Raw genomic sequence first — 112,576 nt, forward strand, 5'->3', positions numbered from 1 at the left:
GGCCCCGCCCCGGGGGGCCGCGGCGCTCTGGCCGCGGGGGCGTGGCGCGCCCGCGCCCGGCGTGGGGCCGAACGGCTTGCCGTACGGGCTCGTGGTCGTGGTGGCTCGCGGTCGTGGCGCGTGGCAGTCGGAGCGGCTCGCGCTCGTGGCGGCCGACGGCTGCGGCGGCTCGCGGACTCGCGGGCCTACCGGCTCACGAGGTCTTCAGCAGCGACCAGTTCTGGTAGGGCCGACCGTTCGCCTGCTGCAGCTCCAGCAGCCAGCCACCGTAGTACCAGCGGTCGCTGAGCCCCAGCACCAGCGAGCCACCGTTCGCCGTGACGGTGAACCCGCCCTCGGCGGCGGTGAGCTGCCACGCCTGCGCGGCCGAGTCGGAGCACGGCTGCTGGGCCACGTACTGCCCGGCGACCGGGGCGCCGCCGAGTTGCAGGCACTTGCCGGAGCGCGCCGACTTGATCCGCACCGCGCCGTTGCCGGCGTCCTCGAACTGCCACTTCTGGTTGGCGTAACCGGTGCGCTGGTAGGCGATGGCGACCGTGCCGTCGTTCATCGAGCTGCCCCACAGGTCGGCCGCCTGGCCGGTGAGGCCGTTGACCATGGTGTAGTTCGCGCCCGGCTGCGGGCGTCCGGCGTCGGAGACGGTACGGAAGGTGGCGGCGCGGCCGGGCTTGCCGACCGCACCGGCGGCGTCGCGGACGGCGACGGCCACGGTGTACGAGGTGCCGGGGGCGAGGCGGACCAGGCCGACCACGGTCGAGCGGACGGTGCCGATCGCCTGGCCGTTCAGCAGGACGTCGTAGCCGGCCGCCGAGGGAGCGGCCTTCCAGCTCAGCATGACCGAGTTCTGGGTGATCTGACTGACCGTCACCTCAGGAGCCGTGCTGCCCGAAGTCGGGGTCGCGGTCGGCGACGGGGAGCCGGTCGGCGTGGCGGTGGGGCTGCCGGAGGGCGTCGGGGACGGCGAGGGCGTGCGGGTGGGCGAGGCCGTCGCGGTCGGGGTCCCGGTCGGAGTCGGAGTCGGGGTCGGGGTCGGCGTGGGGTTCGGGCCGTTGCCACCGCCCGCGATGAGGAAGCGGTTGTTCGCGACGTTCCAGTGGGTGGTGAGGTAACTGCCCGGCGCCGGAGCGGTGTTGTAGTAGTCGTCGTGGTTGCAGTCGAGCCGGTCGTCATGGGCGCGGTCCGGGCAGACGGTCCGCATCTGCGGGTAGTTGGGTGCGTCCGAGTAGCACATGATGTCCCACTCGTCGGTGCAGTGCCCGGCCTTGCTGGAGTTGGGCGCGCTGTTGTTCACCGCACCCAGGTTGTGACCGAGTTCGTGGGCGGCGGTGCTGCCGCTCCAGCAGCCGGAGTCGGTCCGGCCGTACGAGGGGCCGAAGTTGCTCAGGTTGTCCTGGCCGGGGCGCTCGTCGCCGGCGAAGGTGCCGATCCCGCAGTACACCTTGGCGTCGGTGAACATCATGTACTTGCGGTCCTTGCGGTTGAACCCCTGCGCGGCGAGGGCCCGGTTGCTCGCGTTGAAGTCCTGGATCTCGGAGTCGGAGATCTGCACGTTCAGCACCGAGGCGCTGCAGTCGCCTTCGGTGACGAAGCGCACGTGCCGCTCGCCGCCGGTCTCCGCGGCGCTCGCGTTGTAGATGACGTCGACGTCGGCGGCCCACTTCTTGAACGAGGGCAGGTACTGGGCGAACCGGTCGTTGCCCGGGGTGTGCACGTACACCACCTGGACGCGATTGCCGCTGCTGCCGTCGCCCTCGCAGACCAGCTTCGATCCGGCGGGCGCGGCCGCGGCGGGTTCGGCGGCGGCGCTGCCGGTGCCGGTGCCGCCGAGCAGCGCCTTCTGCGTGGCGTCCAGGACGGGCGCGGAGCCCTTCAGCAGGTCGGCGGCGGCGGGCGGCTGGGCACCGGCAGCCGGGGTGAGCGCGGGCGCCTGCGCGGCCGGGGCCGCGACCGGCGCGACGTCCTGGTGGATGTCCACGCCCTTGGGCGGCACGTCCGGGCCGTGGCTGCACTGGGTGCTGCCGGTGACCTCCAGCGTGCCGCCGCAGCGGTCGCTGCCCGGCAGGCTCAATCCGGCGTAGACCAGACCGCGTTCGGGCTGGTCCTTGGGTATCGCCTTGAGCGGCACGGCCTTCTCGTCCCGCTTCGGGGCGGGCGCCTGGGTGGCGCCCTCGGCGGTGCCGGTCTCCCCCGGCCCGTCGCCGACCGACCCGGCCTGCGACCCCGAGTCGCCGGCCGCGTCCGCCGCGGCCGTGACGGCGCCGTGCCCGGCGGTCGACTCAAGCGCGGTGCGGATGCCGAGCGTCCCCGCCACCAGCCCGGCCGCCACCACGGCGGCGACCAGGGCGCTCCTGCGGGTGAGCCTGCGGCGCTTCCGCCGCCGCAGCTCGCTGCTCCGGTGTCCCATCGCGTTCCTTTCCTCGTGCGACGACCCGCGCCCCGTAGTGAAGGGGACGCAGGCCTTCCGACACTCCGGAGAGCGGACGGGACCTCAGGGAATAACAGAAACCTCTTGCGAAAACTTTCGACTTTTTCGATCGGGCTTCGCAGCCGACGGCTCGGGGGGACCGTCCGCACCCGAAAGGACCGCCCAGGAGCAGCCCGGGACGGCCCGGGACGGCGCAGGAGTGCACCGGGGAGCGCACCCGCCTCCGGGTGCGCTCCCCGGCGCCTGTCGGGCCGTCAGCGAGAGGCGGCGCTCAGGCCGCGGCCTTCACGGCCCCCGCCCCGAAGGAGGCCGGCACACCGGCGGCACCGCAGCCGCCGTGCAGTCGGGCCAGCGCGCTCGCCAGAGCGAGGCGGTCCCCGGCCAGCCAGAGCCGCAGGGCGGCGGAGAGCGCGGCGCTGGCCGGTCCGGCCGACGGCCCGCCGGTGCGGGCCAGCCGCTCGCCGAGCAGCGGCAGCAGGTCGGCGACCGCGGCAGGCAGCCACAGGGTGAGGGCGAAGGGCGCGGGCCGGGCCAGCACCCGCTGCAGCGGCAGCACGGACGCGTCGTCATGCAGGGCGGGGATGACCTCCAGCAGGCCGTCCACCGCCACGTCGGACACGTCGCCGCCGTGCCCGCGCGCGAGTTCGCGCAGCAGCGCCCGCTCGGCTGCGGTGATCCGGACGGTCAGCATGACCTCGTCGCAGTCCATGGTCCCGGCCCCTCGTCGTGGAGTTCGTGGAGTACTGGAGTTTCGTGAAGCGCACTGGCGCACTGGCGCGCCGGAGCACCGACGTGCCCGAGCACCGGACGTACCGGGGCACCGAAGCACCGGACGTGCCGGGGCGCCGGAATTCGTGGAGCATCCGTGTGCGGTCGTGCCGTCGCCGTGTCAGTCCCGTGCCGACAGGGTTCCTGCCCCGATCCGGCCGTCCGACACCGGTTCGATCAAGCCGTAATGGCCGTCATAGCGGCGGTAGAGCACCCGCAGCCGGTCGCCGCCGGGTTCGGTGTACCCGAGGAAGGGGCGGCCGGTGAGCCAGAGCCGGCGGGCCGCCTCGGCGAGGTGGAGCCGCGGTACGGCCGCGCCGCCGACGGCGTGCTGCTCCACCGCGCCGCTCAGCGGGCAGCGGTGCACCAGGCCGTCCCGCCCTGTCTCGGCGTCCGTGAAGAGGTGGAACCGCCGGTCCAGCACGAGCAGTTCGTGCGCGGCCTGCCTCGGGGTGCGGACCGCGAGCACCACCGTCTTGTGCCGGGCGATCCGCCGCCCGGCCAGCGGGCGGTCCACGAACTGCGGGCGATAGGCGCTCTCGTAGGTGGCGGCGAAGCCGATGTCGCCCTGCTCGCGCAGCCGGACGACCCGCCCCGCGAGCGTCCCCAGCACCAGGTCGACGGACTCCCGCGCGGTCCCGGTGGCCAGTTGCACCCGCACCGGTCCGGCGTCCTCCAGCTCGACGTCCGCCTGGGCGAGCGCCGGGCGGCTGAGCCACCGGTCCGGGCTCGACATCCGGGTCAGCCGCAGCCGCAACGCGTGCGTGTCCGGCCCGAGCGCCGTGGCCGTGGCCAGCGCCCGGGCCCTGACGTACTCGGCGTCCTCGCGCGGTAGTTCACCGCGGATCTCCACCCGGACATCGAGCGCGGGCCGGTGGCGCAAACGAGTCATCGGACTCCTCCTTCTCCGCCACCATGCTGGCCCTCCGACGGCCGCGCGGCGAGGGTCCAAAGACCCTGCGGTCGATCCCGGCCGCGGACCTTCCGGCCCAGGACATCGGCGCAGGTCAACCCGGCTCTCCGGGCGAGCACGGACGGGTCAGGGCGATCGGCCGTTGGAGTGATCCCCGCGCGTTCGGCGCAACGCCCGCGGAAACGGCGCGTTTGCCATGGCGTGCGCCCCTCCAGCGAGGGTGCGCGCGGGGACCGGCCGGCCGGTCCCCCAGCCTCGCGGCCGACCCGCCGGTGCCCCTCCCGGTACCGTCCGCGCCGGCCTCCTGTGAGAGGTAGTGTCATGAACCTGATGACTGTGACCCGAAAGCGGATCGTCCCTCCGAGAACCGACCCGCGCCCGTCCCCCCTGGCCCGCTCGGCCGTCCCGCCGCTCGCCCCCGGCGCCCTCCCCGGCCTCGGGCACGCAGCCGCCCTGCTGCGCGACCCGCTCGGCTTCCTCGGGTCCCTCGCCCGCCACGGCGGCGTGGTCCGGATCCGGCTCGGACCGCGCACCGTCTGCGTGGTCACCGACGCCCGGCTGGTCCACACCCTGCTCGTCGCGCTCGCCTACGACTGCCCGCGCGGGGCCGTCCAGTCCACCCTCAGGACGGCCTTCGGCGACGGCCTGCTGATGTCCGAGGGCCAGGCCCACCGCGACCGGCGCCGGATCATCCAGCCCGCCTTCGGCCCGGACCGGATGGCCGGGTACCTGACCGTGATGCACCAGGTCACCGAGGAACGGGCCGGACGCTGGCGTCCCGGTCAAGTCCTCGACGTCGCCAAGGAGATGAACCACCTGGCCCTGGAGATCGTCACCCGCTCGCTGTTCGACGCCCGGCTCAGCGAGGACGCCACCCTCGCCTTCCACCGGGCGCTGCCGGACCTGGTGAAGGGTCAGATCGTCCAGTCCCTCTACCCCCACCCGGCGCTCGCCCGGCTGCCCCTGCCAGTCAACCGGCGCTTCGACGCCGCCGTGCGGGTGCTCAACCGGGTCGTCGACCAGGCCGTCAACGGCCCCGCGGCGAAGGCGCGTTCCACCGACCGCCAGGACGGCCAGGACAACCGGGACGGGCAGGACAACCGGGACGGGCAGGACGGCCGGAGCACCCTTCCCGCCCTGCTGCGCGCCGCGACCGACCCGGCCACCGGTCGCCCGCTCACCGAGGCCGACGTCCGGTCCGAGGCGATCACCATGTTCGGCGCGGGCACCGAGACCGTCTCCACCACGCTGACCTGGCTGCTCGACGAACTGCTGCGCCACCCCGAGGTGGAGGCCCGGGTGCTGGCCGAGCTGGACGAGCACCTGCCCGCCGGGGCCGTCCCCACCCCCGAGGCGCTGGCCCGGCTCACGTACACCCGCTGCGTCACCCAGGAGGTGGTGCGGCTGCACGCGCCCAACGCCTTCCTGATGCGCACCGCCCAGGCGCCGGTCGAGCTCGGCCCGTACCGGATCCCGGCCGGCACCGAGCTGCTGTACAGCCTGACCGCGCTGCACCGCGACCCCGTGCGCCACCCCGAACCGCTCGACTTCCGCCCCGAGCGCTGGCAGGACGGCGGCGGCGCCGGACGGCCCTCCTTCCTGCCCTTCGGCGCGGGCAAGCACAAGTGCGTCGGGGAGGCCTTCGCCTGGGCGGAGCTGACCGTCGCGGCGGCCGCCATCCTGCGCCGCTGGCGGCCGGTGGCCCTGCCGGGGGTACGGGCCCGGGAGGTGGTCTGGACCACGGTCCAGGCGCAGGGCCTGCGCGTCCGGCTGGCACCGCGCGAGCAGCGGGCAGCCGGCGGGGCACCGGCCGCCGACGGGGCTCACGCCGCCGACGCGGAGCGGCCGTCACCCGCGGCGGCACCGGGCGGCTGCCCGTTCACCGGCAGCGCCCCAGCGCCGGCCCTGCCACCACGGCCACCCGGCGAGCTGCGCGCCGCCGCCGACCGGCACGCCGACTGGGCGGTCCGCCACGGCCTGCTCACCCCCGCGGAGCTGCCCGGCTACCGGGCCTACGCGCTACACGAGCTGATCGGCCATGCCTTCCCCCGCGCCCGGGGCACCGAACTCGACCTGCTGGTGGACATGCTGGGCTGGTTCACCATCCTGGACGACCGCTTCGACGGCACCCCCGGCCACCGCCCGGCCGAGGCCCACGCCCTGGTCGACCCGCTGATCGCGGTCCTCGACGGCGAGGAAGCCTCGCCGGACTTCCAACTCCTGCCCCCCTGGCGGGAACTGTGGAACCGTCAGACCGCGTCGATGTCCCCCGACTGGCGCGCCCGGGCGGCCCGCGAGTGGCGGGCGTGTCTGGCCACCTTCCCCGCCGAGGCCGACCACCGCGCCCGCGGCACCGTACCCGCCCGCGGCCTCGCCCTGGCCGACACCATGCGGCTGCGCCGACACGGCAGCTGCCTGTACCCGTTCATGAACATACTGGAACGGGTCCACGGCGCCGACGCTCCCGCCGCCCTGCACGCGGAGCCCGCGCTGCACCGCCTGCGGGCCAACACCGCCGACGCCGCCACGCTGATCAACGACCTCTACTCGCTGGAACGGGAGGAACGGCAGGCCGCGGCCGCCTTCAACACCGTGCTCACCCTGCAGCGGGCCCGCGGCTGCACCCGCAGCCGGGCCGTCCGCGCGGTGCGCGACCGGGTCGCACTGCTGCGCCGGGAGAGCGAGGAGCTGCGCCGCGACCTGCAGCGCCGCCACCCGGCGGGACGCTGGTACCTGGACGGCACCCGGGAGCTCGTCGCGGGCGTGCAGGCCTGGACCAGCACCAGCGACCGCTACCTGGTGCCGGAGGACGGGCAGCGGCGCCGGTGAGCGGTCGGGCCCCGCAGCCGAGCCGGCCGCCCCCGGTGGGCCCGGCCGCGCCCTGGTCGCATCAACCCCGGTCGCGCTACTTCCGGCCGCCGAGCGCGAACAGCAGCAGCACGAAGCCGGCGAACAGGTGCGTGGCGAAGATGTAGATGCCGGCGCGGATCAGCATCGCCTTGCGGCGTCTCTTCTCCTCGCTCGTGCTGTCGCTCATGGCGGACGGTTCTCCCTCGGGTCGTGCGGACGGGCCGGTCGCGGCTCAGCGGGGCGGCCGGCCACCGGATGCGCGCAGCTCGGTGAGCAGCGCGCCCTGGTCGGTGATCAGCTCGGTCAGGATCCGGCGGGCCGCGCGCAGCAGGTCTGCGACGTCCGGTGTGCTGAGCGCGTACACCACCGTGTTGCCCTCACGGGTGGCGGTGACCAGCTGGGTGCGCCGCAGCACCGCGAGCTGCTGGGAGAGGTTGGACGGTTCGACCTCGATCTCCGCCAGCAGCTCGCGCACCGGTCGGGGCCCGTCCTGGAGCAGTTCCAGGACCCGGATCCGCACGGGGTGGCCGAGGGTGCGGAAGAAGTCCGCCTTGGCCTGGTACAGCGGGATCGGCATCGTCCGCGCGCCTCCCTCGGATCCGGGTCGGAACCGGCTCGGTGGTCGTCCTGACCGGGCGGGTCCGTGCCGCGGTCGGTAGGCATCATCGCGGACAGATGAAGATTTCTTCAAGTCGTCACAGCTCGGCGGCCTCCCGCCGACGCGCACGAGTGACCCACGTCACGCCTGCGGCCGCGTCCGGGCACGCCGACGCCGAGCCCAGGACGCTGCCAACTCCCGGGCTCGGCAGTCACGGTGACGAGCCGTCAGCAGACTACAGGCACATCGACCGTCACCGGGGCCGGTCCCCGCCAGATCGCCTCGACGGAGAAGGAGGCGTGCACGGTCGAACCGCACGGCACGGTCGCGGCGATCCCGTCGACCCGCACGGTGCTGACCGTGAACACGGTGCGGCCGCTCACCGAGCCGAGCGAGTTGCCGCCGACCACGTCGGCCGACAGCCGGGTGAGCAGCTCCTGCGGCGCCGGCGGCCACGGAGTGCCCGGGGACGGCGGGCCGGCCAGCCCGATCTGCCCGTACAGCACGACGCTGTCGCCGGTGACGTCGGCGCAGACCTTGGTGGACAGTCCGGCCTGCAGCCCGGACCACCCGCACGTGGTCACCGTGGTGGTGGCGGCAGCGGTCGGGGCCGAGGCGAACGCCGGCACGGGCGCCGCGAACAGGGCGACGGCACCGGCGGCACCGGCCGCGATCCTGGCAATGCGGTTCATCGGTTCCTCCTTGGGAGGCATTGAGGACGATCAGGACGATCAGGAACAGGTGGCGTGGCACATATGACATTTCATAGGTCCACGACAGGAATCCTGCCATGCGATTCCTGCACCCAGAGCGGCTTTCGCCCTTGGAACCATTGCCTCGACCGAAACCAGGCCTTCGATGGCTTGATCACCCTCGACCGGCCGAACGCCCGCAACCTCCCGGGCGACGTCCGCATTGACCCCAGGTGAACCGCTTCCGCACCGCAGCCGCGAGCGTCCTCCGCCCAGGCATCAGCCGACCGGCACCCACCCGCGCCGCGTTCGGCCGGCCGGCCGAGCAAGGCGGTCAGTCGAGCAAGGCGGTCAGTCGAGCGAGGCGCGCAGGGCGTCGACGCGGGAGACGGCGGCGGTGAAGGCCTGACGGTCGAGGCGGCCTGAGTCGAGGGCGGCGGCCAGGGCCTCGGCGGCGTCCTCGGCCTGCCGCGGGTCGCGGCCGGAGCAGAGCATCAGGTCCATGCCGGCCTCCGCGGCGGCGATCGCGCGGTCGCCGGTGTCGCCGTACGGGTCGAGCGCGCCGGCCTCCATGGCATCGGTGACGGTCACGCCGTCGAAGCCGAGCCGGCCGCGGAGCTCGCCCTGGATGACGGCGGGCGAGAACCCGGCCGGGCGGTCCGGGTCCAGCGCCGGGTACACCGCCCAGGAGGCCATCACGAGCCGGACGCCCGCCGCGATGGCGGCCCGGTAGGGCGCCTCCTCCCGGGCCCGGATCCGTTCCAGCGGGATGTCGAGGGTGACCGGGCGCTCGTCGGTGTTGCCGTCGCGGGCGGCGGCACCCAGACCCGGGAAGTGCTTGGCGGTGGCGGCCACCCCGAGGCTCTGCTGGGCGGCGAGGAAGGCGCTGCCCAACTGCCCGACGGTGGAGGGGTCCTGGCTGTAGGAGCGCTCGGAGTGGTCGATGAAGTTGTCCGGGGTGTCGTAGACGTCGAGCACCGGGGCGAGGTTGACGTTGAGCCCGGCGTCGGCGAGGGTCCGGGCGGCGCCGACGCCGGAGTCCACCGCGGCGGCCCGCGGGTTCGCGGCCGATCCGGTGCGGCGGGCGGAGAGTTCGGGCGCACCGGGCAGCCGGCGGACCTTGCCGCCCTCCTGGTCGGTCATCAGCAGCAGCGCGCGCGGATTCGGCGCCTCGGCCGCCGCATGCGTCAACTCGCCTACTGCTGCGGCGAGTTGTTCCGGACTGATGACGTTCTCGCCGAACAGGATCACCCCGGCCGCCCGGCCCTCCCGGATCGTCCGCAGCACCTCGGGCGGCGGCGTCGGGCCCGGGTACGAGAGGACGATCCGCCGTCCGGCGAGCACGCGGGAGTCCTCCTGGTCCTGGGCGGTCATCGCGACGGTCCTCTCGGGGTGGGTGCGGCGCGACTCGGAGGCGGCCCCGGTCGGTACGGGCCCGAGTGCGGCCCCCAGGACCGTCAGCACCGCCCCGAACTGGGCGACTCGCCGGAAGGGAGCCATCACGCCTCCTGGGTCGACAGCGGACTACGGCCCGTCAGCGTACCCACGGCCCGGTTCCGCCAGTCGAGTCCCGCACCAGATTCCTCCGATAATCCGACTTGCACTGCGCCGGGCGGACCTAGGGTGGCCGGATGTTCGACCGGCTGGAGATCAGGATCCTGCCACCGGGCCCGCGCACCGCCGCCGAGCCGCGGGTCCGGGCCAACGGCGAGGACCCGGTGGCCGAGGCGGCCGACCCCTGGTGGCACGCCGCCGACCGGGACCGGACCGCCGGGGCGGTCACCGCTGACGGAGCCGCACCGGAACGCTGAGGCCGGACCGGCGCTGCGGTTTCCCTCTCGACCTCGACGTCCGCCGGGTCATCGTGAGCGGCCCGCGTCCCGCCGTTCACCCTCGGCCGCCGACCGGGTGACCGTCCGGCCCCGCCCCGAGGGCGCGTACGAGAACGGGCGTCCGGCGGGGCCCTGTGGCCGTGCTCAGCCCGCGTGGCGGACCAACCGCCCCAGGACGGCGATGCCTTCGGCGATCTCCGGTGGCGAGCCCGCCGCGTAGCCGAGGACCAGACCGGGCGGGGACGGCAGCCGGGTGTGCCAGGAGAGCGGCTGGACCTTCACGCCCCGGGCCAGTGCGGCGGTGGCCAGCTCGGTGTCGGTACAGCCGAGGTCCTCCGGCAGGGTGAGCATCAGGTGGAGGCCGGCCGCCGCGCCGTGGACGGTGGCGCCGGGGAGGTGGCTGCGGACGGCCTCGATCATGGCGTCCCGGCGGCGACGGTGGCGGCGGCGCAGCAGCCGGAGGTGGCGGTCGAGTTCGCCGGATTCCATCAGGCGGGCGAGGACCAGCTGGGGCAGGACCGGGTTGCCCAGGTCGGCGAAGCGCTTGGCGTCGAGGACGGCCTCCCGGAGGCGGGCCGGCACCAGCAGCCAGCCGGTGCGCAGGGCGGGGGCGAGCAGCTTGGAGATGCTGCCCGCGTAGCAGACCCGGTCCGGCAGGGCGGCCCGCAGCGCCGGGACCGGCGGCCGGTCGTAGCGGTGCTCGGCGTCGTAGTCGTCCTCGATGACCAGGCCGCCCTCCACTGCCCAGCGCAGCAGCTCGCGGCGGCGGTCACCGCCGAGGACGACGCCGGTCGGGTACTGGTGCGCGGGGGTGAGCAGGACCGCCGGGGCGCCGGTGGCGCGCAGGGCGTCGACCCGGATGCCCTCGGCGTCGACCGGGACGGGCGGGGTGGCGGTGAGCCAGTGGGCGAGGTGCCGGCGGGCGCCGAGCGAGCCCGGGTCCTCGACCGCGACCTCGGTGATGCCGGTCCGGTCGAGGGCGCGGCCGAGCAGGGCGAGGGCCTGGGCCGCCCCGGCGACGATCAGCACCTCGTCGGGATCGGCGCGGATGCCCCGGTTGCGGGCGAGCCAGTGGGCGACGGCCCGGCGCAGGGCGGGGGTGCCGCGGATGTCGCCGTAGCCGAGGTCGTGCGCGGCGAGGCCGTCGAGGACGGCGCGTTCGGCGCGCAGCCAGGCGGCGCGGGGGAAGGCGGCGAGGTCGGGCACGCCGGGGGTGAGGTCGATCCGGGCAGGGGTGCCGCGCAGCCGGTCGAACACCTCGGAGTCGGGGTCGTCCCGGAACAGCGCGGGCACCGCCGGCCCGGGGCGGGGCGGCTCGGGTGCGACGGCGACGGCGGGCACGGCCGGACCCGGGACCGGGACCCCGACCACGACGGTGCCGCCGCGCCCGCGCCCGGCGAGCTGTCCTTCCTCGGCGAGGCGCCCGTAGGCGTCGGTCACCACCCCGCGGGAGACCCCGAGGTCGGCCGCCAGCACCCGGCTGGCGGGCAGTCGGCTGCCGGCCGGCAGCCGGCCGTCGGCGACGGCCTCGCGCAGCCGGCGGGCGAGCCAGTCGGTGAGGCCGCCGGGCGGGGCGTCGGCGGTGTCGAGCTGGAGGAAGTCGGCGCCGGTCTCTTTGGACCGGTCGGACACCGTGGCTTTGGACCTGTTCACCGGACCATAGTGGCGCGAGGGTGGGGCCATGACCACGGAAACGGCACGCTCCGAGAACCCCGGCTACGTCCACGGCTATGCGGACACCGAGGCGCGGCGCCTCGGCGACCAGGCGGACACCCTCGCCGAACTGCTGCACGCGGGCACGGCGTACCCGGACGGCAGCCGGGTGCTGGAGGCGGGCTGCGGGGTGGGGGCCCAGACGGTGCACCTGCTGGCCGCCGGACCGGGCGTGCTGCTCACCGCGATGGACCTCTCGGCGGAGTCGCTCGCCCACGCCCGCGCCCGGGTCGCGGCGCAGGCACCCGGCGCGGACGTCACCTGGCACCACGGCGACCTGCACCGGATGCCCTTCCCGGACGGCGCGTTCGACCACGTCTTCCTCTGCTTCGTGCTGGAGCACCTGCCCGATCCGGCGGCCGGGTTGGCCGCGCTGCGGCGGGTGCTGCGGCCGGGCGGGACGATCACGGTGATCGAGGGCGACCACGGTTCGGCCTTCTTCCACCCGCAGAGCCCGGCCGCCCGGCGGACGATCGACCACCTGGTCCACCTGCAGGCCGCGGCGGGCGGCGACGGACTGCTCGGCCGCCGCCTCCACCCGCTGCTGACGGCGGCCGGGTTCACGGACGTGGCGGTCCGCCCCCGGACGGTCTACGCCGACGGCGGCCGCCCGGCCCTGGCGGAGGGCTTCACCCTGCGGACCTTCGTCGCGATGGTCGAGGCCGTCCGGGCGGAGGCGCTGGCCGCCGGGCTGACCACGCCGGAGGCCTTCGACCGGGGCATCGCGGACCTGCGCCGCACGGCCGAGCCGGGCGGGACCTTCCACTACACCTTCTTCAAGGCGGTCGCGGTCAACCCGTGAGGCCGGTGCTGCCGAGCACGTCCGCTCGGCCCGGGACCGGCCGGCGGCGCAGGCGGGCCGGGCGGCACAGGCGGGCCGGGCGGCATCGGCCCCGGGTCGGCGTCAGTCCGTACCGTCGCCAAGGGTCGCCAGCAGGGTGCGCATCGCGTCGACCAGGGCGGCGGTCCGGGCGTCGTCCAGGCCTTCGAGGAGGCCGAACTCGGTGGCGAGGTGGTCGGGCAGGGCGCGCTCGATCAGGGTGTGGCCCTCGGGGGTGAGGGCGACCTCGCGGCTGCGACCGTCGTGGTCGCTGCGGGTCCGGGTGACCAGACCGCGGGCCTCCAGGCGGTCGAGGCGCTGGGTGATGGCGCCGGAGGTGACCATGGCGGACTGCATCAGGCCGGTGGGGGTGAGGCGGTAGGGCGGGCCGCTGCGCTTCAGGGTGGCGAGGACGTCGAAGGAGGCGGCGTCCAGGCCGTGTTCGGCGAAGGTGCGGTTGAGCGCCGCGTCCACCAAGCGGTAGAGGCGCTTGAGCCGGCCGAACACCTCCATCGGGGAGACGTCCAGGTCGGGCCGCTCGGCGGCCCACTGCGCGACGACGCGGTCCACATGATCTGCCACGGCTCCAGGGTAGGCGATCGGGGCCGGATCCCTTAGCGGTGAGGTAACCGTGAGCCACATCACCACTGGCACCGGTGAAGGATGTCTTAGCGCTGAGATACATTGGCTTAGTGCTAAGACATCGTCTCGCCGTCGTGCTGGTGACGGCCCTCGCCCCCGCCGTCTGGGGGACGACCTACCTGGTCACCACCGAGTTGCTCCCGCCCCACCGTCCACTCCTCGCCGCCGTCCTCCGCTGCCTGCCCGCCGGGCTGCTGCTGATCGCCCTCACCAGACGGCTGCCGCAGGGCACCTGGTGGTGGCGCGCGCTGATCCTCGGCGCGCTCAACATCGGGGCGTTCCAGGCCCTGCTCTTCATCGCCGCCTACCGCCTGCCGGGCGGCATCGCGGCCACCGTCGGCGCCGTCCAGCCGCTGATCACCGCCGGGCTCTCGGCCGCGGTCCTCGGCGACCGGCTCACCCTGCGCACCGTGCTCTCCGGCATCGCGGGCGTGGCGGGCGTCAGCCTGCTGGTCCTGCGGGCCGGCGCGAAGCTGGACGCCCTCGGGCTGGCCGCCGCGCTCGGCGGCGCGGTGGTGATGGCCGTCGGCGTCGTGCTCTCCAAGCGCTGGGTGTCCCCCGCCCCGCTGCTCGCCACCACCGGCTGGCAGCTCACCGCCGGCGGGCTGCTGCTGGTGCCGGCCACGCTGCTCACCGAGGGCGCGCCGCCGACCCACTACACCGCCGCCAACCTGCTCGGCTACGCGTACCTCTGCCTGATCGGCGCGGCCGTCACCTATGCGCTCTGGTTCCGCGGGCTGCGGGCGCTGACGCCGACCTCGGTCTCCTTCCTCGCCCTGCTCAGCCCGGTGGTCGCCACCGTGATCGGCTGGCTGGCGCTCGGACAGGACCTCAGCCCGCTGCAGGCGTTCGGCGCGCTGGTCGTGCTCGGCTCGCTCGTCGTCGCCCAGACCCGGCGGCCCGGCACCACGGGCCCGTCCGCGCCGGTGGCCCGGTCGGCCGCCGCGCCACCGGTGCGCGAGCACGCCTGAGCCCCGTCCGTCCGTCCGCACACCTGTCCGCCCGCCTCTCGTTCGAGGAGAACTCCCCATGCGCATCACCGTGTTCGGCGCCACCGGCAACGTCGGCGGCCGGGTCGTGGCCGAGGCACTGGCGCGCGGCCACCAGGTCACCGCCGTCCTCCGGGACCCGGCCAAGCCGCACGACCTGCCGCCCGCCGCCGCCCTCGCGGTCGGCGACGCCCGCGACCCCGAGGACGTCGCCCGGATCGCCACCGGACAGGACGCGGTGATCACCGCCACCCGCCCGGTGCCCGGCAGCGAGCACGAACTGGCCGTCGCCACCGAGGGACTGCTGACGGGCATCGCCGGGACGGGCGTACGGCTGCTGGCCGTCGGCGGCGCGGGCAGCCTCACCGTCCCGGGCTCCGGCGGCACGACCCTCGCGGAAGCCCCCGGGTTCCCCGCCGAGATCCGGCCGATCGCCCTCGCCTGCAACGAACAGCTCGACCTCTACCGCGCGGCCGGCCCCACCGTCGACTGGACGTACCTGAGCCCGGCCGCGTTGCTCGAACCGGGCGTGCGCACCGGCCGGTTCCGGCTCGGACGGGACGAGCTGCTGGTCGACGCCGACGGCAACTCGGCGATCTCCATGGAGGACCTCGCCGTCGTCCTGCTCGACGAGGTCGAGCGGCCCGCCCACCGCCGCACCCGGTTCACCGCCGGATACTGACCGGCCGGGGGCGACGGCCCCGGACGGAGGGTGTATCCAGCACCACCCCGAAGAGGGAGGTCCGCATGATGGATCGTCAGGGCGGCCCCGGACAGGATCGTTCCCGTGACGAACACCGCCTCGACCGACATCAACACCGCTGCCGCATCGACCGGCGCCAACACCGCCACCGCTGCCACCGCCGAGCCCCGCGTCCGGCGCGCCGCGCTGGCCGTGGCCGCCGCCCTCCTCGCCGGCCTCGCCGCACCGGCCACCGCCGGTGCGGCCACCGCCCGCGACCCGGGCGACGCCGACCCGGCACCCGCCCGCTACACCCACCAGACCCTGACCTGGCAGCCCTGCGCCGCCCAGCCCGCCCTGGACTGCGCCACCATGGCCGCCCCGCGCGACTGGCACCACCCCGGCACCGGGGCCGACCTGACCATCGCCGTCTCCCGGCACCGCGCCACCGGCCCGGCCGAACGCAAGGGCACCCTGCTGATGGCGGCCGGCGGCCCGGGCGCCTCCGGCCTGCTGCGCCCGGCCGGCCTGGCCAAGGCGGCCCCGGCCGTCGCCGCCGCGTACGACATCGTGGGCTTCGACCAGCGCGGGGTCGGCGCGAGCACCAAGGCGGTGTGCCAGACGCCGGAGGAGTTCCGGGAGTTCCTGGCCGGCGACTACCGCGACCAGTCCCCCGCCGCGATCGGCCGGGTCGTCGCCGACGCCGAGAAGCTGGTCGCCGGCTGTCAGGAGCGCAGCGGCGACCTGATCCGCTACCTGACCACCGAGCAGACCGCCCACGACATCGACCTGTTCCGCGCCCTGCTCGGCGAGCGCAAGCTCAGCTACTACGGCCCGTCCTACGCCTCGATGATCGGCGCCTACTACGGCACGCTGTTCCCGCACCGGGTCGAGCGGATGGTGCTGGACAGCAACATCGGTTTCGAGGGCACCTGGGAGACGTTCGAACTGGGCCAGCCGATGAGCTTCCAGCGCCGTTTCGACGAGGACTTCGTGCCCTGGCTGGCCGCCCGGGACGCCACCTACCACTGGGGCTCGACGCCGGAGCAGGTGCGGGCGCACTGGGAGCGGCGGCGCGCCGCGCTGCACGACGCGCCGATCGTCGAGGGCTCGCTGACGATCGGCCCCAACCAGCTCGACAACCTCGCGATCGGGGCGATCTACCAGGCCTCCCACTTCCCGGACCTCGCCGGGCTCCTGGTCACCGTCGACCACTGGGAGACCGCCGACGCCGCCACCAGGACGGCGGCCGCGACCGCGTTCAACAGCTACCTCAGCCCGGACTTCCTCGCCGAGTACTTCTCGGTGACCTGCAACGACACCCCGTGGACCAAGGACCTGGACACCTGGGTACGGCGCGGCGCCGAGAACACCGCCCGCTGGCCGCTGGTGGGCGCCCGGACGCTCGCCTTCAGCGCGGTCTGCGCCGCCTGGCCGGTCGCCCCGGCGCCCGAGGTCAAGGTCACCGGCGCCCACCTGCCGACCACGCTGATGCTCAACTCGGTCCACGACCCGGCGACTTACTACGAGGCGGCGCTCGGCGCCCATCGCGCGCTGCGCGGCTCGAAGCTGGTCACCGTCGCCGGGAACGGTGACCACGGCCAGTACCCCGGGCCCGACTCCTGCGTCACCGGCGTGGTCGAGCGCTACCTGCTGGCCGACCGGGCGCCCGCTCGGGACCATACCTGCGTTTCGCCGCGGACGAGTTGAGCCGGCCCCCGGTCGACCTCCTGTCGGGCCGACCCCGGTCAGCCCCGGTCAGCTCCGGGCCCGGCCCGACAGCCCGGCCCGGAGCCAGGCGAGGCCGACCGCCAGCCCGGCGAAGCCGCCGACGGCGAGCTTGATCCCCGCCTTGGCGACGATCCAGCCGATCCCCGGCACGGCCCACCCCAGCCAGTGGAAGACGGCCAGCAGCACCGCCGAACCGCACAGCGCGGCCAGCACGGTGACCACGACCGCGGCGGCCCGCGGAAGCTCCTGCGGACCGCCGTCGTCGGCGGCCGGCACGGCGCCGTCCGTACCGCCCGCGGCCTCGTTCACCACGTCGTTCGTGTTCCCCTCACCCATGCAGCGATGATACGACGTCAGCGCCGGACCTGGTGGGTGTCCCCGAGGTGCTCGCCGGTCTCGTCGTCGGGGAAGCTGACGGCCATCGTGACGCGGTACTCGTGGACGTCCTCCCGGTGCCCCGGCACCCGGGCCCAGGCCAGCGAGTGCACTTCGGCGTCGGGGGCCTGGCGGCACCAGGCGGCCGCCTCCTCCAGGGCGCGGGCGGCCGACAGCCCGGTGCACACCACGGCGGTGTACGCGGCGACCGCGACGTCCCCACCGGAGCGACAGGTCCGCGACACCGCCCGGACGGCGGCGGCGGCCTGGGTCAGGTCACGGGCCAGGTCGTCCACCACCCGAGGGGGCGCCGGCAGCACGACCGCCCCCTCGGCGACGGTCTCCGGCAGGTTGGCGCTCACGGTCTGGACCTCCATCCGCATCATCACGCGGCACAGCATGCCGGGCGGTGCTCCGTGGCATGCCCACTTTCACCAGAACGTCACCCGTCCAGGGCGGAGTTGGGGACGGCCCCTGGCGCCCGGGGGCCCGTCCTGCTAGGGGAGGCGCGCCCGCAGGCCGGACGTTCCGGCAGGTCAGAGGGGTCGGGCGCGGGCGCCGCCGGGGAGCCCGAAACGCCGCGCACGTACCACCCCCGTGCTCCCGACCGCCGGTCCGGCGCCCGCGGCGCCCGTCCCACTGCCGTTGGGGCCTTGGTCAACTCCCGGTACCGGCACGGGAGATGCCGCCGTCAGTGGACGGAGCAGTCGCAGGCCACGGGCGCCGAACCGCACCCCCGGGGGCGGCCGTACCCCCGCTGAGGTGCCGCGTTTACCCCTCGGTGGGCCCCGGGGCCCCTCCCGGTCACCCTGTCCCTGTCAGATCGTCGTGATACTAATCGTCCGGTCGGCGGGTGCCGGCGCCAGGTGGACGGGCACGATGACGGCAGCTCAACCGTTCCGGGAGGGTCCGGACGGTGACGGGGAGGGGACACGGATGACGGCGAGGTTCGGCAGCACCGAGGGCGGGCGGAAGCTCCGGATCGGCAAGCGGGTCACGGGGACGGCGGCGACCTTCGCGGCGCTGGCCGCCCTGACCGGCTCCCAGGTGACGGGCCTCGGGCTCGCGCCCGCCGCGGTCGCGGACGCCGGTCCGACGAACGGCGCCAGCGCCCAGGGCGCCGACCTCCACCAGCCCGGCGGCACCCCCGCGCCCGGCACCCCCGGCACCTTCGGCACGGGTGTCCCGGCCGACGGCGGCAGCACGCTCCAGTTCCCGCTGCCGCCCGGCGCGCTGCCCGGCTCGCCCGTCGCCGGCCCGTTCGCGGCCACCGGGCCCGCGCTGCCCTCGACGGTGCTCGCCGCCTACCGCCAGGCCGAGGCCTCGCTGGCGCAGCGCTCTCCCGGCTGCCACCTCCCCTGGCAGTTGCTGGCGGCGATCGGCCAGGTCGAGTCCGGCCAGGCCAACGGCGGCCAGGTGGACGCCGCCGGCACGACCCTGACCCCGATCCTCGGCCCGGCGCTGGACGGCAACGGCTTCGCCGCGATACCCGACACCGACGGCGGCCGCTACGACGGCGACGCCCGCTGGGACCGCGCCGTCGGGCCGATGCAGTTCATCCCGTCCACGTGGGCCTCCTGGGGCGTGGACGCCAACGGCGACGGCAAGGCCGACCCGAACAACGTCTTCGACGCCGCCGAGACCGCCGGGCACTACCTGTGCGCGGGCGGCCGCGACCTCGCCGACCCGGCCCAGCTCGACCGGGCGGTGCTCAGCTACAACAACTCGGGCGAGTACCTGCGGACCGTCCGCACCTGGATGGCGCACTACGGCAGCGGCACGGTGACCACCGTCCCGAACCGCCCGTCGTCCTCGCTGCCGTCGTCCTCGCTGCCCTCGCCGTTCCTCCCGGTCCTCAGCGGTGGGACGGGCGGCGGCGGTACGCCGACCACGGCCCCGGCTCCGGTGCCGACTCCGACTCCGACTCCGACTCCGACCCAGGAGCCGACCACGCCGGTGCCGCCCGCCCCGAACCCGTCGCCGACCGCGCAGCCGACCACGCCCCCCACCACGGCGCCCACGCCCACCGGTTCGCCGTCGCCCACCGCGACGCCGACCGGCACGCCGACGACGACCCCGACCGGTACGCCCACGGCCTGCCCGGACCCGACGGCCACGGCCACGGCCACCCCGACCGGTACGCCCACCGGCACGCCCACCCCGACGGGCACCCCGTCCCCCACCGCCACACCCACCGGCACCCCGACCGCGACGCCCACCGGCGCCCCCGGCTGCCCGACCCCCACTCCGACCCCGACCCCGACGGACACCCCGAGCGCGGCGCCCACCGGCACCCCCGGCACCACCCCCAGCGCCTCGGTCTCGCCGTCGGCCGCCCCGGCCGCGAAGAAGTGACGTGAAGGGGCGCGGTTCCCCGTGCGGGAACCGCGCCCCGGCCCCGGGGCGCGACCGCCGCCCCGCACCGACTCCGTGCCGCCTCAGAGGTGCTTGACCAGCTCCGGCATCAGGTCCTGGAAGGTCCGCCCGCTGGCCGGCTGGCCGATCGCGGTCATCTGCCACCCGGCCGCCGTGCGCTGCACCTTGGCCATGATCTGCGCGGTGTACGGGCCGCCGCCGGTGAGCGTGTAGCGGGCCAGCTCGGCGCCGGTGGTCTCGTCCACGAGCCGGCAGAACGCCGCCTCGACCTCCTGGAACGTCTGCCCCGTGAAGGAGTTGACGGTGAAGAGGATCTGGTCGACCTCGGCCGACACCCTCGCCAGGTCGACCGTGATCGACTCGTCGTCGGTCGCGCCGCCGGAGCCGCCGACCAGGTTGTCCCCGCTGTGCCGTACCGAGCCGTCGTTGCTGGTGAGGTGCTGGAAGAAGACCACGTCCACCGGCCGCCCCTGGGCGAACAACACCGCCGAGGCGTCCAGGTCGATCTCCCGGCCGGCCGCGAGCAGCTTGGCGAAGAAGCCCTTGCGCTCCGCCGCCTTCCAGCCGAGGCCCATCCGGACCAGGCTCAACTGCCCACCGCCCGGCTTCTCCAGGCTGATCTTCTGCCCCTTGGCCAGCGAAACGCTCATCGCGTCCTCCTCGTTCTGCACCGCCGCGTGCCGCGAATCTACAGCACTGTAGAAAAATTTCTGATCATCCGACGGCATCCTGCGAACACCCCCTACCCCGCGCTCCCCCGGGCCTCACCCCCGAGGACGGTCCGCACACTGAGGGAACCGGCGGTCCGACGTCTGGCGTAGCCGTGGACCGGGACCGAACGACCGGGGCGGCGCACGGTCTAGGGTCGGCCCCGGGGCGCCGCCGGCCGCACCGGCGGACCGCTTCCGCACCCCTCATTCCGCCTCCACCAGGCTCCGCCTCCACCACGCTCCGCTCACCACCGTTCCCGGTTACGCCGACTCACGCTGGGGGACCACCATGCCCGAGCAGCACGAAGGAACCGCACCGCACGACGGAACCGAGCCACGCACCGCACCGCCGCCCGTGAGCGCGGCGACCGCCTCCCGCCTCGGTCGCCGCCGGCTGCTGCGGGCCGGCCTCGGCGCGGGCGGCGCCCTGGCCACCGTCCGCCCGCTGCCCGGCGGCCAGGCCCGGGCCGCCACCCCACCGCCCCTGCCGCCGCCCACGACGGCCCCCGCACCCGTACCCGCGCCGGCACCGACGCCGACGGCCTCGGCGAGAGCCGCCCAGCCGGCCGCCGCCCGGGCCTGGCCCGACTGGGCCCGCTACGCTCGGATCGCCGACGGCACCTTCAACGAGCCCGCCGACATGCAGAGCGCCGTCGACGCCCTGAAGGCGCAGGAGGTCAGCGTCATCGAGCTGGACACCCTGCTCTCCAACTGGCTCACCGACGCCGAGTTCACCGCCCACATGGCCGAGGTGAAGACCTTCACCGGCCTGGCCCACGCCGCCGGGCTGAAGGTCGTCATGTACTACCCGTCGCTGGAACTGATCTCCCCCGGCGGCGAGAAGGGCCGCTCCTTCTACAAGAACGACCAGGGCAAGAACTGGGTCCAGCGCGACCTGGCCGGCAACCCCAACGTGTTCTACGGCAGCGTGGTGGTCTGGGTCGACCCGGGCGACGAGAGCGTCTGGCTGAGCCCCAACTCGCCCTGGCGGGACTACTACCTCAAGCGGATCAAGGGCGTGGCCGCGACCGGCGTGGACGGCATCTGGCCGGACGTGCCGATCTACTTCGACGGCGTGCTCTCCTGGTGCGACGCCTCCACCTGGGGCGCGGCCGCCTTCAAGGCCGACACCGGCCTCGCCCTGCCCAAGGCCGCGAACTTCGCCGACCCGGTCTTCCGCCGCTACGTCGAGTGGCGCCACCGCAACCTGCTCCGCTTCCAGCTCGACATCGCCGACGCCGGCCGCTCGGTCAACCCCGACCTGGTCACCTTCGTCGAGACCGTCTCGATGGACTACCGCTACGCCACCTCGATCGGCCTCGACGGCGGCTACCTGCGCCAGGCCCCCGGCGCCGTCGGCCAGGTCTGGGAGGTGGACATCCTCGGCAACTACGACGGCATGCGGCACGCCACCGCCTCCGACTGGGTCTGCCTGATCTCGATGTACAAGTACGCCCGCGCCGCCAGCGGCACCAAGCCCGCCTGGGCGTTCTCCTACGGCTGGCAGCCGGACGACGCCTCGCTCGTGATGTCCCAGCTGATCGCGGCCGGCTGCAACCCGTACGAGGTGAAGACCCCGTACAAGAACGACACCGTGGACGCGGCGACGCGCACCCGGATGTACCGCTTCGTCCGGACCAACCAGCAGAAGCTCTACGACCCGGTCCCGATCGCCCGGGTCGGCGTCTACCACTCCGCCCCGTCCCGGGACTACGTGGCCCCGGGCGAGGGCAACGGGATGTACGTCAACGCCACCGCCCCGGCCGGGATCACCGACTGGTGGGGCGGCAACGACCCGCAGATGAGCTGTGCGCAGGTGCCGTGGCTGGGCGAGTTCCGGGGCACCGTGAAGGCGCTGGTCTACGCCCACGTCCCCTTCGACACGGTGTCCAGCCCCGGCCTGACCGCCGACGACCTGGCCCGCTTCAAGGTCCTGCTGCTGCCCGACCTGCAGGCGGTGTCGGACGCCGAGGCGGCCGTGCTGCGCGCCTTCGTCGCGGGCGGCGGCACGCTCGTGATCACCGGCCCGGCGCCCACCGCGCTGGACGAACTGGGCGCGCAGCGGACCGAATTCGCCCTCTCCGACGTGCTCGGGCTGCGCAAGGCCGACCCGCTGCCCGCGACCAAGCAGAACTCCTACGGCAGTGGCACCTGCTGGTACGTCAAGGCGCGGGTCGGGCTCAGCTACCTGACCCGGACCGACCAGGCCTCGGCGGACCAACTGCTCACCGCCGTCCGGCAGTCCGCCCCGCCCTCGGTCACCCTGGCCGGGGACCGGCGGATCTTCCTGGACGCCCGGCAGCTCGGCGGCGACACCGTGGTCCACCTGGTGAACTTCACCAACTTCGGCGACACCCCGGCGGCCTTCACCAGCAGGCCGGCCAACTGCACGCTCTCCTACGCCCTCCCGGCCGGGGCGAGCGTCACGGCCGTCACCGTCGCGAGCCCGGACGGCACCGACCCGGCCCCCAAGGCCGTCCCGTACACCGTCACCGCCGGAACGGTCAGCGTGCCGCTGACCGTCGCCCAGTACTCGGTGGTGACCGTCACCGTCACCGGCGGCTGACCGTCATCGGCCACTGACCGCCACCGGTGGCCGGAGCGTCGGCGCGGGGATCCGCCAGAGGGCGGCGGGGCCGGCCTCGCCGCCGCGGGCGGACTCGAAGGCGATCCACTTCCCGTCCGGGGACCAGCTGGGCGCGCCGTCGTAGGCGGCGTCCGCGCGGGTCACCCGGACGGGGGTGCCGCCGTCCGCCGGGACCACGAAGACCTGGGCGTTCGGCAGGCCGCCCAGGTCGGAGGAGAAGACCAGGAAGCGGCCGTCCGGGGACCAGCTCGGGTCGGTGTGCTCGCCCGGCGCGTCGGTGACCATCCGCAGCCCGCCGCCGTCCGCGTCCACCGTCCACAGCGCCCAGTCCGCGCGGCCCGCGCCACGCCGCTGGAAGACGATCCGGTCGCCGGTCGGGGACCAGTTCGGCTGCCGGTTGTCGGTGCCGGTGGCCCGGCCGTCCACCAGCCGCACGGGCGGGCCGCCGCCGCGCCGGACCTTCCACAGCGAGTCCCGCTCGGCCTCGTCGCCCTCGGCGGCGCCACCCTCGGCGGCCGGGTGCTCCGGCTCCCAGCTCTGCTGGAAGACGATCCACTCGCCGTCCGGGGAGAAGCTCGGCTCGCTGTACCCGCTGTCGTCGGTGTGGGCGGTCACCCGCTCGGGGGCGCCGCCCGGCTTCATCAGCCAGACCTCGTCGTGCCCGGACTCCCGGTCGGTGGCGAAGGCGAAGGCGTCGGCGGCGGCGTTCCAGCTGGTGCCGGGGAGGTTGACGGCGGCCCGGTCGCGGTCCGCCAGCACCGTCCGCGGCGTGCGGCTCCCGTCCAACGGCAGGACACCGAGACCGGCCTCGCCCTTGTTGTAGCCCTCGCTGAACTCGGTCAGCAGCACCGAGCGGCCGTCCGGGGCGAAGGCCGGGTTCTGCGCGCTGTGCCGTCCGTCCGCGCGGTAGAGCAGTTCGGCGCCGTCCGCGCGGCGCTCCGCGCGGCGCTCCGCGCCCGACGGGGGCCCGGGCTCCGGCCCCTCCCCGGCCCCGGATCCGCCGCATCCGGCCAGCAGCAGCGCGGCGGCCAGCAGGGCCGCCGTGAGCGTGCGATTCCTCATGCACCACAAGCTAGTTGACGCTTCGTCACACCGTCGTACGCCGCCAGGTGGATCAGTCGTCGCCGTCCAGCAGGTGCTGCCGGACCTCGTGGAAGGTCCAGGCCCCGCCGGCCGGCCGGGAGAGCACCCAGACCGGGTCGAACCGGTCCGGCCAGACGTGCGGCACCCCGCAGTCGGCGGCGCCGAGGGCCTCGACGATGCGCGGGATCCGCGAGTGCTCCCAGCAGATCAGGACCGGCCCCGGCCCGGACAGCACGGAGCGGGCCAGCGCGGACTCCTGGGACTCGGCGTACGCGGTGTTCACCGCCAGCCCGAGCCGGCCGGCCAGCGGCGTGACGGTCTGCCGCATCCGGTGCGCGCCGGCCGACGGGCCCTGGTCGGCGGCGGCCAGGATCCGGACCGGGGCGCGCAGGCCGGGCGCGGGCGGCGTGAACAGCGAGGGCAGCGCCTCGGCCCGGGCCCAGCCGCGTTTGGTGAGCGACTTGCCGTCCGGTTTCCCGGCCTCGTCCCGGCCGGGGTGGCCGGCGTCGGGCTTCTCGCCGTGCCGGATCACCATCACGAAGGCCTCGCGGCCCGGGTCGCCCGGCTCCTCCGTCGCGGCGGGCCGCGGCGGCCGCCCGATGGTGCAGCCCGCCAGCACCAGCGGGGCGACGCCCGCCAGCCCGGTCAACAGGGCACGCCGGGCCGGTCCGACCGAGCCGACCGGCCCGGTGGGCCGGGCCGGGCCTACCACTCCGGCGGGCTCGGTGGGCGGCCGGACCGTCACGCGGCGCCCCGCTCCAGCCGGACCAGCGCGTCCACCGCGACACCCCCCGGACCGCCGTGGTGTCCGGGCTCGCCGACCTCCCGGTGCACCCGCTCGGCGCGGACGGTGCGCAGGCCGAGGCCGGCCAGGTCGGCCAGGACGTCCTCCGGGGTGAAGAGCACGGCCGGGTCCCGCGGGCCGCCGACGCCCTCGGTGAGGTTGCTCAGGTCGTGCCCGACCACCAGCAGGGTGCCGCCGGGGGCGAGCGCGTCGGCGGCCCGGCGCAGCGCCGTACGACGGTCCCGGGCGGGGAGCTGGAGGTAGGCGACCAGGACGAGGTCGTAGCCGGCGGCGGCGCCCTCAAAGGTGCGGGCGTCGCCGTGGCGCCAGGTGAGGCGGTCGGCGACCTCGTCGGGCAGGTCGGCGGTGAGCCGTTCGGCGCGCTCCAGGGCGACGGCGGAGAAGTCCAGTCCGGTGACCTCCCAGCCCCGGGCGGCCAGCCAGATGGCGTTGCGGCCCTCGCCGGTGGCCAGGTCGAGGGCGTGGCCGGGGGTGCGGCCGGTCAGTTCGCGGACCACCCACCGGTTGGGGGCGGCGCCCCACACCAGCTCGCTCGCGGCGTAGCGGTCGTCCCAGTCCTGGCTGTCCATCGCGCCTCCTCCGTTCGACGGGCCTGCTCGTAGCGGTCAACCTACCGGGCCGCCGCGACGCGGGCCGGGAACGGTCCAGCGGGCGGACACCCTTGACGGCGAATATTGGTCCAGTCCAATCTGTTCAGTCGGGACGCGGACGGGTCGGCCGTCCGTCGCGCCCGCGCACCGCGTCAGCACGCGTCACCCGCCCGCGCGCCCCCACAGCGCCCGGGCCGGCTCCCCACGGCCCGTCCGGGCCACCGCACCGCCGGAACCCCCACACATCCGGAGGACCCACCGCATGCACGACCGCGTCCTGCCCGCACGGCCCGACCGCTCCGGCGAGGAGCGCACCGGGCGCCGGGCCGCCCAGCGCAGAAGGGCCACCGCGCTGGCCCTGGCCGCCACACTCACCACCACCGGCGCCGCCCTCGCCCTCACCTTCGGCCCCGCCTCCGCCGCCCCGGTCAACCTGCTGGCCAACGGCGACTTCGAAACCGGCACGCTGTCCGGCTGGACCTGCGCCAACGGCTCGGTCGTCACCACCCCGGTGCACGGCGGCACCCACGCGCTCAGCGGCGCCGCCTCGGCCTCCGACACCGCGCAGTGCCAGCAGACCGTCACCGTCCGGCCGAACACCACGTACACCCTGGCCGGCTGGGTCCAGGGCAGCTACGTCTACCTCGGCGCCACCGGAACGGGCGTCAACTCCTCGGCCTGGACGCCCGGCGGGACGGGCTGGAACCAGCTGAGCACCACCTTCACCACCGGCCCCTCGACGGCCTCCGTCACCGTCTTCACCCACGGCTGGTACGGCACCGGCCCGTACTACGCGGACGACCTCACGCTGACCGGCCCGGCCGGGCCCACCTCCTCCACCAGCCCGACGGCGACGGCCAGCCCGACGGCCTCCTCCAGCCCCACCGCGACCGGCAGCCCGACCTCCAGCCCCACCGCCACGGGAAGCCCGACCGCGACCGGCACCCCGACGTCCAGCCCCACCGGCACCCCGACCACCGGCACCCCGACCCCGACGGCCACCGCCGGCGGCCCGGCCGGGGACGGCAAGGTCACCACCCCGACCGGCTTCGCGGTCACCAGGACCACCTCCAACGCGGTCGTGCTCACCTGGCAGCCGTCCACGCTCACCAGCGGCGACGGCCCGGTCGCCTACAAGGTGTGGTCCAACGGCCAGCTGGTCGCCACCTCGATGGGCACCTCGGTCGCCGTCAGCTCCCTGCTGCCGGGCACGAGCTACACCTTCAGCGTCCAGGGCTACTCGGGCAGCCACGCCTCCGCCCAGTCCGCGCCGGTGAGCACCACGACCGCGGCCGCCCCGGCGCAACAGCCGGTCCGCTCGGCCTACTTCGACCAGTGGGGCATCTACGAGAACGCCTACTACCCGAAGAACGTGGTCACCAGCGGCGCCGCGGCCAAGCTGGACGTCATCCACTACGCGTTCGCCAACATCGACCCCACCAGGTTCACCTGCTTCCAGGCGGTGAAGGCCTCCGACTCCGCCAACGAGTCCAACCCCAACGCCGGTGACGGCGCGGGCGACGCCTACGCCGACTACCAGGCCGACTACAACTCCGGCACCAGCGTGGACGGCAGCAGCGACACCTGGGAGCAGCCGCTCAAGGGCAACTTCAACCAGCTGCGCCAGCTCAAGGCCAAGAACCCGAACCTGCGGTTCACCATCTCGATCGGCGGCTGGACGTACTCCAAGTACTTCTCCGACGCGGCGGCCACCGACGCCTCCCGGAAGGCCTTCGTCTCCTCCTGCGTCGACATGTTCCTCAAGGGGAACCTGCCGACCGGTGTCGCCGGTGACGCCTCGGGCGGGCAGGCCTCGGCCGCGGGCATCTTCGACGGCGTCGACCTCGACTGGGAGTACCCGGGCTCGGCCGGCGGCCACACCGGCAACCACTACTCGCCCGCCGACAAGCAGAACTACACGCTGCTGCTCAAGGAGTTCCGCACCCAGCTGGACGCCCTCGGCTCCGCGCAGGGCAAGCGCTACCTGCTGACCGCCGCGCTGCCCAGCGGGCAGGACAAGGTCGCCCAGCTGGAGACCGACAAGATCGGCGCCTACCTGGACTACGCCGACGTGATGTCCTACGACATGCACGGCGCGTGGGACGCCAAGGGCCCGACCAACCACCAGGACCCGCTGCACGACAGCCCGGCCGACCCGACCACGCCGATCACCCCCGGCACCCGCAAGTACAACGTGGACACCACGCTCGCCGCGTACACCACCGGGCTGCCCGAGTACGGCATCCCCGGCGGCTTCCCGGCGGCCAAGCTGGTGCTCGGCATCCCGTTCTACTGGCGCGGCTGGACCGGTGTGCCGGCCGGCGCGAACTTCGGCCTGTACCAGAGCGCGACCGGCCCGACGGCCGCCAAGCCGCTGAGCCAGGAGGCCGGTCTGGCCGCCTGGAAGGAGCTCAACCCGACCGCGGCGCAGACCCACTGGGACCCGGTCACCGAGAGCAGCTGGGTGTACGACGGCACCAACTTCTGGACCGGTGACACCCCGCAGGCCGTCCAGGCCCGCGGGGCCTACGCCAAGGGCAAGGGGCTGGGCGGCCTGTTCGCCTTCTCCCTGGAGAACGACGACGCCGCCGGCACGATGCTCAACTCGATGGACAACAGCCTACGCTGACGAATCGTCAGTCGACGGTGCCGACGGCCGCCGGTGCCCGCTCCGCCCCCACCGGAGCGGGCGGGTGCCGGCGGCCCTCCTCCGCGAGCGCCGGGACCGCCCCGAAGCAGGGCAGCGGCACAGTGGGGCAGCAGGCGAGCGGGGCGGCGGGTCAGCCCTTGAGGTCGAGCGAGGGGAAGAGGTCCTCGAACGGCTGGGTGGTCACCGAGACGCTGCGGGAGAACGGGTCGTCGAAGTCCCAGATCATGAACAGCAGGAAGGCGATCAACGCGCTGAAGCAGAGCGCCAGCACCAACTCCCGCGGCGTGCGCCGGATCTGCAGGGCGAACAGCATGCCGACGGTTACCACCGCGCCACCGATCAGGCCGAACCAGACGATCCCCGGCATCATCGGACCGGCGTTCTCGCCCCGCGCGTGACGGGCGTCGGAGGCCTGGCTGATCCGGTCCAGGATCGGCTGATAGGCCTGCGACTCCAGGTCGGAGGCCGGCGGGCGGGTGGCGACGTCCGTCTGCAGCTTCTGCAGCAGCTGGTCCCCCTTCTCGGTGATCTCGCCGTTCTCCTTCATGGACGCCCACTCGGTGTTCACCACGTACGTGACGTAGGCGTCCACGTCGGCGCGGACCTGGTCGCGGAACTCGACCGGGTAGACCACCGCCCGGTCGCTCACCTCGCGCAGCGACTGCGCCTCGCGGAACAGGTCGTCCTGGGCGGCGCCACGCCCCTCCCAGACACCCGCGATGGCGAGACCGAGGACGATCGCGTAGACCACCCCGATCATCATGGTGATGTACTCGATGACGTCCGGGGTCTCGTCCGTGTTCTCCTCGGCGTGACCCACCCGGCGGGTCCTCAGCAGCACCACCGCCACCACGACGGCACAGGCCGACGCCACGGCGATGGTCAACGCCACCCATTCGGACATGGGAACTCCCTTCTCTGGCTTGGCTTGTGACGGAACGGAAGATCTGGGACGACCCCGGGCCGAAGGTGGCGCCGGGGCCGGACGGCGGGTACCCGGAAGCCGGGACCGGACACACGGGAGTCGGGACGACGGGCGCGCCGGAGCCCGCAGCGGGTCAGGACCGGCCCGAACGGCCCCGGCCGCTACCACTGCCACCACCACTGCCGCCGCCGGGGCGGAGGGCCACCGCGGCGAGCAGCCCGGGGACCATGATCAGTAGGACCGTGGTGGTCATCGGGGCACTGTGGTGGCGCTCCGGCAGGGCCACCGGCTTCGCTGCCGGAACGCGGAACGTCGGCCGCGCCGTAGGAGCCGGCCACAGCACCCTCGGCGGCACCGGGCTCGGCGGCGCGGCGCTCGGAGCCGCCGGGACGGCGGCCGGCGGGGCCGGAGCGGGCACCGGCCGGGGCGGAGCGGGCGCCGGGGTGACCGGGGCGGGCGGGGGTGCCGCCGGAGGCGGCGGCGGTGCGGCCGCGGGCGACGGCGGCGGCGGAGGCGGGGTCGGTGACGGCGTGGGGGTCGGCGTCGGCGACGCCGTGGGTGTGGGGGTCGGTGCGGGGGTCGGCGTCGGTGTGGGGGTGGGCGTGCGGCTGGGTGTCGGGGTGGGTGTCGGCGTCGGGCAGGGGCGGGGGTGGTGGTGATGCCAGTCGTGCCCCCCGTCCCCCTCGTCCTCGTCGTCCGGCCGCCCGTGCTCGGGCCGGATGTCCGACGGGGCCGACGGGGCCGCCGGGAGCGGGGTGGCCCGGGGTTCGTGGCACGGGCGGTGCCCAGGCGGGGGCTCGTGATCGTGGTGCCCGGCGCCGGAGTTCGGAGCGACATCGACGCCGACCTGGACGTCGACGCCCACTCCGACGCCCACGCTGCCGCCCGGCCCCACCGCCACCGACACGTCGGTCCCGGTGCAGACGCAGATGTCCACAGCCGGTCCGTGCGGCCGGCCACCGGAGTGCCCGGCCCCGGACGCGGTCGCGCCGGTGACCAGCGCGCACATCGCGACCACGCCGACCGTCGCGCCGATCAGCCGGACCCGCCGCCCGGAGGCCGCCGCCCCACCGCCGGGCAGTGGTATCCGTCGTGACTGCCGACGTCGGGACACGGGCTCCACACACCTCTCGGGTCGACTGGGAAGGACGGAACGGGACCGGACGCGCTCGGGTCGACCGCCGACCGACCACCGCAGGACAGGCGGAAGGGCCGGGATCGGTCGGCTCCCGGTCGAGGATCGATCGGACACGAGCGGAAGTGATCGGACGTGCCGAGGCGGACGGCCCGCCTCCGGGGGGCGAGCCGTCCGTCATCAGGTCAAACGATCTTCGAGCCCACGGGTTACGGCCCGCGCTCGCTGTTCCGCACGCCGAGTACCACGCGCTCAGTGGCGGCGGTGCGCGATCTCCACGTTCTCCAGCACGCCGACCGCGTCCGGCACCAGGATCGCGGTCGAGTAGTAGGCGCTGACCAGGTACGAGATGATCGCCTTCTCGTCGATCCCCATGAAGCGAACCGACAGCGAGGGCTGGTACTCGTCCGGGATGCCGGTCTGGTGCAGGCCGATCACGCCCTGGTTCTCCTCACCGGTCCGGATCACCAGGATCGAGCTCGTGTTCTCCTTGGTGATCGGGATCTTGTTGCAGGGCAGGATCGGCACCCCGCGCCAGGCCGGCACCTGCTGCCCGCCGAGGTCGACGTGGGTGGGGTACAAGCCGCGCGCGTTGAACTCGCGGCCGATCGCGGCGATGGTCCGCGGGTGGGCCAGCAGGTAGTCGGGGTCGCGACGGCGGTTGAGCAGCTCGTCCAGGTCGTCCGGGGTGGGCGGGCCGGAGTGGGTCTGGATCCGCTGGTCGAAGTCGGCGTTGTTGAGCAGGCCGAACTCCGGGTTGTTGACGATCTCGTGCTCCTGGCGCTCGCGCAGGGCCTCGATGGTCAGCCGCAGCTGGTGCTCGATCTGGTTCATCGGCTCGTTGTAGAGGTCGGCGACGCGGGTGTGCACCTTGAGGATGGTCTGCGCGACGCTCAGCTCGTACTCGCGCGGCCTGAGGTCGTAGTCCACGAAGGCGCCGGGCAGCTCGTACTCGCCGTGGTGGCCGGCCGACATGGCGATCTCGGCCTCGCCGCGCTCGTTCTGGGCCTGCAGCGGCAGGGCCAGGAAGGCCTGCAGGTGCTCCTGCAGGCTCGGCGCGTTGTCCCGGATGGCGGCGAAGTCGGCCCGGGTCAGGGTGAGGGCGACGCCGGCGGTGGCCGTCTTCGCGGTGAACTCCCAGGCGGCGTCCGGGTTCAGCAGCGCGTCGTCGCCGAAGCGGTCACCGTCGCCGGCCACCCCGACCACCGTCTCGTCGCCGTACTTGCCGGTGCCGATCTGGTTGATCTTGCCGTGCGCGATCAGGAAGATCCGGTCGGCGGCCTCGCCCTGGGTGGTGAGCACCTCGCCGGGGCCGAAGTCCCGCTGCTGGCAGCGGTCGGCCAGGGCGGTGAGCACCTCGTCGTCCTCGTAGCCGCGCAGCAGCGCCAGCTCACCCAGCTCGGCCGGGATCACCCGGACCTGGGAGCCGGTCTTGATGAACTCCACCACGCCGTTGCCGACGGCGTAGGTGAGCCGGCGGTTGACCCGGTAGGCGCCACCGGCGGCCTGCACCCAGGGGAGCACCTTCAGCAGCCAGCGGGAGGTGATCTCCTGCATCTGCGGTGCGGACTTGGTCGTGGTGGCAAGGTTCCGGGCAGCGGCCGTCGCGAGGCTCTGCTGCTTGGCCTGCACTGTCTCCGGGCTCGTGTCCACGGGCATCGGCAGGGGTCTCCATTCCTGTGGTGGGTCACGCGGCCAGGGCCGTGGGAAACGCCCCTGGGCGCATGCCATGACGGACCATCAGATCCGCAGACTGGTGGGGGCATTGGCGAGGTTGTGCGGGTGCGGCCGCCGTCTCCCGGCGACCCATGCGGAACCCTAGATCACCAGAGCCCGGACTGACCCGTACGGACGCTCAGTACCCCCCGATAGGGTGAATCTCGCGCGGTCCGCCCCCATTGGCTCGACAAGCGGAGGAACATCCGTTCGCACCTGCGCCCCGCGCCGCCGGGGGCTCGGGGGCTCGGACTCGGGGCCCGGGGACCCGGCGGTGACGTCCTCGCCGAGGTCGGGGCTCAGGGCTCGGGGCCGACGGGCAGCAGCGGCCGGCCGGCCCGCGCAGCGCCCGCCATCCGGCCGGGCCCGGGCATGCGGACGGCCCGTCAGGTGCCGGAACGGGGGTGTCCGGCACCTGACGGGGGAACGGGGTGCGCAGTGGGGGCGCGCGGCGGGGGCGGTCGCGAGCCTGCCCCGGGTCGGTGTCGGGTCAGGCGCAGGCGACCTGGGTGCCGGGGACGCCGATGATGCCCGAGTTGTTGTTCAGCCCTGCGTTGTACTCGTAGTACAGGTAGGAGTAGAAGTCGATCCGGGTGGTGGCACCGCAGGCCGAGTCCGGAGCGACGGTGTAGGTCACCGTGAAGGTACTGCTGGCGCCGGGTTCGAGCGGCACGTTGTACCGGGCGATGCCGCCGTGGACGTTGTCACTGCACCCGTTGGTCTGGGTGCCGCAGGCCGTCGCGGTGAACTTGAGACCACTCTGCAGGCTGGTCCCGTAGGTCTCCTGGACGCTCTGGTAGACGAACTGGATCGGGGTGTCGTATGGGTTGGTGAGCGTCAGCGTGAGCGTGAACTCGCCGCCCCGGACGGTCGTCTGCTTGTCGGAGACGGCCGTGAAGGGCAACGGGGCGTCGGCGGCCCGGGCCGGAGCGGAGGAGAGGAGCAGACCCGCGACGAGGGCCGGGCACGCGACGAGCGCGGCACGGATCGGATGTGTTCTGCGCATGACCAAGGAGCGTAGGCGGCGGTACCGCTTCGGTTGCCCTCCTCCGCCCGCTTCCGTACCGACGCAGGAGCGGTGAGCGGACACCGCGGACCATTCGGCCTCGTTCCGGCTCCGTCGAGGCGCCCGGAGGCCTATGCTGTGCGGCTCGCCCGCGCGGTCACCCGCCCGCCGCTCCGCGTCCACCGATCCGTCACCGCCTGCGCCCCCTGCGTCCCCTGTGCCCCGTGCGTCCCGGACGCCCTTGGCTCTGTTTCGCCGCCTTCCGCGCCGCCCCTGCGCCCCTTCAGACCGACGGCGCCAGGATGTCGCAGAGCGCCGAGACCGCCGCCGGGTAAGCGTGGTCGGGCGGTGTGGCGTAGCCGACCACCAGCCCGTCGACAGCGGGCATGGCCTCCGGGGCGACCGCCGGGTGCCGGAAGTCGGCGAGGCCGTCGACGGCCAGGCTCCGGCCGGCAGCGGCCCGGAGCGCCGCGTGCTCGGTGCCCGGCTCCAGCCGCAGCACCGCGTGCAGGCCGGCCGCGATGCCCGAGACCCCGATCTGCGGGGCGCGCGCCGCGAGCGCGGCCACCAGGTGGTCGCGGCGGTCCCGGTAGTGGCGGCGCATCCGGCGCAGGTGCCGGTCGTAGCCGCCGGAGTCGATGAACTCGGCGAGGGTCAGCTGGTCCAACGCGCTGACCCAGCCCTCGCGTTCGCCCTTGGCGGCGAGCACCCGGTCGACCAGGTGGTCGGGCAGCACCATCCAGCCGAGGCGCAGCGCGGGGGTGAGGCTCTTACTGGTGCTGCCGAGGTAGAGCACCCGCTCGGGGTCGAGGCCCTGGAGGGCACCGACCGGCTGGCGGTCGTAGCGGAACTCGCCGTCGTAGTCGTCCTCCAGGACCAGTCCGCCGCGGCCGCGCGCCCAGTCGACCACGGCGGCTCGGCGGCCGGGGTGCAGCGGGCCGCCGGTGGGGAACTGGTGGGCGGGCGTGAGCAGCGCCGTCCGGACGTCCGCGTGCTGCGCCAATTCGTCGACGAGGGCGCCCTGTTCGTCGATCGGCAGCGGTACGGCGGTGACCCCGGCGGCGGCCAGCAGCCCGCGGTGGAAGTCCAGCCCGTACGCCTCGACGGCCAGCGGCCCGTTCTCGGCGGGCGGCAGGACGGGCCGCGCGCCGTCGAAGAGCAGCCGCAGCGCGTGGGCGAAGCCGGAGCAGACCACGATCCGGTCCGGGTCGGTGCGCACTCCGCGCGCGCGGGCCAGGTAGTCGGCGAGGGCGGTGCGCAGCTCGCGTCGGCCCCGAGGATCGCCGGGCCCGAAGGCTTCGTTGGGCGCGGTGGTGAGGGCCCGGCGGGCGGCGGCCAGCCAGGCGGTGCGGGGGAAGGAGGCGGCGTCCGGCTGGCCCTGGCGCAGGTCGTGCCGGGGCCCGGGGCGGGGTGGGGGCCGGCGGGCCCGGGTGGGCGGGACGGGTTCGGCGCGGTCGGCGACGGTGGTGCCGGATCCCTGACGGGCGGTCAGCCAGCCCTCGGCGACGAGTTCGGCGTAGGCCTCGGCGGCGGTGTTGCGGGCCAGGCCGAGGTCGGCGGCGAGCGTGCGGTACGGCGGCAGCCGGGTGCCGGGCGCCAGCCGGCCGCTGCGGATCGCCTCGCGCAGGGCCGTCATCAGCGCGGCGCGACGGCCGCCGGCGGCGGGGAGGTCGAGGTGCAGGTCGTTGCCGGTCGGGTGGGCGGGCTCGGAGGGGAGCGCGCCCCGCGTGTCCGTCATGTTCACGCACCCTACCCGCCGCCCCGCCCCCGCCCGCCGGGTGGTCGGCCCCGGGGCCGACCGCCTCCGCCTCCACAGCTGTCACTCCACCCCTGTCTCGCTCCGCCTCCGTCACTCCACCTCCGTCAGGGGACGACGGTCACCGGCCAGCGGCCCGCCTTCACCAGCCGGACCGCGACCGATCCGATCACCTTGTGCCCGGCCTGCTCGGAGACCCCGACCACCACGGCGTCCGCGCGCAGCTCGTCGGCGAGCTTGGCGAGCCCGCCGTAGGCGTCGCCGCGCATGGTCAGGAAGCGCCATTCCACCTGCCACACCTCGCGGACCCGGTCCTCGGCCTCGCGCAGGGCGGACAGCAGTTCCTCGGCGATCTCCTGGGTGGTCTCCTCCACCGCGGCCCCGGCCAGGGCGGTCGCGGCGCCGAGGATCGGTTGGATGTACGCCACCGCGAGGACGGCGCCCTGGCGGCGGGCCAACCCGGCGGCGTAGGCGGTGGCGCGCCAGGAGGAGTCGGAGCCGTCCAGCCCCGCCAGGATCACCTTGGGCCCGTCCGTCCCCAGCTCGAAGCCCGCGGGCGCGACCGCGCCCTCGTGCTCGCCGGTGCCGATCGGCACCCCGGCCGCAGCCGCGGCGGCCCCTCCCCCGCCGGTGTCCGCCGTTCCCGGGTCCGGCACCTCCGGCGCGTCGGCCGCTTCGCTCTCGTTGCTCATGATCCACAGGCTATTCCCGGCACCGTGCGTGTGTGCAGGGGGCACTCCGGGTGAGCCCTGTGGTGCGGGCCACCCGGGGCGGCGGCGGGCGCGGCGGATCCGGCACCGGCGGCTGGCGGGTCGTCACGCGCCGTCGACGATGTGCGCGGCCTCACACGGCTCGCGGTGTGGCGGGGGCCACTTCAGCACCGGACTTGATCTTGGAAATGGGTGCAAATCGAGCCAAATTGCCACAATTCCTTGATCCTTACGCCCGGTAACAGCCCTCTGACGTGCCTGAACCTCCACATCCTTGAACCCGCCGCCGCCACCCCCGTACCTTCGAACCCGTTGCACCGAGCGATCCGCTCCGGACGGGCCTCACCGCCCCCGAGCAGGAACGGGTGCCGGACCACGTGAGCGACGTGTCCCCGAAACCGACGGCCTTCCGAGGGCCTGGTTCCGCGTGCTCGCAACCCCCTCCGAAAGGAAATCCATGACCTTCCGCAACGAGACCGCCACTGCCACCACCACTGCCACCCCGAAGCGCCGCAACCGCGTCCGGATGGCTCTGATGGCCGGGGCGCTCACCGCGCTCCCGGTGGCGGGCCTCGTCGCGGCCACCAGCGCCTCCGCCGCGCCGGCCTCCGTCTGGGACAAGGTCGCCTCCTGCGAGGCCACCGGCAACTGGGCCATCAACTCCGGCAACGGCTTCTACGGCGGCCTGCAGTTCACCTCCAGCACCTGGGCGGCCTTCGGCGGCACCTCGTTCGCCCCGCGCGCCGACCTGGCCACCAAGGACCAGCAGATCTCCGTCGGCGAGAAGGTCCTCGCCGCCCAGGGCCCGGGCGCCTGGCCGATCTGCTCCGTCAAGGCCGGTCTGGGCAAGTAGGACCCCGCAGACCCCACGCTGCCGCCGCACCCCCGACCGGGTGCGGCGGCTTCGTCATACCCCCACCCGCCCGTCAGGCCGGCCGGGGCGGCAGCGGCAACGGAACGCCGGGCAGGCCGTCGATGCTGCTCGCGACGAGCGGCTTGCGCTCGCAGTAGGCGCCGAACTCCTCCTCGCCCTTCCGGTCGAAGTACTGGGCGTGCAGATCACGATCGGCGCGGTAGTCCATGAACGGCACCGCGTACCCGCAGGAGTCGCTCACCCGCTCGGCCCTGACCAGCACGATCGCCCGCAGACCCGCCCCGTCGACCGTCGGCTCGAAGTGCCCCAACAGCCCGGCGAAACGCGGATCGTCACGGAAGACCGCCTCGCCCCGCCCGTGCACCCGCACCACGGTCGGCGGCCCCTCGAATGCGCACCACATCAGGGTGATCCGGCCGTTCTCCCGCAGATGGGCGACGGTCTCGGCCTGCGAACCGCCGAAGTCAAGGTAGGCGAGCGTGAGTTCGTCGATCACCACAAGGGTGCCGGAGCGGCCCTTGGGCGAGAGGTTGACGTGCCCGTCGGCCGCCAGCGGCGCCGTCGCGACGAAGTAGACCGGCTGAGACTCGATGAACCGGCGCAATCGGCCGTCGATGGATTCGTACTGCTTTCCCATGTCCGCGATTCTGCCCACCACCCGGCCGCCGGGAAAGGAAGATCCACGCCCTGAGACGCCCCCACCCGGGCCGGCGGCGGGAGTTCGGCACCCGGCCCCCGGCCGCGGACGCCGGCCGATCGGGTGGCCGACGCCCCGGGCCGGCCGGTTCGCCGTGCCGGACGGGGAGTTCGGCGCCCTGTTCGTGCGCGGCCCGGGCTGGGAGCCGTCCGTCCGGTGGGCCCGGCGCCAACTGCGGCGCTCGCGCGGGCTGGTACCGGTCCACGCGCTGGTCGAGAAACGTGGCGGCCCCGTCCGGCGCCCTGGGAGGGTGGGGCGGGCGCGCGGGCGGGGCCTTGGCTCGGGGGTGGGGCCGACCGAGCGCGGTCACCGCGTCGGTTCACTGCTTCATGTAGACGCTGTCCATGAAGTCGATGATCTGCTGGTCCGTCAGCCGCTGGCCGTCGCGGTGGCCCATCGCGAGGTCGGCTTCGCTGATCATGCCGACCAGTCGCTCGCCGTCGATCACGGGGATGCGCCGGATCTGGTGCTGTTCCATCTTGCGCAGCACCATGTCCATGCTGTCGTCGGCGCGCACGCAGTGCAGGTGGCCGGACAGCTCCATCGCCGTCATCGCGGCCGGGTCCTTGCCCTCGGCGATACATCGCAGCACGATGTCGCGGTCGGTGATGATGCCCTTCAGCTTCTGGTCGTCGCCGCAGATCGGCAGCGCGCCCACGTTGTTGTCGCGCATCATCTTCGCGGCCTCGGCCAGCGTCTGGTGGGCGCCGATGCACTGGGCGCCGGTGTGCATGATCTCTCGGGCAGTGGTCACGGGGACTCCTTCGTCGGTGATTCCCCCCGTCTCCCCCAGGGCGGCGCCCCCTCACGCGCTCGACAGGGGAGCGAACGGGGGGTTACCGCGCCCTCACCATAAGCAACAGCGGGCCGGTCCGCGACCGCGCGAGGGAGGAGGGGGAGGAGGCACGAGGGAGGGCCGGCGCCGGGAGCGGCGATACTGGGAGGGTGACCACGGATGCCGCCGAGCACGGTGCACAGCCCGTCGACGAGGCCGTCCGGGCCCGGCCCGCGGCGGCGCTGCGCCCGTACGTGGCCTGGTACTCCGGTTACCGGCAGCGCGGCCTCGCCCCCGCCGTCCACCGCGGTCTGCCGTCCCCGTACCTGACGTTCATCCTGACCCTGGACGAACCCCTGGTGATCGCCGGGCACCCCGACCCGGCGCAGCCACCCGGCAGCTACCCGACCCTGCTCGGCGGCCTGCACACCGCCCCCGCGCTGATCACCCACGAGGGTGCCCAGTCCGGGGTGCAGATCGCCGTGCACCCGCTCGCCGCCCGGGCGCTGTTCGGCCTGCCCGCCGGGGAGTTGGCCGGGATCGACGTGCCCGCCGACGCGGTGCTCGGGCGGCTGGGCCCGCGGCTGCGGGAGCGGCTGCAGGCCGCGCGCGGCTGGCAGGAGCGGTTCGCCGCGCTGGACGGGGCGCTGCTGCGTGTCACCCGGCCGTCCGGGCGGGTGCCGCCGGAGGTCGGCTGGGCGTGGCGGGCGCTGCGGCGCAGCGGCGGTGCGCTGCCGGTGGCGGCGCTGGCCCGGGAGACCGGCTGGAGCGACCGGTACCTGCGGGAGCGGTTCCGCCGGGAGACCGGACTCACCCCGAAGGCGGCCGCCCGGGTGATCCGCTTCGACCGGGCCCGGCACCTGCTCGCCGCTGCCGATCCGCCGACCCGGCTGGCGGAACTGGCCGTGCGCTGCGGGTACTTCGACCAGGCGCACCTGGCGCGCGAGTTCCGCGCGCTGGCCGGAGCGGCGCCGAGCGTCTGGCTGGCGGCGGAGGGGGCGGAGGCGGCGCGGTTCCGAAACGTCCAAGGCGGGGCGGTCGGGGCGGACGCAGAGTGGGACGCGTAGCGGGCATCCGCCCAGCCCCGAACCCCGGTCCCGAGCACCGGTCCCGATCCCGATCCCGAGGAGAGCGAGCCATGGACTCCACCGAGACCCCCGCCCCGCAGGTCTGGCCCAGCCTGCGGGCCACCGACGCCCGGGCGCTGATCCGCTTCCTGGTCGAGGCCTTCGGCTTCCGGGAGGTCGTCGCCTACGGTGAGGGCGAGGTCGTCGCCCACGCCGAACTGGCCTGGCCCGAGGGCGGCGGCGTGATGCTCGGCTCCGACCGCCCGACGCCGGAGGGCGCCGAGCCCTGGGCGGGCAGGCCGGGCGGCTTCACCGCCTACGTGGTCACCGCCGACCCGGACGCCGTGCACGCCCGCGCGGTGGCCGCCGGCGCCCGGATCACCACCGCGCCGCACGAGACGGACTACGGCTCGCGCGACTTCGCCGCCGCCGACCCGGAGGGCAACCACTGGTCCTTCGGCACCTACCCGGGCGCACCCCGGCCGACCACCGGGTGACCACCGGGTGACGCGGTACCCGGGCCCGGCCCCGGGCGGTGGCCGCCGAACCGGGGCAGACTGGCTGCGGGGGCCACCCACCGGAGGCTTCGGAGACGGACCGTGCCGCAGATGACGGTGGACGGGCGCACCCTCGCCCTCTCCCACCTCGACAAGGTGTACTACCCGCGCACCGGCACCCTCAAGGGCGAGGTGCTGCGCTACTACGCCGCCGTCCACGCCGCCCTGCTCCCTCACCTGCGCGACCGTCCGGTCTCCTTCCTGCGCTGTCCGGACGGTGTCGAGGCGGAGGTCTTCGTCGCCAAGAACCCGCCCCCGGGCACCCCGGACTGGGTGCGCACCGTCGAGGTCCCGAGCAACACCGGCGAGCTGCGGCAGGTGGTGCTGGAGGACGGCGCGGCACTGCTCTCCGTCGTCAACCTGGGCTGCCTGGAGCTGCACGTCCCGCAGTGGCACGCGGCCGCGCCCGGCCTCGCCGACCGGCTGGTCCTGGACCTCGACCCCGGCGAGGGCGCGGACCTCCTGACCTGCCGGGCGGTCGCGCTGCTGCTGCGCGAACGGCTCGCGGCGGACGGCCTCACCGCCTGGGTGAAGACCTCCGGCTCCAAGGGCCTGCACCTGCTGGTCCCGATCGAGCCCACGCCCGGCACCCGGGTCTCCGCCTACGCGAAGGCGCTGGCCGCCGCACTGGAGGCCGAGCACCCGGAGCTGGCGGTGCACACCATGGCCAAGGCCCGGCGCCGGGGCCGGGTGCTGGTCGACTGGTCGCAGAACAACGCCAAGAAGACCACCGCCGCGCCGTACACCCTGCGGGCCCGGCCGCTGCCGACGGTCTCCACCCCGCTGGCCTGGGCCGAGCTGGAACGGGCCGACGGCGTGCCGGAGCTGACCTTCACGCTCGCCGAGGTCCCCGACCGACTGGCCGCCCACGGCGACCTGCTCGCCCCGCTGCTGGACCCGGAGCAGGCCCGCCCGCTGCCGTCCGCCCCCTCGGCGGCGGCGCGACCGGCCGGACCGGAGGCACCCCGGCAGCACGCACCCCGGCAAGACACACCCCAGCAGCAGCCCGCACCCCGGCAGCACGCACCCCGGCAAGGCGCACCCCAGCAGCAGCCCGCAGCGCGACCGCGCCAGGTCCTGCACCCGCCCGTCGAGGTGATGCGCCCCGCCGCCGTCGGCGCCGTACCGCCCGCCGACGGCCTGGGCGGCGGCGGTGTGCAGTACGAGCTGAAGCTGGACGGCTTCCGCTGCGTCGCCTTCGCGCGCGGCGACCGCCCGCCGGTCCTGCAGTCCCGCACCGGCCGTGACCTCGCCCCCGAGTTCCCGCCGATCGCCGCCGCCGTCGCCCGGCTGCCCGAGGGGCTGGTGCTGGACGCCGAGCTGGTCGCCTGGCGCGGCGGCCGGTTCGCCTTCGGGGAGCTGCTGCGCACCCGGCAGGCCCGCGCCGCCGCCCCGGACGTCGCACTCGGCCTGATCGCCTTCGACCTGCTGGCGCTGCCCGGCCGCGACGTCCGCCGGCTCCCGCTCGCCGACCGCCGCCGCCTGCTGCTCGCCGCCCTGGCCGACGTCCCGCCGCCGATCCAGCCGGTGCTGGCCACCACCGACCGGGCAGAGGCGCTGGAGTGGATGGAACGGCTCGCCGACACCGGGGTGGAGGGCCTGGTCTGCAAGGCCGCCGCCTCCCCCTACCGGCCGCGCGGCGCGGGGCGCAGCTGGGTCAAGTACCGCCGCAGCGACACCCTGGACGCCACCGTCCGCGCCGTGACCGGTCCGGCCGCCCGCCCCGACGCGCTGGTGCTCGAACTCGACGACGGCCGCGTCCTCCTGACCACCCCCCGGCTCACCGCCGTCCAGTCCCGCGAGGTCGCCGAGCTCACCCGGCCCCTGCTCGGCCCGGCCGCCACCGACCCGGACCACGGCCGGGTCCGCCCCCTCACCGGTCCCCTCCGCGCCGAGCTCACCCTCACCGGCCGGCCGCCCACCGCCACCTTCGTCCGTCTTCGGGGCGACTGACGGCGCACTCCACCGGCGGGCGCGGGCCGCCCGTCCTCACCGGCGCCGCTTCGCCGTCGCGTGGGCGAACTCCGTCACGAAGGCGTCCTCGAAGAGCGGCAGGTCGCCCGGGTTGCGGCTGGTGACGAGGGGGCCGGGGCCGTCGTGGCAGACGTGGACCGGCTCGTCGACCCAGTGGGCGCCGGCGTTGACCAGGTCGGTGCGCAGGCTGGGCCAGGAGGTGAGGGTGCGGCCGCGGACGGCGTCGGCCTCGATGAGGGTCCAGGCGGCGTGGCAGATCGCCGCGACCGGGCGGCCGGCGGTGCAGAAGGCGTGCACGAAGGCGACCGCCGAGCGGTCCAGCCGCAACCGGTCGGGGTTGGCGACGCCGCCGGGGAGGACCAGGCCCGCGTAGTCGGCCGGATCCGCTCCGGCGACCAGGGCGTCCACGGCGAAGGTGTCGCCCGGGGCGCGGTGCCGGACGGCCTGGACCCGGCCCTCGGCGGTGGACAGCAGGCGCGGGGTGCCGCCGGACTCGGCGACCGCCTGCCAGGGGGAGGTCAGTTCGGCCTGCTCGACGCCGTACGGCGCGACCAGGAAGGCGATCGTCCGGCCGGTGAGCGTGGTGGACGGCCAGGTCACGGGTCCGCCGCTCAGCCCGGACGGGGGGCGGTCAGGTCGACCGCGGCGGCCGGGGCGGAGCTGAGCCTGGCCCGCGGGCAGTCGAGGTGGACGACGCGGTCGAGGTGGTCGACCCGGGCGACCTGGCCCATCGGGACGAGCACCCGGGCGCCCGGCACCCAGGGACCGGCGTCGACCAGCAGGTGGTCCCCGCCGTCCTGCTCGACCCGCCCGACCGGGCCGTCGGTGGCCTGCACCTCGTACCCGACCAGGCCGGGGTCGGCGGCGGGATGGGAGCCCGGTCGGTGCTCCCACAGCTCGGTGCTCATCGCTTCACGTCCGTCCTCGTCGGGTCGCGTCCGTCCTCATGGGTCAGGTGCGTCATCGGATCAGGGGCGTCAGGGGATGGGGATCAGGTGCGTCCTCGTCCGCTCACGCCTCCGGCCGGTCCCAGGGCCGCCGTTCGCGGCGTTCCCGGGGCTCCTCCAGTTCGGCGGCCTCGGCCCGGCCGGCCCGGGAGGCGCTGCGGCGGCGCAGCAGCTCCGAGGTGGCGACCGCGGCGGCCACGGTGGCCGCCCAGACCACCCCCAGCGCGGCCAGTACGGCCGTGGTCGGGGTCCGTACGCCCACGCCGAGGCAGATCGCGGTCATCACCAGGGCCGTCAGCACCACCCCCGCGGTGACCCGGCGCCCGACCGCGTGGCACACCCGCCGGGCCCGGCTGGGCCGCTTGGCACCCATCGTGCTCAGCTTCCGGTCGAGCTTCGTGTCCTGGCGCAGATCGGACTCGATCTCCGCAAGGAGCCGCCGCTCCCATCCACTCAAAGCGGGACCGTCCATCTCGGTCACCTCCGACACTTCCGGTGACGTGCTCGCACCCGGCGGTTGCCCGGCACGGGCCGGCGCTAACCGTTCCGGGGACCACCTGTTCCGGCACCCACGGGTCCGAAGGCCCGGGGACGGGCGAGCAGGCTGTCGTCCAGGACGCGCAGCAGCGCGGCGGCGTCGGGGTGGACCTCGGCCGCACCAGCCGCCCGCAGCTCCGGACCGGCGTCTTCGCCGGCCTCCAGGGCGACGCAGGGCACCCCGGCCCGGCGCGCCGCCCGTACCTCGCGCACGCTCCCGGCGACGGCCACCGCGTGCGAGGACCCGCCGTCGACCAGTTCCAGCGCGGCCAGCAGCGGATCGCCCCCGGGGTCGGCCACGGTCAGGGCCGGGGCCCCGGCGGGCCCGGGCCCGGTCAGCAGGACCGTCCAGCCCCGGGCGGCGCACTCGCGCAGCAACTCGGCACCGCCGGGCAGCGCGGGCCGCCAGTCGGTACCGAAGAGAGCCGCCGAGATCACCGTCATGGCCACCGCTTCCCTTGGAGGGCCACGCACCGTACGCGCCCTTCCAGGTTAGGCCGCTCCCCCGCCCGGCGCGCTGCCTGCCGGGAAGTAGGTGCCGAGCCGGGCGAGTTCGGCGCGGCGCTGCTCGGCGCTGCGCTGCTCGGCGCGGTGCTGCTCGGCGGGCGAACCGGGGCCGGCCCGGGCCGGGTCAGCCGCGGTACGGCTCCGGGTCCGGGTCCGTCGCCAGCCGGGCGTGCAGGTGTTCGTCCTGGTAGTCGCGTCCCTCGAAGCGCCAGGAGGCGCGCAGGGTGCCCTCGTACGGGAAGCCGGCGCGCTCGGCGACCCGGCAGGAGCGGTCGTTGCCGAGGGCGTGGAAGAGCTCGATGCGGCGGGCGTCGGCGGTCTCGACGGCCCAGCGGGTGACGGCGTCGGCGGCGCGGGTGGCCAGGCCGCGGCCGCGGGCGGCGGCGAGCAGCCAGTAGCCGACCATGGCGATGCCGTCGGCCTGGTTGCTCCAGCGCAGGAAGGCGTTGCCGAGGAGTGCGCCGTCGGCGGCGTCGGTGACGGCGAAGGCGGCCATGGTGCCGTCGGCCCAGTGGGCGTCGCAGCGGTCCAGGTAGGCCTCGGCGGTGGCGGGATCGGTGCTGTTGAGCGGGTTCCAGTGGGCGATGTCCGGGTCCGTCGCCGCGGCGACGAGGGCGGGGACGACGCCGCCGGGCAGGTCGAGGGCGCGCCCCCAGGGGCGCAGCAGGGCGTCGCCGAGGTCGAGGACGGCGGGGCGGAAGACGCGCCGGTCGGTGCCGGGATCGCTGATGGTGGTCACCCGCTCTTCCTATCCTCGGTGCCCCCGCTCCCGCCAACGAATAATCCGGCCCCGACCGCCCCTGCCGCCCGGGCGGCAGGGGCGGTCGGGGCCCGCCGTGCCCGGTCCGCCGGCGGGCGGTGCGGCCGGATCAGATCCGGGCCAGGTAGCCGTTCTCCACCAGCCAGAGCACGTTCAGCCTGGCCGGGCCGCCGGGGAGCAGCGTCGCGTCGAGCTGGTACTGCAGGCCCCAGCCGGGCTGGCCGAACCAGGGCGCGATCGGGCCGGCGTGCACCGTGAACGGCTTGACCACCTTGTAGTCGTGGTAGTTGCAGGCGGCGGGCGGGTTGCCGTCCAGGCTCTGCGGCGGTATCGCGCGGTTGGCGTAGGGCAGGCCCTCGGGGGCGAGGAAGGCGCCGTACTCGCTGCCGTAGCGGTCGATGTTCTGGTCGGGGTGGAGCGTGATCTCGAACTCGACCGGGCTGCCGTCGGGCAGGGTGACGTAGCCGTCGGCGGGCGGGTAGATCCAGCCGCCCTTGCCGCCGTTGGCGGCCGCGTCGAAGTACGTGGCCAGGAAGGTCCGGTCGGCGGTGCCGCCGGTGCGCTGGTAGCCGATCAGCTGGCGGCCGACGCGGCCGGTGGTGGGGAGGTCCTGGGGGCCGAGGCGGGCGTCGTCGTGGTGGTAGGCGGCGGAGCACTGGTCGGTGGGGGTGGCCGCCGGGGTGGCCGCGGTGGCGGGGACGCTCGGGGCGAGCAGGACGGCGGTCGCGGCGAGGGGGGCGGCGAACAGGCGAAGGCGAAGGCGCACGGTGTCTCCGTCGAACGGGTCAGCGGTCGGGGAAGCAGCCGCGGAGGGGCGGTTCGCTCACCCTCCGTGGCTGATTCGACACCAGGCAATCGGATCGTCTGATCGTTCGTCAACATGATCCGGGCGCCGGCCCGTCGGACTCCGTAGTTTCGGCCAGACCCTGCGCACCACGACCCCGCCGCCCCCGTCCCGAGGACGGGCGGCCCGCCGCCCGCCGCTCACCGCCCCGGCGCGACCCGCCCGAGCAGGTGGAGCAGCCGGTCGAGGGCGTCGTTGGAGTTCGGCTCGGTCAGGTTCACCATGAGCCGGAACGCCACCTTCAGCAACGCCGGGTGGCCGAGTCCGGCGGCGCCGGCGGTGCCGAGCAGCCTGGGCCGGCCGAGCAGGTCCGCGGCCAGTCGGCCGAGGGCGAAGTAGCCGGCGTAGGCGGACCGCAGCGCCTGCGGGTAGGCGCGCAGGGCGAGTTCGCGGCCGCGGTCGGTGCGGCGGGCGAGCGCCTGGACGATGGTCTCGGCGGCGAAGCGGCCGGATTCCATCGCGTAGGCGATGCCCTCGCCGGTGCCCGGGCTGACCGTGCCGCCCGCGTCGCCGACGAGCAGCAGGCCGTCCGCGTAGTGGGGCCGGCGGTTGAGGCCCATCGGGAGGGCGGCGCCGCGGATCGGCTCGGTGACGCCGTCGGGGGTGTAGCCGTACGCGGGCGGCAGGTCCTCGCACCAGCGGCGCAGCAGTTCGCGCCAGTCGACGTCGGTGTTGGCGGTGTCGAGGACGCCGAGGCCGACGTTGGCGGTGCCGTCGCCCATGCCGAACACCCAGGCGTAGCCGGGCAGCAGGCGGCGGGCCGGGTCGTCGGGGTCGCGCAGGTCGAGCCAGGCCTCCAGGTAGCGGTCCTCGTGGCGCGGGGTGTGGAAGTAGGTCCGGTAGGCGACGCCCATCGCGCGGTCGGTGCGGCGGTAGCGCTTCATGGCGACGGACAGCCGGGTGGAGTTGCCGTCGGCGGCGACCACGATCGGGGCCCGGTAGGCGACGGGCAGGCGGTCCTCGCCCAGCTTGGCGGTGACGCCGGTGATCCGGCCGGTCCGGTCGTCCACCAGGGGGCCCGCCACATTGGCGCGTTCGATCACCCGGGCGCCGCACGAGGCGGCCTTCCGCGCGAGCAGCTCGTCGAAGTCGGCGCGGCGGCGGACGAGTCCGTACCCGGGGAAGGCGGAGAGCTCGGGCCAGTCGAACTCCAGCGAGCGGCGCCCGGAGACCAGCCGCAGGCCCCGGTTGTGCAGCCAGCCGGCCTCCTCGGAGACGTCGATGCCGAGGTCGGTCAGCTGCTTGACGGCGCGCGGGGTGAGGCCGTCGCCGCAGACCTTCTCGCGCGGGAAGGCGGATTTCTCCAGCAACAGGACGTCCAGACCGGTCCGGGCGAGGTGGGCGGCGGCGGTGGAGCCGGCCGGGCCGGCCCCGACCACGATGACGTCGGCGCTCTCCTCGGCGGTCTGCTCTGGGCCGGGCATCGCACTCTCCCACGGGTCGGATCGGCTGCGCACGCAGCGGAATCGGCGGACTGGGCGGTTCCAGACGGACGATAGAGAAACCTGGCGCCCGCACGCCGCCCCGACACGCAGGGCGTCCCCGGGGACCGGTCAATACCGGCCACCTCGACTGCCCGGGTTCACCCGCCGGTTCGGGGCCCGGAGTTGACTGCCGCCGACCGCCGTACCGGCGGAAGTGCACGCGAACCCATGACAATCGGTTGATCGGATCGTTGTGACGAACTAGCCGGACCAACGGTTCACAACGATGCATTTCGGCCATAGCTCCCGTGCGGCAGGTCCGGCCGTCGGCACGGACACCCACCGCGGCTCGGCCGCGGCCGGGCCGCGGCACCACCGAGCCCCTGGCCCCGCGAGCAGCCGCGGGCCCAGGGGCTCCCGTTCGTACGGCGGCGCCCGTGGTCCCACAGAGCCACGGCCGACGGCGCCGCCGACGACGAGGCCCCCCGGCCACGGGGGTAACCGGGGGCCTCATCCCGGTCTACGGTCGGCGGGCCGTCCCGGGTTCACCATCCGCACCGAAAACCCCACGGGCATCACAGACCCCATGAGCCTCACAGATCCCACCGGTCCCGGCCGACCGGGCGCGGGAACGCCGGAAGCCCCTGGCCACGGGGGGAACGGGCCAGGGGCTTCCACCCTCCTCCACGGCTGATCCGCCGTCACGGGTTCACCGCCAGCACCACGTACCCCGCCAGCACCGTCAGGTGCACCGCGCCCTGCAGCAGCGTCGCCCGGCGCGGAATCACGGTAAGGATGCCCAGCACGATGGTCAGGGTCAGCAGCACCAGGTGCGCCGGGCCCAGGCCGAGGACGAGCGGGCCGGACAGCCAGGTCGAGGCGATCGCGACCGCCGGGATGGTGAGGCCGATGCTGGCGAGCGCCGAGCCGAGGGCCAGGTTGAGGCTGGTCTGCACCCGGTTGCGGGCGGCCGCGCGCAGCGCCGCGATGGTCTCCGGCAGCAGCACCATCATGGCGATCACCACGCCGACGACGGCGTGCGGGAGGCCGGCGTCGTCCACCGCCTTCTCGATGGTCGGCGAGACGCCCTTGGCCAGGCCCACCACCGAGACCAGGGCGACGGCGAGCAGCAGCAGGCTGACCCCGGCGGCCCGGACGGTGGGCGGGCTCGCGTGGTCGTCCTCGTCCAGCACCCGGCCCTCGGGGGTGACGGCCAGGAAGTAGTCCCGGTGCCGGATGGTCTGGGTGGCGACGAACAGTCCGTAGACCACCAGCGAGGCGGTGGCCGCGTAGATCAGCTGGGTGGTGGAGAACTGCGGGCCGGGCGAGCTGGTGGTGAAGGTCGGCAGCACCAGGCTGAGGGTCGCCAGGGTGGCGATGCAGGCGAGCGCGGCGCCGGTGCCCTCGGCGTTGAAGACGGCGGTGCGGTACTTGACCGAGGTGACCAGGATGGACAGGCCGAGGATGCCGTTGCAGGTGATCATCACGGCGGCGAACACGGTGTCCCGGGCGAGGGTGGCGGACTTGTCCCCGCCGTCGGCCATCAACGTCACGATCAGCGCGACCTCGATCACGGTGACCGCCACCGCGAGCACCAGTGATCCGAACGGCTCCCCCGACCAGTGCGCGATGACCTCGGCGTGGTGCACGGCGGACAGCACGGCGGCCACCAGGAAACAGGCCACCACGCCCACCACCCAGCCGGGCAGGTCCTCGTGCCAGGTCAGGGCGAGGACGACGAACGACACCAGCGGAACGACGACGGTCCATTGCGCGGCACCCGCGCGGAGCTTCGTGATCATGCCGCCGAGGATCCCAGACCGGGGGTCGGTCACCCGGGTACCCGCGCCGGGACACGGATGGACGTGGCACAACTCATCCCGGTTTGCGCCCTCATCCTCCGTAGTCGGCGAGGTACCGGAGCACCGTGTCGACGTGCGGCCGCACCCGGTCGGGGACGCCCCGGGCCGCCTCCACGGACTTGTCGCTGGTCCGGTAGGCGGCGGTGACCAGGGCGGGCAGGTCGCGGTCGAAGCCGGCCCGCTTGAGCTGCTGGTCCAGCCAGCAGACGTAGTTGCCCATCGCGGCGATGGCGTCGCCCGGGTCCAGGTAGGACGTGGGGCCGGGGTGGGCGGCCGCCTTGGCCCAAGCCTCGAAGACGGCGGGCGTCCACATGGCGATGCCGTACTCGCCGGTCTCCGGGCGGGCCGCATTCGGGTCGAAGCCGCTCTCCGCCTTCAGCATCGCGGCCAGCAGTGCCGGGGTGATCTCCGGTTCGGGGCACCGGCGGGCGGCGTTCACGATCATGTCCCGGTAGGCGACCGGGACGTCCGAGCCGGCCGGGATCGCACCCGGCGGCGGGACGACGTTCGACGGCGGGACCGACGACGGCGGGACGGCGTTCAGCGGCGGGGCCCGGTGGGCGCCCGGCCCGGCGGGCTCCGGCCCTCCGGTCAGCGCGAGGACGGCGAACGCGCAGGCCAGCAGGTCGGCCGCGGCCCGTACGGCGGTGCGGCGGCGCCGGGCCGGACCGGCGGTGCGGCGGCGGCGCCGGGCCGGACCGGCGGTGGCCCGGGCGACCAGCGCGGCGAGGTCGGTCCGGGCCCGCTCCTCCCGGCCGGGCGCGAGGCAGGCGGTGACCACCGGGCGCCAGCGCGCGGGCAGCGCCTCGTCCAACCGCAGCGGCGCGGCGCCGCGCGCGTACGCCTGGGCGGCCAGCGAGCGGGCCCGGGCGGTGGCGCCGAGGAAGGGGTGCAGACCGCCGGTGAGCAGTTGGTGGGCGATCACCCCGAAGGCCCAGACGTCGGCGCTGGGGCGCACCGCGACACCGCGCGCGCCGGTGCGCTGGGACCACCACTCGGGCGGGACGTGGTCGGGCGAGCCCAGCGGCGGGGCGTAGGCGTGGGTGCCCTCCAGCTCGGCGGTGAGGCCGAAGTCGGCGATCTTGGCGGTGCCGTCGGGCATCAGCAGGACATTGGCCGGTTTCAGGTCCCCGTGCACCCAGCCGACCCGGTGCATGTGGGTCAGCCCGGCGCAGACCTCGGCGAGGACGCGCGCGGCGCCGGGCACCGGGGTGCCCGGGCGGGCCGCCGCCAGCACGTCCTGCAGGCTGCGGGCGGCGCGCTCCATCACCAGGGCGACGGCGCCGTCCAGGGCCGGGTGGTCCGGGTCCTCGACAGTGGCCACGGCGAGGGTGCGGATCAGGTGCGGGTGGTCCGCCCGGCGGCTGAAGCGCTGTTCGCTGCGGGCCATCCGGGCCACCGTCGCGCGCTGGCCCGGGCTGAACCGGGCGGCGGCGAGCAGCTTGACCGCGGCCTGGGTGCCGTCCGGGCCCTCGGCGGCGTGGACGCTGCCCCAGGCGCCCGCGCCGAGGGCGGCGCCGAGGCGGTAGCCGGCGATGGGGTAGCCGTCCGGCACCTCGAGGGACGGGCCGTCCGGCCGGTCGTCCCCGGGGGTCCGCCGCCGCGGCGGCTCCGGCTCGGGCCCGGCGGCGGGCCTCACGGCCGGGCGGCCGCGCGCCGGGGCGGGAGCAGGGCCAGGTGCTCCTCCCGGACGAGGTCGAACTTCAGTGCCAGGGAAGCGAGTTCCTCGCGCTTGCCGCCGGCCGGGCCGTCCTCGTACGGCTCGCGCAGCCGCAGCTTGGTCTCCACCAGGTAGTCGATGTGGTAGTTCACCGCCGAGCGGGTCAGCCCGCAGCAGGAGGGCAGGGCGCGCAGCCGGGCCAGCACCTCGGCCACCCCGGGGACGGCGGCCGCGGAGGGCGAGCGCAGCCGGGGCTCGCAGAGCGCGAGCAGCACCAGGAAGTACTTGGCGGTCGGGTCCAGGGCGAAGGGGCTCACGGTGCGTTCGCCGTCGGCGCCGCCGGGCCGGGCGTCCAGGTAGGCGTGCTGCGGGGCGAACACCTTGAAGGAGGCGGGTTCGCCGAGCGCGGGCAGCAGCACCCGGGAGAGTTCGAACGGCACCGGCGCGCCGACCCGGCCGGGGGCCACCTTGACGTGCTCGCCCGCGCCCTCCAGGTTCTCCACCACGTAGGTGGCGGAGGCGCTGAAGTTGGACAGCCGCCAGTAGTCCTCGGCCGCGACCACCTCGCCCGCGCGGCGGGAGACGCCCTGGTCGGGCAGCGGGATGGCGAGCGGTCGGCCGGGCTCGCCACGCCCGAACACCGCGGCCTCGCCCGGGCCCATCCGCAGCAGGGCGGGTGCCTCACCGGGCGCCATCTCGGGCCCCGGGCCGGGAAGTTGCACGATGACGGTGTCCACGCAGCCACCTCCGCTGGGATCGGATCGATGGTATCCGCCCGATTCGTCCCGGCCGCACACCGCCACCCGGACGAGTGACGGCGCGCCGCCAACCCCGAGCGGGCGGCCGGGAGTTGCCACCCGGGGATCGGCGCCCCGGCGACGGAGCGGACACGGCGAGCAAAAGAATGATCAAAGGAACGGTCAAGTCGGCGGCACCGAAGCACGACACCAGGGGCATCCGGACCCGCCCCGCCCCCTCCGGCACCACCCGCACCGCCGCCGCCCGACCGCCGGGAATCCGGGACGCGAGCCCGGCGCGACACGAGAACGCCTGCGTGCCGCCCCCCATGAACTGATCGCCCGTCAGGCCGCCAGCTGTCCGGATATCGAACACTGGGCGAACGGTTGCGGTATGTAGTTGAACGGTCACCATGAGTGTGACGCAGCACACACACGCGACGTCCACAATGTGTGCAACACTCATCCCAAGGAGTGAGATTCCCTTAAATTCCAAGGAGGTTCACATCATGCGCACTCGGATCGCAGCTGTGTTGATGACGGTGGCAGGGATCGCCGGGCTGACGGCGGGCCCGGCCATGGCCGCCACGGCAACGTCCGAGACCGACGCCGCGGCCTGCGCCACGGTGCTCAACCGCCCCTGCATCTCGCACCAGACCGACGGCGAGGGCGTCGTCGGCGTCGCCCAGGTCACCGCCGACCCGGCCCAGTTGACGATCGTCAAGGTCGAGGTCCGCACCCAGGCCGCCTGGGGCAGCCCGTGGGAGACCGCCGCCTCGGCCACCACCGTGCGGATCGGCTCCGCCAAGGCCGTCACCCCGCGTGTCGTCACCAACGACCTGCGCATGATCTGCGCCACCGCCGGCCCGGCGCTGGACGCGACCAAGCAGGTCACCACCTGTACCAACCCGTTCTGATCGCGGGGCCCTTGACGGGCAGCACACGCGCCGTCCGCACGACCGGACGGTAGGCGCAGGACGAGCCGGGGCACCGCCCCGCTCGGGGCCGGCCGCCGGGACCCCCGTTCCCGACGGCCGGCCCGTCGGCGTCCGCGCCCCGCACCACCGCGTCCGCGCCCCGCACCACCGCCCGGGCACCAGCGCTCGGCGCCCCGCTCCCGCCGGCGGCACCCGTCGAGCGGGCGACCAGGAGGTCGGGGAACCGGCTCCGACCAGGCCCCGGGTGGACCTGGGGCACCCGTTCACGGCAAACTGGTCTAGACCTCGGAGGTCTAGACCTCAGACGCGCCTCAGAACGGTGGACCCAGTATGGAAATCGTGATCGTCCCAGACGCCCCAGCGGCCGGCGAACTCATCGCCGCGGCGATCACCGATCTGCTGACCGACAAGCCCGACGCCCTGCTCGGCGTGGCGACCGGCTCGACCCCGCTGCCGATCTACCAGGCCCTCGCCGCCCGGGTCGGCGACGGCCGGCTGGACGCCTCCCGGGCGCGCATCTGCCAGCTGGACGAGTACGTCGGTCTGCCCGCCGGTCACCCGGAGTCCTACCGCTCGGTGGTGCTGCGCGAGGTCGTGGAGCCGCTCGGTCTGACCGAGGACTCCTTCCTGGGCCCGGACGGCAACGCGACCGACATCGCCGCGGCCGCCACCGCCTACGACCGCGTGCTGGCCGAGGCCGGCGGCGTCGACCTGCAGCTGCTCGGCATCGGCACGGACGGCCACATCGGCTTCAACGAGCCCTGCTCCTCGCTCGCCTCCCGGACCCGGATCAAGACCCTGACCCGGCAGACCCGCGAGGACAACGCGCGCTTCTTTGACAGCATCGACGAGGTCCCGCACCACGTCATCACCCAGGGCATCGGCACCATCCTGGAGGCCCGCCACCTGGTGCTGCTCGCCACCGGCGAGGCCAAGGCCGAGGCCGTCGCCCTCGCCGTCGAGGGCCCGCTGTCCGCCGTCGTCCCCGCCTCGGCGCTCCAGCTGCACCCGCACGCCACCGTGGTGGTCGACGAGGCCGCCGCCTCCCGCCTCAAGCTCGCCGACTACTTCCGCGACACCTACGCGGCCAAGCCGGCCTGGCAGAAGCTCTGACTGCTCCCGCGCAGCCGTGACGACGCGGGGGCGCCGGCCACCGATCACCCGGTGGCCGGCGCCCCCGCGTCGTCATGCCGGCGGTCGCCACCGCCCACTGCCCACCGCCCACTGCCCGCCGGGTCAGCGCTTGCGGAGCCAGGCGGCGAAGGCCTCCAGGGCCGGAGCCGGGTCACGGCGGCCGAGGCCGATCCGGAACCGGTCGGTCGGGGTGGGCGTCAGCTCGGAGCGGAAGATGCTCGCGGGCAGCAGGATGACGCCCGCCTGCTCGACCAGCCCGGCACAGAAGTCCTCCACGCCGTCCGCCCCGAGGTAGCGCGGGAACGCGACGCAGCCGCCGTCCGGGGCGCGCCACTCGAAGAGATCGGCGAACTCGGCGAAGAAGGCGTCGAAGAGCGGCAGGTTCTCCGCGATGACGGCCCGGTTGCGCGCCAGGATCCGCTCACGGGCCGTGATCGCGATCCGGGCCAGCACCTCGCTCGGCGCCGAGTTGCAGATCGTGGTGTAGTGCTTGGCCCGTTCCAGGCGGGAGCGCAACTCCCGGTCCCGGCAGGCGATCCAGCCGATCCGCAGACCGGGCAGGCCGAGCGACTTGGAGGTGACGTTGAGCGAGAGGGCGCGTTCGGAGAGGTCGGCGGCCTGCGGGAGGGTCCGGGCCGGGTCACGCTCCAGGCCTCGGTAGACCTCGTCCGAGAAGAGCCGGATGCCGCGCCCGTCGCAGAGTTCGACCAGCCGGGCGAAGTCGGCGGCGTCGATCACCGCACCGGTGGGGTTGTTGGGGAAGTTGACCGACACCAGCTTGGTGTTCGGGCGCAGCGCCGCCTCGACCGCGGCGAGGTCGAGCGCCCAGTCCCGCCGCTCGTCCAGCGCGACCCCGGTGACCTCGCACAGCGAGAGCGGAATGGTCTCGGCGGACTGGTAGTTGGGGGTCACCACCACCGCGTGGTCGTCCGGTTCGAGCAGCACCCGCATGGCGAGGTTCAGCCCCTCCTGGGCGCCGCCGAAGCAGATCACGTCGTCGGCGTCGACCCGCTCGTACATCCCGGCGACGGCCCGGCGCAGCCCGGGGTCGCCGTAGGTCTCGGTGTAGCCGAGCGCGAGGGTGTCCCAGGCCTCGCGGTCCTCGGGGCCGGCCAGGGCGAGCAGCTCGGCCATCGTCATGGTCTGGGCGTCGGAGGCGGTGAGGTGGTGGGGGGCGGTGAACTCCCAGCGGGACAGGTGGGTTTCGAGCCGGAAATCGGGGAGCTGGGGCATGGGGGGCGTTCCTTCCTGAGGCTTGCGGGCCCGTGGGCTTACGGTCGGGCGGGCTTACCGTCCGGCCGGCTTACGGTCCGGCCGGCTTACGGTCCGGCGGGCTTACGGTCCGGCGGGCTTACGGTCCGGCGGGGTGCTTGAGCTCGGCGAGCAGGCTGTAGGCGGTGGAGCGGGAGATCCGCAGCGCGGTGGCGACGACGGGGACGGCGCGGCGCACGGCGAACACCCCGGCCTCGTCCAGTTCGCGCAGCACGGCCAGCCGGTCCTCGCGGGTGAAACGCTCCAGCGGGCGGCCCTGGGCGCGGACGCGGCCGCCGATCACGTCGTTCATCCGTTCCGTCCAGTCCCGTTCGAAGAGCGGTTCGGGGCGGGGCACGCTGGGAGCGGCGAAGCCGGCCAGCAGGGCGGCGGCCTGTTCCAGCGGGCCGCGGTCGAGGTTGACGCAGAGCACCGCCGAGGGCCGGCCGGCCTCGTCGCGCAGCACGGCGCTGACGGAGGAGAGCCGCCGGCCGTCCGGCAGCGTCTTCTCGTACGGGCCGTAGACGTCGGGGGCGGAGGGGTCGACCTCGTCGAGTTCGCCGAGCATCGACGGGTCGCCGGGGGCGCGGGGGGTCATCGGGTTCCAGATGGCGAGCACCCGGTCGGTGGCGGTGTCGTGCAGCACCACCTCGGCGTACGGGCCGAGCAGCAGGGCCACTGCGCGGCAGACCGGGGCGAAGGTCCGCACGCGTGGGTCGGGGTTCTCCGAGGGCATGCCTGGACTGTACGTCCAGATCGGACACTTCGTCCAGCACCTCGCCGGAGCACGGCGCGGCGGAGAGCACCTCGACGGCGAACGGCACCGACGGCGAAGGCCCCGCCGGGCGGATCCGGCGAGGCCTCGGCGCCCGGGTGGACGCGGGTGCTACGTGCAGGTGGTGTTCAGTCCGAGGACGGTGGAGCAGCTGCGGGTGTCCCGGCTGGTGGCGGGCGACGGGTCGACGGGCGCGCCGGCCGTCCGGGCCACGGTGATGTCCCAGCTGCGGACCAGCGAGAGCAGGCCGACCCTGACCGAGAAGTGTCGGGTCACGGTCGCCCCCTTGGCGAGCGGGGCGGCCAGCGTGCAGGTGAGCTTCCCGGCCGCGACGGTGCAGTCACCGGAGGTCGTGGTCAGCCCGCTGGGCAGGCCGGCGGCGACGGTGGCCGCGGTGATCGGGTCCGGCCCCTGGTTGCTGAGCGTGATCGTGTAGTCGACCCGGCTGGCGAGCAGCTGGGTCACCGGGGTCGCGGTGAGCGCCACGCCCAGGTGGGCGCTGGGCGCGGTGTAGGTGAAGCGGTCGGCCGCGACGGCCGCGCTGGTGCCGCCGGGCGTGGTGACCCGCACGTCCACCGGGCCGGTCACGGTGGTGGCGGGGGCGGTCGCGGTGCAGCTGGTCCTGGTGCAGCTGAACGCGGTGGCCGCGCCGGCCGCACCGAAGGTCACGGCGGTGGCGCCGTTGAGGCCGGTGCCGGTGACGGTCACCGCGGTGCCGCCCGTCCCGGAGCCGCCGTTCGGGGTGACCGCGGTCACGGCCGGCACGGGCAGCGGGAAGTTCAGCACCTGGACGGCGCCACCGGTGAAGTCGGCGAGGTAGCCGTGCCGCCCGTCGGCGGTCAGGGCCAGCGCGTACGGGCTCGCGCCCACCGGGACGGTCGCGGTGACGGTCCGACTCGCGGTGTCCACCACGCTCAGCGTGTTGTCGGCGTAGTCGGACACGTACGCGGCCGAGCCGTCCGGGGCGAGGGTGACGGCGTACGGGCCGGCGCCGACCGCGACGGTGCCGACCAGCGCGTTCGCCGCGGTGTCGATCACGGCGGCCGTGCTGTCGTCGCCGTCGGCGGCCCAGAGCCGGCTGCCGTCGGGGCTGAGGGCGAGGCCGAAGACGCTGTGGCCGACGGGAACGGTGGCGCTCACCGTGCTGCCCACGGTGTCGACGACGTTCACCGCCTTGTCGCCGGAGGCCGCGACGAACAGCCGCTTGCCGTCCGCCGAGAGGGCCAGCCCGTGCGGCTCGGCGCCGACCGGGACGGTCGCGGTCACGGTGCCGGAGGAGGTGTCCAGCACGCTCACGGTGTTGGCGGAGGCGTTGCTCACGTAGGCGCGCGCGCCGTCCGGCGAGAGGACCAGGCCCCAGGGCTGGGCGCCGACCGGGACGGTCGCGGTGACGGTGCCGCTCGCGGTGTCCACGACGCTGACCGTGTTGTCCAGGTGGTGCGTCAGGTAGGCGCGGTGCCCGTCGGGCGAGAGGGCGACCGCGTAGGAGCCGGAGCCGGCCGTGAAGCTGCTGCTCACCGTCCCGCTCGCGGTGTCCAGCACGCTGACGGTGCCGCTGCTCTGGCTGGTCACGTAGGCGTGACCGCCGTCCGGCGCCAGCGCGATGCCCGCCGGGTAGGGCGCCACCGGCACCTGGGCGGCGACGGTCGGCGGCGGCGCGGCGGCCTGGGCGGCGGCGGGCAGGGTCAGCAGTGCGGCCGTGGCCGCGGCTATCGCGGTCACGGCCGTCAGGGTCCGGCGGGGTGCTCGGCGTGTTCTCACGGTCTCTCCGTTCGGTCGACGACAAGGGGCGGTACGGGTCGTGCGGGCCGCACGGGCCGTGCGCCGCGGCACGCGCGGAGCGGGCCCGGAGCCGCACGAAGCGTAGAAGCAGGCCTGACCGTACGTCAGGCGGTGACCACGGATGTCGCCAACTGGTCGGATCCGACCGGATCGTCCGGACCCCCGCCAGGACGACCGTCGGGACCACTCCTCGGGGGCACCCGTCGGGGCACTCCTCGGACCGGCCCGGTCGGGGTCGTGCAGAAAATTGGAGTTGTGGAGTCGTATTCGGTAGCGTTTCGAACGTGAGGCTGACCAAGAGCACCGACATCGCCCTCCGGATCGCCATGCGGCTGGCGGTCCTGCGCGAGGGCGACAACCCGACCACCCGCGAGGTGGCCGAGTCGGTCGGCGTGCCGTACACCCACGCGGCGAAGGTGGTCAGCCGCCTGCAGCACCTGGGGGTGGTGGAGGCCCGGCGCGGTCGCGGCGGCGGGCTGATGCTCACCTTCGCCGGGCGGACCGGCTCGCTCGGCCTGCTGTTGCGGGAGCTGGAGGGGGTCGGCGACGTGGTCGGCTGCGAGGACGAGCCGCCATGCCCGCTGCGGGCCGCGTGCCGGCTGCGCGGGGTGCTGCGCAACGCCCAGGAGGCGTTCTTCGCCACGCTCGACCCGCTGTGCATCGACGATCTGGTGGCCGCCCCCACCGGACCGGTCCTGCTCGGCCTCACCGCCCGACCGCCCGGACGTCCCGCCGCCGGATCCTCCGGCTGACCCCCGGCACGAACCACCGCCCGATCGATCCCGCATCGACCCCGCCGACCGATCCGCCCCCATCGGGGTCGCGCGCCACCGCACGGCCTTTAATACGAATCTCAAATACCACTTAGGAGCCCCCTGATGCTGTCCGCGAAGTCCGCCGAGGTCATCGAGGCCACCCTGCCCGTCGTGGGCGCCGCCATCGGCGACATCACCCCGCGCTTCTACGACCGGATGTTCGAGGCCCACCCCGAGCTGCTGCGCGACCTCTTCAACCGGGGCAACCAGGCCAACGGCACCCAGCGCCAGGCGCTGGCCGGCTCGATAGCCGCCTTCGCCTCCGCGCTGATCGCCCACCCGGACCAGCGCCCGGACGCGATGCTCGCGCGGATCGCCCACAAGCACGTCTCGGTCGGCATCAGCAACGACCAGTACAAGATCGTCCACGAGCACCTGTTCGCCGCCATCGTGGAGGTCCTCGGCGAGGCCGTCACCCCCGAGGTCGCCGCCGCCTGGGACGAGGTGTACTGGCTGATGGCCAACGCGCTGATCGCCGTCGAGGACCGGCTGCGCGCCGAGGCCTCCGCCGGCGGCGACCCGGCCGACCTGTGGCGCCCGTACACCGTGGTGGCCCGCCACCAGGAGACCGAGACCGTCACCAGCTACCTGGTCCGCCCGGCCGACGGCCGACCCGTCCCGGCCTCCCGCCCCGGCCAGTACGTCTCCGTGCGCACCGAACTGCCCGACGGTGCCCGGCAGATCCGCCAGTACAGCCTCTCCGGCGGTGCCGATGGCGCCCTGCGCTTCAGCGTCAAGCGCGAGGCGGGCGGGGAGGTCTCCGGCCACCTGCACGACCACCTGCGGGCCGGCGACACCGTCGAGCTCTCGGCCCCGATGGGCGACATCTTCCTGGCCGACGGCGACGGCCCGGTGCTGCTCGCCTCCGCCGGCATCGGCAACACCCCGATGACCGCGATGCTCGACCACCTGGCCGCCACCGGCTCCACCCGCCGGATCGTCTCGGTGCACGGCGACCACGACCAGCTCGGCCACGCCTTCCGCGCCGAACTGGCGCGGCTCACCGCCGAGCTGCCGAACGCCACCGCCCACGTCTTCTACGAGCAGCCGCTCGGCGAGTGGCCGGCCGAGCGCACCGGGCTGGTGGACCTCGCCTCCGTCGAGGTGCCGGCCGGCACCACCGCCTACCTCTGCGGCCCGCTGCCCTTCCTGCGCGCCGTCCGCGGACAGCTGCTGGCGGCGGGCGTCCCGGCGGCCGACATCCACTACGAGGTGTTCGGCCCGGACCTGTGGCTCGGCGCCTGATCCCGGACGCCTGACCCGGGGCTCCCGGGCCGGCGGCCGGCCCGGTGGCCCCCGGCTCCCCCGGCCGACTCCCGGCGCGGCAGCGCGAGTTCCCCCCACGGCACCGGTCCGCTCGCTACGATCGCGAGCGGGCCGGTGCCGTACGACTGGAGGGAGCCCGGATGCGGGTCGCGCTGTTCGCCACCTGCGTCAACGACGCGCTCTTCCCCGCCACCGCGGTCGCCACCGTGCGGCTGCTGGAACGCCTCGGCGTGGCGGTGGACTTCCCCGCCGGACAGACCTGCTGCGGCCAGCCGCAGTACAACACCGGCTACCGGAGGGCCTGCGAACCGCTGGTGCGGCGCACCGCGCGGGCCTTCGCCGGGTACGACCACGTGGTCACCCCCTCCGGTTCCTGCGTGGCGATGGTCCGCGACCACTATCCGCGGCTCGGCGCCCGGGCCGCCGAGGAGGGCCGGGGCGGCGAACTGGCCGCGCTCGCCGCCGACCTGGCGCCCCGGGTGTACGAGCTGACCGAGTTCCTGACCGACGTGCTCGGCGTCGAGGACGTCGGCGCGCACTTCCCGCACACCGTCACCTACCACCCCTCCTGCCACGGCCTGCGGCTGCTCGGCCTGGGCGAGCGCCCGCGCCGACTGCTGGGCGCCGTCCGGGGCTTGGAGCTGGTCGAGCTGCCCGGCGCCGAGGAGTGCTGCGGCTTCGGCGGCACCTTCGCGGTCAAGAACCCGGCGGTCTCGGCCGCGATGGCCGCCGACAAGATCGCGAACGCCCTGGGCACCGGCGCCCGGGTGCTGTGCGGCGCCGACAACTCCTGCCTGCTGCACCTCGACGGCACACTGCGCCGCCGGGGCGAGGCGCTGCGCACGCTGCACCTGGCGGAGATCCTGGCCAGCACCGAGGAACACCCCTGGAGGCCCGCGTGACCGGCACCTTCCTCGGCCTGCCCGCCTTCCCCGAGGCCGCCGCCCGGGCCGTCCGGGACGAGCGGCTGCGCGCCAACCTGCGGCACGCCACCCACACCATCCGCGACAAACGGGCCCGGGCGGTCGCCGAACTCGCCGACTGGGCGGAGCTGCGCGCCGCCGGGGCGGCGATCAAGGACCACGCGCTGCGCCACCTCGACCGCTACCTGACGCAGTTGGAGGAGTCCGTCACGGCTGCCGGCGGCACCGTGCACTGGGCCGCCGACGCCGAGGAGGCCAACCGGATCGTCGCCGACCTGGTCCGGGCCACCGGGGAGAGCGAGGTCGTCAAGGTCAAGTCGATGGCCACCCAGGAGATCGGGCTGAACGAGGCGCTCGCCGCCGAGGGCATCACCGCCTACGAGACCGATCTCGCCGAACTGGTCGTCCAGTTGGGCGACGACCGCCCCTCGCACATCCTGGTGCCCGCGATCCACCGCGACCGCGCCGAGATCCGGGAGGTCTTCGCCGAGCGGATGGCCGCCTGGGGCCGCCCGGCGCCCGAGGGCCTGACCGACTCCCCCGCCGAACTCGCCGAGGCCGCCCGGCTGCACCTGCGGGAGAAGTTCCTGCGCGCCCGGGTGGCCGTCTCCGGCGCCAACTTCATGGTCGCCGAGACCGGCACCCTGGTCGTCGTCGAGTCCGAGGGCAACGGCCGGATGTGCCTCACCCTGCCGCGCACGCTGATCTCCGTGGTCGGGATCGAGAAGGTCGTGCCGACCTGGCGGGACCTGGAGGTCTTCCTCCAACTGCTGCCCCGCTCCTCCACCGCCGAGCGGATGAACCCGTACACCTCGATGTGGACGGGCACGAGCGAGGGCGACGGCCCGTCCGAGTTCCACCTGGTGCTGCTGGACAACGGCCGCACCGCCGCGCTCGCCGACCGGGTCGGGCGCCAGACCCTGCGCTGCATCCGCTGCTCGGCCTGCCTGAACGTCTGCCCGGTGTACGAGCGGGCCGGCGGCCACGCCTACGGCTCGGTGTACCCGGGGCCGATCGGCGCCGTCCTGACGCCCCAACTGCGCGGCACCGCGAGCCCGGTGGACGCCTCGCTGCCGTACGCCTCCTCGCTCTGCGGGGCCTGCTACGAGGTGTGCCCGGTGGCGATCGACATCCCCGAGGTGCTGGTGCACCTGCGCGAGCGGGTCGTCGAGCGGGGCGGGCACCCGCTGGAGCGGGCGGCGGTGGCGGCGGCCGGGTACGTGCTGGACCACCCGGCGGCGCTCGCGGCCGCCGAGCGGCTGGCCGGGCGCACCCGCGCGCTGCGCCCGCGTCGGCTGCCCGGGCCCGGCCGGGCCTGGACCGACACCCGGGACCTGCCGGAGGTGCCCGCCGAACCGTTCCGCGACTGGTGGCGGAGGAACCGCGCATGAGCGCACGGGAGTCGATCCTCGCCCGGATCCGGGCCGCGCTCGGCGACACCGCCGGGGACGCCGGGGCCGGCGGGGCGAACGGGCAGCCGTTGCCGCGCGACTACCTGACGGCGCACGTGCCGCCGGACGACCCGGCGGCCCTGGTCGACCTGCTGCACCGCAACCTGGCCGACTACCGGGCCCTGGTGCACCGGTGCCGCGAGGACGAACTGCCGCAGCGGATCGCCGGGTTGCTGGCCGGACGGGGCAGCCGGACGGTCGCCGTGCCGGACGGGCTGCCGGCCGGCTGGCTGGCGGCGGCCGCCTCCGCCGTCGAACTCGTCCCGGACCACGGGACGCTCACCGCCGCCCGGCTGGACGCCGTGGACAGCGTGGTCACCGGCTGCCGGCTGGCCGTCGCCGAGACCGGGACGATCGTGCTGGACGCCGGTCCGGGCCAGGGTCGGCGGCTGCTCTCGCTCGTCCCCGACCACCACGTGTGCGTCGTCCGGGTGCCCGAGCAGGTCGTCGCCTCGGTGCCGCTCGCGCTGCCCCGGCTGGATCCCCGACGGCCGCAGACCTGGATCTCGGGGCCGTCCGCGACCAGCGACATCGAACTCGACCGGGTGGAGGGGGTGCACGGCCCGCGCACCCTGGAGGTGCTGCTGGTCGGCCCGGAGCTCAGGCCGGCCTGAGCTCCAGCGTGCAGCACTTGGCCCCACCGCCGCCCTTGAGCAGCTCGGAGACGTCCACCGGGATCGGCTCGTAACCGTGCTCGGCGAGGCGGCCGGCCAGGTTCTTGGCCGTCTCGGGCAGCAGCACCCGGCGGCCGTCCGAGACGGCGTTGAGTCCGAACACCTCGGCGTCGGCGCGGTCGGCGAGGATCGCGTCCGGGTGGAGCGTGCGCAGCACGGCGCGGCTCTCGGCGTCGAAGGCCTCCGGGTAGTACATGACGTGGTCGTCGGCGAGGACGGCCAGCGCGGTGTCCAGGTGGTAGAAGCGCGGGTCGACCAGCTTCAGGCTGACCACCGGCACGCCGAACAGCTCGCCCGCCTCGGCGTGCGCGGCGCGCGAACTGCGGAAGCCCGTCCCGGCGAGCACCCGGCCGCCCACCACCAGGTGGTCGCCCTCGCCCTCGTTGACATGCCCGGCGCGGCGCACCTCGCGGTAGCCGTGCGCCCGGAACCAGGCCTGGTAGGCGTCCGACTCGGCGGCGCGCTCCGGGTGGCGGAAGGTCGCCACCAGGGCCCGGCCGTCCAGCACGGTCGCGCCGTTGGCGGCGTAGACCATGTCCGGCAGCCCGGGCAGCGGGTCGATCAGCTCGACGGTGTGGCCGAGGCGGCGGTAGGTCCGGTGGAGCCGCTCCCACTGGCGCAGCGCGAGCGCGGTGTCGGTGGGCTGGGCCGGGTCCATCCACGGATTGATCGCGTAGTCCACGGTGAAGTGCGTCGGGCGGCACATCAGGTAGCGCCGTGGCCGCGCGGTGCGCTCCGGGGTCTGCGAGGGCATGGCTCAACCGTCCTTGGATCACGGGGAGGTCCGGGTTCCGCCGGTACGGAACGCCGCTCTGTTGCAGAGGCGGCTGCCCCGGCGGCACCGTTCGCACACCCGCGCGGGCGCCCCCGGTGGACGCACGCCCCCGCGCACCCGGCGCGAGCACCGGCGCACGGACGCTCCGGCTGCGGGCCGCCACGCGAGGGAGGCGACGGAAGGGCGCGGGAGGGAACGGAAGGGGACGGAAGGTGACGAGCGGGACCGAAGACCGTACGTGGTCCATCTCACGTGCCGCCAGGGGCACCTACGGTGGCGTAGGTCACTTGATGAGGTGAACTATCTCTTTCATGCCGAACCTCCAGGAGACCCTTCACCTCAGTTCGTACGCCGCCCTCGGGGACAGCTTCACCGAAGGCCTGAACGACCCCGGTGTCGACGGCGGGTTCGCCGGGTGGGCCGACCGCCTGGCCGGAATGCTCGCCGACGGGCGCCCCCCGGGCACGTTCCGCTACGCCAACCTCGCGGTGCGCGGCCGGCTGCTGGACCAGATCGCGGCCGAGCAGGTGCCGCAGGCCGAGCGGCTCCAGCCCGACCTGGTCACCTTCTGCGCCGGCGGCAACGACATCCTGCGGCCGGGCAGCGACCCGGACGAGGTCGCCGAGCGCTTCGAGGCGGCCGTCGTCCGCCTCGCCGCCTCCGCCGGGACGGTGCTGATCTGCACCGGCTTCGACACCCGCGACGTGCCGCTGCTCAAGCACCTGCGCGGCAAGATCGCGACCTACAACGGGCACATGCGGGCCGTCGCCGACCGCAACGGCTGCACGGTGGCCGACCTGTGGTCGCTGCGCGCGGTGCAGGACCGCCGCGCGTGGAGCGAGGACCGCCTGCACCTGTCCGGCGACGGACACCAGCGGGTCGCCCTGCTGGCCGCCCGCTCGCTGGGCCTGGCGACCGAGCAGGACCCGGAGGCGCCGTGGCCGGACGCCCCCGCGCTCACCCCCGCCGACCAGCGGCGGGAGAACCTCCAGTGGGCCCGCGAGCACCTGATCCCGTGGGTCGGCCGGCGCCTGCGCGGCGAGTCCTCCGGCGACCACGTCGAGGCCAAGCGGCCCGATCTGCTGCCGCTCTGACGTTCCGTCAGGCACTCGTCAGGCCTGTCGGGCCGCTCCGTCGGGGGTCGCGGGGCGCACGCTCCGCGCCGCCCGGCGGAGCAGCGCCGCCCGGTGGAGCAGCGCCGCCCGGTGGAGCAGCCCGGCACCGGCCGCGCCGACCAGGTACCAGAGCAGGTCCGGCGGGTTGAAGGTCGAGCCGAGGACCAGCCGGACCAGCGTGCTGCGGCGCCCCCAGGCGTCCGGCAGCCCGGTGATCTGGAACAGTTCCACGGCCCAGCTCAGCGCGGCCGCCGAGGCGGCGGCGCGGGCCGGGCGCACGCGCGGAACGGCCGCCACGATCAGGGCGTACAGCAGGACGGTGTAGAGCGCGTCCCCCGCGTCCTTGGCGACGGCCCCGCCGGCCACCGCCCGCACCCCCAGCCCGGAAGCCACCGTCAGCACCGCCGCCACCCCTGCCGCCGCCCGGACACGCAGGTTCCCCCGAAGATCATCCACCCGCCCACGCTACCCCGGCCCGGGCGGTGCCGGTCCGCACCCCTGATCCTTCGACAGGCGGCGCATCTCACCCGCCCCGCCGGAACCACCGCGCGGCCCCGGACGTCACTCCCCCCGTGAACCATCCGCGCAGGTCGCGGGCAGGTAAGGACCGGAAGGGACGGGCGGGGCGCGGTGGCGCGAAAGACCGAGGCAGTGGACGGGGCGGAGCCGAGAGCGGCGGAGGGCCGGGGCGGACCGGGGCTGGTGGCGCAGCGGAGCGCGGGCGGTACGGGCAGTGCGGACGGGCAGGGCCGGCGCGGGTTCGCGGTGACCGGGTTCGCGCCGGCGCAGGACGGGCGGGCACGGGAGCGGGGCAAGGAGCTGCGGGCGCGGGTGCCCCGGGAGCGGCACGCGGAGTTCGCGGTGACCCCCGGGCGGCCGACGGCCGTGGAGGCGATCGAGACCTCGAACGCGGGCCGGATCGCCGAGTTGGTGGCGATCCGGGTGGGGCGGATGGCCGCCACGCCGTTCGCGTTCCTGCGCGGCTCGGCCGGACTGATGGCGGCCGACCTCGCGGGGACGCCGGTGACCGGGGTGGACGCGCAGCTGTGCGGGGACGCGCACGCCGCCAACTTCGGCCTGTACGGCGACGCCCGTGGCCAACTGGTCATGGACATCAACGACTTCGACGAGACCGTGCCCGGCCCGTGGGAGTGGGACCTGAAGCGGCTCGCCGCCAGCCTGGTGCTGGCCGGCCGGGAGACCGGCGCGAGCGAGACCACCGCGCGCGCGGCCGCCCAGCACGTGGCCGGCGCGTACCGCCGCACGATGCGCACGCTCGCCAAGCTGCCCGCGCTGGACGCCTGGAACGCCGTCGCCGACGAGCAGTTGGTCTCCTTCGCGGAGGCGCACGACCTCGCCGACGTGCTGCGCAAGGTCGGCGCCAAGGCGCTCGGCAACACCAGCGCGAAGTTCGCCGCCCGCAGCACCTCCCGTACGGAGGAGGGCGGTTGGCGGTTCACGGCCGCTCCCCCGGTGCTCACCGAGGTGACCGACGCGACCGCCCGGGCGGTCGCCGACGCGCTCGGCCGCTACGTGGAGACGGTGCCCGCCGAGGTGCGCACGCTGCTGTCCCGGTACCGGGTGCAGGACGTGGCGTTCCGGGTGGTGGGCACCGGCAGCGTGGGCACCCGCTCGTACGTGGTGCTGCTCACCGACCACCGGGACCAGCCGTTGGTGCTGCAGGTGAAGGAGGCCCGCCCGTCGGCGCTGCTGCCCTACCTGCCGCAGGCGGCGCAGGGCGACGGCCACGAGGGCCGCCGGGTGGTGCTCGGCCAGAAGCACATGCAGGTGGTCAGCGACACCCTGCTGGGCTGGACGACCGTCGACGGACTCCCCTACCAGGTGCGGCAGTTCCGCAACCGCAAGGGCAGTGTCGACCCGGCCGCGCTGCTGCCGTCGCAGCTGGACGACTACGCGCGGATCACCGGCGCCCTGCTGGCCCGGGCGCACGCGCACACCGCCGACCCGGGCCTGCTGGCCGGGTACTGCGGCAAGGGCGAGGCGCTGGACGAGGCGGTCGCGGCGTTCGCCGTCGGCTACGCGGACCGCACCGAGGCGGACCACGCCGACCTGCTCGCGGCGGTGCGCAGCGGGCGGCTGCCCGCCGAGCACGGCATCTGATCCTCGGAGCCTCGGCGTCGGGGGCCCGGGTTCTCGGCTTCTCGGCGTCGGGGCCCGGGTTCTCGGCTTCTCGGCGTCGGGGCCCGGGTTCTCGGCTTCTCGGCGTCGGGGCCCGGGTTCTCGGCTTCTCGGCGTCGGGGGCCCGGGTTCTCGGCTTCTCGGCGTCGGGGGCCCGGGTTCTCGGCTTCTCGGCGTCGGGTTCTCGGTCTCGGGGCCTCGCGACCCCGGCGGGCGAGGAACGGCGCCACCACGGCGACGAGTCCCCGGGCCGGGCACCGTGTACCAGGTGCCCGGCCCCGACGGTGACGAGCCGGCAGTCCGGGATCAGCCGCGCGAGTTCGGCGATCCGTTCCGTACGTCGGTCATGCCGACCACCGTACGATCCGGCGGTCCGCTCACGGACGGGTGTTCGTCCTCGGCTCGGCCGGTGTCCCGCCGGCGGAGGGGAGGTCGCCCCGGTCCGGCGCGACCGGCCCGCCCGCGCGCTGCTCCCGCGCGGTGGCGCGGCCCGCGAGGACCGAGGCCGGCACCGCGAGTCCGGCCACCGCCGCGCAGACCACGCTCGCGGCGAGGAAGGCGGAGCGGTGCCCGCCGCCGCCGGCGGTCTCCCGCAGGTAGACGCCGGACAGCGCCGAGACCGCGACGGCCGCCGCGATCCGCTGCGCCATCTGCAGGATCGCCCCGCTCACCCCCGCCGCCTCGGCGGGCGCGTGCCGCAGCACGTAGGCCTGGTTGGTGGACGCCATCAGGCCGATCGAGGCGCCGCCGAGGAGCTGCAGCAGCGCCAGCAGCCAGGGCAGGACGGCGGCGGACGCCCAGTGCGCGACCAGTCCGGCGGCCAGCATGGTCAGGGCCGAACCGGTCATGCCGGCGGTGACGGTGCGCCGGCCGAAGCGCTGGACGACCCGCCAGGCGAGCGCGGAGGCGACGCCCATCGCGACGGCGGAGGGCAGCGCGACCAGCGCGGCACCCATCGGGGAGAGCCCCAGGCCGTCTTGCAGGAACATGGTCAGGACCAGCGAGGCGGCCAGCGAGGAGCCGAACTGGGCCATCGCCGTCACCGTGCCGAGCGCGTACGGCGCGGAGCGGGTGAGCGCGGGGTGGATCAGCGGGTGACCGCCGGCCCGGGCGTAGCGGCGCTGCCACCGGACGAGCGCGCCGACCAGCAGGAGGGCGGCGGCCGCGAAGGCCAGCCGGCCGGTCGGTCCCGGCGGCCGGACGAAGGGCAGCATCAGGACCAGGGTGAGCGCGCCGACCAGCAGCAGGCCGACCGGGTCGAGATTCGCCTGCCGAGCACTGGGCCGGGGCTCGGGCAGGTGGCGGACCGCCAGGGCGACGGTGGCCAGGCCGAACGGGACGTTGAGCAGGAAGGTCAGCCGCCAGCCGAGTTCGGGGCCGGCAGCCGCCAGCACCGCGCCGCCGATCGGCGGGCCGAGGGCGAAGGCCAGACCACCGGTGACGGCGTACATGCCGAGGGCACGGGCCCGCAGCCGGCCGTCGAAGACGTCCTGGAGGGTGCCGATCATCTGGGAGTTGACCAGGCCCGCGCCCGCTCCCTGGACCAGCCGGGCGGCGATCAGCACGCCCGGCTCGGCGGCCGTCGCGGAGACCAGGCTGACCAGGGTGAACAGGGCGAGCCCGGAGACGAAGAACCACTTGCGGCCCTTGACGTCGCCGAGCCGCCCACCGGGTATCAGCGCCAAGCCGAAGGCGAGCGAGTACCCGGCGACGATCCACTGCAGGTCGGCGGGCCCGGCGTGCAGGCTCGCGCGCAGGGCGGGGATCGAGGTGTTGAGCACGGACTGGTCGAGCAGCGTGGTGAAACCGCCCGCGACGCAGACCAGCAGGACGCGGCGCCCGGCCGCGTCGAAGCGTTCCCCGGCCATCGGCCCGGTGGTGGTACTCACGGCTCGACCACCACCAGGGCGTACCGGGCGTCGCCGGGGCCGAGGCTGCGGAACCGGCTGGTGCCGGCGACGTAGCGCAGACAGTCGCCGGGGGCGAGCAGCTGCGGCTCGCCGTCCACGGTCAGCTCCAACACGCCCTCGAACAGCCAGAGGTGGTGCTCCCGGCCGGGCACGCAGGCGCGGTCGTACGCGATGTCGGCGCCGGCGGGCAGCCGGCCCTCGATGACCTCCGCCCGCAGCGAGCCGTGCGGCGGCGACACCGACCGGCGCACGAAGCCGGTGGTCTCGTCCCGCCACACCTGCTGCTCCCCGGCCCGCACCAGTCGGGCCGGGCCCGCCGCCTCCACCTCGGCGAGCAGCCGCGACATCGTCCGCCCGTAGACGGCGCACAGCCGCCCGAGCAGCGCCGCCGTCGGGCTGACCTCCGCCCGCTCCACCCGGGACAGCGTCGACCGGCTGACGTCCGCCAGCCGGGCCAACTCCTCCAAGGTCCACCCGCGTTCGAGCCGCAGCTCGGCGAGCCGCTGCGCGAGCCGCTCGTCGGCGGCCGTGTCGATTCCCATATTCGCGATGCTATCCCGGATATGGGATCCACTCGCCGGGGTGTCGGTGGCGACGGGGTTACGACGGGGTCGGCAGTGGCGGGACGGGCGGTGCCGGGGCGCGCGAAGGGGCGGGCGGCGCGGTTGGCGGCGGCAGCGGCGGGGCAGGCGACACCGTGGCCGCGCAACGGGGTTGACGGCGCCGAGGCAGGCGGCGGGGGGGGAGCTGCGGCCCCGGCGACAGCGGCCCCGCGGTCCCGCCCTCGACCCCGGCACCCGGACGGTGCGCGGCTTCGCGGTTGCGAGCCTTCGACCCGGCCCACGGTCGCGACCGGTACGGCGCCCCGCAGCGCGCGGCGCGGCGCGGCCCGGCGGCGCGTCCCGGCGACGCGGCCCGGCGGCGCGGCGGTGGGCCACGGGCCCCGGGGGAAGCACCGCCCGGTGGGCGTGAGGCAGTACGAGGAGATCGGCCGCTGATCATATGATGTCCGGCGAATCGCGGCCGGTCAGCGGCCCGAAGGGCGAGGGGGACGATCATGTTCGGCATCATCAGACCGTGCAGGCACCGGCTGTCCGAACGGCTGCAGGCGTCCTGGATGGCCCACCTGTGCGGGCTCTGCCTCGCGCTGCGCGACGACCACGGACAGCTCGCCCGGACCGCCACCAACTACGACGGCCTGATCATCTCCGTGCTGGTCGAGGCCCAGGCCGCCCGCGAGGACTCCTCCTGGCGCCGGACCGCCGGCCCCTGCCCGCTGCGCGGCATGCGGACCGCCTCGGTCGCCAAGGGCGAGGGCGCCCGGCTCGCCGCCGCCGTCTCGCTCGCGCTCGCCTCGGTGAAGATCCGCGACCACGTCGAGGACCGCGACGGCGTCTTCGCCCGCCGTCCGGTCGCCGCCGGGGCCCGGGCGGTCACCCGGCGCTGGGACCGGCAGAGCGCCGGCAGCGCCTCCACGGTCGGCTTCGACACCGCCGTCCTGCTCGAAGCCGCCTCCCGCCAGGGCGAGTTGGAACGCTCGCTGCGGCCCGGCGGATCCGTCCTGCTGGTCACCGAACCCACCGAGACGGCCACCTCGGCGGCCTTCGCGCACACCGCCGTGATCGCCGGCCGCCCCGGCAACGCCGCCCCGCTCGCCGAGGCCGGGCGCCTGTTCGGCCGGCTCGCCCACCTCCTCGACGCCGCCGAGGACCAGGCCGCCGACGCCGCCTCCGGCGCCTGGAACCCGCTGACCGCCACCGGCACCGACCGCGCCGAGGCCGAGCGGCTCTGCCGGGACGCCGTCCACGGCATCCGGCTCGCGCTGCGCGAGGTCGAGCTGAGCGACCGGGCGCTGGTCCACGTCCTGCTCGCGCACGAGACCGAGAGCGCCGTCGACCGGGTCTTCGGGACGGGGCACGCGGCGAACTGCCGCACCAGGGGCGGCGTGGAGCACGGCCCGGCCGGCGGCGCCGGGGCCGAGCACCCGCACCAGGCACCGTCCCACCAGGCACCGCCCGGCCAGGACCCGGGCGCGCCGGTCCCGCCGTGGATCCCGCAGGGCCCCGGCTTCACCCCGCCCGGCTCGAAGCCGCCGCACCCCCGCAACCTGCTCGCCGGGTGCGCGGTGTGGGCGCTGATGGCCTGCACCTGCCAGTTGCTCTGCTGCGAACACAACGACCCGTTCAGCCGCGAGCGCCGCAAGGGCTTCTGCGAGCGGCACGACTGCTGCGACTGCTGCGACTCCTGCAGCGGTTGCGACGGGTGCGGCGACTGCTGCAGTTGCTGTGACGGCTGCGACTGCTGCGACTGCGGGTGCGACTGCTGATGTACCGTCAGTCGGCTCCGGCCTCCGACCGCACCGCCTGCGCCGCCCGCTCCTGATCGACCGTCACCGGCCCGGAGTGCCCCCGCAGCACCCCGGGCCGGTCCGCGCCCCCGCGTTCCGGCCGCTCGCCCTCGCCGCGCCGCCACAACGGAACCACCGCCACCGGGCGCCACTCGGCGAGCTCAGGCATCGCGGCCCGCCGCCTCCCGGTCCGTCACCAGCGAATGCTCCAGCCTCGCCAGCAACCGCCGGAACCGCTCGGCGTCCTGCTCCGTCATCCGACCCTCGGGCACTGCCCCCGGCCGTTCGGCCGCTCTCTCGTCCATGCGCCCGAGGCTAGGCGGCGACGATCAATGGCCGATAAACGCCGCCGCCGCGGCCGCGGACGACCGCCTATTTTTATTAGGAAAGTTTCCTTACCTTCTGGACCCCTGCGGGTTCCCCGTCCTACGCTGCTGCCGCGAGCTCGCGCTCTTCCCCCCACGGAGATCGGAGCACCTCCATGCGCGTTTCCCGAACCACCCACCACCTCGCCGCCGTTGCCGCGACGGCCGCTCTCGTCGCCGGTGCGACGTGGGCCGTCGCACCGGCACAGGCGGCGCCCGACACCGCGCCCGACCACACGGTCACGGCCGTGGCCGCGACCGCCGCATCCCCCCAGGTCCAGCGGCTGTCCGCCGGCGGGCTGACGCCCGACCAGCGGCGCCGGGCCGACCAGCTGATCAGCGTCTTCGAGAACAGCACCACCGAGATCCAGTACGGCTACGCCGAGAACATCGGGGACGGCCGGGGCGTGACCGCCGGCCGGGCCGGCTTCACCACCAACGACGGTGACGCGCTCAAGGTCGTCCGCGCCTACACCACCGTTTCCCCCGACAACCCGCTCGCCCGCTTCGTCCCCGAGCTGGAACGCCTGGCCGCGTCCGGCAGCGGGGAGACCGGCGGCCTGCCCGAGGACGAGTACATCGCCGCCTGGAAGCAGGCCGCCGAGGACCCCGCCTTCCGGCGGGTCCAGGACGACCAGGTCGACCAGCGGTACTTCACCCCCGCGATGGACCAGGCCGACCGGCTCGGCCTCACCACCGCCCTGGCCCGCGCCGAGCTCTACGACGCCTCCATCCAGCACGGCAACGGCGGCGAGTACGACGCCCTGCCCGCGCTCATCGCCCGGACCACCGGCAGGGTCGGCTCGCCGTCGGCCGCCGGGGAGCGCGCCTGGCTGGACGCCTTCTTCGAGGTCCGGATCGACGACCTGACCAACCCCGCCAACTCCTCCACCGCCGACGAGTGGCGCAAGTCGGTCGACCGCGTCGAGTGCCTGCGCCGGATCGCCGCCACCGGCAACCAGGACCTCGACGGCCCGTTCACCATCACGGCCTTCGGCTCCGCCTACACCATCGACTGACGTCACCGACCGCCGAACCGTCGGCCGCCCGGCCGCTGCTACCCCGCGAGCGCGGCGTCCAGCAGCAGCCGGGCGGCCTCCCTGGCGTCGGCGGCGGCCGTCGGGTCGCCGTGGACGGCGGCGGTGGTGATGGCGCCCTCGGCGAGCAGGGTCAGGTGGACGGCGGTGGCGGGCGGGGCGCCGGCGGCCTCGACCAGTCCGGCGACGTAGCCGCCGAACTCCTCCTTGTGGTGCCGCGCGGCGGCCGCGACGACGGGCGTGGTGGCACCCAGTTCGCCGAAGGAGTTGACGAACGCGCAGCCGCGGAAGCCGGGTTCGGCGAACCACAGGCCGAGCCAGTCGTAGACCGCGAGCAGTTGCTCCCGGGGCGGGCCGCCGGCCCGGGAGACGTGCCCGGCGAGGCTCGCCCGCCAGCGGCCGTCACGGCGCAGCAGGTAGGCCTCGACCAGGTCGTTCTTGGACGGGAAGTGCTGGTACAGGCGGCGCATCGTCATGCCGGAGGCGGCCCGGACGGCGTCCATGCCGACCGCCTGGATGCCCTGCCCGTAGAACAGCTCCTCGGCCGCGTCGAGGATCCGGGTCCGCGGGTCTTCGTGCTCCATCTGCCGTGCCCTTTGCGCGAGAACGATAGTTCTCCTATCGTAGCCACGAAAGTGAGAACGATCGTTCTCGCCGGTGGAATACCCGTTCCCGAGGAGTTCACCCATGACCGAACAGCGCGACGGACGACGCGACGGACAGCGCCCGCCCCTGCCCCCGTTCACGACGGCGACCGCCCGGCAGAAGGTCCGGGCCGCCGAGGACGCCTGGAACACCCGCGACCCGCAGCGCGTCGCCCTCGCCTACACGCCCGACAGCCGCTGGCGCAACCGCGCCGAGTTCCTCACCGGCCGCGGGCCGATCGCCGAGTTCCTCACCCGCAAGTGGCAGCGCGAGCTGGACTACCGCCTGATCAAGGAACTCTGGGCGCACGACGGCGACCGCATCGCGGTCCGCTTCGCCTACGAGTGGCACGACGACGCCGGCCGGTGGTACCGCTCCTACGGCAACGAGAACTGGGAGTTCGCCCCGGACGGTCTGATGGCCCGGCGGCACGCCTCCATCAACGACCTGCCGATCGCCCCCGAGGAACGCCTGTTCCACTGGCCGCTCGGCCGCCGCCCCGACGACCACCCCGGCCTCACCGAGCTCGGCCTCTGAGCGCTCCGCCCGGCGCCCGGGCGTCCGGCCGTCCGGGCCTCCACCCCAGGGCCACTGACGCCGCTTCGGGGCGTCGGACGACGCTGTTCCACGCCTGTGACACGTCGTGAACCGGTCTTTGACCTCCCGCTGGGACGCTTCGTTCTCGAAAGCGAACAGCACCCGAGGGGGACCCGGAAATGTCCGCGCGCAACAGATTCGGCACCGCCGCCGCGATCGCCCTGATGACCACCGTCGGCGCGGTCCTGCTCTCCGCCTGCGGCCCCGAGAACACCGACACCGGTCCCTCCGCTGCTCCGACCGGCGCCGCCCCCGGCTCGACCGTCCCCGGCTCGGCGGCGCCCGGGTCGGCCGCGCCCGGCTCCCCGTCCCGCTCCGGCAGCCCCGCGCCGGGCGGCAAGGTGGTCAACGGCACCTCCGCCGCCAACCACCTCACCATCAGCACCGGCGCCCGGATTACAGCACCCGGGTCCCGGTGACCGCGTACTCGTAGTCCCCGAACCCGACCACCGCGCCCAGCCCGCCGCGCGCCGCCCCGCGGACGGCGGCCGACGTCAGCTCGTCGGCCGCGTCCTCGGCGGTCGCCCGCCGCCGGGCGTTCGGGCGGGCCAGGTACGGGCAGAGCATCGACGCGTAGAGCATGCACGCCCGGTGCCCGGGGCCCTCCATGGTCGGTGCGAGGTTCCGGTACGGCGTCCCGGCCGCGAGCGCCCCGGCGATCGCGGCGCTCTCGGCGGGCCCCACGACCCGCCACACCGGCCCGCGCTCCATGAATCCGCCGCACACCGAACAGCGGCGCTCCAGGGCGCAGTCGGCGCTGCGTCCGTGGTCGGTCAGGGCGAACTGCGGCTCGCCCCCGCGCCACGGCGTGATCGCCGGCACCGGGTACCCCCGACCGTCCCGCGGGCGCGCCCTCACACCGTCCGGCATCGGCACACGTTCGAATCGCACGCCCCCATCGATACCAGGGACGGGCCCGGCCGGTCGAGACCCCTGTCCGGTCGACCCCTGTCCGGTCGACGCCGTCCGACCGACCGGGACGGGCCCGGGACGGCGGCCGTTCGTCCGCCGTCCCGGACCCGGGCTCAGCTCAAGCCCTGATCACCGCGGTTCAGTTCCAGATGCCGCTGATGTCGCTCGCGGTGGCCGCGTTGCCCGCGTGTCCGGCGGCACCGGACAGGTCCTCCAGGGTGCGCAGCACGTCGTAGTGGGTGTAGGTGGTGGCGGAGCTGCTGCCGGGGGCGACGTGGGCGCCGTAGACCACGGTCGGGATGCGGTTGCCGGAGAGCTGGTTGTCCTCGTCGAAGGTGACGACCAGGAGGCTGTTGTGGGTCTGCGCCCAGGTGGCGTACGCGCCGAGGTTGTTCTTGATCCAGGTGTCGCCGGTGCTGACCGAGCAGTCGTGCATGTCGCTGCACAGGTTCGGCACCACGAAGGAGACGTTCGGCAGGGTGGTGTAGTCGGTCGGGAACTGCGCGAAGGTCTTGGCGCTGCTCAGCGGGACGTTGCCGAAGCCGAACCACGGGTTGTGCTTCTGGGCGTACTTGCCGCTGCTGCACACGGTGCTGCCCTGGCTGGGCAGGGTCTCGTTGTAGCTGGCCCAGGTCTTGCCGGCGGCGATCACCTCCGAGGCCAGGTTGGCGCTCTGGAAGCCGCCGACGGTCACACAGCTGTCGTCGACGCGGCCCTGGGTGGAGCCGGAGAACAGCGCGTAGTAGTTCGGCTCGCTCGGGTGGGTGATGCCGAAGGACTGGGTGAGGTTGGCGCCGCCCGCCTTCAGGGTGTTGTTGATGTACGGGGCGCTGCTGCTGCCGATGATCTGGGAGTAGGCGTGGTTCTCCATCACCACGACGATGATGTGGTCGGGCGTGGGCAGACCGGCCGCCTGCGCGGTGGTGGCGGTCGCCGCCCACAGGCCGGCGGAGGCGGCGACCAGGGCGACGGCGGAGCCGATCGCGGTCGCGGTGCGGCGCGATCGGGGCTTCGAGGGGTTCTGCGGGTTCAGGGGCTTCGTGGGCGAAGTCATGACAATTCCTCGGGTAGGGAGCGGCCCGTCGAGCCGCTCGGCTTGGGGGGGGTGAACCCCTGGCGTGCCGTTGGCGAGGTCGCCGGCGAGGGTCGACTCGATGGCGTTGAGCGCCCGAACAGCATGGAGCGCGGCCGTCGGCGCAGGTAGCCGACGGCAGGTGAAACCTTGGCTCCGGAGCGGGAAACGAACGGTGCGGCCGACCCGCCGGTGCCCGCAACGGACGATGCGGGCGAACCGGTTCACATTGCCTTCGGGCGCCCCGTCCGGTGATAGTGATCACCGATCGGCGCGGCCCGACGCCGCGTCACCTGATGAGAGAACCGAGGAACATGGCGAAGACCAGCCTTCTGCGTCCGCTCGCGGTGGCCGCCGCCGGTGTCGTGCTGGTGGCGACCGGCGCCGCACACGCCGCGGCAGCCGACAGCGGCACCGCCGGCGCGCCCGCCTCCGACCTCCCCGGCGTGCTCGCCGCCCTGCAGGCCACCAGCGCGGCCGGCGCCCCGGGCGCCTTCGCGGTGATCCGCGACCACGACGGCACGGACAACACCCGCTCGGTGTCGGTCGGCCGCGCCGACCTGGACGGGACCCCGATGAACTCCTCGTGGAGGTTCCGGGTCGGCAGCAACAGCAAGATGTTCACCGCCGTTCTCGTCATGCAGCTGGTGCAGGAGGGCCGGATCGACCTGGACAAGCCGCTGCGCGACTACCTGCCGGACGGCACCCTCCCGGCGGGCTGGGCGATGACGGGACGTCAGGTGATGGAGCACCGGGCGGGCATCTACGACCACACCAACGACCTGCTGGAGCAGGCCAGCGAGGAGACCACCAGCGCGTTCGAGGCGCGCATCCGCACCAAGGTGTACGACCCGCGCGACCTGGTCGCGATGTCCGTCAAGCACGGTGTGCAGTACACCCCCGGCAGCCGTTACTCCTACTCCAACACCGACTTCGTGCTGCTGGGCCTGGCGGTCGAGCACCTCACCGGCCAGCCGTTCGCGGAGGTGCTGAACGAGCGGATCATCCAGCCGCTCAGCCTGACCGGGACCTCCTTCGTGGTGCCCGACCAGCAGATCCAGGGCGCCCACGTCACCGGCTACCTCACCAACGACGACCGCAGCAAGCCGCTGCTGGACTCCACCCAGCAGACCGGCTCCTGGGTGTGGTCCGCCGGCGCCGTCATCTCCGACGCCGAGGACCTCGACCGCTTCCTCACCGCGCTGCTGGCCGGCGGCGAGGGCGGGCTGGTCTCGGACGACTCGCTGCGGCAGATGACCGCCGCCCTGCCGACGCCCACCGCGAAGATCTCCTACGGCCTGGGGCTGCGCCGCATCTCGCTCTCCTGCGGGGACGTGTACGGCCACGGCGGCATCGTGCAGGGGTTCCAGACCCAGTCCTTCGTGACCCAGGACGGGCGGCGCAGCGTGGTGGTCTTCGCCAACGCCTCCAACAACGGCGCGGTGACGCAGGGGCTGATGAACACGCTGGAGCCGGCCTTCTGCGGCAAGAAGCCCGCGGTCGCGCCGCGGTCGTTCTTCGCGCCGAAGGCGGACGTCGCGGGGGTCGACGCTCCGGGCACCGCCCCGGTGGCGGGGCTGCCGGTGGTGGAGGACACCCGGATCTGATCCACGGCGCCCGTCCTTCCCCGCCGTCGATCGGCGGGGCAGGGCGGGCGCTCGGTTCAGTGCCGCGGGAGCCCCGGTCGGGGGCCGTTCGCGCTGAGGTCGGTGAGCGCCTCGGTGAGCAGTTCCCGGGCCTCCTCGGCGCGGCCCTGTTCGATCAGCGCGGTGCCGAGTTCGGTCAGCGTCTTGGTCATGCTGTCCGGCCGGCCGACCGCCTCGAAGTGCACCAGGGCCTGCCGGTAGGCCTTCTCGGCGGCCGGCCAGCGCTTCGACGCCGCGCGGTCCAGCCCCAGTTCGTGCGCGGTCATGGCCGCCAGCAGGTTCATCAGCGGCTCCGACCAGCGCTCGACCAGCTCCAGCGCGCCCGCCAGGGCCCGTCGCCGGGTGTCCACCGCCTCCTCGGCCCGGCCGGACTCGCGCAGGCAGTTGGCGGCGCCGCGCAGGGTGACCAGCCGGCCGATCATCGCGGAGCGGTTGTCGACCTGGGCGAAGGCCTCCGCGGCCCGCTGGAAGGCGTCGGTCGCCTCGCGGTGGCGCCGCAGGTACCGCAGGCCGGAGGCGAGGTAGGTGAGCGCCCAGCCCTGCTGCTCACGGTCCCCCAGCTCCTGGGCCAACTCCATTGCTCCGGAGGCCAGTTCGATGCCGCGCTGGTAGCGGTGCAGACAGGTGACGTACGTCCAGGCCAGGTAGTTGACGTGCACCGCCTCGGCCTGCCGGTCGCCGAGCGCGCGGGCGGCGTCCGCCGAGAGCTGGAACACCTCCGCCCAGATCCCCCAGCTCAGCAGCCGGTCCGAGAACCAGTGCATGGCCTCGGCGGTGTCCACCACCTCCCGGTACCGGCCGGCCCGCTGCGCGTGGCGCAGGGCGGCCAGCCACTCCGGGTGCTCGTACTCCAGCCAGTACGCCGCCTCGGTGAGGTGCGCGGACGTGGAGCCGGTGGCCCCGGTGGGGTCCGTGGTGGCGTCCTCGGTGGTGTCCTTGCCGACGCCCGTGGTGGCGCCCTCGGCGGCGGCCCTGGGGAGGCCCTTGGCGTGCTCCGGGTCGAAGCGCAGCCCGTAGGCGACGGCCCGGTCGAGGATCCGGCGGCCGGCCCGGGTACGGGCCTCGGCCAGCTCCTCGGGCGTCTCGTCGACGCCGAGCCGCTCGCCCGCGTAGAGCCGCACCAGGTCGTGCAGGCGGTAGCGGTCCGGGGCGGCCGGCTGCACCAGTCCGGCGTCGACCAACTGCTCCAGCAGCAGCTCGGTCCGGGCCGGCGAACAGCCCGCGTAGTCGGCGGCGACGGCCGCCGTGAAATCCGGTCCGGCGGTCAACGCGCAGCGCCGGAGCACCAGTCGGGACTCGGCCGGCAACCGCCGGTAGGACAGCTCGAAGGCCGGACGGACCGCCAGGTCGCCGGTCTCCAGCAGGTCCAGCCGGTTCTCCTCGGCGGCCAGTTGGCGCACCAGGTGGGCGACCGGCTGCTGCGGCCGGGCGACCAGCCGCTGCCCGGCGATCCGCAGCGCGAGCGGCAGGTAGCCGCAGAGCCGGGCCAGTTCGGCGGTGGCGTCGGGCGCGGCCTCGATCCGCTCCGGGCCGGCGATCCGGGCCAGCAGCCCGGCCGCCTCGGCCGGGGCGAGCACGTCCAGGCTCAGCCGGTGCACGGACTCCAGGCCGGGCAGCGCGTTGCGGCTGGTCACGATGGTCACGGCCGGTCCGGAGCCGGGCAGCAACGGGCGCACCTGGCTCTCGTCCGCGGCGTCGTCCAGCACCAGGACCAGCCGCCGCTCCCGCACCAGGGCCCGGTAGAGGCCGGCCCGCTCCTCCGTCCCGGCGGGCACCGCCGCGTCCTCGACGCCCAGGGCGCGCAGCACCTGGCCGAGGGCGTCCCGGGCGGGCAGCGGCCGGGCCGACATGCCGCCGAGATCGAGGGAGAGCTGGCCGTCCGGGAAGCGGGACGCCAGGGTGTGGGCGGCGTGCAGGGCGAAGGCCGTCTTGCCGAGACCGGGCTGACCGCTGACCAGCACCACCCGGGGGTGAGCGGGCCGGTCCCCCGAGGCGAGGCCGATCAGCGCCGCGAGGACGCCCTCCCGGGCGGTGAAGTCGGCGATGTCCCGGGGCAGGGCGAGGGCGCTCTGGCGCGCGCCGACGGGCGGCGCCTGACCGGCCTGTGCCCGGGGCCCGGCCGGATCCCGGGGCCCGGCCTGGGCCACGACCCGCCCCGGGCCCGGCCGGACACCGCGCGGACGCCCGGAGTGCGCGGCCCGGTCCAGCGCCTCCGCCGGCTCCCCGGCCAGGCCCAGGGCGACGGCCAGGGCCCGCACGGTGCGCCGCTGCGGCCCGCGGGTGCGGCCGCGCTCCATGTCCCCGAGGGCCCGCAGGCTGACCCCGGCGGCCGCGGCCAGCTCCTCCTGGGTCAGCCCGGCCGCCACCCGGTGCCCGGCCAGCAGGCGGCTGAACTCGCCCACGTCCGCACCGGCTCCGACACCGTCTCCAGCCGCCATGCCCCGCTCCCACTCCCTCGGTCCTGCCACTTCCGCACTTCTGCCTGGACTCGCGCCGGCGGTCGGCGGCAGGCAGAACTGCGCCCGGGTGGCGGAACTCCCCGTACCCGGTCGTCCGTCGACGCCTCCTCCCAGCTCGGGCGGGCTGTCCGGGTGACGGACGGTCCGGCGGCGACGTCGGTTCCACTCGTCGGAACTGCCGGTACTTCCGCCTGCGGTTCCGCTCTCCGGACAACGGCTCGACGGCGGGAAGTGGTTCAGCGCCGGAATCACCGACCGCAGACGGCGCCCGGCGGACAACGTCCAGCGGGCGGCGTCCGCCGGTCAGTGGCCGCCCGCCGCCAGGGCCTCGGCGCGGCGCCGGGCCTCGGCCCCCTCCACGCCGCGGCCCACCTCACACAGCAGGTCCGCGAGCAGACCGTACGAGCGGGCCTCCAGCGCGGCGTCGCCGACGGTGCGGCCGAGGGCGACGGCGAGGCGCGCCGAGGAGAGCGCGGCGTCCCGGCGGCCGAGGGCGTGCAGGGCGCGGGCGCGGCTGTGGGTGGCGAGGACCGCCTCGGCGCCGGAGCGGGTGGTGGCGGCCCGGACCGCCTCGTCGGCGTGGGTGAGGGCCGGGCCCGGGTCACCGGCCAGGACCAGGGCGTCGGCGAGGCCGGTGAGCGCGGGGACCAGCAGGTGGCTGGTGGCCGGGGTCCGGGCGGCGGCCACCAGGTCGGTCAGCATCGGCAGCGCCCGCTCGTGGCGGCCGGCCCGCAGCAGCGCGGCGGCCACCCGGCCGCGGCAGTGGTGGCGCAGCGCCGGGTCGCCGGCCCGGTCCGCCGCGGCGACCGCGAGGTCGAGGTGCTCGGCGGCGGTGCGGTGGGCCGCGCGGGCGACGTGCAGGACGGCGAGGTCGGTGCCGAGCCGGGCGACGGCCGTCTCGTTCCCGTCCGCGTGCGCGGCGCTCAGCCCGGCCTCGACGACGGCCCGCCAGTGGGACCGGTCATGGGTCCGGTCGTGGCCGGTGGTCTCGTACAACAGGGCGATCCGGTGGGCGAGTCGCCAGGACCCGGCGGTCCGCCCGTACTGCTCGGCGCAGACCACGACGGCCCGCAGGGCGCTCTCCTCGCGGCGGAACCAGTCCGCCGCCCGCGCGCTGCCGCCGCCCGCCGGGCACCCGGCCGTGGACTCGACCGTCCAGTCGGCGGTGACGTCCAGGTAGTGGGCGATCAGCCGGTCGAGGGTGACGAACCGTTCCTCGCAGCTGAGTTCGGCGGCCTGCCGGGCGGCGTAACGGCGCACCAGCTCGCGCCGGGCGTAGTGGCCGGGGACCGTCTCCTCCAGCAGGTGGACGGCGTCCAGCCCGGTCAGCAGGGTGCGGGTGACGGCGGGCGGGAGGTCGGCGAGGGCGGCGGCGGTGGCGGTGTCGACGACCTGGCCGGGGTGCAGGCCGAGCAGGGTGAACAGCCGGGCGGCGGCGGGCGGCAGCGTCCGGTACGTGCGGTCCAGGGCGGTGGTGAGGCCGATCGGGCCGAGCACGGTACCGGCTCCGATGCCGACGCCGGCGCTGGTTCCGGTGCCGGCAGCGGTCCCGGTACCGGTACCGGCTCCGATCCCGGAGAGGGCGACCAACCCGGTCTCCTCGTCGGCGAGTTCGCGCACGAGGTCACCCGGGGACCAGTCCGGCCGGGCGGCCAGCCGGGCCGCGGCCAGGCGCAGCGCGAGCGGCAGGCGGTCGCAGCTCTCGGCGAGTTCGGCGAGTTCGGAGACTTCGGTGGGTTCGGTGGGCCCAGCGGGCTCGACGGCTTCGCTGGGCTCGGCGACGGCGTCCGGGGCGTCGCCGGTCCGGTCCGGTCCGAGCGCACGGGCGAGCAGCGCGACGGCGTCGTCGGAGGTGAGCGGGCCCAGCGGGAGCGGCACGCCGCCCTCGCGCACCAGCAGGTGACGCAGGCGGCTGCGGCTGGTGACGACAGTGACGGGCGCCGGGCCGTCCGCGCCGCCGTCCGCCGCCGGCGGGTCGGGCAGCAAGGGGGCGAGCTGCTCGTAGCAGGCGGCGTCGTCCAGCAGGATCGCCAGCCGCCGGCCGGAGACCAGTTCGCGGTACCGGCGGGAGCGTTCGGCGGTGGCGGTGGGGAGGGCGTCCGGGGCGACGCCGAGGGCGGTGAGGAACTCGCCCAGCACGTCGGCGGGTTCGCGCGGCCCGTCCGGGTGGAAGCCGCGCAGGTCGGCCCGGAGGAGACCGTCCGGGAAGTGCCCGGCGCCGGGCCCCGCCGCCCAGTGCCGGACCAGGGCGGTCTTGCCGACCCCGGCCGGACCGGTGACCAGGATCGGGCGGCCCGCCCGGGCTGCGGGCAAGGCCTCCTCCAGCCGGGCGAGTTCGGCGCTCCGGCCGACGAAACGGCGGTCGGGCGGGGCGGGCCGGGTGTCGAACCGCTCACCGGCGCGGCGCAGTTCCGGCCCGGGCGGGCCGGCGAGCCGGGCCACCGCGTGCTCGTACCGCTCCCGTGCCTCCGCGCGCCGCCCGTCCTGCTCCAGGCAGTGGACCAGCCGGGCGGTCAGCGTCTGCCGGGACGGGTGGGCATCGGCCGCCGCCGCGAGTTCGGCGGCCGACTCGCCGCCGCGGCCCGCCCGGAGCAGGCCCTCGGCCAGCCGCTCCAGGGCGCGCAGCCGCAGGTCGGTGAGGTGCGGGAGCGACCACTCGCGCAGCAGGGCGGAGCCGCAGTCGGTGAGCGCCGGGCCGCGCCACAGGTCCAGCGCGGCGCGCAGCAGCGGCAGCGCGGGGTCCTCCGGGGCCGGCTGCCCGGGGGCGATCCGCTCCGGGGCCGTCCCGTCCGGGGCGGCGGGCCCGGGCAGCAGCACCCCCGCCTCCTCGCAGAGGCGCGCGAAGCGCAGTGCGTCGACCCGGTCGGGCTCGCCGGCCAGCAGGTACCCGGACCCCCGGGTGTCCAGCACCAGCCCCGGGCCGTCCAGCAGTTGGCGCAGCGCCGCGACGTGCCCCTGCAGGGCGGCCCGCGCGGTGGGCGGCGCCGAGCCGTCCCAGACCAGCTCGATCAGCTCCTCGGTGGCCACCGTCTGGTTCAGCCGCACGGCGAGCGCGCACAGCAGCGCCCGGCGTTTGGGGGCCGAGGGCGTCACCGCCGTCCCGTCCTCCCGCCGGACGACCACCGGTCCGAGCAGATCGATGTGCACGCGCCCTTCCCCTCCCCACCTGTGAACTCCCGTCCGAGGATAGGCCCGGCCGGCGGGAGCGCGGCGCGGCGCGGCGCCGGACACCCGGACCGGGCGCGGGCCCGGGCGCGACCGGCGCAACCGGCACCCGCCCCTGCCACGTCCACCGGGGGCAGGGGCGACGCCCCGGTGCGGACCGGCGCGGTTCGCGCACTACACTGCTCCACCCCGGGGCCACCCCGGGTGTGGTGTACGGCGAGGGTGGGGGTACGTGGTGCGGATTCGGCTGCTCGGCCCGGTGGAGTTGCGGGTCGGGGCGGACGGCTTCGCGACCCTCGCGGGGGCGCAACGGCGGGCGGTGCTCGCGCTGTTGGCGCTGGGGCTCGGCCGCGTGGTCACCGTGGACCGGTTCTGCGAGGCGCTGTGGGGGGAATGGCCGCCGGCCAGCGCGCGGGCGGCGGTGCAGGGTCACGTCGCCGCGCTGCGCAAGGTGCTCGCCGACACCCCGTTCGAGCTGCACACCCGGGCCTCGGGCTATCTGCTGACCGGACCGGCCGACCAGGTGGACGCGCTGCGCTTCGAGACGCTGACCGCCCGGGCCGCCGAGCACGCCGGTCCCAGCGACGGAAGCGGCCCCACCGGCCCCACCGGCCGCGGCGGCCGCGGCGGCGACGCCGAGGCGATCGCGCTGCTGGAGGAGGCACTGCGGCTGTGGCGCGGCGAGGCCCTGGCCGACCTGCCCGACACCCCGCTGCGCACCGCCGCGGTGGACCAGCTCCAGCAGTCCCGCACCGCCGCCCTGCTCCGCTGGGCCTCGCTGCGGCTGCGTCAGGGCACCGGCGCGGCAGCGGTCGCGGTGCTGGAGCAGGACGTCCGGACGGACGGGCTGCGCGAGGAGCTGGTGGCGCTGCTGATGCGCTGCCTGCGTCAGGCCGGCCGGCCCGCCGACGCGCTGGCCGCCTATCACCGGGCCCGGCGGCGGCTGGACCACGAGCTGGGGATCCGGCCCGGCCCGGCCCTGCGGGCGGCCCTCGCCGAGGTGCTGGCCGACGACCGTCCGGACGCCCTGCCCGCCGCGCCCCCGGCGCCCGGGCCCGCCGCCCGGGTCCCCCAGCAACTCCCCCGCCGGATGGTGGACTTCGTCGGACGGCAGGCCGAGCTCGACCGGCTCGACCACGACTGCGCCCCGGGCCGCGCCGCGGACGGCCCGGTCCTGGTGGTCGGCCCCGCCGGGGTCGGCAAGAGCGCGCTGGTCACCGCCTGGGCGCACCGGTCCGCCGACCGCTTCCCCGACGGCCGGCTGCACGCCGACCTGCACGGCCTCGCCCCGGCCGGCCCGGCCCGCCCCGACGCCGTCCTCGCCGACTTCCTGCACGCGCTCGGGGTCCCCGCCGACGCCGTCCCGGCCGACCGCGCCGGACGCGCCGCGCTCTTCCGCGAACGCACCAGGGGCCGACGGCTGCTGGTGGTCCTGGACGACGCCGCCGACCCCGACCAGGTCGCCGACCTGCTGCCCGAGGGCCCGGGCTGCGCCGCGGTCGTCACCGGCCGGGGCCCGCTGGAGGACCTGGTCGCCCTCGACGGGGCCACCCTGCTGCGGCTGGCCGCGCTGCCCGAGCAGGACGCCCTGCTCCTCCTGGAACGCGCCCTGACACCCGAGCGGGTCCGCGCCGAACCCGAGGCCGCCGCCCGCCTCGTCCACCTCTGCGACCGCCTGCCGCTCGCCCTGCGGATCGCCGCCGCCCGCCTGGCCGCCCAGCCCGCCTGGACCGTCGCCGGACTGACCGCCGAACTCGCCGACGAGCGGACCCGGCTGGCCGTCCTGGACGTCGACGACACCCTCGGCGTCAGGCCCCGACTGCAGTTGACGCTCCGTCAACTCTCCCCGTCCGCAGCCGACCTGCTCACCGCCCTGGCCGTCCACCCCGGCGGCGAGGTGGACACCCTGGCGAGCGCCGCGCTGCTCCGCACCGACACCGCCACCGCCCACCGGGCGCTCGGCGAACTGGCCGCCCGCCACCTGCTCACCGGCACCACCCCCGGCCGCTACGGCCGCACCGACCTGGTCCGGCTGTTCAGCGCCGGTCTGCTCGCCGACCTGCCCGAACCGCGCCGGCGCCTGCTCCGGGAGCGCCTGGCGGACTACTACCTCGCCGCCCTCCGGCACTGCGGCTCCCTGCTCGACCCCGGCCAGGAGGACACCGGCTCCTCGGCCCACCCGCCGCGGGCCCTCCCGTCCGCCGTCGACATCCGCACCGCGCTCGACTGGTTCCGGGCCGAGGAACCCGCCGTCCGCGCGCTCGCCGACGCCATCACCGTCACCGACCCCGGACGCGCCTGGCGGATCGCCCTGACCAGCGGCTCGCTCTACTACGGCGCCAGCCGCTTCACCGACTGGCTCGCCCGGGCCGTCGCGGGCCAGGAGGCGGCCGAACGCTGCGGCGACCCGGTGGCGGTGGCCCTGCTGCACACCTGCCGGGCGCAGGCCCTGGTCGCGCTCGAACGGCGGCACGAATCGGCGGAGGCGGCGCGGAAGGCGGTGGCCGCCACCGACTCCGTCGACGGACCGCGGGCCGCCTCCGCGCGCGTCCGGGCACTCGCCACCCTCGCCATGGTCACCGCGATGCTCGGCGACTCCGCCGAGGCGAAGCGGCTGGCGGCCGCCGCCACCTCCCTCGCCCTGGCCTCGGGCGACCGCCGGCGGCTGGTCGACGCCAAGGTCCACCAGGGCTGGGTCAGCCTGGCGACCGGCGACCGGGACGACGCACAGCGCCGCTCCCGCGAGGCCCGCGAGCTGTTGCCACCCGTCCCGGTCACCCAGGTCCACCTCTGGTCGATGTTGACCGAGGCGCAGGCCCTCCCGCCGACCGTCCGCGACGAGACCGCCGACCTCGCCTGGCACCGGCTGCTCGCCGCCTGCGAGGAGGCCGGCCTGCTCTACCTGCACGCGCTCGCCGAACAGTCCTACGCCGCCCACCTGCTGGCCCGCGGCCGGGAGCGGGAGGTCAGCGACCGGCTGCGCACCGCGCTCGACCGCTTCCGCTGCCACGACCGGCAGGCGGGGTACCTCAGCGAGTTCACGACCAGTCTGGAGGAGTCGCTCAGCCTCCGCTCCGCGGACCGGTCACCGGAGCACTGAACGGCTCCGGGTCACCGCAGCACTGAACGGCTCCGGGCCACCGGTGCACGGCCCCACGTCACCGCCGAACGGCCACGCGCCCTCGGGCCGGTGGACCGCTCCGCGTCACCGGGCCGCCGAGGCGGCGCCGCTCTCCGCTGCCGCCGCCCCCGCCGACGACCGCGTGACCGGGGCGTACCCGTGCTCCGCCGCCAGGACCGGACGCAGCGCCCGGATCGCGTAGAAGTTGCGGGACTTGACCGTCCCCGGCGGCACCCCCAGCCGGGCCGAGGCCTCCAGCACCGACCGGTCCTTCAGGTGCAGTTCGACCAGCACCTCCCGGTGGTGCTTCTGCACCCGACGCAGTGCCAGCGCGATGTCCCGGGCGACCACGACCTGTTCGTACGGGTCCTCGGCGAGCGGGCGGTCCTCCAGCGGCTCGCCGATCACCTCCTTGGCGCGGGCGGCGGCCATCCGGTAGTGGTCGATCGCGATCCGCCGGGCCACCGTGAACAACCAGGGCCGGCTCTGCTCCGGCCCGGCGCTCAGCGCCTCCGGGTGCTGCCAGGCGCGCAGCAGGGTCTCCTGCAGGATGTCCTCGGCCTTGCCGCGGTCCCCGCCGGTGGCCCGCAGCAGCGCACGCAGCAGGTAGCCGCCGTGCAGCCGGTGGATCTCGGCGAGCGTCTCGGGGTCGAGGGTCGGGCGGGCCTGGCGGGCCGGGGCGGTGGCAGCTCCCTCCGCGTCCGACGGACCCCCGGAGGGCTGGGCGACGGACGTGGGCTGGGCGACGGACGGCTTCGACACGCGCTACCTCTCAGATCGGGCAGGGGGCGCGGCACGGACAGGGCACCGCTGGACACCTACCGGACGGCCCGGCGGCGACTGTGACAGCACACTGCCGGACCCCGCCAAGTCCTCACCAACGATCCGCCAACGCCCCGGCCCGGGGCACCCGGTCCGCCGCCGGGTGCCGCGTGAGCGGTGCCCGGCCGATGTCGTACGCCCGGTCGGACGCCTGCAGCCGCACGCCCGTGACCGGACGCCTGCAGCCGGACGCCCGCGGCCCGGTCGGCCTCACTCCCCGTTGAGCGCCCGGACCAGCTCCTGCACGCCGTCGTCGCCCCGGTGCTCCATCAGCACCGTGACCCAGGTCGCCAGCCGCTCCCGCTCCGCCGCCGACCACCCCGGCGCCGACGGGTGCTCGTCCACCACCAGCGCCGCCGCCACCCCCAGCAGCCCCGGTGCCGCCCCCGGCCGCCACCGTCCCGGCGGCGCCGACCGCAGCGCCAGCCGCCGGGCGACCGCGATCACCTCCTCCGCCGCCGCCTCCGGCACCGCCAGCCCGGTCGGCCCCGCCACGACCGGTGCGCCCGCCCGCACCAGGGCCGCGACGAACTCGCGCGCCTCCGGCCCGTCCGCATCCATCCCGTGCCCCTCCCCCGTCCCGATCACGGGACTCACGCTCGTTCGACCACGATGGCACTCGGCGGGCGCCGGGTGCCACCGCATGACGGTACCGAGCGGTAGCCCGTCGAGCGGGGGAATTCGTGCCATACGACCGGACGGGCGGCCGCACGACACGGCCTCCCGACATGCCAGGGGGCGCGAGGCGCGCCCTTGCCCCGCTCAACGGTCGCCCCGCCGGGAGTGGTTCAGCTGAACCGGAACCGGGCCTTCGGCCGTGGTCCCGACTGTAGGGGCCGGTCGGCGGCGCCGGTCGGACACGGCACGAACCGGAAGGTCGGGCGATGGCTTTCCCCGAGCGCACCCCCCGCACGGACCGCGGCATCGCGGCCGCCCAGGCCGCCCAGGCCGCCCCCGACTACGCGCCGGCCGCCTGGCCCGAACCCGTCGCGCTGCTTCCCCGACGCCCGCTCGACCCGCTCGGCACCGTCCTGATCCCGGCCCCCGAACGGCAGTTGTACACCCGCAGCCGGTCCGCCCAACCGCCCCCGGCGGCCCCGGCGCAACCGACTCCGGCGCAACCGGTCCCGGTCTCGCCGCTGCCGCCGGTCCCCCCGGTTCCTCCGGTCTCCCCCGTCTCGTCGGTGCCGGCCGGCCCTGCCGCCAGGGCGGGGTTCCCTCCGGCGGCCGCGGTACCGGACGCCTCGGCCGCGCACCGCGCGCCCACCGGCCCGCGCGGCCTCCGCCTGGCCCTCCGCGGCGGCGGGCAGGCGCGGCGCCGACAGCTGCTCGACCGCATCCGCGTACCGCTGCGCGTCTGCCACCGGATCGCCGTCCTGGGCAGCCCCGCCGGGGGCGTCACCACCGTCCTCGGCGCCCTGCTCGCCGAACACCGTGCCGACCCGGTGCTCGTCCTCGTCCCCGGCGGGCCCTACCAGGGCGAGCGGCGCACGGCCGGCCGGCTCGTCGTGCAGTCCGTACCGGCGGACCCCGCCGCCCTACCGGCCACCCTCGCCGAACTCAGCGGCCACTACCCGGTGATCCTCACCGACACCACCGCCTCCCCCGTCGACCTGCGACCACCCGCCGTCGAACTCGCCGACCAGCTCGTCGTCTGCGAACCGGCCTCCGCCGGCGGCGCCGGGAACGCCGCCTCCCTCCTCGACCACCTGACCGCCCTCGGCCGCCACGGCCTGGCCGGCGGGGCCGCCACCGTCTTCACCTCCGCCCCGCCCACCGACCGCCCCCTCGCGGAACGCGACCTCGCCGCCTACTTCCGCACCCGCTGCCGCGGCGCCGTCGTGCTGCCGCCCCACACCCCGGCCGACCCCGCCACCCTCCGCCCCCGGATCCGCACCGGCTACCTCGAACTCGCCGCCCTGGTCGGCGACGCCATGGCCGACCGCCGAGGCTGAACACCGGCGCCTCCGCCGCCCGTCGGCAACGTCAACTGCACGGTAATACACGGCGATTGACGACGGGCGACTGCGCCGAGGGCGCTGCTGACGGCCCGGCCGGGAGCCCCTTCACCCCGGCGGACGCCTCCCTCACCGCCTCCCTCGCCCTCAGCCCTCGGGCCGCCCGGCCGGGAGGTCCTGCGGCAGCAGGAGGCTGAGTGCGTCCAGGTCCACGACGTCGAGCCGGGCCAGCCGCCCGGCCTGCCGGGTGATCATCGTCTCCAGGGTCTGCCGGGCGAAGCGACCGTTGCCGAAGCTGCGGTCGCGCGGGACGGCTTCGCACAGCCGCGCCAGGGCGGCGAGGGTCTCGGGAGCGCAGACGTACCCGGCCTGCTCGGCCTGCCGCCGCACGATGGTGACGAGTTCGTCCGCGCTGTAGTGGCCGAAGGCGATCTGCCGGGAGAACCGGGAGGCCAGGCCGGGATTGGAGGCGAGGAAGCCCCGCATCTCCTCCTGGTAGCCGGCCACGATCACCACCACCTCGTCCCGGTGGTCCTCCATCAGCTTCATCAGGGTGTCCACCGCCTCCTGACCGAAGTCGCCGTCGGCGGCGCCGCCGCGCGGGGTGAGGGTGTACGCCTCGTCGATGAACAGCACGCCGCCGCGGGCCCGGTCGAAGGCGTCCCGGGTGAGCTGGGCGGTGTGGCCGATGTAGCGGCCGACCAGGTCGGCGCGGGCGGTCTCGACCAGCCGGCCGCCGGGCAGCACGCCGAGCTCCACCAGGAGCTCGCCGTAGAGCCGGGCGACGGTGGTCTTGCCGGTGCCGGGCGGGCCCGCGAAGACCAGGTGGTGACCGATCGTCACGGTGGGCAGCCCGGCCGCCGCCCGGCGCCGCCCCTGGCGGATCAGGTTGACCAGGTCCTCGACCTGCTCCTTGGCCGCGGCGAGGCCGACCATCGAACGCAGCCGGTCGAGCGCTCCGGGCTCCCCGACGGCGGGCTCCCCAGCGGCGGTGTCCCCGGCCCCAGTGCCCCGGGCCGTCGCGTCCCCGGCCGTCGTACCGCCGGCCGCGGGAACGACCGCCGCGGCCCGCCCGCCGACGTCGGCGGGCAGCAGCCGGGTGAGGGCGGCGTGGTCGAAGTGCTCCAGTGCGGCGAGCCGGGTGGCCTGCCGGTCGACCATCCCCTCGAAGACCTTGCGGGCCTCCCGGCCGTTGCCGAAGCCGGCCCCCCTGGGCATCCGTTCGAAGTGGACGGCGAGCGCCTCGCGGGTGCCGTCGGCGAGCTCGTAGCCGTGACCGGCGGCGGCGTGCTCCACGATCGTGGTGAGTTCCTCGACGCTGTAGTTCCGGAACTCGACGGTGCGGCTGAACCGGGAGGCCAGGCCGGGGTTGGAGGCGAGGAACCCACGGATCTCGGCCTCGTACCCGGCGACGATCACCACCAGGTCCTCGCGGTGGTCCTCCATCAGTTTGACCAGGGTGTCGACGGCTTCGCGGCCGAAGTCGGGGCCGATGGCACCGGATCCGGCGGACAGGGTGTACGCCTCGTCGATGAACAGCACGCCGCCGAGGGCCTCCCTGACCACCTCGGTGGTCTTCAGGGCCGTCCCGCCGATGACCGGGGCGACCAGGTCGGCGCGGGCCACCTCGACCAGGTGGCCGCTGCGCAGCACGCCGAGCTCGGCCAGGATGGCGCCGTAGAGCCGGGCGACGGTGGTCTTGCCGGTGCCGGGCGGCCCGGCGAAGACCAGGTGCCGGCTCATCGGGAGGGCGGGCAGGCCGGCCTGTTCGCGGCGCCGGGTCAGCTTGTTGAGGTTGACCAGGGTGGTGACCTGCTCCTTGACGCCTTCCAGACCGACCAGGGTCTGCAGGACGGCCTGCGGCCCGAGCGGACCGGCGTCGGCGGGGCGAGCCGGCGCGGTCCCGCCGACGGGCGCGGTCCCTCCGCCCGTGGTCCCTCCGCCCGCGGTGGCGGCGGCCGCTCTCGGAGCGTGGGCGTCCGGCGACCGGTTGTGCCGGCTGTCGAGGTCCTCGACCGCGAGCCGGTCGGTCGGCTCGGTCTGCCGCAGTCCCGCGCCCCGGTTCTCGGCGGCCAGGCAGTCGGTGATCCGGACGGGCGCCGCGGACTCGGAGCGCAGCCCGTCCAGGGTGTTGCCGGTGAGCCGACAGGAGGTCAGCGTGGCACGGGCACCGGCCATCAGATGGAGTCCGTGGCGGCGGTTGGCCCGCAACCGGGATCGGGTGGCGGTCAGTTCGCCACCGCGCTCGACGCTCACGCCGTCGAAGGCGTTGTCGGTGGCGTCGACCTCGCGCAGGACGGCGACACCCTCCGCCCCGACCGAGATGCCGCAGGCCCTGCTGCCGCGCACCTCGCTGCCGCCGAGGCAGGCACGGGCGCCGGCGGCGATCCGGATGCCGTGCTTGCCGGAGTCGAGCACGGTGGCGTCCTCGATCCGGCCGCGCCCGCCGCGCAGCACCTCGATCCCGTGCCCGCCGGCCGCGGTGACGGTGGTCCGGCGCAGCAGCGGGTCGGCGCCCTCGCGCACCACGATGCCGGTACCGGCCGCGGAGCGGACCTCCAGCCGGTCGAACTCGGCGGCGCTCGCCCCGGTGAGTTCGACGCCGTCGGTCTCGGCGTCGCGCACCACCGCCCGCACCAGGAGGGGTCGGGCCGACTCGCCGACGTGGATGCCGGCCCGGGCGGGGGCGATGACCTCGCAGTCCTCGAAGGTGCCGGCGGACCGGCCCGCGATGTGCAGGCCGTGGCCCTGGGGTCGCACGGCGCGGCAGCGGCGCAGCAGTGGGTCGGTGCCGTCGGTGAGCACGTAGCCGTGGCCGTGGACGGCGGTGACGGTGCAGTCCTCCAGCACGACCCGGGCGGTGGAGCCGACGAACACGCCCAGCGCGCTGTCCCGGATCCCGATCCGCAGCAGGCGCGTGCTGCTCCGTTCCTCCAGGGCCACGGCGGGCCGGTCGGTGGCGGAGATCTCGCAGTCCTCGACCACGCCGCGCGATTCGCCGTTGGCGCACACGCCGTTTCCGCGGGCGTCGCGCAGCACGCAGCGCCGCACGGTCGGGTTCGCCCGCTCGCCGATCACCACGGCGGAGGTGCCCAGGTGTTCGATGACGCTGTCCTCGATGACGCTGGCCCCGGTGGAGGTCTCGACCAGCCCGGCGCCGGCCGGGTTGACCACCCGGCAGTCACGCATGGCGAGTTCGCCCTGTTCGCGGGTGAGCACGGCGGCCCACGCGGTGCCGGCGACCTCGCAGTCCCGCAGGACGAGCCGACCGCGCGGGACGTCCACCGCGGGCAGCTCGTCGTCCTGCCCCTGCAGCACCAGGCCGGTCAACCGGGCGGCTCCGGTGAGCACCCGGACGACCGAGCCGCGCCGCGGGCTGATCCGCACACTGCCCCGGACGTCCTCGGCGGTGATGCTCACCACCTTGGTGAGCACCAGGTTCTCGTCGTACCGGCCGGGGCGGACCGAGATCACCGCGCCGCTGCGGGCGGCCTGCAGGGCTTCGCCGATCGTGCGGTAGGAGCCGGGCTCGCGCTGCTCCGCGCAGACCGTCAGCACCGGGCGCGACATGCCTGGTTCCCTTTCGTCGTGGGGGTGTGGTGGCTCGCCTCGTCAACCGGCCGGCCGACCGGGCGACCGGCGGACGCGGCGCCGGCGTCAGGGCGCGCAGGTGGCGTGGACCGCGCGGACGGAGTGGACGGCGCAGGTGGCGTGTACGGCGCCGACGGCGCGGACCGAGCGCGCCGTCCCTCGGGTCACCCAGCGGCTCCCGCGCCGAGATCGAGCGCGTAGCGGGCGGGGTCCACGGGCCGGACGCGGTCGGCGGGGGCGACGGCGTCGCGGCGGGCGAGCCAGCCGCGGAGGCGGTCGGGGCCCGGGCGGACGCCGCCGATCTCGTGCAGCAGGACCCGGGCCGGGCGTCCGGTGTCCGGATCGGCCGGCTGGACGTCGACCACCTCGAAGTCCGTCCCCGGGGCGAAGACCACCGTCGGCTGGTCGCCCGGTTCGCCGAAGGCCGAGCTGCGGCGGCCGCCGACGGACCAGATGGCGAACTCGATCCCGACGTCCTCGCCGAGGTCCGCGCCCGGTGCCGCCAGGCCGGTCACCGGTGCCGGCTCGGTCAGGACCGCGCCCCGGGTGTACCCGGCGAGCTCGGTCGCCCCGGCCGGGCCCGCCACCAGCACGCCGCCGTAGTGGCTCGGCAGCCGCCGCAGGCCGGCGGCGAGGCAGCGCAGGTACGGGCCGAAGCGGCCGGGTGCGCCGGACCGGGCCGCCGCGCGGAGTTCGGCCGCGGAGGCCAGGGGGGTGCAATCGCCGTGCTGGAGCAGTACGGCGACCAGCTCGGGCCTCGGGTCGCCCTGCTCCGCCCGGACGCGGAGGCTGGGCAGCCGAGTGGCGGCGTCCTCCACCCGTCGCATCAGCCGCACGTAGGCGTCGCCGAGCTGGGCGACCAGGGCCGCGCGGTCCTGCGCGGGGGTGGTGGGCTCGGCGACCGCTGCCGGGGGCGCGGGTTCCTGCTCCGGGTCCGGCTCGGGTTCGGGCTCGGACTCCGGGTCCGGGTCCGGGTCCGGGTCCGGGTCCGGGTCCGGGTCCGGGTCCGGGTCCGGCTCCGGGTCAGCCCGTTCCTCCGCGGCGGAGGGCTCCTCGGACGCCGATGACGCCGATGACGCCGACGGAGCTTCCTCGGGCGCAGCCACCGGGCGCACCTCCGGGGGTGTCTGCTCGAACGGCTCGGACACCGCCGCGGGTTCGGCCTCGGTCGCCTCAGCCACAGCCACCGGCCCCGCCTCCGCCCCGATCCAGTCCAGCCCGTACAGCCGCGCGCAGAACCGCCCCACCGCCGCCGATCCGACGTCCAGCGTCCCCGCGACGGCGAGCGCGAGGCGCACCGTTCCCGGCGGGAGTGAGCCGAGCACGGCGCCGAGGTGGTCCCAGAGCAGCTCGGGCACCGGGCGTCCGGGGGCGCCGACGACGAGCACCGGCTGCGCGGGGTCGGGGCGGCGCAGCCGGGGCCCCCGGTCGGGGGTGGCCGCCGGGCGGAGCCAGAGGCCGGCCGCGACCGCCTCCAACTCCCAGCCGGGGAAGGCCGGGTAGCGTGCCGGCCCGGGAACCGGGGGCAGGTCGGGCCGGGCGCGCCAGGCGACGGCGGTGACGGTGCGGTCGCTCGGACGGGCGACCAGCTCGGTGAGGTACGGTTCCCAGCCCTCGGCGCCGTTCGCACCCACGTGGACGTGTCGGGCAGCGCTCCTCTCGGCGGCTCCGGCCCCGCCTCCGGTCGCCACCGGGAGTCCGACGGCCGCCCGTACCTCCTGCCGCAGCGAAGCGGCCGACACCGCGGCCAGTTCGATGAGCCGGATCGGCTCGGCCCACGGCGCGCTCAGCGCGAGGCGTCCCCGCTTCCCGGTGGTCTCCTGCAACAGTGCCGCGGACTGGGCGAGTTGGTTGCCGCTGGGCAGCATGCCGCCCGGCTCGCCGAGGACGAGCAGCAGTCCGTCGTCCGTCGCGACGGCCCGGTCCAGGACGGCCGGCCGCTCCGGCCCCACGGGGGCCTCGGTGATCCAGTAGGCGCCGCCCGCCAGCGGGGTGATGGTCGCGGCGGCGGGCCAGCGGTCGCCGAGCGGCACCGCTCCCCCACCGGGCAGGCAGCGCCACCAGGATCCGTCGACGACCGGCAGCGTGCCGTCCGCCTCGACGCTGACCACCGCGTCGGGCGCCACGACCGTCAAGCCGCAGCGACCGGCCAGCAGTTCGGCCGGTCGCCGGCCGGTCCGCCCGACCGCCGCGAGCCCGGAGGCGGCGAGCACCAACGTGTCGGCGCCGCGGTCGCGCGCCGCCTGCGCGAGCACGTCCAGCGAGGCCGTCAGGACGGGCGCCGCGTCCGTGGCGGCCACGAGCAGCAGCACCGCCCGCGACTCGGCCCGGACGGGTGCCAGCGCCTCGGCCAGTCCGGCCGCCTCCGCGCCGGGCGGCGCGATGACGAAATGCGGCCCGAGCGCCCGCAGCGTCGAGCCACCCGCCCCGGAGACCGCGACCCCGGCAAGCGACCAACCGGGGTCCGCCCCCCCTGCTACCGGACGTCCCCCGGCATGCGAAGGCAGCGGACCCCCCGTCATCCGTCCTCCCCGCCTCCTGCGGCACACCCGCTCCTCCGGGAACGCACGTTCCGCACGCCCTCTCCGGTGTTACGGGCGACGGGGTCCGTCCGGTTCACGACCCGGCAGGCCCGGCGACCCGAAAGGCGCTCTCGGACGACACGCCGTGCCCGCAGCGGAAACCCTCCGCATACGGCCGGACCTAACGTGTCCTCCAACCGGGGCCCACGGGCCGCGGTGGAACACAGCGGACCAGAGAGAAGAGACCACAGCCCATGCCGTTCATCACCGTCGGCCAGGAGAACTCCGCCCCCGTCGACCTCTACTACGAGGACCACGGCACCGGTCAGCCGGTCGTCCTGATCCACGGCTTCCCCCTGGACGGGCACTCCTGGGAGCGGCAGAGCGCCGCACTGCTCGACGCCGGCCACCGGGTGATCACCTACGATCGCCGCGGCTTCGGCCGGTCCTCCCAGCCCACCACCGGCTACGACTACGACACCTTCGCCGCCGACCTGAACACCGTGCTGGAGACTCTGGACGTCCGGGACGCCGTGCTGGTCGGCTTCTCGATGGGCACCGGCGAGGTCGCCCGCTACGTGTCCTCCTACGGCTCCGGCCGCGTCGCCAAGGTCGCCTTCCTGGCCTCCCTGGAGCCCTGCCTGCTGAAGACCGACGACAACCCGGACGGAGTCGCCCCGAAGGAGTTCTTCGACGGCATCGTCGCCGCGGTGAAGGCCGACCGCTACGCCTACTACCGGGACTTCTTCCAGGACTTCTACAACCTGGACGAGAACCTCGGCTCGCGGATCAGCGAGGAGGCGGTCCGCAACAGCTGGAACACCGCGGCCGGCGGCGGTTCTTACGCGGCCTCGGCCGCGCCCGGCACCTGGTACACCGACTTCCGCGCCGACCTCCCCCGCATCGACGTGCCGGCCCTGATCCTGCACGGCACCGGCGACCGCATCCTGCCGATCGACAACACCGGGCGGCCGTTCCACCGGGCGCTGCCCTCCGCCGAGTACGTGGAGATCGAGGGCGCGCCGCACGGCCTGCTGTGGACCCACGCCGAGGAGGTGAACGAGGCGCTGCTGGCCTTCCTCGCGAAGTGACCGGGGGCGGCCCGTCCGCCCCCGCGCCGAGCCCCGGGCCCTCCCCCGTCCTGCCGGACGGAGGAGGGCCCGGGGCTCTTCCGTCGTCCGCGGCCGCGCTCCGGCGGACGGGGTGCACGCCCGGACCTGAGGGTGTGCGCTGAGCGCAAAGTCCGCCCCCGACGTGCGACTTAACGTTCCATCAGGCATCCGGGGCGGAGCCGGTCCGTGCACACCGGCCCGCCCGGACGCCCCTCCGCCGCCCGGACCGGGGCGGCGGTCCCGAACCGTCACAGGAGGCTGGACAGGTGCCTGCAATGCCGGTCGGCGGGCTGGTCCCCCACGCCGTCGAGAACGCGGCCGACGTGGTCGTCCGCAACGCGAAGATCCACACCGGGGACGCCCACCGCCCCCCGGCCGGCGCCCTCGCCGTCCGCGGCGGCCTGATCACGGCCGTCGGGGACGACGCGGACGTCGCCCCGCTCATCGGGCCCGCCACCACCGTGGTGGACGCCCTCGGCCGGCGGGTCGTGCCCGGCCTCAACGACTCGCACCTGCACGTGATCCGGGGCGGCCTCAACTACGTCCTGGAGCTGCGCTGGGACGGGGTGACCTCGCTACGCCAGGCCCTGGCGATGCTGCGGGAGCAGGCCGCCCGCACCCCCCGGGGGCAGTGGGTGCGGGTCGTCGGCGGCTGGTCGGCGGAGCAGTTCGCCGAGCGGCGGCTGCCGACGCCCACCGAGCTGAACGAGGCCGCGCCGGACACCCCGGTGTTCGTCCTCCACCTCTACCAGTCGGCGATCCTCAACCGCGCGGCGCTGAGGGCAGCCGGCTACACCCGGGACACCCCCGACCCGAAGGGCGGCCGGATCGTCCGGGGCCGCGGCGGCGAGCCCACCGGCATGCTCCTGGCCGCGCCCGCCGCGCTGATCCTCTACTCCACCCTCGCCAAGGCACCCGCCCTGGCCCCCGAGGAGCGCAAGGCCTCCACCCGGCACTTCCTGCGCGAGCTGAACCGCTTCGGGCTGACCTCCGCGATCGACGCCGCCGGCGGCTTCCAGAACTTCCCGGAGAACTACGCCACGGTCACCGAACTCGCCCGGGAGGGCCTGCTCTCCCTGCGCATCGCCTACCACCTGTTCCCGCAGACCCCGGGCCAGGAGCTGGCGGACCTCACCCGGTGGGTCGAGACGGTCCGCCCCGGGGACGGCGACGAGTGGCTGCGGCTGAACGGCGCCGGCGAGAACCTCACCTGGGCCGCCGCCGACTTCGAGAACTTCGCCGAGCCACGCCCCGAACTCGACGGCTACGAAGACGAGTTCGAGAAGGCCGTCCGGCTGCTGACGGAGCACGGCTGGGGCTTCCGGCTGCACGCGACGTACGACGAGACGATCCGTCGGGACCTGGCGGTGTTCGAGAAGCTCGCCGCCGAGGGGCTCTTCCCGGCCGGCAACCGGTGGCTCTTCGACCACGCGGAGACCGTCTCCCGGGACAGCCTCGACCGGATCGCGGCGCTCGGCGGCTCGCTCGCCGTGCAGAACCGGCTCTCCTTCCAGGGCGAGGTGTTCACCCGCAGGTACGGCGTCGGCGTCGCCGCCGAGGCCCCGCCGATCCGCGCGATGCTGGAGCGCGGGCTGACCGTGGCCGCCGGTACGGACGCCACCCGGGTGTCCTCGTACAACCCCTGGGTCGCCCTGCACTGGCTGGTCTCCGGCCGCACGGTCGGCGGCCTGGCGATCCGGTCGCCGCAGAACCGGGTCGACCGGGCGACCGCGCTCGCGATGTACACCACGGCGGGCGCGGCGCTCACCGGCGAGCAGGACGTCAAGGGCGTGCTGCGGCAAGGCTGTTACGGCGACCTCGCGGTGCTGTCCGACGACTTCTTCACGGTGCCCGAGCAGGAGATCCCGCACATCGAGTCCTTGCTGACCGTGGTCGGCGGCCGGATCGTCCACGCCGCGGCGGACTACGAGGGCATGGACGAGGAACTCCCCGCGGTCACCCCGGCCTGGAGCCCGGTCGCCCGCTTCGGCGGCTACCACTCCCACCGGAGCCCGGGCGGCGCGGGCGCCCGGCAGGCCGAGCTGCTCGGCGAGGTCGTGGCCGAGTCGGAGCTGCAGCGCGCCTGGCGCGCCGGGCGCGGCCTGGCGGTCGAGCAGGCCCAGCCGTTCGACCCCTGCATCCTCCTCTGACCCCACGGTCCACCGGACGGCGCGACCGACCGGACCATCCGGCGCAACCGGCCCCCACACCGGGCCACGTACCGGACCGGATCACGCACCGGGCCACGTACCGGACCGGATCACGAACCGGACCGGACCGCCCAGCAGACCTCCGCCGCGGAACACCCCGCGGCGGATCCACCAGAAGGACCGAAGGGAACCCTCATGGTCGACCTCACCCGGGTCAGCTCGACCCCCAGCCCCGACCTGCTGACCCCCGACAACGCCGTGGTGCTGTTCGTGGACCACCAGCCGCAGATGTTCTTCGGCACCGGCAGCGGCGACCGCACCGCGATCATCAACGCCACCGTCGGCCTCGCCAAGGCCGCCCGGGCCTTCGACGTCCCCACCGTGCTGACCACCGTCGCCGCCGAGTCCTTCTCCGGCCCGCTGCTGCCGCAGCTGGCGGCGGTCTTCCCGAAGGCCGAGATCCTCGACCGCACCTCGATGAACGCCTGGGAGGACGAGGCGGTCGTCGAGGCGGTCAAGGCCACCGGGCGCGGCAAGGTCGTCATAGCCGGCCTGTGGACCGAGGTCTGCCTGGTCCTGCCGGTGCTGTCCATGATCCACCAGGGCTACGAGGTCTACGTCGTCACCGACGCCTCCGGCGGCGTCTCCCCGCAGGCCCACGAGCACGCCGTGCAGCGGATGACGCAGGCCGGCGCGGTGCCGGTCACCTGGGTCCAGGTGCTGCTGGAGCTCCAGCGCGACTGGGCCCGGACGGAGACCTACGGCGCCGTCATGGAGATCGTCAAGGAGCACGCCGGCGCGTACGGCCTCGGGGTCGTCTACGCGCAGGCCGTCATCGGCGAGCACGCCGCGGGCTGAGCCGGCGCCCGCCGACTCCGCATCAGCAACAGAGACCAGGGACAGGAACAGGGACGATGGACACCGGACTGCTGATCCTCCGTGTGGTGGTGGGCCTGCTCATCGCCGGACACGGCGTACAGAAGGTGAGTTACCGGCTCGGCGGCAACGGCCTCGCCGGCGGGACGGAGGAGTTCCGGCACGACGGCTTCCGCGGCGGGACGCTCACCGCGCTCGCCGCGGGCGCCGGGCAGATCGGTTCGGGCCTGTTCCTGGCCCTGGGCGCGCTCACCCCGGCGGCGGCCATGGTCGCCATGGGCGTGATGACGGTGGCGCTGACGGTCAAGCGGCCGCACGGGCTCTGGGTGCAGAACGACGGCTACGAGTACCCGCTGGTGCTGGTGGTCGTCTCGGGAGCGCTCGCCCTCACCGGCCCGGGCCGGTGGTCCGCGGACCACGCCGTCGGCCTGACCGCCTGGCCGCTCCGGCTGTCGGTCGCGGCCGTGGTGCTCGGCCCGGCGAGCGGGCTGCTCACCCGGGCGGTCCTGCACCGCGCGGCGGTGCCCGGGGAGGCGACGGCCGGTGCGCGCCCTGTCGGCTGACGCCCTGCGGACCCTGGTCCCGCCGCGCGCGGACCGGCACGGGCCGCTGCCGCCGCTGCTGCTCCTGCTGACGGTGGCCACCGGGGTGGTGGACGCGGTGAGCTACCTCGGCCTCGGCCACGTGTTCGTGGCGAACATGACCGGCAACGTGGTCTTCCTGGGGTTCGCGCTCGCCGGGGCCCCGGGACTGTCGGTCGTGGCCTCGCTGGTCTCGCCGGCGGCCTTCCTGGCGGGCGCGCTCGTCGGCGGCCGGCTCGGCAGCCGCACCCCCCTCCACCGCGGCCGGCTGCTGGCGCTGGCCGCCGGGATCCAGACCGTCCTGCTGACCGCGGCGGCCGGCACCGCCGCGGCCGGTGGGGTCGGCGGCAGCGGCGGGTCCGGTGCGGTCAGTGGGACCGGCTATCCGCTGATCGTCCTGCTGGGGCTCGGCATGGGCCTGCAGAACGCGGTGGCCCGTCGGCTCGCCGTGCCCGACCTGACCACCACCGTGCTCACCCTCACCCTGACCGGCCTGGCCGCCGACTCCACGGCGGCCGGCGGCTCGGCACCCCGTCCGGGACGCCGGATCCTCTCGGCCCTGGCAATGCTGCTCGGCGGCCTCGCGGGGGCGGCGCTGGTCCTGCACGGGTGGCTCACCGCTGCCCTCGCCCTGGCCGCCCTGCTGCTCCTGGCCACCGCGCTGACCGCCCGCCGGCTCTCGGCCCCCGACGCCCACTGGGCGCCGCCGACGGCCTGACCGGCACTCACCGACAACCCCCATGTGGACAGCCCACGTGGACACGACCCCGCCCGCCCGGCGCCCGCTCAGCGGGCGCCGGGCGCGGCGACGACGACCGGGAGGTCACCCGATGAAACGACGCTTCGTCCGACGCGTGGTCCCGCTGGTGGCGGCGCTCGCCGCACTGACGGCGGTCCCGACCGCCACGGCGACCCCGGGCACCCAGCCCCAACCCATCGGCCTGCACCGGCAGTTCGCCGTCGGCCCGCAGTACGACTCCACCCACGTCTACGTCGAGCCGGGCACCGAGCAGGCCTTCGCCGCCGCCTGGGTGGCGACCTTCGGCGGAACGACGATCGGGCCGAACGCGACCCAGGTGACGCCCACGCCGAGCCGGACGCTGTCCGAGCTGGTGGTCTCCCCGGTCGGCACCCTGTCGGTGTTCGACTACACCACGCCCGTCCCGTACCCGTTCGGCGCCGAGCGCACCGGCTGGCTGGTGACCGACCTCGACCAGGCGGTCCGCGCCGCCCGGGCCGACGGCGCGGCCGTGACGGTCGCCCCGTTCGCCGACCCGATCGGGCGGGACGCCGTCATCCAGTTCCCCGGCGGGATCACCGCCCAGCTCTACGTCCACGCCACCCCGCCGTCCTACCCCGAGCTGGCGAGCGTGCCGGAGAACCGCCTCTACCTGTCACCCGACGCGGTCGGAGCCTTCCTGCACAGCTACCTCGCCTTCACCCGGGGCCGGGTCGTCTCCGACGACCGGCGGGCCGACGGCGCCGCGATCGGGCTGCCCGGCACGACGTACCGACTGCTGCGGCTCTCCTCCGGCTTCGGCACCACGACGGTCGCCGTGACGGACGGTGGCCTGCCGTACCCCTTCGGCCGGGAGCTCACCGGCTACGGCGTGCCGGACCTCGGCGCGACCCTGCGGCGGGCGCAGGCCGCGGGCGCGTCGGTGCTGTGGGGCCCGGTCACGGCGGGCGGCCGGGACAGCGCGATGGTGCGCTTCCCGGGCGGCTACGTCGCGGAGATCCACTCGGACCGGTGAGCGGCCGTCGCGGACGGGCCCCGGGCTCGCCCGCGGGCTCAGACGGCGACGCCGCACCCGGACGGGAAGGCGCCGGGGCGGGTCCCGCGCCCGGCGCCGGGTGCGGGACCGGCCCCGGCGTGCGCCTGCCACTCACGCGGGGAGACCCCGTAGCGGGCCCGGAACGCCCGGCTGAAGTGACTGGCGCTCACGAAGCCCCAACGACCGGCCACCGCCGCCACGGTGGCCCGGCCGGCGGTGCGGCGGGCCAGGTCCCGGCGGCACATGTCCAGCCGCTGGCGCTGGATCCAGCGGGCCACCGTCACGCCCTCGAAGCGGAAGAGCTTGTGCAGGTACCGCACCGACACGTGGTGGGCGGCCGCGATCCGCTCCGGCGAGAGGTCAGGGTCCCCGAGGTGGCGCAGGATGTGGTCCTTCACCCGGGCCAGGGTGGCCAGGGCCGCTTCGGGAGCCTCCGGCACCGACCGGCCGCGGCGTTCCTGGGCGAGCACCGCCAGCAGGTCGAGCGCCGTGGTCGCGAGCCAGAACGCGAGCTGCGGCTCCATCGAGCCGGCCGACCGGGAGAGGCACTCCAGGTACCCGGCCACCAGCCGGGCGGTGTCGTCGGCGCCGTCGAAGAGCGTCGCGGTCAGCACCCGCAGGTCCTCCTCGCCGACGCCCGCGACCGACCGCGGCCAGTGGAAGGCGGTGAAGGCGAAGGCCTCCGGCAGCTCCTTGACGAACGGCCGCCCGGCGTCGGAGACCGCGAAGGTGCCCGGCCGCAGCTCGACCCGGTGGCCGTCCTGCACCAGACGGGCGGTGCCGCGGTGCTGCAGGGCCAGCGTGAGGTGGTCCTCCCCACCGCGGGCGATCAGCGCCGCGCTGCGCTCGACCCGCTGCGGCCCGGCTTCCACCAGGGAGACCTGCAGGGCGCCCAGCTGGTGGCTGGTGATCGTGGCGGGGGCGGCCGCGCTGTCGAGCAGCGACACGTCGAGCGGGATGAAGGTGGCGGAGACGGCCTCGTGCCAGTACTCCGCGCGGTCGGCGGACGGTACCCCGGTGGTGTCGAGGACGACGGGCATCGGTGGCTCCGTAAGGGGTCGGGCGGCCCGGGAGGGGCCGGCGGTGACGGATCGGTTCGTGTCGTGGGTGGCTCCCGAGCAGTGGCCGTCCGGCGCTCCGGGGCGGGCTCACCACGAGCGGCTGTGCAGGGCCACGTGCACGGTGTCGAGGACCTGGATCAGCGCGGCCCGGGCGGTGCCGGTGGGGCAGGGCCCGGCGAGCAGCAGGAAACCGTGCACGGTGCCCTGGTAGCGCGTCGCGACCACCGGCACGCCGGCCGCGCGCAGCCGGGCCGCGTAGGCCTCGCCCTCGTCCCGCAGGACGTCGGCCTCGGCGGTGACCACGAGCGCCGGGGGGAGCCCGGCGAGCTGGTCCAGGGAGGCCCGCAGGGGCGCGGCGGTCGCCTCCCGGCGCCGTCGCGGCTCCGGCAGGTAGTCGTCCCAGAACCGGCGCATGTGGTCGCGGTGCAGGAAGTACCCGGAGGCGTACCGGCGGTAGGACGGGGTGTCGAAGTCCGCGTCGGTCACCGGGCACAGCAGCACCTGGTGGACCAGCGGGACGTCGTCGCGCTCCCGGGCCACCAGGGTCAGCGCCGCCACCAGGTTGGCCCCCGCGGAGTCGCCGACGGCGGCGATGCGGCGCCCGTCCAGCCCGATCTCGTGACCGTGCGCGTGGATCCACCGGGCCACCGCGTGGCACTGCTCGACGGCCACCGGGTAGCGGGCCGCAGGCGCCCGGGCGTAGTCCACGTAGACCACGGCGGCGTCGGTGCCCAGGGCGAACTCCCGGACCAGCCGGGCATAGCAGGCGGCGTCGCCGAGCGACCAGCCGAGGCCGGGGAGGAAGAGCACCACGGGGCTCGGTCCGACGGTGCCGACGGGTCTGGTCACCTGGACGTGCACCCGTCCGGTCGGCCCGCAGGGCAGGGCGAGCCACTCCGTCGAGGTGCCGTGCGGGTCGTCCGGGTCGCCGTCCGGGTCGCCGTCCCGCTCGTCGAGCGGCCCGGGGTACGGCCAGGCGGGCGCCTCCGCGGACGACTCGGTGCCCGGGGCACCGTCCGGGGCGAGGAAGGAGAGGTCCGGCAGGTCCGTCGCGGCCCGGCCGGCCCGGGCGTCCAGGAACTCCTGGAGCGCCCGGTCGAGGACCGGGCGCCGGTCGGACAGGGGGGTGGGGTCGGACAACTCTTCGCTCCTGGCTCGGATCGGTGGGCGCCGCGGCGGGTACCCGGGGGTGCCGGGCCGGCCGCCCGGCGCACCTCCCCCGGTGGGTGCGGCGGCGCCGCTCGACCGTACGGCCGGGACGGCGGCCCCCGGTGGCCCGACCGCACACGGGCTCCGGCCGGCGGTCCGGCGGCACGTCACCCGGCATCGCCGTCCCGCGCGCCGCGCGGGTCGGTCACGCCGCGCAGCTGCCGCACGTCCCGCCGCTCGTCCTCGTCCCGCCGCTCGCGCCACTCCCGGGGCGAGACGCCGTACGCGGCGCGGAACGTCCGGCTGAAGTGGGCCGGGTTGACGAAGCCCCACCGCTGGGCGACCGCCGAGACCGTGGGAGCGGTGCGGCCGCGCCGGGCCAGCTCGCGGGCGCACGCCTCCAGTCGGCGCCGCTGGATGAGCCGGCTCACCGTCACCCCTTCCCCCTCGAAGATCCGGTGCAGGTAGCGCACGGAGATGTGGTGGGCGTGCGCGATCCGCTCGGGCGCCAGCTCGGGGTCGGCCAGGTGGTGGTCGACGTACTCCCGCACCCGGCGGACCAGGTGCGTGTGCGGGGCGTCCGCCCGCGCCGTCGGCCGGGCACCGGCCAGCTCGGTCACGAGGGCGCTCAGCAGGTCCGCGACGCTGCCCGCCAGTCGGTCGCCGACCGGGGCCGGGTAGGAGTGCGCGGAGGCGGCGAGGACGCCGAGGAAGGGCAGGAGCACCGGTCCGCAACCCTCCGTGGGACCGACGGCCGTCGCGGCCGCCTGCCGCAGGTCCCGCTCCGGCACGCCCAGCAGCCGGCGCGGCAGGTGGAACAGGTGGGTGCGGAAGCGCTCCGGGTAGTCGAGGGCGTACGGACGCGCCGTGTCGTAGACCACGAGCCCGCCCGGGGGCACCTCCGCCCGGCGCCCGTCCTGCTCCAGGACGGCCCGGCCCGCCTCCTGCACCCCGACCGCGACCTGCGGCTCGCCGCTCGGGGCCCGCTCGATCAGCGCGGCCGTGCGGGAGAGCCGGGCGGCGTCCGCCTCCAGCGTGGAGATCCGCAGGTAGCCGAGCCGGTGGGACACCAGGAGCCCGTCGAACGGCCGCTCGGCGCGCGGGTGCACCTCGACCGGGACCATCGCCCGCGACACCGCCCCGCGCCAGTACGCCGTCTTGTCCGCGTCCGCGACCGACGCGGTCGTCACCCGCACGCCCATCTGACCGCCCTTCCGCCGAAGTCCTGCGGTCCCAGCCTGGGGCGCGGGCGCTGCGGGCCGTTAGGTCATCTGACTGTCCTTCCGGCAGCACCCGGCGGGACTCGCCCCCGGGCGGCGCCGGGACAGCGCCGGGACCACCGGCCGAGCGGGCGTCGGCGCAGGTCAGGTGCCGGTGAGGGCACCGTCGAGAGCGCTGTCGAGGGCGTGCGCGAGGGCGGCCCGCGAGGTGATGCCGAGCTTCGGGAAGATCTTGTAGAGGTGGGCCGCGACGGTACGGGGCGACAGCTGGAGGTGGCGGCCGATCTCCTTGTTGGTCAGACCGGTCGCCGCGAGCCGGGCGATCCGCAGCTCCTGGCCGGTCAGGCCGGAGGGCTCCGCGGCCGGTGCGCCGGGCGGCGGCGCCACGGGCTCGCCGGCGGCCCGCAGCTCCTCCTCGCAGCGCAGGGCCCAGGGGTCCGCCCGGAGGCGGCGGAACACGTGGTGGGCGGCGCGCAGCGGCTCCCGGGCGCCGGGCCGGTGGCGGCGGCGCAGCCACGAGCCGTGGGCGAGCCGCAGCCGGGCGAGGTCGAACACCCACCGCTCGGCGCCGGGGACGGCGTACGCGGCGCGGTAGGCGGCGTCGGCCTGGTCGTCCTCGGCGGCCAGTGCGGCAGCGGCCGCGCAAAGGAAGGCGTGGCGGGCGGAGATCTCCGCGGAACGGGCCGCCCGCCCGGCGGCGAGGTGGGCCCGCGCCTCCTCGTGCCGGCCGGTGTGCACGGCGGCCGTGACCAGGTCGAGGACCAGGGCGTGGTGCCAGGGCGGACCGCCGGGCAGCCGCCCGGGCGGGGTGAGCTCGCAGAAGTGCGCGTACGCCTCCTCGTGGCGCCCGTGGGCGAGTGCGGCCAGTCCGCGCAGGTGGGTCAGGCGGTCGAGGACGTAGCGCATCCGGGCCCGGGTGGCGGTGGGCCGGACGGCCTGCTCGACCTCCCGGAGTCCGGCCTCGTCGCCCCGGCCGGCCAGGAAGTGGGCGTAGTACTGACGGAACATCAACGCGTTCGTGTGGTAGCCGAGTTCGTCCGCGATCTCGGCCTCGCGCAGGCAGACGGCGGCCCGGTCCCAGTCGCCGAGCAGGAAGTCCTGGTGGCACTTGGCCTTGGCGACCGAGCCCTGGGTGGCGTAGCCGTGCAGCCCGGTGAAGCGCTGCCACAGGTCGCTCTCGGGGCAGTCGAGCGCCGAGGTGGTCCACAGCAGCAGCCAGGCCGCACCCGCCTCCTGTTCCTCCGTCATGCCCTCGGCGACGGTCCGCAGCGTGGCGGCCGCGTCCGGGCCCGGGTCGGTCCAGGCCCGCAGGCACAGCCGGCCCGCCTCCGATACCTCGTCCCGGTGCCGCTCCAGGGCCCGCCAGGCCCAGGGGTCGTCCGTGTAGGTGGCGGCCAGGAGCAGTTTGAAGTAGACCTGCTCGGTCAGCCCGCCGAAGGTGTCGGCGCCCGGCGCGGTGAGCGAGTCGAGGGCCGCTGGCAGCAGGGCGGCGGAGGACGCGAAGTCGACGTGGTGGCTCTGGTCGGCGTAGACCACCGCGTACGCGAACAGCGGCGCGACGTCCGCCGGCACGGTCTTGGTCTTCAACTCGTCCACCAGGGCGGCGGTGTGGCGCAGCTGCCCGCCGCGGGCCGACATCACCGCGGCCCAGGTGAGCCGGCGGACGCGGTCGCAGGAGCTGGGGCTGAGGACGGCGGCGCGTTCGAGCAGCAGCGCGCCCTCGGCGTCGCCGCCGCGGCCGGCGAGGTCGCGGCCGGCCTCCTGCAGGCGGTGGGCGAGGTCCTCGTCGGGCAGCAGCGCGGCGGCGGCCTCGTGGACCAGCCGTTGGGGGTCCTCCGGGGCGAGGGCTTCGGACAGGGCGCGGTGGGCCTCGCGGCGCGCGGTGTCGGAGGCCGCGGCGAGGACGGCGGTGCGGACCAGGGGGTGCCGGAACACCAGCTGTCCGGCCGGGTCCAGCCGGGCCAGGCCGTCCGCCTCGATCCGGGCCAGGGCCTCCCGCGCGTTGTCGTCCGCGACGGCGCGCAGCCAGCCGCCGCTGCTGAAGTCCGGGCCGGTGGCGAGGGCGCCGAGCAGCAGGAAACGGCCGACCTCGGGCGTCACCGCGCCCAGCCGGTCGGCGAACATCCGCTCCAGTTTCCGGCCCAGCGGGAGCCGTTCGGGCAGCGGGGCGGTCCCCCGCTGCTGAGCGGCCGCCAGCTGGCGCGGCAGCTCCACCAGGGCCAACGGGTTCCCGGCCGCCTCCGCCAGGACGCGGTCCCGGGCGGGCGCGGCGAGTTCGGGGTAGCAGGTGCCCAGTAGCAGGGCCGCGTCCGGCCGGGGCAGCGCGCGGACCTCGACGGCCTCGGCCGACCAGGTCTGCGCGGCCGGTCCGTCCGCGCGGCCGGCGCCGACGATCACCATCGGCAGCTCGGCGCAGCGCCGGTGCAGGAAGGCGAAGACGGTGGCGCTCGACGAGTCGATCCAGTGCAGGTCGTCCACGAGCAGCAGCACGGGGGCGGTCCGCACCGCCTCCTCCAGCAGCGCCAGGGCGGCGGCGCCCACGGCGAAGCCGCTCGGGGTGCCGGAGCGGACGCCGAGTGCGCTCTCCAGGGCGTCCCGCTGGTGGGCGGAGAGCGTGTCGGAGCGCCGGAGCAGCGACCGGAAGGCCTGGTGGAGGGCGCCGAACGCGAGGTCCGTCTCCGCCTCCGTGCCGACGGCCCGCAGCACGGTGAAGCCCCGTTCGCGCGCGGCGCGCTCGACCCAGCCCAGCAGAGTGGACTTGCCGACGCCGGGTTCGCCGCGCAGCAGCACGGTGGACCCGCTGGCGCCGTCCTCGGCCTGCACCAGGGCCGCGGTGAGCAGTTGCGTCTCCCGCTGCCGCCCCACCACGGCCGGGACCCGGCTGTCGTGCGCCACTTCTTCGTTCCCCTCGGGTCGGTCGGACGGACCGCCCGCCCCGGGCACCCAAGGTTAACGGCCGTCAGGAGCTGCGGTTACCACCCTGCGCGTGGTTCCGGCCACAGGCCGCGACCGCTCGGCGACCGGTCTCCGCCCCGGCCCGAGGACGAGGCGGCGAGGCCGCTCCGGCCGACCCCCTCGCCGAACGTGTTCAGCCAACTCGAGGCGTTCGTCCGCCGTACAGCGGGCAGTCATGAACGGTCCGCCGGGCGGTACCCCGCGGCCGCTGTCCTTGGGGTGCCGTCCTCCACCCCCGCGACACCCAGAGGTCATTCCCCCATGGCAGAGCCGAGCCGTCGTCGTTTCCTCCGACTCGCGGGCGCCACCGCCGCGTTCGCCACGCTCTCGCAGAGCATCGAGCGCGCCGCGGCGATCGCCCCGCAGGGCGCCACCGGCACCATCCAGGACGTCGAGCACATCGTCGTCCTGATGCAGGAGAACCGTTCCTTCGACCACTACTTCGGCGCGATGAAGGGGGTCCGCGGCTTCGGCGACCCCCGCCCGGTGACCCTGCCGAGCGGCAAGTCGGTGTGGCACCAGACCGACAGCGCCAAGAAGGAGGTGCTGCCGTTCCGCCCCCGGGTCGACGACCTGGGCCTGCAGTTCGTCCAGGACCTCAACCACGACTGGGCCGGCGGCCACAAGGCCTTCAACAACGGCAAGTACGACCAGTGGGTGCCCGCCAAGACGGCCACCACCATGGCCTACCTGACCCGCCAGGACATCCCGTTCCACTACGCGCTCGCCGACGCGTTCACCCTGTGCGACGCCTACCACTGCTCCTTCATCGGCTCCACCGACCCGAACCGCTACTACCTGTGGACCGGCTTCACCGGCAACGACGGCACCGGCGGCGGCCCGGTGCTCGGCAACCAGGAGGCGGGGTACGGCTGGACCACCTACCCCGAGCGGCTGGAGAAGGCCGGGGTCTCCTGGAAGGTCTACCAGGACATCGGCGACGGCCTGGACGCGGCGGGCTCCTGGGGCTGGATCGGCGACGCCTACCGGGGCAACTACGGTGACAACTCGCTGCTGTACTTCACCAACTACCGCAACGCCGAGCCCGGCGACCCGCTGTACGACAAGGCCCGCACCGGCACCGATGCCAAGGCCGGGGACGGTCTCTTCGACCACCTGCGCCGCGACGTGCAGGCCGGCACGCTGCCGTCCATCTCCTGGATCGCCGCCCCCGAGGCGTTCACCGAGCACCCCAACTGGCCCGCCAACTACGGCGCCTGGTACGTCTCCCAGGTCCTGGACGCGCTGACCTCCAACCCCGACGTGTGGGCCCGCACGGCGCTGTTCATCACCTACGACGAGAACGACGGCTTCTTCGACCACGTGGTGCCGCCGTTCCCGCCGTCCTCCGCCTCCCAGGGCCTGTCCACGGTGTCCACCACCGCCGACTACTTCGCCGGGAACATCTCCACCGCGGCCGGCCCGTACGGCCTCGGCCAGCGGGTGCCGATGCTGGTGGTCTCGCCCTGGAGCACCGGCGGCTACAGCTGCTCGGAGACCTTCGACCACACCTCGGTCATCCGCTTCATGGAACGCCGCTTCGGCGTGCTGGAGCCCAACATCTCGCCCTGGCGGCGCGCCGTCTGCGGCGACCTGACCTCCGCCTTCGACTTCACCGCGTCGAACACCGCGAGGGTCGCGCTGCCCTCCACGGCCGGCTACCTCCCGCCGGACCGCAACCGGCACCCCGACTACGTGCCCACCCCGCCCGCCACCGGCACCATGCCGGTCCAGGAACCGGGCGCCAAGCCCACCCGCCCGCTCAAGTACGCCCCCGCCGTGGACGGCGCGGCCGACACCGGCACCGGCAAGTACCGCCTGACCTTCAGCGGCGGCGCGGCGGCCGGCGCCCAGTTCCTGGTGACCTCGGCCAACCGCACCGACGGCCCGTGGACCTACACCGCAGAGGCGGGCAAGTCGATCGCGGACGCCTGGAACACCACCTACTCCAAGGGGGTCACCGACCTCACCGTGCACGGCCCCAACGGCTTCCTGCGCCGCTTCCGCAACCCCGGCAGGACCGCCGGGCCCGAGGTCACCGCGCGCCACAACCCGACCACCGGCAACCTCGACCTCACCCTCACCAACCCGGGCGCCGCCGACGTCGTCCTGACGGTCGCCAACGCCTACGGCGGCACCCCGCAGACCGTCACCGTCCGCCGGGGCGCGACCGTCTCGTACACCGTCGACCTCGGCGGCTGCCGCCGCTGGTACGACGTGACCGTCACATCCGCCGCGACCGCCGACTTCGTCCGCCGCCTGGCCGGCCACGTCGAGACCGGCGCCCCGGGCCTCTCGGACCCGGGCATCATCACCTCCTGACCCCACCGCCGGCGACCCGCCCAGGGCACCTCACCCGCCCGGGGCGGGTCGTCGGCCCGCCCAGCCACCGCCCCGGCAGCCGGCCGACCACCATTCGGCGCAGCGCGCCCCCGCACCGCACGGGCCCGACCGGACGGCCCGCCTATCGTGGGCGGATGACCGACCGCCGGACCGCCCGGCCCGCCGCGGGCCGCTTCGGCTACCTCATGGCCGCCGCCGCCTTCGCCGTCTGCATGATGGGCACCACGCTGCCCACGCCGCTCTACGGGCTGTACCAGGAGGAGATCGGCTTCTCCGAGCTGACCGTGACGGTCGTGTTCGCCGTCTACGCCTTCGGCGTCATCGGCGTCCTGCTGCTGGTCGGCAACGTCTCCGACACCGTCGGGCGCCGCCCCGTCCTGCTCTGCGGGCTCGGCTTCGCGGCCTGCAGCGCCGGCGTCTTCCTGGCGGCGGACGACGTGCCGCTGCTCTGCCTGGGCCGGCTGCTGTCCGGCTTCTCGGCGGGCCTGTTCACCGGCACCGGCACCGCGTACGTCCTGGAGCTCGCCCCGCCCGGGCAGCGGGCCCGCGCGGGCTTCGTGGCGATCGCCGCCAACATGGGCGGCCTCGGCCTCGGAGCGCTGCTCTCCGGCCTGCTCGCCGAGTACGCGCCCGACCCGCTGGTCCTGCCGTTCGCCGTGCACCTGGTGCTGCTGACCGCGTCGTTCGCCCTCATCCTGCTCCTGCCCGAGACGATCGCCGACGCCCGCCCGCTGCGCACCGCCCGGCCCGACCGGCCGTCGCTGCCGCCGGAGGTCCGCCGGGTGTTCGTCCCGGCCGGGATCGCCGCGTTCACGGGCTTCTCCCTGCTGGGCGTCTTCACCTCGGTCAGCCCCGCCTTCCTCGCGACCGAGCTGGGCGTCCGGAACCACGCGGTCGTCGGTCTGATCGTCTTCGTGGCCTTCTTCGCCTCCACCCTGGGCCAGTTGCTGGTGCCCCGCCTCGGCACCGCCCGGGCGATCCCGCTGGGCTGCCTGGTGCTCATCGCCGGACTGGCCCTGCTGGCCGCCTCCCTCGCCTGGACCGCCCTCCCGCCGTTGGTGCTCGCCGCCCTGGTCGGCGGCGCGGGCCAGGGCATGGGCCTGCGCGGCGCGGTGGGCGAGGTCGCCGCCGCGAGCCCCGCCGAACACCGCGGCGGCGCCCTGTCGATGCTCTTCGTGGTCGCCTACTTCGGCATCTCGATCCCGGTGATCGGGGTCGGCCTGCTCACCGGGCCGGTCGGCCTGGCCCAGGCCGGCCTGGTCTTCACCGCCTGCATGGCCGCGCTGGCCGCCGCCTCCGGGGCGTACCTGCTGCGCCAGGCGAGCGCCGGGACGTAGGCCGCCGCCCCGCCACGCGGTGCTTGCCGCCCGGGCCCGGGACCGATAGACACGACCCGGACACTGTGCGTGACACCCGGAGGTCTCCGCCATGAGCGTGACGAATCGGTACAGGGACGCCTGGGAGGGCTTCTGGCGCGACGCGCCCGAGGAGCCGGGCTCGGTGATCTGGGACGCGGAGCCGTCCCTCACGGCGGAACGCCACCTCGCGCTGTTCGCTCCGCACCTCACCGACCCGAAGCTGCCCGTCGTCGACCTGGGCTGCGGCAACGGCACCCAGACCCGCTTCCTGGCCGGCCGCTTCGAACGGGTCCTCGGGGTCGACCTCTCCGCCGCCGCCCTCGACCTCGCCCGGCGCCGGGATCCGGTCCGGCGGGCCGAGTTCGCCCGGCTGGACGCCACCGACGCCGAGGCCGTCCGGGCGCTGCACGACCGCCTCGGCGACGCCAACGTCTATCTGCGCGGCGTGATCCACCAGAGCGAGCCGGCCGACCGCCGTCCGGTCGCCGAGGCCGTCGCCGCGCTGCTCGGCGGGCGCGGCCGGGCCTTCCTCGTGGAACTCTCCGCATCCGCCAGGCAGGTGCTGGCCGACCTCGCCCACGGTCCCGCCGGGCCGCCGCCGAAGCTGCGTCCGGTCCTCGCGCACGGCCTCGCCCCGGCCGGGGTCGCCGACGAGGCCCTCACCGGGATCCTCGACGCGGCCGGCCTGACCGTCCTGGCCTGCGGCGAACTGCCGCTCACCACCACGGAGTCCACCCCCGAGGGCCGGCGGATCGAACTCCCGGCCCGGTGGCTCGTCGCGGGCGCCACCGCGGTCGCGGGCTCCCCGCCGGCCCGCTCCTGACCCGGACGACCGGCCGGCCGGCAGCCGTCCGCACCGGGACGTCGCCCGGTGAACGACGCCCTCCCTCGGGTCGAGTGCGCTGCCGGGCGGCTGCCCGGGGAGGGTTCCCATGGTCATGACCAGGTGTTATCTTGGCCGAAGATCAATGCCGTTGGGGCCGCTCACCAGGGCCCATCCGGGGGGAAATTCGGCTTCATCACCCACGGCGCACCCGATGCCGGCATCGGGGTGCGGCGGATGTCGTTCGCGCGTTCCGCCCTCGGTGCTCCACCCGCGGCAGCACGGCCCGTGATGCCCCGATCGAGGAGTTGTGGATGCCAGCCGACGTGCCGTCCGACGCACCGCCCACCGGGACCGTCCGGCTGCGGGCCGCGACGGCCGAGGACGCCGGAGCCGTCACCGAGGTCTTCCTGGCCTCCCGCGCCGCGGCCATGCCGTACCTGCCGCGTCTGCACAGCGACGAGGCCACCCTGGGCTGGATCACCCACGTGGTGCTGCCCGGCACCCGCGTCTGGCTGGCCGAGGACGTCGGCACCCGAGCCGTCCTGGGCTTCGCCTCGCTCGACGGCACCCTGCTCGACCACCTCTACCTGCGCCCCGAGGTGCGCCGCCGCGGCATCGGGACGCTGCTGCTGGAGGCCGTCAAGTCGGCCGCTCCGCAGGAGCTTTCGCTGTACGTCTTCGAGAAGAACACCGAGGCCCGCGCCTTCTACGAGCGGCACGGCTTCGTCGCGGTGGACACGAACGACGGCAGCCGCAACGAGGAGAACGAGCCCGACCTGACCTACCGCTGGACCGCGTGACCCGCGTCCGCGTCCCGCGGAAGTGCCCCCGCCGAGGGACGGCGACGGGCCCCCGCGCGCCCCGGCCACCGACCACCTGATGCTCGTCGCGCCCTTCGCCCCGTTCGTCGAGGAGTTCGATCCGCCGTGTCTGGGATGACCGCCACCACCGCCACGACCGCCGCCGTCACGACCACCGCTACCACCGTCGAGCCGGCTCCCGGCTCCGGCACCCGCCCGAACCACCCGCTGATCGGGGTGCTCGGCGGCATGGGGCCGCTGGCCTCCACCGAACTGCTGCGCACCGTCTACCGGGCCTGTCGGCTCCAGCCCGAGCAGGACACCCCCCGGCTGCTGCTCTGGTCCGACCCCGCCGTGGTCGACCGCACCGAGGCCATCGGCAGCGGCGAACTCGACGTGCTGCGCGGCGCCGTGGAGTCCTCGCTGCGCGGCCTGCTGGCGGCCGGCGCGGAGCGCACCGTGATCGCCTGCATCACCGCCCACCACGTGCTGGGCGACCTGCCGGCCGACCTCAGGGCGCGCTGCGTCTCGCTGGTCGACGTGGTGCACGAGGAGTTGGCCGCCACCACCGAACCGCACCTGCTGCTCTGCTCCTCCGGCACCGCCCGGGCCGGCCTCCTCACCTCCGGCCCGGCCGGGGCCCGCGCCGCCGAGCGGCTGGTCACGCTGCGCCCGGCCGACCAGGAGGCGCTGCACCGGCAGATCCACCGCCTCAAGCGCGGCGAGGACCCCGCCCGCGCCGTCGACTTCCTGCGCGAGACCCTGCCCCGCTACGGCGTGCGGGCCTTCGTCGCCGCCTGCACCGAACTGCACCTGGTCACCCGGGCGATCGAGGACGCCGGTCTGAGCGAGGCCTTCCCCT

Annotated in this window: 94 protein-coding genes and 2 pseudogenes (1 of these 96 cut by a window edge); 42 read left to right on the forward strand and 54 right to left on the reverse strand. The window is 75.3% G+C overall.

Features of this window, described 5'->3' with window-relative positions:
* Window positions 1–193: 193 nt before the first annotated feature.
* The 3 genes from AB0Q99_RS18255 to AB0Q99_RS18265 all read right to left on the reverse strand — a co-directional run bounded on the left by AB0Q99_RS18255 (window position 194) and on the right by AB0Q99_RS18265 (window position 4,085).
* Window positions 194–2,404, reverse strand: a complete 2,211-nt coding sequence (locus AB0Q99_RS18255) for an RICIN domain-containing protein (protein ID WP_363572917.1) — start codon at window positions 2,402–2,404, stop codon at window positions 194–196.
* A gap of 292 nt (window positions 2,405–2,696) precedes the next feature.
* Entirely contained in the window at window positions 2,697–3,134 is a 438-nt protein-coding gene (locus AB0Q99_RS18260; RefSeq protein ID WP_363572919.1) for a hypothetical protein, read from the reverse strand.
* Window positions 3,135–3,314: 180 nt separating this feature from the next.
* Window positions 3,315–4,085, reverse strand: a complete 771-nt coding sequence (locus AB0Q99_RS18265; protein ID WP_363572921.1) for a sigma 54 modulation/S30EA ribosomal C-terminal domain-containing protein — start codon at window positions 4,083–4,085, stop codon at window positions 3,315–3,317.
* 351 nt (window positions 4,086–4,436) lie between these two features.
* On the opposite strand from AB0Q99_RS18265, the gene AB0Q99_RS18270 reads away from it, so the two are divergent.
* Entirely contained in the window at window positions 4,437–6,935 is a 2,499-nt protein-coding gene (locus AB0Q99_RS18270; RefSeq protein WP_363572923.1) for a cytochrome P450, read from the forward strand.
* Window positions 6,936–7,011: 76 nt separating this feature from the next.
* On the opposite strand, the gene AB0Q99_RS18275 is transcribed toward AB0Q99_RS18270, so the two are convergent.
* The 4 genes from AB0Q99_RS18275 to AB0Q99_RS18290 form a co-directional block, all read right to left on the reverse strand.
* Window positions 7,012–7,143, reverse strand: a complete 132-nt coding sequence (locus AB0Q99_RS18275) for a DUF6126 family protein (RefSeq protein WP_363572925.1) — start codon at window positions 7,141–7,143, stop codon at window positions 7,012–7,014.
* A gap of 45 nt (window positions 7,144–7,188) precedes the next feature.
* Complete coding sequence (locus tag AB0Q99_RS18280; protein ID WP_363572927.1) at window positions 7,189–7,533, reverse strand: metalloregulator ArsR/SmtB family transcription factor; 345 nt, start codon at window positions 7,531–7,533, stop codon at window positions 7,189–7,191.
* Between the two features lie 248 nt (window positions 7,534–7,781).
* A complete protein-coding gene (locus AB0Q99_RS18285; protein ID WP_363572929.1) occupies window positions 7,782–8,246 on the reverse strand; it encodes a hypothetical protein in 465 nt (154 codons plus the stop codon).
* A gap of 351 nt (window positions 8,247–8,597) precedes the next feature.
* Window positions 8,598–9,746, reverse strand: coding sequence for a glycoside hydrolase family 3 N-terminal domain-containing protein (locus AB0Q99_RS18290; protein ID WP_363572931.1), 1,149 nt, complete (start codon window positions 9,744–9,746; stop codon window positions 8,598–8,600).
* A 131-nt stretch (window positions 9,747–9,877) separates the two neighbouring features.
* Here AB0Q99_RS18290 and AB0Q99_RS18295 point away from each other — a divergent pair, with 131 nt between their 5' ends.
* Window positions 9,878–10,057 (forward strand): hypothetical protein, encoded by a 180-nt coding sequence (locus AB0Q99_RS18295; RefSeq protein WP_363572933.1) that lies wholly within the window; start codon window positions 9,878–9,880, stop codon window positions 10,055–10,057.
* 165 nt (window positions 10,058–10,222) lie between these two features.
* Here AB0Q99_RS18295 and AB0Q99_RS18300 read toward each other — a convergent pair whose 3' ends face one another.
* Window positions 10,223–11,731 carry a PLP-dependent aminotransferase family protein gene (locus tag AB0Q99_RS18300; protein WP_363572935.1) on the reverse strand — a complete coding sequence of 503 codons (1,509 nt, stop codon included), beginning with the start codon at window positions 11,729–11,731 and terminating at the stop codon, window positions 10,223–10,225.
* A gap of 28 nt (window positions 11,732–11,759) precedes the next feature.
* Between AB0Q99_RS18300 and AB0Q99_RS18305 the strand changes: the two genes are divergently transcribed.
* Entirely contained in the window at window positions 11,760–12,593 is an 834-nt protein-coding gene (locus AB0Q99_RS18305; RefSeq protein WP_363572937.1) for a methyltransferase domain-containing protein, read from the forward strand.
* A 102-nt stretch (window positions 12,594–12,695) separates the two neighbouring features.
* On the opposite strand, the gene AB0Q99_RS18310 is transcribed toward AB0Q99_RS18305, so the two are convergent.
* Window positions 12,696–13,193: a MarR family transcriptional regulator gene (locus AB0Q99_RS18310; protein ID WP_363572939.1), complete on the reverse strand. Its 498-nt coding sequence runs from the start codon at window positions 13,191–13,193 to the stop codon at window positions 12,696–12,698.
* Window positions 13,194–13,303: 110 nt separating this feature from the next.
* Here AB0Q99_RS18310 and AB0Q99_RS18315 point away from each other — a divergent pair, with 110 nt between their 5' ends.
* From AB0Q99_RS18315 to AB0Q99_RS18325, 3 genes are all read left to right on the forward strand, one after another.
* Window positions 13,304–14,224 carry an EamA family transporter gene (locus AB0Q99_RS18315; protein ID WP_363572941.1) on the forward strand — a complete coding sequence of 307 codons (921 nt, stop codon included), beginning with the start codon at window positions 13,304–13,306 and terminating at the stop codon, window positions 14,222–14,224.
* Between the two features lie 58 nt (window positions 14,225–14,282).
* Complete coding sequence (locus AB0Q99_RS18320; protein ID WP_363572943.1) at window positions 14,283–14,924, forward strand: NAD(P)H-binding protein; 642 nt, start codon at window positions 14,283–14,285, stop codon at window positions 14,922–14,924.
* Window positions 14,925–15,029: 105 nt separating this feature from the next.
* Entirely contained in the window at window positions 15,030–16,634 is a 1,605-nt protein-coding gene (locus AB0Q99_RS18325) for an alpha/beta hydrolase (RefSeq protein WP_363572945.1), read from the forward strand.
* Window positions 16,635–16,682: 48 nt separating this feature from the next.
* On the opposite strand, the gene AB0Q99_RS18330 is transcribed toward AB0Q99_RS18325, so the two are convergent.
* Window positions 16,683–16,991: a hypothetical protein gene (locus AB0Q99_RS18330; RefSeq protein WP_363572947.1), complete on the reverse strand. Its 309-nt coding sequence runs from the start codon at window positions 16,989–16,991 to the stop codon at window positions 16,683–16,685.
* A gap of 17 nt (window positions 16,992–17,008) precedes the next feature.
* A complete protein-coding gene (locus AB0Q99_RS18335; protein ID WP_363572949.1) occupies window positions 17,009–17,431 on the reverse strand; it encodes a hypothetical protein in 423 nt (140 codons plus the stop codon).
* 535 nt (window positions 17,432–17,966) lie between these two features.
* On the opposite strand from AB0Q99_RS18335, the gene AB0Q99_RS18340 reads away from it, so the two are divergent.
* Complete coding sequence (locus AB0Q99_RS18340; RefSeq protein WP_363572951.1) at window positions 17,967–19,385, forward strand: lytic murein transglycosylase; 1,419 nt, start codon at window positions 17,967–17,969, stop codon at window positions 19,383–19,385.
* A gap of 83 nt (window positions 19,386–19,468) precedes the next feature.
* Here the strand turns inward: AB0Q99_RS18340 and AB0Q99_RS18345 are convergent, their stop codons facing one another.
* Window positions 19,469–20,056: a TerD family protein gene (locus AB0Q99_RS18345; protein WP_363572953.1), complete on the reverse strand. Its 588-nt coding sequence runs from the start codon at window positions 20,054–20,056 to the stop codon at window positions 19,469–19,471.
* A gap of 415 nt (window positions 20,057–20,471) precedes the next feature.
* Between AB0Q99_RS18345 and AB0Q99_RS18350 the strand changes: the two genes are divergently transcribed.
* Complete coding sequence (locus tag AB0Q99_RS18350; RefSeq protein ID WP_363572955.1) at window positions 20,472–22,682, forward strand: hypothetical protein; 2,211 nt, start codon at window positions 20,472–20,474, stop codon at window positions 22,680–22,682.
* Between the two features lie 3 nt (window positions 22,683–22,685).
* Here the strand turns inward: AB0Q99_RS18350 and AB0Q99_RS18355 are convergent, their stop codons facing one another.
* Genes AB0Q99_RS18355 through AB0Q99_RS18365 form a run of 3 tightly spaced genes read right to left on the reverse strand, consistent with a single transcriptional unit; the run spans window position 22,686 to window position 25,160 of the window.
* Window positions 22,686–23,765, reverse strand: coding sequence for a hypothetical protein (locus tag AB0Q99_RS18355; RefSeq protein WP_363572957.1), 1,080 nt, complete (start codon window positions 23,763–23,765; stop codon window positions 22,686–22,688).
* Window positions 23,766–23,817: 52 nt separating this feature from the next.
* Window positions 23,818–24,531 (reverse strand): hypothetical protein, encoded by a 714-nt coding sequence (locus AB0Q99_RS18360; protein ID WP_363572959.1) that lies wholly within the window; start codon window positions 24,529–24,531, stop codon window positions 23,818–23,820.
* Window positions 24,528–25,160 carry a class I SAM-dependent methyltransferase gene (locus tag AB0Q99_RS18365; protein WP_363572961.1) on the reverse strand — a complete coding sequence of 211 codons (633 nt, stop codon included), beginning with the start codon at window positions 25,158–25,160 and terminating at the stop codon, window positions 24,528–24,530. The genes AB0Q99_RS18360 and AB0Q99_RS18365 overlap by 4 nt, the downstream gene beginning before the upstream one ends.
* Before the next feature lie 283 nt (window positions 25,161–25,443).
* Between AB0Q99_RS18365 and AB0Q99_RS18370 the strand changes: the two genes are divergently transcribed.
* Window positions 25,444–27,810, forward strand: coding sequence for a glycosyl hydrolase family 18 protein (locus tag AB0Q99_RS18370; RefSeq protein ID WP_363572963.1), 2,367 nt, complete (start codon window positions 25,444–25,446; stop codon window positions 27,808–27,810).
* Between the two features lie 151 nt (window positions 27,811–27,961).
* Here the strand turns inward: AB0Q99_RS18370 and AB0Q99_RS18375 are convergent, their stop codons facing one another.
* Window positions 27,962–28,735, reverse strand: coding sequence for a hypothetical protein (locus tag AB0Q99_RS18375; protein WP_363572965.1), 774 nt, complete (start codon window positions 28,733–28,735; stop codon window positions 27,962–27,964).
* Between the two features lie 248 nt (window positions 28,736–28,983).
* On the opposite strand from AB0Q99_RS18375, the gene AB0Q99_RS18380 reads away from it, so the two are divergent.
* Window positions 28,984–29,415, forward strand: a complete 432-nt coding sequence (locus AB0Q99_RS18380; protein ID WP_363572967.1) for a hypothetical protein — start codon at window positions 28,984–28,986, stop codon at window positions 29,413–29,415.
* A gap of 728 nt (window positions 29,416–30,143) precedes the next feature.
* Here the strand turns inward: AB0Q99_RS18380 and AB0Q99_RS18385 are convergent.
* The 4 genes from AB0Q99_RS18385 to AB0Q99_RS18400 form a co-directional block, all read right to left on the reverse strand.
* Window positions 30,144–31,550, reverse strand: coding sequence for a family 2B encapsulin nanocompartment shell protein (locus tag AB0Q99_RS18385; RefSeq protein WP_363572969.1), 1,407 nt, complete (start codon window positions 31,548–31,550; stop codon window positions 30,144–30,146).
* Between the two features lie 547 nt (window positions 31,551–32,097).
* Complete coding sequence (locus tag AB0Q99_RS18390; RefSeq protein ID WP_363572971.1) at window positions 32,098–32,613, reverse strand: hypothetical protein; 516 nt, start codon at window positions 32,611–32,613, stop codon at window positions 32,098–32,100.
* 283 nt (window positions 32,614–32,896) lie between these two features.
* Window positions 32,897–34,351: a PLP-dependent aminotransferase family protein gene (locus AB0Q99_RS18395; RefSeq protein ID WP_363572973.1), complete on the reverse strand. Its 1,455-nt coding sequence runs from the start codon at window positions 34,349–34,351 to the stop codon at window positions 32,897–32,899.
* Window positions 34,352–34,476: 125 nt separating this feature from the next.
* A complete protein-coding gene (locus tag AB0Q99_RS18400; RefSeq protein ID WP_363573229.1) occupies window positions 34,477–34,959 on the reverse strand; it encodes a universal stress protein in 483 nt (160 codons plus the stop codon).
* 577 nt (window positions 34,960–35,536) lie between these two features.
* On the opposite strand from AB0Q99_RS18400, the pseudogene AB0Q99_RS18405 reads away from it, so the two are divergent.
* Window positions 35,537–35,923 (forward strand): annotated as a pseudogene (locus tag AB0Q99_RS18405) (transglycosylase family protein); the annotation flags it as partial.
* An 82-nt stretch (window positions 35,924–36,005) separates the two neighbouring features.
* Here the strand turns inward: AB0Q99_RS18405 and AB0Q99_RS18410 are convergent.
* A complete protein-coding gene (locus tag AB0Q99_RS18410) occupies window positions 36,006–36,590 on the reverse strand; it encodes a pyridoxamine 5'-phosphate oxidase family protein (protein ID WP_363572975.1) in 585 nt (194 codons plus the stop codon).
* A gap of 379 nt (window positions 36,591–36,969) precedes the next feature.
* Entirely contained in the window at window positions 36,970–37,404 is a 435-nt protein-coding gene (locus tag AB0Q99_RS18415) for a CBS domain-containing protein (protein WP_363572977.1), read from the reverse strand.
* Window positions 37,405–37,595: 191 nt separating this feature from the next.
* Here AB0Q99_RS18415 and AB0Q99_RS18420 point away from each other — a divergent pair, with 191 nt between their 5' ends.
* The 4 genes and pseudogenes from AB0Q99_RS18420 (at window position 37,596) to AB0Q99_RS18435 (ending at window position 41,002) form a co-directional block, all read left to right on the forward strand.
* Window positions 37,596–38,492, forward strand: a complete 897-nt coding sequence (locus AB0Q99_RS18420; protein ID WP_363572979.1) for a helix-turn-helix domain-containing protein — start codon at window positions 37,596–37,598, stop codon at window positions 38,490–38,492.
* Between the two features lie 71 nt (window positions 38,493–38,563).
* Complete coding sequence (locus AB0Q99_RS18425) at window positions 38,564–38,989, forward strand: VOC family protein (protein WP_363572981.1); 426 nt, start codon at window positions 38,564–38,566, stop codon at window positions 38,987–38,989.
* A 111-nt stretch (window positions 38,990–39,100) separates the two neighbouring features.
* A pseudogene (ligD, locus tag AB0Q99_RS18430) lies at window positions 39,101–39,973 on the forward strand (non-homologous end-joining DNA ligase); the annotation flags it as partial.
* A 174-nt stretch (window positions 39,974–40,147) separates the two neighbouring features.
* Window positions 40,148–41,002 (forward strand): DNA ligase, encoded by an 855-nt coding sequence (locus tag AB0Q99_RS18435; RefSeq protein ID WP_363573231.1) that lies wholly within the window; start codon window positions 40,148–40,150, stop codon window positions 41,000–41,002.
* 36 nt (window positions 41,003–41,038) lie between these two features.
* Here AB0Q99_RS18435 and AB0Q99_RS18440 read toward each other — a convergent pair whose 3' ends face one another.
* The 10 genes from AB0Q99_RS18440 to AB0Q99_RS18485 form a co-directional block, all read right to left on the reverse strand.
* Complete coding sequence (locus tag AB0Q99_RS18440; protein WP_363572983.1) at window positions 41,039–41,623, reverse strand: type 1 glutamine amidotransferase domain-containing protein; 585 nt, start codon at window positions 41,621–41,623, stop codon at window positions 41,039–41,041.
* An 11-nt stretch (window positions 41,624–41,634) separates the two neighbouring features.
* Entirely contained in the window at window positions 41,635–41,931 is a 297-nt protein-coding gene (locus AB0Q99_RS18445) for a PRC-barrel domain containing protein (protein ID WP_363572985.1), read from the reverse strand.
* 103 nt (window positions 41,932–42,034) lie between these two features.
* Window positions 42,035–42,442, reverse strand: coding sequence for a DUF3040 domain-containing protein (locus AB0Q99_RS18450; protein WP_363572987.1), 408 nt, complete (start codon window positions 42,440–42,442; stop codon window positions 42,035–42,037).
* 65 nt (window positions 42,443–42,507) lie between these two features.
* A complete protein-coding gene (locus tag AB0Q99_RS18455) occupies window positions 42,508–42,951 on the reverse strand; it encodes a hypothetical protein (RefSeq protein WP_363572989.1) in 444 nt (147 codons plus the stop codon).
* Window positions 42,952–43,138: 187 nt separating this feature from the next.
* Window positions 43,139–43,753 (reverse strand): GNAT family N-acetyltransferase, encoded by a 615-nt coding sequence (locus tag AB0Q99_RS18460; RefSeq protein WP_363572991.1) that lies wholly within the window; start codon window positions 43,751–43,753, stop codon window positions 43,139–43,141.
* Between the two features lie 130 nt (window positions 43,754–43,883).
* A complete protein-coding gene (locus AB0Q99_RS18465; RefSeq protein ID WP_363572993.1) occupies window positions 43,884–44,540 on the reverse strand; it encodes a TNT domain-containing protein in 657 nt (218 codons plus the stop codon).
* A gap of 218 nt (window positions 44,541–44,758) precedes the next feature.
* Window positions 44,759–46,042, reverse strand: a complete 1,284-nt coding sequence (locus tag AB0Q99_RS18470) for a geranylgeranyl reductase family protein (protein ID WP_363572995.1) — start codon at window positions 46,040–46,042, stop codon at window positions 44,759–44,761.
* A gap of 701 nt (window positions 46,043–46,743) precedes the next feature.
* Complete coding sequence (locus tag AB0Q99_RS18475; RefSeq protein ID WP_363572997.1) at window positions 46,744–47,844, reverse strand: ionic transporter y4hA; 1,101 nt, start codon at window positions 47,842–47,844, stop codon at window positions 46,744–46,746.
* A 91-nt stretch (window positions 47,845–47,935) separates the two neighbouring features.
* Window positions 47,936–49,543 carry a serine/threonine-protein kinase gene (locus AB0Q99_RS18480; protein ID WP_363572999.1) on the reverse strand — a complete coding sequence of 536 codons (1,608 nt, stop codon included), beginning with the start codon at window positions 49,541–49,543 and terminating at the stop codon, window positions 47,936–47,938.
* Entirely contained in the window at window positions 49,540–50,301 is a 762-nt protein-coding gene (locus tag AB0Q99_RS18485; RefSeq protein ID WP_363573001.1) for a serine/threonine protein kinase, read from the reverse strand. The genes AB0Q99_RS18480 and AB0Q99_RS18485 overlap by 4 nt, the downstream gene beginning before the upstream one ends.
* A gap of 509 nt (window positions 50,302–50,810) precedes the next feature.
* Between AB0Q99_RS18485 and AB0Q99_RS18490 the strand changes: the two genes are divergently transcribed.
* Entirely contained in the window at window positions 50,811–51,218 is a 408-nt protein-coding gene (locus tag AB0Q99_RS18490) for a hypothetical protein (protein ID WP_363573003.1), read from the forward strand.
* Window positions 51,219–51,569: 351 nt separating this feature from the next.
* Window positions 51,570–52,352: a glucosamine-6-phosphate deaminase gene (gene nagB / locus AB0Q99_RS18495; protein ID WP_363573005.1), complete on the forward strand. Its 783-nt coding sequence runs from the start codon at window positions 51,570–51,572 to the stop codon at window positions 52,350–52,352.
* A gap of 123 nt (window positions 52,353–52,475) precedes the next feature.
* Here the strand turns inward: nagB and AB0Q99_RS18500 are convergent, their stop codons facing one another.
* The 3 genes from AB0Q99_RS18500 to AB0Q99_RS18510 form a co-directional block, all read right to left on the reverse strand.
* Window positions 52,476–53,606, reverse strand: coding sequence for an aminotransferase class I/II-fold pyridoxal phosphate-dependent enzyme (locus AB0Q99_RS18500; RefSeq protein WP_363573007.1), 1,131 nt, complete (start codon window positions 53,604–53,606; stop codon window positions 52,476–52,478).
* A gap of 118 nt (window positions 53,607–53,724) precedes the next feature.
* Complete coding sequence (locus AB0Q99_RS18505) at window positions 53,725–54,360, reverse strand: PAS domain-containing protein (protein WP_363573009.1); 636 nt, start codon at window positions 54,358–54,360, stop codon at window positions 53,725–53,727.
* A gap of 150 nt (window positions 54,361–54,510) precedes the next feature.
* Entirely contained in the window at window positions 54,511–56,121 is a 1,611-nt protein-coding gene (locus AB0Q99_RS18510) for a beta-propeller fold lactonase family protein (protein ID WP_363573011.1), read from the reverse strand.
* A 344-nt stretch (window positions 56,122–56,465) separates the two neighbouring features.
* Here AB0Q99_RS18510 and AB0Q99_RS18515 point away from each other — a divergent pair, with 344 nt between their 5' ends.
* From AB0Q99_RS18515 to AB0Q99_RS18535, 5 genes are all read left to right on the forward strand, one after another.
* The gene (locus tag AB0Q99_RS18515; RefSeq protein ID WP_363573013.1) at window positions 56,466–56,933 is read left to right on the forward strand and encodes an Rrf2 family transcriptional regulator; all 468 of its coding nucleotides are present in this window, start codon (window positions 56,466–56,468) and stop codon (window positions 56,931–56,933) included.
* A gap of 126 nt (window positions 56,934–57,059) precedes the next feature.
* A complete protein-coding gene (locus tag AB0Q99_RS18520; RefSeq protein WP_363573015.1) occupies window positions 57,060–58,241 on the forward strand; it encodes a globin domain-containing protein in 1,182 nt (393 codons plus the stop codon).
* 161 nt (window positions 58,242–58,402) lie between these two features.
* Complete coding sequence (locus AB0Q99_RS18525; RefSeq protein WP_363573017.1) at window positions 58,403–59,164, forward strand: (Fe-S)-binding protein; 762 nt, start codon at window positions 58,403–58,405, stop codon at window positions 59,162–59,164.
* Window positions 59,161–60,576: a lactate utilization protein B gene (locus AB0Q99_RS18530; protein WP_363573019.1), complete on the forward strand. Its 1,416-nt coding sequence runs from the start codon at window positions 59,161–59,163 to the stop codon at window positions 60,574–60,576. The genes AB0Q99_RS18525 and AB0Q99_RS18530 overlap by 4 nt, the downstream gene beginning before the upstream one ends.
* A complete protein-coding gene (locus AB0Q99_RS18535) occupies window positions 60,573–61,250 on the forward strand; it encodes an LUD domain-containing protein (RefSeq protein WP_363573021.1) in 678 nt (225 codons plus the stop codon). The genes AB0Q99_RS18530 and AB0Q99_RS18535 overlap by 4 nt, the downstream gene beginning before the upstream one ends.
* On the opposite strand, the gene ddaH is transcribed toward AB0Q99_RS18535, so the two are convergent.
* Window positions 61,237–62,064 (reverse strand): dimethylargininase, encoded by an 828-nt coding sequence (ddaH, locus tag AB0Q99_RS18540; protein WP_363573023.1) that lies wholly within the window; start codon window positions 62,062–62,064, stop codon window positions 61,237–61,239. The genes AB0Q99_RS18535 and ddaH overlap by 14 nt on opposite strands.
* A 332-nt stretch (window positions 62,065–62,396) precedes the next feature.
* Between ddaH and AB0Q99_RS18545 the strand changes: the two genes are divergently transcribed.
* Window positions 62,397–63,179 (forward strand): SGNH/GDSL hydrolase family protein, encoded by a 783-nt coding sequence (locus tag AB0Q99_RS18545; RefSeq protein ID WP_363573025.1) that lies wholly within the window; start codon window positions 62,397–62,399, stop codon window positions 63,177–63,179.
* 18 nt (window positions 63,180–63,197) lie between these two features.
* Here the strand turns inward: AB0Q99_RS18545 and AB0Q99_RS18550 are convergent, their stop codons facing one another.
* Window positions 63,198–63,656, reverse strand: coding sequence for a DUF2809 domain-containing protein (locus AB0Q99_RS18550; RefSeq protein WP_363573027.1), 459 nt, complete (start codon window positions 63,654–63,656; stop codon window positions 63,198–63,200).
* Between the two features lie 309 nt (window positions 63,657–63,965).
* On the opposite strand from AB0Q99_RS18550, the gene AB0Q99_RS18555 reads away from it, so the two are divergent.
* Window positions 63,966–65,321, forward strand: coding sequence for a DUF2252 domain-containing protein (locus tag AB0Q99_RS18555; protein ID WP_363573232.1), 1,356 nt, complete (start codon window positions 63,966–63,968; stop codon window positions 65,319–65,321).
* Window positions 65,322–65,716: 395 nt separating this feature from the next.
* On the opposite strand, the gene AB0Q99_RS18560 is transcribed toward AB0Q99_RS18555, so the two are convergent.
* Together AB0Q99_RS18560 and AB0Q99_RS18565 are read right to left on the reverse strand one after the other, a co-directional pair.
* Window positions 65,717–67,228 (reverse strand): MFS transporter, encoded by a 1,512-nt coding sequence (locus AB0Q99_RS18560; RefSeq protein WP_363573029.1) that lies wholly within the window; start codon window positions 67,226–67,228, stop codon window positions 65,717–65,719.
* Window positions 67,225–67,791 (reverse strand): XRE family transcriptional regulator, encoded by a 567-nt coding sequence (locus AB0Q99_RS18565; protein WP_363573031.1) that lies wholly within the window; start codon window positions 67,789–67,791, stop codon window positions 67,225–67,227. Before AB0Q99_RS18565 ends, AB0Q99_RS18560 begins: the two co-directional genes overlap by 4 nt.
* Before the next feature lie 515 nt (window positions 67,792–68,306).
* Between AB0Q99_RS18565 and AB0Q99_RS18570 the strand changes: the two genes are divergently transcribed.
* Window positions 68,307–69,575, forward strand: coding sequence for a DUF5685 family protein (locus AB0Q99_RS18570; RefSeq protein ID WP_363573033.1), 1,269 nt, complete (start codon window positions 68,307–68,309; stop codon window positions 69,573–69,575).
* Between the two features lie 7 nt (window positions 69,576–69,582).
* Here AB0Q99_RS18570 and AB0Q99_RS18575 read toward each other — a convergent pair whose 3' ends face one another.
* Complete coding sequence (locus AB0Q99_RS18575) at window positions 69,583–69,765, reverse strand: hypothetical protein (protein WP_363573035.1); 183 nt, start codon at window positions 69,763–69,765, stop codon at window positions 69,583–69,585.
* The gene (locus AB0Q99_RS18580; RefSeq protein WP_363573036.1) at window positions 69,758–69,901 is read right to left on the reverse strand and encodes a hypothetical protein; all 144 of its coding nucleotides are present in this window, start codon (window positions 69,899–69,901) and stop codon (window positions 69,758–69,760) included. The genes AB0Q99_RS18575 and AB0Q99_RS18580 overlap by 8 nt, the downstream gene beginning before the upstream one ends.
* Window positions 69,902–70,077: 176 nt before the next feature.
* On the opposite strand from AB0Q99_RS18580, the gene AB0Q99_RS18585 reads away from it, so the two are divergent.
* The gene (locus tag AB0Q99_RS18585; protein ID WP_363573038.1) at window positions 70,078–70,980 is read left to right on the forward strand and encodes a chitosanase; all 903 of its coding nucleotides are present in this window, start codon (window positions 70,078–70,080) and stop codon (window positions 70,978–70,980) included.
* A gap of 38 nt (window positions 70,981–71,018) precedes the next feature.
* Here AB0Q99_RS18585 and AB0Q99_RS18590 read toward each other — a convergent pair whose 3' ends face one another.
* A complete protein-coding gene (locus AB0Q99_RS18590) occupies window positions 71,019–71,582 on the reverse strand; it encodes a TetR/AcrR family transcriptional regulator (protein WP_363573040.1) in 564 nt (187 codons plus the stop codon).
* A 103-nt stretch (window positions 71,583–71,685) separates the two neighbouring features.
* Between AB0Q99_RS18590 and AB0Q99_RS18595 the strand changes: the two genes are divergently transcribed.
* Entirely contained in the window at window positions 71,686–72,180 is a 495-nt protein-coding gene (locus AB0Q99_RS18595) for a nuclear transport factor 2 family protein (protein ID WP_363573042.1), read from the forward strand.
* A 179-nt stretch (window positions 72,181–72,359) separates the two neighbouring features.
* Complete coding sequence (locus tag AB0Q99_RS18600; protein ID WP_363573044.1) at window positions 72,360–72,659, forward strand: hypothetical protein; 300 nt, start codon at window positions 72,360–72,362, stop codon at window positions 72,657–72,659.
* Here the strand turns inward: AB0Q99_RS18600 and AB0Q99_RS18605 are convergent.
* Together AB0Q99_RS18605 and AB0Q99_RS18610 are read right to left on the reverse strand one after the other, a co-directional pair.
* Window positions 72,637–73,131 (reverse strand): hypothetical protein, encoded by a 495-nt coding sequence (locus tag AB0Q99_RS18605; RefSeq protein WP_363573046.1) that lies wholly within the window; start codon window positions 73,129–73,131, stop codon window positions 72,637–72,639. The two genes, AB0Q99_RS18600 and AB0Q99_RS18605, sit on opposite strands and share 23 nt — an antisense overlap.
* A 160-nt stretch (window positions 73,132–73,291) precedes the next feature.
* Window positions 73,292–74,206 (reverse strand): alkaline phosphatase family protein, encoded by a 915-nt coding sequence (locus tag AB0Q99_RS18610; protein WP_363573048.1) that lies wholly within the window; start codon window positions 74,204–74,206, stop codon window positions 73,292–73,294.
* 332 nt (window positions 74,207–74,538) lie between these two features.
* On the opposite strand from AB0Q99_RS18610, the gene AB0Q99_RS18615 reads away from it, so the two are divergent.
* Window positions 74,539–75,831 (forward strand): serine hydrolase domain-containing protein, encoded by a 1,293-nt coding sequence (locus AB0Q99_RS18615; protein WP_363573050.1) that lies wholly within the window; start codon window positions 74,539–74,541, stop codon window positions 75,829–75,831.
* 56 nt (window positions 75,832–75,887) lie between these two features.
* Here AB0Q99_RS18615 and AB0Q99_RS18620 read toward each other — a convergent pair whose 3' ends face one another.
* Both AB0Q99_RS18620 and AB0Q99_RS18625 read right to left on the reverse strand, forming a co-directional pair.
* The gene (locus AB0Q99_RS18620; RefSeq protein WP_363573052.1) at window positions 75,888–78,308 is read right to left on the reverse strand and encodes a tetratricopeptide repeat protein; all 2,421 of its coding nucleotides are present in this window, start codon (window positions 78,306–78,308) and stop codon (window positions 75,888–75,890) included.
* A gap of 324 nt (window positions 78,309–78,632) precedes the next feature.
* On the reverse strand, window positions 78,633–81,476 hold the full coding sequence (locus tag AB0Q99_RS18625) for a BTAD domain-containing putative transcriptional regulator (protein ID WP_363573054.1): 2,844 nt from the start codon (window positions 81,474–81,476) through the stop codon (window positions 78,633–78,635).
* A gap of 250 nt (window positions 81,477–81,726) precedes the next feature.
* Here AB0Q99_RS18625 and AB0Q99_RS18630 point away from each other — a divergent pair, with 250 nt between their 5' ends.
* Entirely contained in the window at window positions 81,727–84,594 is a 2,868-nt protein-coding gene (locus AB0Q99_RS18630; protein ID WP_363573056.1) for a BTAD domain-containing putative transcriptional regulator, read from the forward strand.
* 105 nt (window positions 84,595–84,699) lie between these two features.
* Here AB0Q99_RS18630 and AB0Q99_RS18635 read toward each other — a convergent pair whose 3' ends face one another.
* Entirely contained in the window at window positions 84,700–85,377 is a 678-nt protein-coding gene (locus AB0Q99_RS18635) for a sigma-70 family RNA polymerase sigma factor (protein WP_363573058.1), read from the reverse strand.
* A 270-nt stretch (window positions 85,378–85,647) separates the two neighbouring features.
* Window positions 85,648–85,998, reverse strand: coding sequence for a hypothetical protein (locus tag AB0Q99_RS18640; protein ID WP_363573060.1), 351 nt, complete (start codon window positions 85,996–85,998; stop codon window positions 85,648–85,650).
* 323 nt (window positions 85,999–86,321) lie between these two features.
* Here AB0Q99_RS18640 and AB0Q99_RS18645 point away from each other — a divergent pair, with 323 nt between their 5' ends.
* Window positions 86,322–87,392 (forward strand): hypothetical protein, encoded by a 1,071-nt coding sequence (locus AB0Q99_RS18645; protein ID WP_363573062.1) that lies wholly within the window; start codon window positions 86,322–86,324, stop codon window positions 87,390–87,392.
* 150 nt (window positions 87,393–87,542) lie between these two features.
* On the opposite strand, the gene AB0Q99_RS18650 is transcribed toward AB0Q99_RS18645, so the two are convergent.
* Both AB0Q99_RS18650 and AB0Q99_RS18655 read right to left on the reverse strand, forming a co-directional pair.
* Window positions 87,543–90,965, reverse strand: coding sequence for a right-handed parallel beta-helix repeat-containing protein (locus AB0Q99_RS18650; RefSeq protein WP_363573064.1), 3,423 nt, complete (start codon window positions 90,963–90,965; stop codon window positions 87,543–87,545).
* Window positions 90,966–91,150: 185 nt separating this feature from the next.
* Window positions 91,151–93,508 (reverse strand): hypothetical protein, encoded by a 2,358-nt coding sequence (locus AB0Q99_RS18655; RefSeq protein ID WP_363573066.1) that lies wholly within the window; start codon window positions 93,506–93,508, stop codon window positions 91,151–91,153.
* Window positions 93,509–93,762: 254 nt separating this feature from the next.
* On the opposite strand from AB0Q99_RS18655, the gene AB0Q99_RS18660 reads away from it, so the two are divergent.
* The 6 genes from AB0Q99_RS18660 to AB0Q99_RS18685 all read left to right on the forward strand — a co-directional run bounded on the left by AB0Q99_RS18660 (window position 93,763) and on the right by AB0Q99_RS18685 (window position 99,981).
* On the forward strand, window positions 93,763–94,599 hold the full coding sequence (locus AB0Q99_RS18660) for an alpha/beta hydrolase (protein WP_363573068.1): 837 nt from the start codon (window positions 93,763–93,765) through the stop codon (window positions 94,597–94,599).
* A gap of 296 nt (window positions 94,600–94,895) precedes the next feature.
* A complete protein-coding gene (locus AB0Q99_RS18665; RefSeq protein ID WP_363573234.1) occupies window positions 94,896–96,770 on the forward strand; it encodes an amidohydrolase in 1,875 nt (624 codons plus the stop codon).
* A 195-nt stretch (window positions 96,771–96,965) separates the two neighbouring features.
* Entirely contained in the window at window positions 96,966–97,628 is a 663-nt protein-coding gene (locus tag AB0Q99_RS18670) for a hydrolase (protein WP_363573070.1), read from the forward strand.
* Between the two features lie 56 nt (window positions 97,629–97,684).
* Window positions 97,685–98,209 (forward strand): DoxX family protein, encoded by a 525-nt coding sequence (locus tag AB0Q99_RS18675; protein WP_363573072.1) that lies wholly within the window; start codon window positions 97,685–97,687, stop codon window positions 98,207–98,209.
* On the forward strand, window positions 98,190–98,945 hold the full coding sequence (locus AB0Q99_RS18680; RefSeq protein WP_363573074.1) for a YoaK family protein: 756 nt from the start codon (window positions 98,190–98,192) through the stop codon (window positions 98,943–98,945). Before AB0Q99_RS18675 ends, AB0Q99_RS18680 begins: the two co-directional genes overlap by 20 nt.
* Before the next feature lie 112 nt (window positions 98,946–99,057).
* A complete protein-coding gene (locus AB0Q99_RS18685; protein ID WP_363573075.1) occupies window positions 99,058–99,981 on the forward strand; it encodes a glyoxalase in 924 nt (307 codons plus the stop codon).
* Window positions 99,982–100,019: 38 nt separating this feature from the next.
* On the opposite strand, the gene AB0Q99_RS18690 is transcribed toward AB0Q99_RS18685, so the two are convergent.
* The 4 genes from AB0Q99_RS18690 to AB0Q99_RS18705 form a co-directional block, all read right to left on the reverse strand.
* On the reverse strand, window positions 100,020–101,042 hold the full coding sequence (locus tag AB0Q99_RS18690; RefSeq protein ID WP_363573076.1) for a helix-turn-helix domain-containing protein: 1,023 nt from the start codon (window positions 101,040–101,042) through the stop codon (window positions 100,020–100,022).
* A gap of 108 nt (window positions 101,043–101,150) precedes the next feature.
* Window positions 101,151–102,203, reverse strand: coding sequence for an alpha/beta hydrolase (locus AB0Q99_RS18695; RefSeq protein ID WP_363573077.1), 1,053 nt, complete (start codon window positions 102,201–102,203; stop codon window positions 101,151–101,153).
* 176 nt (window positions 102,204–102,379) lie between these two features.
* On the reverse strand, window positions 102,380–103,402 hold the full coding sequence (locus tag AB0Q99_RS18700) for a helix-turn-helix domain-containing protein (RefSeq protein WP_363573079.1): 1,023 nt from the start codon (window positions 103,400–103,402) through the stop codon (window positions 102,380–102,382).
* A 174-nt stretch (window positions 103,403–103,576) separates the two neighbouring features.
* Window positions 103,577–106,327, reverse strand: a complete 2,751-nt coding sequence (locus tag AB0Q99_RS18705) for a BREX system ATP-binding domain-containing protein (protein ID WP_363573081.1) — start codon at window positions 106,325–106,327, stop codon at window positions 103,577–103,579.
* A 321-nt stretch (window positions 106,328–106,648) separates the two neighbouring features.
* On the opposite strand from AB0Q99_RS18705, the gene AB0Q99_RS18710 reads away from it, so the two are divergent.
* The 5 genes from AB0Q99_RS18710 to AB0Q99_RS18730 all read left to right on the forward strand — a co-directional run.
* The gene (locus tag AB0Q99_RS18710; RefSeq protein WP_363573083.1) at window positions 106,649–108,709 is read left to right on the forward strand and encodes a phosphocholine-specific phospholipase C; all 2,061 of its coding nucleotides are present in this window, start codon (window positions 106,649–106,651) and stop codon (window positions 108,707–108,709) included.
* Window positions 108,710–108,864: 155 nt separating this feature from the next.
* Window positions 108,865–110,067, forward strand: a complete 1,203-nt coding sequence (locus AB0Q99_RS18715; protein WP_363573085.1) for an MFS transporter — start codon at window positions 108,865–108,867, stop codon at window positions 110,065–110,067.
* A 91-nt stretch (window positions 110,068–110,158) separates the two neighbouring features.
* Window positions 110,159–110,911 carry a class I SAM-dependent methyltransferase gene (locus AB0Q99_RS18720; RefSeq protein ID WP_363573087.1) on the forward strand — a complete coding sequence of 251 codons (753 nt, stop codon included), beginning with the start codon at window positions 110,159–110,161 and terminating at the stop codon, window positions 110,909–110,911.
* Between the two features lie 314 nt (window positions 110,912–111,225).
* Entirely contained in the window at window positions 111,226–111,714 is a 489-nt protein-coding gene (locus AB0Q99_RS18725) for a GNAT family N-acetyltransferase (RefSeq protein WP_363573089.1), read from the forward strand.
* A 135-nt stretch (window positions 111,715–111,849) separates the two neighbouring features.
* Window positions 111,850–112,576: the 5' portion of an aspartate/glutamate racemase family protein gene (locus AB0Q99_RS18730; protein WP_363573236.1), read on the forward strand. 53 nt of this gene lie beyond the right edge of the window; only the first 727 of its 780 coding nucleotides appear in the window; it begins with the start codon at window positions 111,850–111,852; its stop codon lies beyond the right edge, outside the window.

Source organism: Kitasatospora sp. NPDC086791, assembly GCF_040685975.1.
Classification (GTDB): domain Bacteria; phylum Actinomycetota; class Actinomycetes; order Streptomycetales; family Streptomycetaceae; genus Kitasatospora.

What these genes read in the sequence shown, in the direction of transcription:
- AB0Q99_RS18280 (WP_363572927.1), bottom strand. Translation starts at nt 7,533, where the DNA reads ATGCCGATCCCGCTGTACCAGGCCAAGGCGGACTTCTTCCGCACCCTC.
- AB0Q99_RS18340 (WP_363572951.1), top strand. Translation starts at nt 17,967, where the DNA reads ATGACGGCGAGGTTCGGCAGCACCGAGGGCGGGCGGAAGCTCCGGATC.
- AB0Q99_RS18620 (WP_363573052.1), bottom strand. Translation starts at nt 78,308, where the DNA reads ATGGCGGCTGGAGACGGTGTCGGAGCCGGTGCGGACGTGGGCGAGTTC.
- AB0Q99_RS18670 (WP_363573070.1), top strand. Translation starts at nt 96,966, where the DNA reads ATGGTCGACCTCACCCGGGTCAGCTCGACCCCCAGCCCCGACCTGCTG.
- AB0Q99_RS18295 (WP_363572933.1), top strand. Translation starts at nt 9,878, where the DNA reads ATGTTCGACCGGCTGGAGATCAGGATCCTGCCACCGGGCCCGCGCACC.
- AB0Q99_RS18585 (WP_363573038.1), top strand. Translation starts at nt 70,078, where the DNA reads ATGCGCGTTTCCCGAACCACCCACCACCTCGCCGCCGTTGCCGCGACG.
- AB0Q99_RS18435 (WP_363573231.1), top strand. Translation starts at nt 40,148, where the DNA reads ATGCGCCCCGCCGCCGTCGGCGCCGTACCGCCCGCCGACGGCCTGGGC.
- AB0Q99_RS18390 (WP_363572971.1), bottom strand. Translation starts at nt 32,613, where the DNA reads ATGCGCAGAACACATCCGATCCGTGCCGCGCTCGTCGCGTGCCCGGCC.
- AB0Q99_RS18455 (WP_363572989.1), bottom strand. Translation starts at nt 42,951, where the DNA reads ATGACGGTGATCTCGGCGGCTCTCTTCGGTACCGACTGGCGGCCCGCG.
- AB0Q99_RS18570 (WP_363573033.1), top strand. Translation starts at nt 68,307, where the DNA reads ATGTTCGGCATCATCAGACCGTGCAGGCACCGGCTGTCCGAACGGCTG.
- AB0Q99_RS18725 (WP_363573089.1), top strand. Translation starts at nt 111,226, where the DNA reads ATGCCAGCCGACGTGCCGTCCGACGCACCGCCCACCGGGACCGTCCGG.
- AB0Q99_RS18355 (WP_363572957.1), bottom strand. Translation starts at nt 23,765, where the DNA reads ATGAGGAATCGCACGCTCACGGCGGCCCTGCTGGCCGCCGCGCTGCTG.
- AB0Q99_RS18545 (WP_363573025.1), top strand. Translation starts at nt 62,397, where the DNA reads ATGCCGAACCTCCAGGAGACCCTTCACCTCAGTTCGTACGCCGCCCTC.
- AB0Q99_RS18490 (WP_363573003.1), top strand. Translation starts at nt 50,811, where the DNA reads ATGCGCACTCGGATCGCAGCTGTGTTGATGACGGTGGCAGGGATCGCC.
- AB0Q99_RS18690 (WP_363573076.1), bottom strand. Translation starts at nt 101,042, where the DNA reads ATGCCCGTCGTCCTCGACACCACCGGGGTACCGTCCGCCGACCGCGCG.
- AB0Q99_RS18370 (WP_363572963.1), top strand. Translation starts at nt 25,444, where the DNA reads ATGCACGACCGCGTCCTGCCCGCACGGCCCGACCGCTCCGGCGAGGAG.
- AB0Q99_RS18475 (WP_363572997.1), bottom strand. Translation starts at nt 47,844, where the DNA reads ATGATCACGAAGCTCCGCGCGGGTGCCGCGCAATGGACCGTCGTCGTT.
- AB0Q99_RS18715 (WP_363573085.1), top strand. Translation starts at nt 108,865, where the DNA reads ATGACCGACCGCCGGACCGCCCGGCCCGCCGCGGGCCGCTTCGGCTAC.
- AB0Q99_RS18395 (WP_363572973.1), bottom strand. Translation starts at nt 34,351, where the DNA reads ATGACGGACACGCGGGGCGCGCTCCCCTCCGAGCCCGCCCACCCGACC.
- AB0Q99_RS18565 (WP_363573031.1), bottom strand. Translation starts at nt 67,791, where the DNA reads ATGGGAATCGACACGGCCGCCGACGAGCGGCTCGCGCAGCGGCTCGCC.
- AB0Q99_RS18380 (WP_363572967.1), top strand. Translation starts at nt 28,984, where the DNA reads ATGATCAGTAGGACCGTGGTGGTCATCGGGGCACTGTGGTGGCGCTCC.
- AB0Q99_RS18470 (WP_363572995.1), bottom strand. Translation starts at nt 46,042, where the DNA reads ATGCCCGGCCCAGAGCAGACCGCCGAGGAGAGCGCCGACGTCATCGTG.
- AB0Q99_RS18610 (WP_363573048.1), bottom strand. Translation starts at nt 74,206, where the DNA reads ATGACTTCGCCCACGAAGCCCCTGAACCCGCAGAACCCCTCGAAGCCC.
- AB0Q99_RS18445 (WP_363572985.1), bottom strand. Translation starts at nt 41,931, where the DNA reads ATGAGCACCGAGCTGTGGGAGCACCGACCGGGCTCCCATCCCGCCGCC.
- nagB (WP_363573005.1), top strand. Translation starts at nt 51,570, where the DNA reads ATGGAAATCGTGATCGTCCCAGACGCCCCAGCGGCCGGCGAACTCATC.
- AB0Q99_RS18615 (WP_363573050.1), top strand. Translation starts at nt 74,539, where the DNA reads ATGGCGAAGACCAGCCTTCTGCGTCCGCTCGCGGTGGCCGCCGCCGGT.
- AB0Q99_RS18285 (WP_363572929.1), bottom strand. Translation starts at nt 8,246, where the DNA reads ATGAACCGCATTGCCAGGATCGCGGCCGGTGCCGCCGGTGCCGTCGCC.
- AB0Q99_RS18290 (WP_363572931.1), bottom strand. Translation starts at nt 9,746, where the DNA reads ATGGCTCCCTTCCGGCGAGTCGCCCAGTTCGGGGCGGTGCTGACGGTC.
- AB0Q99_RS18335 (WP_363572949.1), bottom strand. Translation starts at nt 17,431, where the DNA reads ATGCTGTGCCGCGTGATGATGCGGATGGAGGTCCAGACCGTGAGCGCC.
- AB0Q99_RS18645 (WP_363573062.1), top strand. Translation starts at nt 86,322, where the DNA reads ATGGCTTTCCCCGAGCGCACCCCCCGCACGGACCGCGGCATCGCGGCC.
- AB0Q99_RS18425 (WP_363572981.1), top strand. Translation starts at nt 38,564, where the DNA reads ATGGACTCCACCGAGACCCCCGCCCCGCAGGTCTGGCCCAGCCTGCGG.
- AB0Q99_RS18410 (WP_363572975.1), bottom strand. Translation starts at nt 36,590, where the DNA reads ATGGGAAAGCAGTACGAATCCATCGACGGCCGATTGCGCCGGTTCATC.
- AB0Q99_RS18575 (WP_363573035.1), bottom strand. Translation starts at nt 69,765, where the DNA reads ATGCCTGAGCTCGCCGAGTGGCGCCCGGTGGCGGTGGTTCCGTTGTGG.
- AB0Q99_RS18590 (WP_363573040.1), bottom strand. Translation starts at nt 71,582, where the DNA reads ATGGAGCACGAAGACCCGCGGACCCGGATCCTCGACGCGGCCGAGGAG.
- AB0Q99_RS18720 (WP_363573087.1), top strand. Translation starts at nt 110,159, where the DNA reads ATGAGCGTGACGAATCGGTACAGGGACGCCTGGGAGGGCTTCTGGCGC.
- AB0Q99_RS18525 (WP_363573017.1), top strand. Translation starts at nt 58,403, where the DNA reads ATGCGGGTCGCGCTGTTCGCCACCTGCGTCAACGACGCGCTCTTCCCC.
- AB0Q99_RS18255 (WP_363572917.1), bottom strand. Translation starts at nt 2,404, where the DNA reads ATGGGACACCGGAGCAGCGAGCTGCGGCGGCGGAAGCGCCGCAGGCTC.
- AB0Q99_RS18345 (WP_363572953.1), bottom strand. Translation starts at nt 20,056, where the DNA reads ATGAGCGTTTCGCTGGCCAAGGGGCAGAAGATCAGCCTGGAGAAGCCG.
- AB0Q99_RS18685 (WP_363573075.1), top strand. Translation starts at nt 99,058, where the DNA reads ATGAAACGACGCTTCGTCCGACGCGTGGTCCCGCTGGTGGCGGCGCTC.
- AB0Q99_RS18675 (WP_363573072.1), top strand. Translation starts at nt 97,685, where the DNA reads ATGGACACCGGACTGCTGATCCTCCGTGTGGTGGTGGGCCTGCTCATC.
- AB0Q99_RS18270 (WP_363572923.1), top strand. Translation starts at nt 4,437, where the DNA reads ATGACTGTGACCCGAAAGCGGATCGTCCCTCCGAGAACCGACCCGCGC.
- AB0Q99_RS18535 (WP_363573021.1), top strand. Translation starts at nt 60,573, where the DNA reads ATGAGCGCACGGGAGTCGATCCTCGCCCGGATCCGGGCCGCGCTCGGC.
- AB0Q99_RS18580 (WP_363573036.1), bottom strand. Translation starts at nt 69,901, where the DNA reads ATGGACGAGAGAGCGGCCGAACGGCCGGGGGCAGTGCCCGAGGGTCGG.
- AB0Q99_RS18600 (WP_363573044.1), top strand. Translation starts at nt 72,360, where the DNA reads ATGTCCGCGCGCAACAGATTCGGCACCGCCGCCGCGATCGCCCTGATG.
- AB0Q99_RS18275 (WP_363572925.1), bottom strand. Translation starts at nt 7,143, where the DNA reads ATGAGCGACAGCACGAGCGAGGAGAAGAGACGCCGCAAGGCGATGCTG.
- AB0Q99_RS18365 (WP_363572961.1), bottom strand. Translation starts at nt 25,160, where the DNA reads ATGGACAGCCAGGACTGGGACGACCGCTACGCCGCGAGCGAGCTGGTG.
- AB0Q99_RS18640 (WP_363573060.1), bottom strand. Translation starts at nt 85,998, where the DNA reads ATGGATGCGGACGGGCCGGAGGCGCGCGAGTTCGTCGCGGCCCTGGTG.
- AB0Q99_RS18505 (WP_363573009.1), bottom strand. Translation starts at nt 54,360, where the DNA reads ATGCCCTCGGAGAACCCCGACCCACGCGTGCGGACCTTCGCCCCGGTC.
- AB0Q99_RS18595 (WP_363573042.1), top strand. Translation starts at nt 71,686, where the DNA reads ATGACCGAACAGCGCGACGGACGACGCGACGGACAGCGCCCGCCCCTG.
- AB0Q99_RS18320 (WP_363572943.1), top strand. Translation starts at nt 14,283, where the DNA reads ATGCGCATCACCGTGTTCGGCGCCACCGGCAACGTCGGCGGCCGGGTC.
- AB0Q99_RS18265 (WP_363572921.1), bottom strand. Translation starts at nt 4,085, where the DNA reads ATGACTCGTTTGCGCCACCGGCCCGCGCTCGATGTCCGGGTGGAGATC.
- AB0Q99_RS18260 (WP_363572919.1), bottom strand. Translation starts at nt 3,134, where the DNA reads ATGGACTGCGACGAGGTCATGCTGACCGTCCGGATCACCGCAGCCGAG.
- AB0Q99_RS18305 (WP_363572937.1), top strand. Translation starts at nt 11,760, where the DNA reads ATGACCACGGAAACGGCACGCTCCGAGAACCCCGGCTACGTCCACGGC.
- AB0Q99_RS18665 (WP_363573234.1), top strand. Translation starts at nt 94,896, where the DNA reads ATGCCGGTCGGCGGGCTGGTCCCCCACGCCGTCGAGAACGCGGCCGAC.
- AB0Q99_RS18710 (WP_363573083.1), top strand. Translation starts at nt 106,649, where the DNA reads ATGGCAGAGCCGAGCCGTCGTCGTTTCCTCCGACTCGCGGGCGCCACC.
- AB0Q99_RS18520 (WP_363573015.1), top strand. Translation starts at nt 57,060, where the DNA reads ATGCTGTCCGCGAAGTCCGCCGAGGTCATCGAGGCCACCCTGCCCGTC.
- AB0Q99_RS18655 (WP_363573066.1), bottom strand. Translation starts at nt 93,508, where the DNA reads ATGACGGGGGGTCCGCTGCCTTCGCATGCCGGGGGACGTCCGGTAGCA.
- AB0Q99_RS18330 (WP_363572947.1), bottom strand. Translation starts at nt 16,991, where the DNA reads ATGGGTGAGGGGAACACGAACGACGTGGTGAACGAGGCCGCGGGCGGT.
- AB0Q99_RS18650 (WP_363573064.1), bottom strand. Translation starts at nt 90,965, where the DNA reads ATGTCGCGCCCGGTGCTGACGGTCTGCGCGGAGCAGCGCGAGCCCGGC.
- AB0Q99_RS18385 (WP_363572969.1), bottom strand. Translation starts at nt 31,550, where the DNA reads ATGCCCGTGGACACGAGCCCGGAGACAGTGCAGGCCAAGCAGCAGAGC.
- AB0Q99_RS18375 (WP_363572965.1), bottom strand. Translation starts at nt 28,735, where the DNA reads ATGTCCGAATGGGTGGCGTTGACCATCGCCGTGGCGTCGGCCTGTGCC.
- AB0Q99_RS18660 (WP_363573068.1), top strand. Translation starts at nt 93,763, where the DNA reads ATGCCGTTCATCACCGTCGGCCAGGAGAACTCCGCCCCCGTCGACCTC.
- ddaH (WP_363573023.1), bottom strand. Translation starts at nt 62,064, where the DNA reads ATGCCCTCGCAGACCCCGGAGCGCACCGCGCGGCCACGGCGCTACCTG.
- AB0Q99_RS18500 (WP_363573007.1), bottom strand. Translation starts at nt 53,606, where the DNA reads ATGCCCCAGCTCCCCGATTTCCGGCTCGAAACCCACCTGTCCCGCTGG.
- AB0Q99_RS18450 (WP_363572987.1), bottom strand. Translation starts at nt 42,442, where the DNA reads ATGGACGGTCCCGCTTTGAGTGGATGGGAGCGGCGGCTCCTTGCGGAG.